General features: G+C 36.9%; 104 protein-coding genes, 2 tRNA genes and 1 riboswitch (2 of these 107 running past the window's edge). Of the genes, 57 read left to right on the top strand and 49 right to left on the bottom strand.

Annotated features, from left to right (window positions below; genetic code table 11):
• Positions 1 to 427, top strand: partial view of a TonB-dependent receptor plug domain-containing protein gene (locus tag OD90_RS09600; RefSeq protein WP_144668957.1) — the 3' end only. The gene continues 1,985 nt to the left of window position 1, outside the view; only the last 427 of its 2,412 coding nucleotides appear in the window; its start codon lies beyond the left edge, outside the window; it ends in the stop codon at positions 425 to 427.
• Positions 428 to 465: 38 nt separating this feature from the next.
• Here OD90_RS09600 and rsmI read toward each other — a convergent pair whose 3' ends face one another.
• Complete coding sequence (gene rsmI / locus OD90_RS09605; RefSeq protein ID WP_144668958.1) at positions 466 to 1,140, bottom strand: 16S rRNA (cytidine(1402)-2'-O)-methyltransferase; 675 nt, start codon at positions 1,138 to 1,140, stop codon at positions 466 to 468.
• A 90-nt stretch (positions 1,141 to 1,230) separates the two neighbouring features.
• Positions 1,231 to 2,049 (bottom strand): hypothetical protein, encoded by an 819-nt coding sequence (locus tag OD90_RS09610; RefSeq protein ID WP_144668959.1) that lies wholly within the window; start codon positions 2,047 to 2,049, stop codon positions 1,231 to 1,233.
• 101 nt (positions 2,050 to 2,150) lie between these two features.
• On the opposite strand from OD90_RS09610, the gene OD90_RS09615 reads away from it, so the two are divergent.
• The 6 genes from OD90_RS09615 to OD90_RS09640 all read left to right on the top strand — a co-directional run bounded on the left by OD90_RS09615 (position 2,151) and on the right by OD90_RS09640 (position 9,024).
• Complete coding sequence (locus tag OD90_RS09615) at positions 2,151 to 2,810, top strand: thymidine kinase (RefSeq protein WP_144668960.1); 660 nt, start codon at positions 2,151 to 2,153, stop codon at positions 2,808 to 2,810.
• Positions 2,811 to 3,908 carry an alanine racemase gene (gene alr / locus OD90_RS09620; RefSeq protein ID WP_144668961.1) on the top strand — a complete coding sequence of 366 codons (1,098 nt, stop codon included), beginning with the start codon at positions 2,811 to 2,813 and terminating at the stop codon, positions 3,906 to 3,908.
• 79 nt (positions 3,909 to 3,987) lie between these two features.
• Positions 3,988 to 4,398 carry a large conductance mechanosensitive channel protein MscL gene (gene mscL, locus OD90_RS09625; RefSeq protein ID WP_144668962.1) on the top strand — a complete coding sequence of 137 codons (411 nt, stop codon included), beginning with the start codon at positions 3,988 to 3,990 and terminating at the stop codon, positions 4,396 to 4,398.
• Between the two features lie 258 nt (positions 4,399 to 4,656).
• Positions 4,657 to 5,646, top strand: a complete 990-nt coding sequence (locus tag OD90_RS09630; protein ID WP_144668963.1) for an aspartate-semialdehyde dehydrogenase — start codon at positions 4,657 to 4,659, stop codon at positions 5,644 to 5,646.
• Between the two features lie 150 nt (positions 5,647 to 5,796).
• Positions 5,797 to 7,950: a prolyl oligopeptidase family serine peptidase gene (locus OD90_RS09635; RefSeq protein WP_144668964.1), complete on the top strand. Its 2,154-nt coding sequence runs from the start codon at positions 5,797 to 5,799 to the stop codon at positions 7,948 to 7,950.
• A 75-nt stretch (positions 7,951 to 8,025) separates the two neighbouring features.
• Entirely contained in the window at positions 8,026 to 9,024 is a 999-nt protein-coding gene (locus tag OD90_RS09640; RefSeq protein ID WP_144668965.1) for an NAD(P)H-dependent glycerol-3-phosphate dehydrogenase, read from the top strand.
• Between the two features lie 13 nt (positions 9,025 to 9,037).
• On the opposite strand, the gene OD90_RS09645 is transcribed toward OD90_RS09640, so the two are convergent.
• The 3 genes from OD90_RS09645 to OD90_RS09655 form a co-directional block, all read right to left on the bottom strand.
• Positions 9,038 to 9,433 (bottom strand): hypothetical protein, encoded by a 396-nt coding sequence (locus tag OD90_RS09645; protein ID WP_144668966.1) that lies wholly within the window; start codon positions 9,431 to 9,433, stop codon positions 9,038 to 9,040.
• A 35-nt stretch (positions 9,434 to 9,468) separates the two neighbouring features.
• Positions 9,469 to 10,485 (bottom strand): phenylalanine--tRNA ligase subunit alpha, encoded by a 1,017-nt coding sequence (gene pheS / locus OD90_RS09650; RefSeq protein ID WP_144669687.1) that lies wholly within the window; start codon positions 10,483 to 10,485, stop codon positions 9,469 to 9,471.
• Positions 10,486 to 10,615: 130 nt separating this feature from the next.
• Positions 10,616 to 10,978: a hypothetical protein gene (locus tag OD90_RS09655; RefSeq protein ID WP_144668967.1), complete on the bottom strand. Its 363-nt coding sequence runs from the start codon at positions 10,976 to 10,978 to the stop codon at positions 10,616 to 10,618.
• Between the two features lie 201 nt (positions 10,979 to 11,179).
• Here OD90_RS09655 and OD90_RS09660 point away from each other — a divergent pair, with 201 nt between their 5' ends.
• Positions 11,180 to 11,731 (top strand): CvpA family protein, encoded by a 552-nt coding sequence (locus OD90_RS09660; RefSeq protein WP_144668968.1) that lies wholly within the window; start codon positions 11,180 to 11,182, stop codon positions 11,729 to 11,731.
• A gap of 30 nt (positions 11,732 to 11,761) precedes the next feature.
• On the opposite strand, the gene OD90_RS09665 is transcribed toward OD90_RS09660, so the two are convergent.
• The 12 genes from OD90_RS09665 to OD90_RS09720 form a co-directional block, all read right to left on the bottom strand.
• Positions 11,762 to 13,639, bottom strand: a complete 1,878-nt coding sequence (locus OD90_RS09665; protein WP_144668969.1) for a SulP family inorganic anion transporter — start codon at positions 13,637 to 13,639, stop codon at positions 11,762 to 11,764.
• 120 nt (positions 13,640 to 13,759) lie between these two features.
• Entirely contained in the window at positions 13,760 to 14,386 is a 627-nt protein-coding gene (locus tag OD90_RS09670) for a carbonic anhydrase family protein (RefSeq protein ID WP_144668970.1), read from the bottom strand.
• Positions 14,387 to 14,430: 44 nt separating this feature from the next.
• On the bottom strand, positions 14,431 to 16,020 hold the full coding sequence (locus OD90_RS09675) for a SulP family inorganic anion transporter (RefSeq protein ID WP_144668971.1): 1,590 nt from the start codon (positions 16,018 to 16,020) through the stop codon (positions 14,431 to 14,433).
• Between the two features lie 91 nt (positions 16,021 to 16,111).
• Positions 16,112 to 16,411, bottom strand: coding sequence for a hypothetical protein (locus OD90_RS09680; protein ID WP_186434745.1), 300 nt, complete (start codon positions 16,409 to 16,411; stop codon positions 16,112 to 16,114).
• Positions 16,412 to 16,467: 56 nt separating this feature from the next.
• Complete coding sequence (locus OD90_RS09685) at positions 16,468 to 17,247, bottom strand: tetratricopeptide repeat protein (RefSeq protein WP_144668973.1); 780 nt, start codon at positions 17,245 to 17,247, stop codon at positions 16,468 to 16,470.
• A gap of 23 nt (positions 17,248 to 17,270) precedes the next feature.
• Positions 17,271 to 19,037 (bottom strand): BatD family protein, encoded by a 1,767-nt coding sequence (locus tag OD90_RS09690; protein WP_144668974.1) that lies wholly within the window; start codon positions 19,035 to 19,037, stop codon positions 17,271 to 17,273.
• A gap of 34 nt (positions 19,038 to 19,071) precedes the next feature.
• Complete coding sequence (locus tag OD90_RS09695; protein WP_144668975.1) at positions 19,072 to 19,962, bottom strand: tetratricopeptide repeat protein; 891 nt, start codon at positions 19,960 to 19,962, stop codon at positions 19,072 to 19,074.
• A gap of 3 nt (positions 19,963 to 19,965) precedes the next feature.
• Complete coding sequence (locus tag OD90_RS09700) at positions 19,966 to 21,000, bottom strand: vWA domain-containing protein (RefSeq protein WP_144668976.1); 1,035 nt, start codon at positions 20,998 to 21,000, stop codon at positions 19,966 to 19,968.
• A 45-nt stretch (positions 21,001 to 21,045) separates the two neighbouring features.
• Positions 21,046 to 22,050 carry a vWA domain-containing protein gene (locus OD90_RS09705; RefSeq protein ID WP_144668977.1) on the bottom strand — a complete coding sequence of 335 codons (1,005 nt, stop codon included), beginning with the start codon at positions 22,048 to 22,050 and terminating at the stop codon, positions 21,046 to 21,048.
• On the bottom strand, positions 22,050 to 23,720 hold the full coding sequence (locus OD90_RS09710; RefSeq protein ID WP_144668978.1) for a DUF4381 domain-containing protein: 1,671 nt from the start codon (positions 23,718 to 23,720) through the stop codon (positions 22,050 to 22,052). The genes OD90_RS09705 and OD90_RS09710 overlap by 1 nt, the downstream gene beginning before the upstream one ends.
• Before the next feature lie 43 nt (positions 23,721 to 23,763).
• Entirely contained in the window at positions 23,764 to 24,630 is an 867-nt protein-coding gene (locus tag OD90_RS09715) for a DUF58 domain-containing protein (protein ID WP_144668979.1), read from the bottom strand.
• Between the two features lie 74 nt (positions 24,631 to 24,704).
• On the bottom strand, positions 24,705 to 25,709 hold the full coding sequence (locus OD90_RS09720) for an AAA family ATPase (protein WP_144668980.1): 1,005 nt from the start codon (positions 25,707 to 25,709) through the stop codon (positions 24,705 to 24,707).
• Between the two features lie 161 nt (positions 25,710 to 25,870).
• Here OD90_RS09720 and OD90_RS09725 point away from each other — a divergent pair, with 161 nt between their 5' ends.
• Positions 25,871 to 26,743: an aldo/keto reductase family oxidoreductase gene (locus OD90_RS09725; RefSeq protein ID WP_144668981.1), complete on the top strand. Its 873-nt coding sequence runs from the start codon at positions 25,871 to 25,873 to the stop codon at positions 26,741 to 26,743.
• A 64-nt stretch (positions 26,744 to 26,807) separates the two neighbouring features.
• Here the strand turns inward: OD90_RS09725 and OD90_RS09730 are convergent, their stop codons facing one another.
• Positions 26,808 to 27,599 (bottom strand): DUF4382 domain-containing protein, encoded by a 792-nt coding sequence (locus tag OD90_RS09730; protein WP_144668982.1) that lies wholly within the window; start codon positions 27,597 to 27,599, stop codon positions 26,808 to 26,810.
• A 152-nt stretch (positions 27,600 to 27,751) separates the two neighbouring features.
• On the opposite strand from OD90_RS09730, the gene OD90_RS09735 reads away from it, so the two are divergent.
• The 5 genes from OD90_RS09735 (at position 27,752) to OD90_RS09755 (ending at position 32,312) form a co-directional block, all read left to right on the top strand.
• Positions 27,752 to 28,498, top strand: a complete 747-nt coding sequence (locus OD90_RS09735; RefSeq protein WP_144668983.1) for an SDR family NAD(P)-dependent oxidoreductase — start codon at positions 27,752 to 27,754, stop codon at positions 28,496 to 28,498.
• 32 nt (positions 28,499 to 28,530) lie between these two features.
• A complete protein-coding gene (locus OD90_RS09740) occupies positions 28,531 to 29,667 on the top strand; it encodes an ATP-binding protein (RefSeq protein ID WP_144668984.1) in 1,137 nt (378 codons plus the stop codon).
• Between the two features lie 61 nt (positions 29,668 to 29,728).
• On the top strand, positions 29,729 to 30,454 hold the full coding sequence (locus tag OD90_RS09745) for a metallophosphoesterase (RefSeq protein WP_144668985.1): 726 nt from the start codon (positions 29,729 to 29,731) through the stop codon (positions 30,452 to 30,454).
• An 87-nt stretch (positions 30,455 to 30,541) separates the two neighbouring features.
• The gene (locus OD90_RS09750) at positions 30,542 to 31,738 is read left to right on the top strand and encodes a sensor histidine kinase (protein WP_144668986.1); all 1,197 of its coding nucleotides are present in this window, start codon (positions 30,542 to 30,544) and stop codon (positions 31,736 to 31,738) included.
• A 232-nt stretch (positions 31,739 to 31,970) separates the two neighbouring features.
• Entirely contained in the window at positions 31,971 to 32,312 is a 342-nt protein-coding gene (locus tag OD90_RS09755; protein WP_144668987.1) for a hypothetical protein, read from the top strand.
• Here the strand turns inward: OD90_RS09755 and OD90_RS09760 are convergent.
• Positions 32,302 to 32,697 (bottom strand): HIT family protein, encoded by a 396-nt coding sequence (locus OD90_RS09760; protein ID WP_144668988.1) that lies wholly within the window; start codon positions 32,695 to 32,697, stop codon positions 32,302 to 32,304. The genes OD90_RS09755 and OD90_RS09760 overlap by 11 nt on opposite strands.
• 88 nt (positions 32,698 to 32,785) lie before the next feature.
• On the bottom strand, positions 32,786 to 33,262 hold the full coding sequence (greA, locus tag OD90_RS09765) for a transcription elongation factor GreA (RefSeq protein WP_144668989.1): 477 nt from the start codon (positions 33,260 to 33,262) through the stop codon (positions 32,786 to 32,788).
• A 187-nt stretch (positions 33,263 to 33,449) separates the two neighbouring features.
• Here greA and OD90_RS09770 point away from each other — a divergent pair, with 187 nt between their 5' ends.
• Positions 33,450 to 33,869, top strand: coding sequence for a hypothetical protein (locus OD90_RS09770; RefSeq protein ID WP_144668990.1), 420 nt, complete (start codon positions 33,450 to 33,452; stop codon positions 33,867 to 33,869).
• A 66-nt stretch (positions 33,870 to 33,935) separates the two neighbouring features.
• Here OD90_RS09770 and OD90_RS09775 read toward each other — a convergent pair whose 3' ends face one another.
• Positions 33,936 to 36,377: a TonB-dependent receptor gene (locus OD90_RS09775; protein WP_144668991.1), complete on the bottom strand. Its 2,442-nt coding sequence runs from the start codon at positions 36,375 to 36,377 to the stop codon at positions 33,936 to 33,938.
• 169 nt (positions 36,378 to 36,546) lie between these two features.
• Positions 36,547 to 36,648, bottom strand: a riboswitch (TPP riboswitch).
• 128 nt (positions 36,649 to 36,776) lie between these two features.
• On the opposite strand from OD90_RS09775, the gene OD90_RS09780 reads away from it, so the two are divergent.
• On the top strand, positions 36,777 to 37,688 hold the full coding sequence (locus tag OD90_RS09780; protein WP_144668992.1) for a DMT family transporter: 912 nt from the start codon (positions 36,777 to 36,779) through the stop codon (positions 37,686 to 37,688).
• Positions 37,689 to 37,760: 72 nt separating this feature from the next.
• On the opposite strand, the gene pckA is transcribed toward OD90_RS09780, so the two are convergent.
• Positions 37,761 to 39,374 (bottom strand): phosphoenolpyruvate carboxykinase (ATP), encoded by a 1,614-nt coding sequence (gene pckA, locus OD90_RS09785; RefSeq protein WP_144668993.1) that lies wholly within the window; start codon positions 39,372 to 39,374, stop codon positions 37,761 to 37,763.
• A gap of 75 nt (positions 39,375 to 39,449) precedes the next feature.
• Positions 39,450 to 39,830, bottom strand: a complete 381-nt coding sequence (locus OD90_RS09790; protein WP_144668994.1) for a DUF423 domain-containing protein — start codon at positions 39,828 to 39,830, stop codon at positions 39,450 to 39,452.
• A gap of 69 nt (positions 39,831 to 39,899) precedes the next feature.
• Here OD90_RS09790 and OD90_RS09795 point away from each other — a divergent pair, with 69 nt between their 5' ends.
• Both OD90_RS09795 and OD90_RS09800 read left to right on the top strand, forming a co-directional pair.
• Positions 39,900 to 41,270 (top strand): saccharopine dehydrogenase family protein, encoded by a 1,371-nt coding sequence (locus tag OD90_RS09795; protein ID WP_144668995.1) that lies wholly within the window; start codon positions 39,900 to 39,902, stop codon positions 41,268 to 41,270.
• A gap of 120 nt (positions 41,271 to 41,390) precedes the next feature.
• Positions 41,391 to 41,861: an Lrp/AsnC ligand binding domain-containing protein gene (locus OD90_RS09800; protein ID WP_144668996.1), complete on the top strand. Its 471-nt coding sequence runs from the start codon at positions 41,391 to 41,393 to the stop codon at positions 41,859 to 41,861.
• A 70-nt stretch (positions 41,862 to 41,931) separates the two neighbouring features.
• Here the strand turns inward: OD90_RS09800 and OD90_RS09805 are convergent, their stop codons facing one another.
• The gene (locus OD90_RS09805; protein ID WP_144668997.1) at positions 41,932 to 42,276 is read right to left on the bottom strand and encodes a TM2 domain-containing protein; all 345 of its coding nucleotides are present in this window, start codon (positions 42,274 to 42,276) and stop codon (positions 41,932 to 41,934) included.
• A 49-nt stretch (positions 42,277 to 42,325) separates the two neighbouring features.
• Between OD90_RS09805 and OD90_RS09810 the strand changes: the two genes are divergently transcribed.
• The gene (locus tag OD90_RS09810) at positions 42,326 to 43,204 is read left to right on the top strand and encodes a hypothetical protein (RefSeq protein ID WP_144668998.1); all 879 of its coding nucleotides are present in this window, start codon (positions 42,326 to 42,328) and stop codon (positions 43,202 to 43,204) included.
• Between the two features lie 149 nt (positions 43,205 to 43,353).
• Here OD90_RS09810 and ahcY read toward each other — a convergent pair whose 3' ends face one another.
• Entirely contained in the window at positions 43,354 to 44,670 is a 1,317-nt protein-coding gene (gene ahcY, locus OD90_RS09815; RefSeq protein WP_144668999.1) for an adenosylhomocysteinase, read from the bottom strand.
• A 72-nt stretch (positions 44,671 to 44,742) separates the two neighbouring features.
• On the opposite strand from ahcY, the gene OD90_RS09820 reads away from it, so the two are divergent.
• From OD90_RS09820 to msrA, 12 genes are all read left to right on the top strand, one after another.
• The gene (locus OD90_RS09820; RefSeq protein WP_144669000.1) at positions 44,743 to 45,396 is read left to right on the top strand and encodes a 4'-phosphopantetheinyl transferase family protein; all 654 of its coding nucleotides are present in this window, start codon (positions 44,743 to 44,745) and stop codon (positions 45,394 to 45,396) included.
• A 59-nt stretch (positions 45,397 to 45,455) separates the two neighbouring features.
• Positions 45,456 to 46,184, top strand: coding sequence for a geranylgeranylglyceryl/heptaprenylglyceryl phosphate synthase (locus OD90_RS09825; protein ID WP_144669001.1), 729 nt, complete (start codon positions 45,456 to 45,458; stop codon positions 46,182 to 46,184).
• A gap of 18 nt (positions 46,185 to 46,202) precedes the next feature.
• Complete coding sequence (locus tag OD90_RS09830) at positions 46,203 to 47,162, top strand: carboxypeptidase-like regulatory domain-containing protein (protein ID WP_144669002.1); 960 nt, start codon at positions 46,203 to 46,205, stop codon at positions 47,160 to 47,162.
• Positions 47,163 to 47,179: 17 nt separating this feature from the next.
• The gene (locus OD90_RS09835) at positions 47,180 to 47,440 is read left to right on the top strand and encodes a hypothetical protein (RefSeq protein ID WP_144669003.1); all 261 of its coding nucleotides are present in this window, start codon (positions 47,180 to 47,182) and stop codon (positions 47,438 to 47,440) included.
• Entirely contained in the window at positions 47,424 to 48,056 is a 633-nt protein-coding gene (pnuC, locus tag OD90_RS09840) for a nicotinamide riboside transporter PnuC (RefSeq protein WP_144669004.1), read from the top strand. The genes OD90_RS09835 and pnuC overlap by 17 nt, the downstream gene beginning before the upstream one ends.
• A complete protein-coding gene (locus tag OD90_RS09845) occupies positions 48,017 to 48,577 on the top strand; it encodes an AAA family ATPase (RefSeq protein WP_144669005.1) in 561 nt (186 codons plus the stop codon). Before pnuC ends, OD90_RS09845 begins: the two co-directional genes overlap by 40 nt.
• Positions 48,577 to 50,130, top strand: a complete 1,554-nt coding sequence (locus OD90_RS09850) for a DUF4301 family protein (protein ID WP_144669006.1) — start codon at positions 48,577 to 48,579, stop codon at positions 50,128 to 50,130. Before OD90_RS09845 ends, OD90_RS09850 begins: the two co-directional genes overlap by 1 nt.
• An 88-nt stretch (positions 50,131 to 50,218) precedes the next feature.
• The gene (locus OD90_RS09855; RefSeq protein WP_144669007.1) at positions 50,219 to 51,517 is read left to right on the top strand and encodes a DASH family cryptochrome; all 1,299 of its coding nucleotides are present in this window, start codon (positions 50,219 to 50,221) and stop codon (positions 51,515 to 51,517) included.
• Positions 51,517 to 53,052: a cryptochrome/photolyase family protein gene (locus OD90_RS09860; protein ID WP_144669008.1), complete on the top strand. Its 1,536-nt coding sequence runs from the start codon at positions 51,517 to 51,519 to the stop codon at positions 53,050 to 53,052. The genes OD90_RS09855 and OD90_RS09860 overlap by 1 nt, the downstream gene beginning before the upstream one ends.
• A gap of 22 nt (positions 53,053 to 53,074) precedes the next feature.
• Positions 53,075 to 53,374 carry a TIGR03643 family protein gene (locus OD90_RS09865; protein WP_144669009.1) on the top strand — a complete coding sequence of 100 codons (300 nt, stop codon included), beginning with the start codon at positions 53,075 to 53,077 and terminating at the stop codon, positions 53,372 to 53,374.
• A gap of 45 nt (positions 53,375 to 53,419) precedes the next feature.
• Entirely contained in the window at positions 53,420 to 53,845 is a 426-nt protein-coding gene (locus OD90_RS09870; RefSeq protein ID WP_144669010.1) for a DUF2452 domain-containing protein, read from the top strand.
• Positions 53,838 to 54,380 (top strand): peptide-methionine (S)-S-oxide reductase MsrA, encoded by a 543-nt coding sequence (gene msrA, locus OD90_RS09875; RefSeq protein WP_144669011.1) that lies wholly within the window; start codon positions 53,838 to 53,840, stop codon positions 54,378 to 54,380. Before OD90_RS09870 ends, msrA begins: the two co-directional genes overlap by 8 nt.
• Positions 54,381 to 54,407: 27 nt before the next feature.
• Here msrA and OD90_RS09880 read toward each other — a convergent pair whose 3' ends face one another.
• The gene (locus OD90_RS09880) at positions 54,408 to 54,992 is read right to left on the bottom strand and encodes a hypothetical protein (protein ID WP_144669012.1); all 585 of its coding nucleotides are present in this window, start codon (positions 54,990 to 54,992) and stop codon (positions 54,408 to 54,410) included.
• Positions 54,993 to 55,410: 418 nt separating this feature from the next.
• On the opposite strand from OD90_RS09880, the gene OD90_RS09885 reads away from it, so the two are divergent.
• Positions 55,411 to 55,484: transfer RNA gene (locus tag OD90_RS09885), tRNA-Asn, on the top strand.
• Between the two features lie 73 nt (positions 55,485 to 55,557).
• Here the strand turns inward: OD90_RS09885 and OD90_RS09890 are convergent.
• Entirely contained in the window at positions 55,558 to 56,433 is an 876-nt protein-coding gene (locus tag OD90_RS09890; protein ID WP_144669013.1) for a diacylglycerol/lipid kinase family protein, read from the bottom strand.
• A gap of 51 nt (positions 56,434 to 56,484) precedes the next feature.
• On the opposite strand from OD90_RS09890, the gene OD90_RS09895 reads away from it, so the two are divergent.
• The gene (locus OD90_RS09895) at positions 56,485 to 57,450 is read left to right on the top strand and encodes an App1 family protein (protein ID WP_144669014.1); all 966 of its coding nucleotides are present in this window, start codon (positions 56,485 to 56,487) and stop codon (positions 57,448 to 57,450) included.
• A gap of 160 nt (positions 57,451 to 57,610) precedes the next feature.
• Here the strand turns inward: OD90_RS09895 and OD90_RS09900 are convergent, their stop codons facing one another.
• The 12 genes from OD90_RS09900 to mutY all read right to left on the bottom strand — a co-directional run bounded on the left by OD90_RS09900 (position 57,611) and on the right by mutY (position 68,835).
• On the bottom strand, positions 57,611 to 57,925 hold the full coding sequence (locus tag OD90_RS09900; RefSeq protein ID WP_144669015.1) for a hypothetical protein: 315 nt from the start codon (positions 57,923 to 57,925) through the stop codon (positions 57,611 to 57,613).
• Between the two features lie 300 nt (positions 57,926 to 58,225).
• A tRNA-Asp gene (locus tag OD90_RS09905) sits at positions 58,226 to 58,299 on the bottom strand.
• Between the two features lie 143 nt (positions 58,300 to 58,442).
• Complete coding sequence (locus tag OD90_RS09910) at positions 58,443 to 59,378, bottom strand: DUF58 domain-containing protein (protein WP_144669016.1); 936 nt, start codon at positions 59,376 to 59,378, stop codon at positions 58,443 to 58,445.
• Between the two features lie 146 nt (positions 59,379 to 59,524).
• Positions 59,525 to 60,073, bottom strand: a complete 549-nt coding sequence (locus OD90_RS09915) for a ClpP family protease (protein ID WP_144669017.1) — start codon at positions 60,071 to 60,073, stop codon at positions 59,525 to 59,527.
• Positions 60,074 to 60,275: 202 nt separating this feature from the next.
• A complete protein-coding gene (trxA, locus tag OD90_RS09920; RefSeq protein WP_144669018.1) occupies positions 60,276 to 60,593 on the bottom strand; it encodes a thioredoxin in 318 nt (105 codons plus the stop codon).
• A gap of 284 nt (positions 60,594 to 60,877) precedes the next feature.
• The gene (locus OD90_RS09925) at positions 60,878 to 61,579 is read right to left on the bottom strand and encodes a zinc metallopeptidase (protein WP_144669019.1); all 702 of its coding nucleotides are present in this window, start codon (positions 61,577 to 61,579) and stop codon (positions 60,878 to 60,880) included.
• A 110-nt stretch (positions 61,580 to 61,689) separates the two neighbouring features.
• A complete protein-coding gene (locus tag OD90_RS09930) occupies positions 61,690 to 61,965 on the bottom strand; it encodes a SemiSWEET family sugar transporter (RefSeq protein ID WP_144669020.1) in 276 nt (91 codons plus the stop codon).
• 89 nt (positions 61,966 to 62,054) lie between these two features.
• Positions 62,055 to 65,126: a leucine--tRNA ligase gene (locus OD90_RS09935; RefSeq protein ID WP_144669021.1), complete on the bottom strand. Its 3,072-nt coding sequence runs from the start codon at positions 65,124 to 65,126 to the stop codon at positions 62,055 to 62,057.
• A gap of 169 nt (positions 65,127 to 65,295) precedes the next feature.
• The gene (gene gldD / locus OD90_RS09940; protein WP_315897473.1) at positions 65,296 to 65,856 is read right to left on the bottom strand and encodes a gliding motility lipoprotein GldD; all 561 of its coding nucleotides are present in this window, start codon (positions 65,854 to 65,856) and stop codon (positions 65,296 to 65,298) included.
• On the bottom strand, positions 65,853 to 67,175 hold the full coding sequence (locus tag OD90_RS09945) for a gliding motility-associated protein GldE (RefSeq protein WP_144669023.1): 1,323 nt from the start codon (positions 67,173 to 67,175) through the stop codon (positions 65,853 to 65,855). Before OD90_RS09945 ends, gldD begins: the two co-directional genes overlap by 4 nt.
• A 17-nt stretch (positions 67,176 to 67,192) precedes the next feature.
• On the bottom strand, positions 67,193 to 67,675 hold the full coding sequence (locus OD90_RS09950) for a single-stranded DNA-binding protein (protein ID WP_144669024.1): 483 nt from the start codon (positions 67,673 to 67,675) through the stop codon (positions 67,193 to 67,195).
• A 101-nt stretch (positions 67,676 to 67,776) separates the two neighbouring features.
• Positions 67,777 to 68,835 (bottom strand): A/G-specific adenine glycosylase, encoded by a 1,059-nt coding sequence (gene mutY, locus OD90_RS09955; protein WP_144669025.1) that lies wholly within the window; start codon positions 68,833 to 68,835, stop codon positions 67,777 to 67,779.
• 129 nt (positions 68,836 to 68,964) lie between these two features.
• Between mutY and OD90_RS09960 the strand changes: the two genes are divergently transcribed.
• From OD90_RS09960 to OD90_RS09970, 3 genes are all read left to right on the top strand, one after another.
• Positions 68,965 to 69,255: an HU family DNA-binding protein gene (locus OD90_RS09960; protein ID WP_013750876.1), complete on the top strand. Its 291-nt coding sequence runs from the start codon at positions 68,965 to 68,967 to the stop codon at positions 69,253 to 69,255.
• Positions 69,256 to 69,589: 334 nt separating this feature from the next.
• Complete coding sequence (locus OD90_RS09965) at positions 69,590 to 71,140, top strand: ribonuclease E/G (protein WP_144669026.1); 1,551 nt, start codon at positions 69,590 to 69,592, stop codon at positions 71,138 to 71,140.
• Between the two features lie 84 nt (positions 71,141 to 71,224).
• Positions 71,225 to 71,704, top strand: a complete 480-nt coding sequence (locus tag OD90_RS09970; RefSeq protein WP_144669027.1) for a regulatory protein RecX — start codon at positions 71,225 to 71,227, stop codon at positions 71,702 to 71,704.
• Positions 71,705 to 71,961: 257 nt separating this feature from the next.
• Here OD90_RS09970 and OD90_RS09975 read toward each other — a convergent pair whose 3' ends face one another.
• Positions 71,962 to 72,537, bottom strand: a complete 576-nt coding sequence (locus tag OD90_RS09975) for a hypothetical protein (RefSeq protein WP_144669028.1) — start codon at positions 72,535 to 72,537, stop codon at positions 71,962 to 71,964.
• A gap of 268 nt (positions 72,538 to 72,805) precedes the next feature.
• Between OD90_RS09975 and OD90_RS09980 the strand changes: the two genes are divergently transcribed.
• The 7 genes from OD90_RS09980 (at position 72,806) to OD90_RS10010 (ending at position 78,711) form a co-directional block, all read left to right on the top strand.
• Complete coding sequence (locus OD90_RS09980; RefSeq protein WP_144669029.1) at positions 72,806 to 73,459, top strand: metal-dependent transcriptional regulator; 654 nt, start codon at positions 72,806 to 72,808, stop codon at positions 73,457 to 73,459.
• A gap of 25 nt (positions 73,460 to 73,484) precedes the next feature.
• Positions 73,485 to 74,279, top strand: coding sequence for a transporter (locus OD90_RS09985; RefSeq protein ID WP_144669030.1), 795 nt, complete (start codon positions 73,485 to 73,487; stop codon positions 74,277 to 74,279).
• Positions 74,276 to 75,193, top strand: a complete 918-nt coding sequence (locus OD90_RS09990; protein ID WP_144669031.1) for a metal ABC transporter solute-binding protein, Zn/Mn family — start codon at positions 74,276 to 74,278, stop codon at positions 75,191 to 75,193. The genes OD90_RS09985 and OD90_RS09990 overlap by 4 nt, the downstream gene beginning before the upstream one ends.
• A 5-nt stretch (positions 75,194 to 75,198) precedes the next feature.
• Positions 75,199 to 75,939, top strand: a complete 741-nt coding sequence (locus tag OD90_RS09995; RefSeq protein ID WP_144669032.1) for a metal ABC transporter ATP-binding protein — start codon at positions 75,199 to 75,201, stop codon at positions 75,937 to 75,939.
• Entirely contained in the window at positions 75,939 to 77,054 is a 1,116-nt protein-coding gene (locus OD90_RS10000) for a metal ABC transporter permease (protein ID WP_144669033.1), read from the top strand. The genes OD90_RS09995 and OD90_RS10000 overlap by 1 nt, the downstream gene beginning before the upstream one ends.
• The gene (locus OD90_RS10005) at positions 77,051 to 78,208 is read left to right on the top strand and encodes a metal ABC transporter permease (RefSeq protein WP_144669034.1); all 1,158 of its coding nucleotides are present in this window, start codon (positions 77,051 to 77,053) and stop codon (positions 78,206 to 78,208) included. The genes OD90_RS10000 and OD90_RS10005 overlap by 4 nt, the downstream gene beginning before the upstream one ends.
• Before the next feature lie 80 nt (positions 78,209 to 78,288).
• The gene (locus OD90_RS10010) at positions 78,289 to 78,711 is read left to right on the top strand and encodes a hypothetical protein (RefSeq protein ID WP_144669035.1); all 423 of its coding nucleotides are present in this window, start codon (positions 78,289 to 78,291) and stop codon (positions 78,709 to 78,711) included.
• 86 nt (positions 78,712 to 78,797) lie between these two features.
• On the opposite strand, the gene OD90_RS13210 is transcribed toward OD90_RS10010, so the two are convergent.
• The 4 genes from OD90_RS13210 to OD90_RS10025 all read right to left on the bottom strand — a co-directional run bounded on the left by OD90_RS13210 (position 78,798) and on the right by OD90_RS10025 (position 82,200).
• On the bottom strand, positions 78,798 to 78,941 hold the full coding sequence (locus OD90_RS13210) for a FeoB-associated Cys-rich membrane protein (protein WP_186434747.1): 144 nt from the start codon (positions 78,939 to 78,941) through the stop codon (positions 78,798 to 78,800).
• Positions 78,942 to 78,951: 10 nt separating this feature from the next.
• Positions 78,952 to 81,078: a ferrous iron transport protein B gene (feoB, locus tag OD90_RS10015; RefSeq protein ID WP_144669036.1), complete on the bottom strand. Its 2,127-nt coding sequence runs from the start codon at positions 81,076 to 81,078 to the stop codon at positions 78,952 to 78,954.
• 4 nt (positions 81,079 to 81,082) lie between these two features.
• On the bottom strand, positions 81,083 to 81,313 hold the full coding sequence (locus tag OD90_RS10020) for a ferrous iron transport protein A (RefSeq protein WP_144669037.1): 231 nt from the start codon (positions 81,311 to 81,313) through the stop codon (positions 81,083 to 81,085).
• 188 nt (positions 81,314 to 81,501) lie between these two features.
• A complete protein-coding gene (locus OD90_RS10025; RefSeq protein WP_144669038.1) occupies positions 81,502 to 82,200 on the bottom strand; it encodes an SCO family protein in 699 nt (232 codons plus the stop codon).
• A gap of 146 nt (positions 82,201 to 82,346) precedes the next feature.
• Here OD90_RS10025 and rseP point away from each other — a divergent pair, with 146 nt between their 5' ends.
• The 9 genes from rseP (at position 82,347) to OD90_RS10070 (ending at position 107,135) form a co-directional block, all read left to right on the top strand.
• The gene (gene rseP, locus OD90_RS10030) at positions 82,347 to 83,654 is read left to right on the top strand and encodes an RIP metalloprotease RseP (protein ID WP_144669039.1); all 1,308 of its coding nucleotides are present in this window, start codon (positions 82,347 to 82,349) and stop codon (positions 83,652 to 83,654) included.
• 863 nt (positions 83,655 to 84,517) lie between these two features.
• A complete protein-coding gene (locus tag OD90_RS10035; protein WP_144669040.1) occupies positions 84,518 to 92,620 on the top strand; it encodes a PA14 domain-containing protein in 8,103 nt (2,700 codons plus the stop codon).
• 4,444 nt (positions 92,621 to 97,064) lie between these two features.
• A complete protein-coding gene (locus OD90_RS10040) occupies positions 97,065 to 100,253 on the top strand; it encodes a gliding motility-associated C-terminal domain-containing protein (RefSeq protein ID WP_144669041.1) in 3,189 nt (1,062 codons plus the stop codon).
• A 151-nt stretch (positions 100,254 to 100,404) separates the two neighbouring features.
• Positions 100,405 to 101,352 (top strand): type IX secretion system membrane protein PorP/SprF, encoded by a 948-nt coding sequence (locus OD90_RS10045; RefSeq protein WP_144669042.1) that lies wholly within the window; start codon positions 100,405 to 100,407, stop codon positions 101,350 to 101,352.
• 34 nt (positions 101,353 to 101,386) lie between these two features.
• The gene (locus OD90_RS10050; RefSeq protein ID WP_315897474.1) at positions 101,387 to 103,330 is read left to right on the top strand and encodes an OmpA family protein; all 1,944 of its coding nucleotides are present in this window, start codon (positions 101,387 to 101,389) and stop codon (positions 103,328 to 103,330) included.
• Between the two features lie 231 nt (positions 103,331 to 103,561).
• Positions 103,562 to 103,918 carry a BlaI/MecI/CopY family transcriptional regulator gene (locus OD90_RS10055; RefSeq protein ID WP_144669043.1) on the top strand — a complete coding sequence of 119 codons (357 nt, stop codon included), beginning with the start codon at positions 103,562 to 103,564 and terminating at the stop codon, positions 103,916 to 103,918.
• Positions 103,919 to 104,064: 146 nt separating this feature from the next.
• Positions 104,065 to 105,360 carry a M56 family metallopeptidase gene (locus OD90_RS10060; protein WP_186434748.1) on the top strand — a complete coding sequence of 432 codons (1,296 nt, stop codon included), beginning with the start codon at positions 104,065 to 104,067 and terminating at the stop codon, positions 105,358 to 105,360.
• Positions 105,361 to 105,364: 4 nt separating this feature from the next.
• Positions 105,365 to 106,561: a tetratricopeptide repeat protein gene (locus OD90_RS10065; protein WP_144669045.1), complete on the top strand. Its 1,197-nt coding sequence runs from the start codon at positions 105,365 to 105,367 to the stop codon at positions 106,559 to 106,561.
• Between the two features lie 79 nt (positions 106,562 to 106,640).
• The gene (locus OD90_RS10070) at positions 106,641 to 107,135 is read left to right on the top strand and encodes an energy transducer TonB (protein ID WP_144669046.1); all 495 of its coding nucleotides are present in this window, start codon (positions 106,641 to 106,643) and stop codon (positions 107,133 to 107,135) included.
• A gap of 29 nt (positions 107,136 to 107,164) precedes the next feature.
• Here OD90_RS10070 and OD90_RS10075 read toward each other — a convergent pair whose 3' ends face one another.
• From OD90_RS10075 to OD90_RS10085, 3 genes are read right to left on the bottom strand one after another with little or no spacing between them, the layout of a single operon-like run.
• The gene (locus tag OD90_RS10075; protein WP_144669047.1) at positions 107,165 to 108,046 is read right to left on the bottom strand and encodes a hypothetical protein; all 882 of its coding nucleotides are present in this window, start codon (positions 108,044 to 108,046) and stop codon (positions 107,165 to 107,167) included.
• 32 nt (positions 108,047 to 108,078) lie between these two features.
• Positions 108,079 to 109,248: a glycosyltransferase gene (locus OD90_RS10080; protein ID WP_144669048.1), complete on the bottom strand. Its 1,170-nt coding sequence runs from the start codon at positions 109,246 to 109,248 to the stop codon at positions 108,079 to 108,081.
• Complete coding sequence (locus OD90_RS10085) at positions 109,245 to 110,207, bottom strand: hypothetical protein (protein ID WP_144669049.1); 963 nt, start codon at positions 110,205 to 110,207, stop codon at positions 109,245 to 109,247. Before OD90_RS10085 ends, OD90_RS10080 begins: the two co-directional genes overlap by 4 nt.
• A gap of 39 nt (positions 110,208 to 110,246) precedes the next feature.
• On the opposite strand from OD90_RS10085, the gene ruvC reads away from it, so the two are divergent.
• The 4 genes from ruvC (at position 110,247) to OD90_RS10105 (ending at position 113,831) form a co-directional block, all read left to right on the top strand.
• Positions 110,247 to 110,801 (top strand): crossover junction endodeoxyribonuclease RuvC, encoded by a 555-nt coding sequence (gene ruvC / locus OD90_RS10090; protein ID WP_144669050.1) that lies wholly within the window; start codon positions 110,247 to 110,249, stop codon positions 110,799 to 110,801.
• A gap of 54 nt (positions 110,802 to 110,855) precedes the next feature.
• A complete protein-coding gene (hemW, locus tag OD90_RS10095; RefSeq protein ID WP_144669051.1) occupies positions 110,856 to 111,989 on the top strand; it encodes a radical SAM family heme chaperone HemW in 1,134 nt (377 codons plus the stop codon).
• 77 nt (positions 111,990 to 112,066) lie between these two features.
• The gene (locus OD90_RS10100; protein WP_144669052.1) at positions 112,067 to 112,819 is read left to right on the top strand and encodes a cyclase family protein; all 753 of its coding nucleotides are present in this window, start codon (positions 112,067 to 112,069) and stop codon (positions 112,817 to 112,819) included.
• Positions 112,820 to 112,904: 85 nt separating this feature from the next.
• Positions 112,905 to 113,831 carry a DUF6268 family outer membrane beta-barrel protein gene (locus OD90_RS10105; RefSeq protein WP_144669053.1) on the top strand — a complete coding sequence of 309 codons (927 nt, stop codon included), beginning with the start codon at positions 112,905 to 112,907 and terminating at the stop codon, positions 113,829 to 113,831.
• A gap of 9 nt (positions 113,832 to 113,840) precedes the next feature.
• Here the strand turns inward: OD90_RS10105 and OD90_RS10110 are convergent, their stop codons facing one another.
• Together OD90_RS10110 and OD90_RS10115 are read right to left on the bottom strand one after the other, a co-directional pair.
• Entirely contained in the window at positions 113,841 to 114,308 is a 468-nt protein-coding gene (locus tag OD90_RS10110) for a CYTH domain-containing protein (RefSeq protein ID WP_144669054.1), read from the bottom strand.
• A 23-nt stretch (positions 114,309 to 114,331) separates the two neighbouring features.
• Complete coding sequence (locus OD90_RS10115; protein WP_144669055.1) at positions 114,332 to 115,009, bottom strand: NAD(P)H-binding protein; 678 nt, start codon at positions 115,007 to 115,009, stop codon at positions 114,332 to 114,334.
• A 58-nt stretch (positions 115,010 to 115,067) separates the two neighbouring features.
• On the opposite strand from OD90_RS10115, the gene dinB reads away from it, so the two are divergent.
• On the top strand, positions 115,068 to 115,343 hold the start of the coding sequence (gene dinB / locus OD90_RS10120) for a DNA polymerase IV (protein ID WP_144669689.1). Its footprint extends 837 nt past the window's final position; the window shows 276 of its 1,113 coding nt (coding positions 1-276); its start codon is at positions 115,068 to 115,070; its stop codon lies off the right edge, out of view.

Raw genomic sequence — 115,343 nt, forward strand, 5'->3', positions numbered from 1 at the left:
TGTGAGACTCAATAAAGATCTTAAATTTACTTCACGCTTTAATTATACAAATGGAGTAGAACAGGATGAAGGTGGGGATTATGTGCCTGTACGTCATGTAGCACCTATTTTTGGAGATTCACATTTCATATGGTCAAAAAAGAAATGGACGGTAGACACTTACCTATCGTACAGTGGGAAATTTGATTTTGAGGACTTAGCCCCTAGTCAACAAAATAATACTCACTTGTATGCATTAGACAATGATGGGAATCCATTTTCTCCTAGTTGGTATACGTTTAATATAGCCAGTCAATACATGCTGTCAGATCATTGGTCTTTTACAGCAAATCTCGAAAATATAACAGATCAGCGTTACCGTACCTATTCTTCTGGGATTTCGGCTGCAGGACGTAATTTGATTCTCTCTGCTAAGTATAGTTTTTAGGTACTCGCTTTCGCGAAAGCGAAATAAAATAATTGAGATTACTTGCTTTTTCCTGCTACGATAATGACAATCTCTCCCTTTGGAGGTTTGTTGGTGTAGTGTGAAAGAACTTCAGAAGCCGTACCCCTAACAGTTTCTTCGTGTAATTTTGTGATTTCTCTAGATACAGAAACGGGTCTATCTGCCCCGAAAAATTCTACAAAGTGTCCCAGAGTTTTGATCAATTTGTGGGGTGACTCATAAAAGATCATAGTGCGTGATTCTTCTTGAAGAAAAAGAAATCTTGATTGTCTCCCTTTTTTGACAGGAAGAAAACCTTCAAAAGTAAACTTGTCATTTGGGAAACCACTATTCACAAGAGCGGGAACAAATGCAGTTGCTCCAGGTAAACAGTCTACTTCAACTCCTGCTTCTATACAGGCACGAGTGAGTAAAAATCCGGGATCAGAGATGGCTGGAGTCCCAGCATCACTTATACAGGCTATTGTTTCTCCCGCTAGTAAGCGCTGCACGATGGCTGCTACTGTTTTGTGTTCATTGTGCATATGATGACTCATCATTTGCGTGCTTATATCAAAGTGTTTAAGTAGTTTGCCACTTGTACGAGTATCCTCAGCAAGTATCAGGTCTACTTCTTTGAGCACACGAATGGCTCTAAAGGTCATATCTTCAAGATTGCCAATAGGCGTTGGGACAAGGTAGAGTTTTGACATGAGGCAAATTTACTAATAAACAGTATTGCATGCGTTGGTGATCTTTTTAATGAAACGATATGCTACCGCATCATTTTGATTCTCTCTATTTTAAGAATAGCGACTCTCTACAATTTGTAAAAAGCGTTCTTCTTGCACTTCCTTTCCCGCCCAATTGTCATAATCAGGCTTAATCATTTGTGAAATAAACTGTTGGGCTTCCTTTGCAGATTGAAATGTTTCTAACTGACTGAGAACCCTGTTATAATCAGCAGGGTTGCCATTAAACAAATGTTTTATAAAAGATAGTTTATCGTTGAGTCCTATTTTAAATGTACCCTTTCTTAGAGAATCATTGAGGCTTTTAGATTTTTCGTCTACATTGGATTCTAAACTTGTCTCTTTAGGTTCAAAAATAGGTGTTTGTTTATATTCATTACCTATCTCAAAGCTATCATTTTTACCCACAGTAGGTTCAGGTGGGATTATAGTATTTAGAACTTCATCTATATCTGCAGCTTCTGGAGACATTTCTGGCCACATATCCTTTATTTTTTCAATTACTGGTTCATGAACAGCTTCCCCATCATTAAATAGTGTGCCATCTGGTCTATAGTGATCATCGCTTTTGAGTTGAGTGTCTGTATTTTGCGAGGTCTCTATGGCAGACGTATTTACATCCATAACATCAGAGTTTTGTGCTTTAAGATTGTTATTCGATTGTTTGGTTTGTATAAGATTATCTTCTAGTTCCTTTAGGCTTATACTAGGTTCTTTTGACTTTTCAAGTCTTTCTATATAAGCTAGTACGGCAAGTTTTTCATGCAGTTCTCTTGCTATTTTTGCAAGATCTGTATAATCTGAAGTATTGTCAAGATGTAAAGTTTTGTGCGCGAGGTTCGCAAGCTCTGCTTGGATATATTTCTTCATAATTTTGAGATCTGTACAGTAGTTGTTTTTGTTTTTACATACTTTTACTGCAGGTCATAATCAAACGAGAAAACTCTCGTTTTGGTCTAGAAAAGTACAAAATGTTTCTCGAAAATACGGTAAATCACAAAGAGCAATTTGGCTGGATTGAAGTCATTTGCGGTTCAATGTTCTCTGGTAAAACAGAAGAGCTCATACGTCGTTTAAAACGTGCTCAATTTGCAAAACAACGTGTGGAGATTTTTAAGCCTTCTGTAGATGTTCGTTACGATGAAGAAATGGTGGTCTCACACGATAGCAATGAAATAAGATCTACGCCCGTTCCAGCTGCGGCAAATATTCCTATTCTGGCAGACGGTTGTGATGTTGTGGGTATTGATGAAGCGCAGTTTTTTGATGATGAAATTATAAAGGTATGTAATGACTTAGCAAACAGTGGTGTACGCGTCATTATTGCTGGGCTTGATATGGATTTTAAAGGAAATCCTTTTGGACCTATGCCTGGATTGATGGCAACAGCAGAGTATGTTACAAAAGTCCACGCTGTTTGTACTCGTACAGGTAATCTTGCACAGTATAGTTACCGTAAAGCAAAAAGTCAAGATATTGTCATGCTAGGTGAGACAGAAGAATATGAGCCACTCTCTAGAGCCGCTTATTATAAGGCTATGTTGAGAGATAGGTTGCGTAAAGTTGATGTAGAAGATGTAGAGTTTATAACACCTCAAAACAAAAAAACTTCACAAGAAGATCCCAATTAAATGGCAGTTACTCGATTAGAAATAGATCTAGGTGCATTGCGCCACAACTACTTATATATACGTAGTAAGATTGCAGATAATGTAAAAGTTATAGCAGTCGTAAAAGCTTTTGCTTATGGAAGTGATGCAGCTGCGATTTCTTTAGAATTAGAGAAACAAGGTGTCGATTATTTTGCAGTTGCTTATGTTCCAGAAGGGATAGCATTAAGAGATGCAGGCATTCGTACTCCTATAATGGTCCTTCACCCACAGCCAGACTATTTTGAAGAAATGGTAGATCGTTGCTTAGAACCTAATCTCTATAGTAAGAGAATTCTTGAACTTTTCTATGCTTTCGCGAAAGCAAAAAACCAAAAAAATTATCCCGTACATTTAAAATTCAACACAGGTCTCAATCGATTAGGTTTTTCTGCTAAAGATTGTACATGGATATTAGGTCGCTTACATAAAAACACTAGTTTAAGAGTAAAATCATTGTTCTCACATCTTGTAGCGAGCGAAGATCCCACAGCAGAAGAATTTAGTTTAAATCAGATTCTGGAATTTACTCAGATTTCTAAACAGATGATAGAAGGTCTTGATAATGTTCCGTTCTTACATATGACAAATACTTCTGGTATTATTAATTATGAACGAGCTCATTTTGACTATGTTCGTACGGGAATAGGACTCTACGGTTACGGAAACACTCCAGAGGAGAGTGCTCATCTTATGCCTGTTGCTAGACTAAAATCAGTTATTTCTCAGCTTCACACAATACAAGAAGGAGATAATGTAGGTTACAATCGTGTTTTCACTGCACCCCAAGAGATGATTATTGCAACTTTACCCATTGGTCATGCAGATGGTATATCAAGAGCTTTTGGCAATGGTGCCGGTTATGTGAGAATAGGAGGGGTAAAAGCTCCTATTGTAGGAAATGTGTGTATGGATATGATAATGGTAGATGTGACAAATATTAGCTGTGAGGAGGGTGATGATGTAGAAATTTTTGGAGAGTTAACAGGTGCCGAGGAACTTTCAAGTCAGATGAAGTCAATATCGTACGAAGTACTCACGGCAATTAGTCAGCGTGTAAAACGAGTTATTGTCGATTAAGCAGGCCTCTTAATAATTTGTTAAAAAGTATTAAAAAAATGACTATCTTAGAAATCTATTAACCTTTAAGAATTAACCAATGTTAAAAGAGTTTAAAGATTTTATAATGACAGGAAATGTCATAGACTTAGCTATAGCCGTACTACTAGCAGGTGCTGTAGGACTAGTAGTAAAAGGATTTGTGGGTGATATTATGATGCCACTTGTAGGTCATTTTGCCGGAGGAGCAAATTTTGAGGATTTATTTTATGCAATGGATGGTAAAAATTATCTTACACTTGAGGAGGCAAATGCTGGAGGAGGTGCTGTAATCGCTTGGGGTAGATGGGTTAATTCCATTATAAATCTAATTATAGTTGGCTTTGTTTTATTTATGATGGTAAAATCGTATGCAAAATTACGCAAGAAAAAAGATGAGGCACCCGCTCCAGATCCAGGGCCAACGGAGATTGACTTGCTAAAAGACATTAAAGAGTTACTAAGGAAATAAATACACCGATATTTTTATCGGACGCCGCTACACTATTGTAGTATAACCTTAACCACTTTGTTATCTAGCAGAGTGGTTTTTTTATGGAAACATATATTGTTTTATAAGTAACAAAATTTACAATTACTACAACTATTTTATCCGTCCAGAGACATTAACTTTGATATTGATTCACTACCTTTTTTATATCAAGCACTTTGTGTTTTGAATTAAGGGTTTTGATTATAAGAATTGTGATAATTATATAAGAAGAACAATATGAAAATAGCAGTTGTGGGCGCTACAGGAATGGTAGGTCAAGTAATGTTAAAAGTATTATCAGAACGTCAGTTTCCGATTACAGAATTAATTCCTGTAGCCTCAGAGAAGTCTGTTGGGAAAAAGGTAAACTACAATGATAAAGAATATACCATTGCGTCTATGAGTGACGCTATTGCTGCAAGACCAGATATTGCAATATTTTCTGCTGGAGGAGCGACATCACTCGAACACGCTCCAAAATTTGCCGAAGTAGGAACCGTCGTAATAGACAATTCCTCAGCTTGGCGTATGGATCCAACAAAAAAGCTGATTGTTCCAGAAATTAACGCTTCCTCACTTACAAAAGAAGATAAAATTATTGCAAACCCTAACTGTTCTACGATTCAAATGGTACTCACCATGTCTCCGCTTCATAAAGAGTACGGCATTAAAAGATTAGTTATTTCTACGTATCAATCTATAACTGGTACTGGCGTTAAGGCAGTACAGCAGCTAGAAAATGAGTATACGGGAACAAAAGGAGAGATGGCTTACCCATATCCTATACACCGTAACGCGATACCAGCTTGTGATGTCTTTGAGGACAATGGATATACTAAAGAGGAACTAAAACTGGTGAATGAAACGCAGAAGATTCTTGGTGACCGATCGATTGCTGTAACTGCCACAGCAGTGCGTATTCCAGTTGTAGGAGGACATAGTGAGTCTGTAAATGTAGAACTACACAAAGAATTTGAAGAGAAAGATATCCGTAAACTATTGAATGAAACACCAGGTGTAACGGTTCAAGATAATCCAGATACAAATACTTACCCAATGCCAATTTATGCAGAAGGAAAAAATGATGTATTTGTAGGTCGTATACGTCGCGATTACTCTCAAGAAAATACTCTTAATATGTGGATTGTTTCTGACAACCTACGTAAAGGAGCGGCGACTAACGCTGTCCAAATAGGTGAGTACTTGATTGAGAACGGTTTGGTATAGATCTTTTACAACCTTTAATATTTTCTTAACGTTTACACGTAATCAACTCCTACACCTTATTTTTGAGAAGGATTTATTATGGTAAAATTTTGTAACGCTTTCGCGAAAGCGGTTACCTATCTATAAATAACTCCTTAAAACCAACCAACCATGAAAAAACTACTTTTGCTAGCTATGGCAACAACCGCATTAATTTCTTGTGAGAATGAAGAGAAAAACTCTAGAAAAGATATTGCTGTAACCTACACAGAGACTAAAAAGGTTGATACAGTTGATACTTATTTTGGTACAGAGGTTAAAGATCCCTATCGCTGGTTAGAAGATGATCGTAGTGAAGAAACGATGGATTGGGTAAAGCGTCAGAATGTAACCACCCAAGATTACTTAAAAAATATACCTTTTCGTGAGGAGTTAAAAGATAGACTTTCAAAATTATGGAACTACGAAAAAGTAGGGTCACCTTTTAAAGAAGGAAACTATACTTACTTTGCAAAAAATGACGGATTACAAAACCAATATGTAATCTATCGCTATAAAACTGGTGATAGCCCAGATACGGCTGAGGTTTTTCTGGATCCAAATACCTTTGCAGAAGATGGAACAACTTCTTTGGGTGGTATAAACTATTCAAAGGACGGTAGTATACTCGCGTATTCAATTTCTGAAGGAGGAAGTGACTGGAGAAAAATTCTGGTGATGGACACAGAGAAAAAAGAAATCATAGAAGACACACTTACAGATGTAAAGTTTTCTGGGATGTCTTGGTACAAAAATGAAGGGTTTTATTACTCTAGTTATGATAAGCCAAAAGGTAGTGAGCTCTCTGCAAAAACAGATCAACATAAACTCTACTATCATAAATTAGGCACACCACAATCTTCAGATAAACTCATTTTTGGTGGGACTGATGCGCAAAAGCATCGCTACATTGGAGGTAGTGTGACAGAAGATAATAAGTATCTTTTTGTAAGTGCAAGAAATTCTACTTCTGGAGGGAAGTTATTTATGAAAGATCTTACAAAACCAACTAGTGATTTTGTCACAATTCTTGATCACGAAGATTCCGATACTTACGTGATAGACAACGTGGGCAGCAAGCTCTATATGGTCACTAATTTAAATGCACCAAACCAGAAAATTGTAACTGTAGATGCTAGCAACCCTTCCTCAGAAAACTGGGTAGATTTCATCCCAGAAACAGAAAATGTATTAAGTCCAAATACAGGTGGAGGTTACTTTTTTACAGAGTATATGATAGATGCCGTGTCTCAAGTGAGACAGTACGACTACGATGGGAAATTAATAAGAGAAATTGAATTGCCGGGTGTAGGAAGTGTAGGTAGTTTCGGCGGAAAGCGAGAAGATAAGGAGGCCTACTATAGTTTTTCGAACTATAAAACGCCATTAAGTATTTATAAATTCGATTATGAAAGTGGAGAGTCTACAATGTTTATTAAGCCAGAAATAGACTTTAATCCAGATAATTTTGAAAGTAAACAGGTGTTTTACAATTCAAAAGATGGTACAAAAATCCCTATGATTATCACCTATAAAAAAGGAACCGTAATGGATGGCAAGAATCCAACAATTCTTTATGCCTACGGTGGTTTTAATGTAAGTCTTACACCAGGATTTAGCATTGCAAATGCAGTGTGGATGGAGCAAGGTGGTATTTATGCCGTACCTAATTTACGTGGAGGTGGCGAGTACGGAAAAAAATGGCATGATGCAGGTACAAAAATGCAAAAGCAAAATGTGTTTGATGATTTTATTGCAGCTGCAGAATATCTTGTAGACAGCAAATACACTTCAAAAGAATTTCTAGCCATACGAGGAGGATCAAATGGAGGTCTTCTTGTGGGAGCAACCATGACGCAACGACCTGATTTAATGCAAGTAGCATTACCTGCTGTTGGAGTGATGGATATGTTGCGCTACCACACTTTTACTGCTGGTGCAGGATGGTCTTATGATTATGGAACAGCAGAGGATAGCAAAGAAATGTTTGACTATCTTAAAGGGTACTCACCAGTGCATAATGTAAAAGCAGATACTTCTTACCCAGCAACACTAGTAACTACTGGAGATCATGATGACAGGGTTGTACCAGCTCACTCATTTAAATTTGCTGCAGAGTTACAAGAAAAACAAGCAGGAAATGCGCCAGTTTTGATTCGGATTGAAACGGATGCTGGTCACGGTGCTGGAACTCCAGTTTCAAAAACAATTGAGCAATATGCAGATATCTTTGGCTTTACAATATGGGATTTGATGTTCTTCCAGAAAATGAAGGAGAAACAGTAAAAGGATAATTTAAAAGTAAGAGAGATGAGTACGCTTTCGCGAAAGCGTACTTCTACATAATTAAGTAATGGTTCTATGGATAATCCTACATTTGGAGTTATAGGAGGTGGTAGTTGGGCAACAGCAATAGTTAAAATGCTTTGTGAAAATTTAGATAAGGTGGGCTGGTATATGCGTAGTAATTATGCGACAGAACACATCAAACGAGAATTACACAACCCTAGCTATTTAAGCTCTGTAGAATTTAAGCCTGAGCAGCTTCTTTTAAGTAATGATATTAATGAAATTGTGAACTATGCAGATATTTTGATATTTGCTGTGCCCTCTGCATTTATAGGTAGTGAGCTAGAAAATCTAACCGAATCTCTAGATAATAAGATTATAATTTCTGCGATTAAAGGAATTATGCCTGAGAGTGGAAAACTTGTGGGGAACCATTTTCACGATGTTTATAATATACCTTTTGAAAATATAGGAGTAATAGCTGGTCCTTGTCACGCAGAAGAAGTGGCCTTAGAGCGTTTATCCTATTTGACCATCGCTTGTGCAAAAGAGAAGAATGCAAAAATAGTTGCAAAACACCTTTCAAGCGATCATATAAAGTGCACAACGAGTGATGACATTGTAGGTATTGAATATGCAGCTACACTTAAGAATATTTATTCCATCGCCGCGGGTATTGCTCACGGTTTAGGCTATGGCGATAATTTTCAAGCCGTTTTAATGAGTAACGCTATAAGAGAAATAGATCGTTATGTGAAGCGTGCACATAAGATGAAACGTAATATAAATAATTCGGCTTATTTGGGAGATCTCTTAGTAACCGGCTATTCGGTTTTTAGTAGAAACCGAATGTTTGGTAATATGATAGGGAAGGGCTATACAGTTAAAAGTGCTCAAATGGAAATGTCTATGATTGCAGAGGGTTATTATGCTGCAAAAAGCTGTTTGGTGCTCAATAAAAAGCGCGAAAAGAAAGCTAAAATCCCCATCATTGAAGCGATACACAGTATTTTGTACGAGGGGAAAGAACCTAAGAAAGTTTTTAAAAAGCTAACCGAGAAGTTGAACTAAACTTTTTATTGAATTAACGGGCTAGAACACCTCTTTTATCCATCACTGGAAGTTCTACTGCATTATCATCTAAGATGCTATTTGCTGGAAACTCAAAGCGTTTTTCATACATCTTACCCTTTAAGAAATAAGTTACAGAATAGAAGTTATCCAGCTTAAAAATACTTTCTTCCATAAATTCTAATTTGGCATAACCTTTAGCAGGAAGTAAATCAATTTTATGACGTGTATGCGTTGTCATCTGCTTCTCATTATAACCTTGAATAGTCATTAATACTACCTCTAGAGGCTCGTTCCCATCATTTATTATATAAGCGTTCCAGTCTTCAGTTTTATAGTCTTTATGGAACTCTTTAACAGCAGCGATATAGACGTCTTTAACTTCTGGTATTTCTATGTCTTTTCTCAACCTACAGTGATGTTAATTTAAATTTTTATAAATAATTAAAAAGCACTTTTAAATTGTTCTAAAAACCTAAGGTCATTCTCACTCAACATTCTGATATCAGAAATCTGATGTAACAATAAAGCGATACGATCTATACCCATCCCAAAAGCAAATCCACTGTATTCTTTAGAGTCAATACCACAGTTATCAAGAACATTAGGATCTACCATACCACAACCCATAATCTCGAGCCATCCGGTGCCCTTAGTCATCTTATAGTCTGTCTCCGTTTCAAGACCCCAATACACATCAACTTCTGCGCTAGGTTCTGTAAAAGGAAAATATGATGGACGTAGGCGTATTTTGCTTTTTCCGAACATTTCTGTAGTAAAATGTTGTAATGTTTGCTTTAAATCTGCAAACGATACATCTTTATCTATATAAAGACCCTCCACTTGATGAAAAAAGCAATGCGAGCGACCACTTATCGCTTCATTACGGTACACTCTACCTGGTGAAATCGTACGTATAGGTGGTTTGTTATTTTCCATATAACGCACTTGTACCGATGAGGTATGGGTGCGTAGCAGCACATCTGGGTTGGTTTGAATAAAAAAAGTGTCCTGCATATCCCTAGCCGGGTGATATTCCGGAAGATTTAATGCTGTAAAATTATGCCAGTCATCTTCAATCTCTGGTCCTTCTGATACGTTGAAACCTATGCGAGAAAATATATCTATTATTTGATTCTTTACAATGGAAATAGGGTGACGAGCTCCTAGTTCTATAGGCTCTCCTGGTCTCGTAAAATCTTGTTCAGAAGAAGTCTCGTTAGAAGCCTCTAGAGCGTCTTTAAGTGCATTAACTTTTTCTAATGCTTCTGTTTTAAGCTTATTAATAACCTGCCCGTATTCCTTTTTCATCTCGTTAGGCACATTACGAAAATCTGCCATAAAATCATTTACAAGACCTTTCTTACCAGAATATTTAATTCTGAATGCTTCTACTTCCTCTAATGTATCGGCACTAAAGGCTTTTACATTCTCAATATGCTCTTTGATTTTATCTAACATCATGCTTCATTTTATTTCCAAAAAGGAAAGTGCAAATTTATAGAAAAGTAATCACTACATCCCCGTAATAGCTCATAAATGTAATGCTATTTGAACTGTATAATATTTGGGATAGAACTAATTCTCAGGCTTATTGAATAAGCCCCTTTTCTAGAAAATACTGGACAATTGCATCTTTCATTAAAATTTGTTGCTCACCAGCTTTAAGTGTAGGCAGTTGTTCAATTACCTTATAATGTGGCCATCCATCTGGATCATCATAATCATATTGGTAATATCCAAAAGGTTCTAGCAAACGACAGATGGCAATGTGCATCAAGTTCATTTTTTCGTCCTTTTTAAATGTTTTATCAAGTTGTCCGAGTTCCTGAATTCCAACTAAATAGATAATACTATCCAGATCCATAGCTCCCGTATCACCATCTGTAAATCGTTCTGAAAGTTTCACAACTACTTGATTGTACCTTTCTTTCAATTGCTCATCTCTCGCCACAGTTATATCTCCTTTAAATTATATATTTCTCACAGAACCTATACGTTCACTCTTATAGGTGTTATGTCGTTTTAAAAATGTTGTAAGCAAAGATACATCCTACTCTTAGAACACATTAAATTAAGGGTTAGCAAATATCCATTTGCGTATTAACCAATATTAATACAATCGTTTTATCTATCAAAATCATATATTTATACGATGAATACTATAGATATTATTTTTGGAATCATATTGATTCTTGGGGCTGTTCAAGGTCTTCGTAAAGGGCTGTTTGTTGAACTAGCCTCTCTTATTGGTTTGATTGCCGGAATTTATGGAGCCATACATTTCTCTTATTATGTCGGCGATTGGTTAGTAGAAAAAACCTCTTGGAGTGAGCAGGTCATTAAATTAACTGCATTTGCTATCACATTCATCATAATCGTACTTGCTGTTTCACTAGCCGGAAAACTACTTACGAAGGTAGCAAGCTTCGCTATGTTAGGTATTGTGAATAAAGTTGCAGGAGCAATTTTTTCTGTAATTAAATTTGCGTTCTTGCTTAGTGTTGTACTCATGTTTGTTGATGCGGCAGATAGACAAATAAGCATTATTGGAGAAGATAACAAAGAAGGGTCTATACTTTACCCAATTGTTCAGCCTATTGCACCAGCGATGTTACCATCTATTCTTAAAAAGGCAAAAGATGAGAATATTTACAACCCAGATAAAGAAAAAGAGTCACCAGATAATGATGACTCTAAAATATAAATTTTGGTATTCGCTTTCGCGAAAGCGAACTTAAGCTACATCCTCTACTTTGTTTCTAAGGGAAGCAATGCATTCTTCAAAAGTTGCATACACTTCAGATTCCGGAATGAGATTAGGGATAATACCAATACGGTCTAGCATATATTTTGGTTGTTCCTTTAATCCGACGATATGAAGGTCAACCCCAGCTTGCTTAAGTTGAAGCACGGTATCTTCAATCGCATAAACACCAGATTGATCTATATAGGGCACCCTACCCATACGTAATATTACGTCTGTAGCTGTGGCTGGAATTTGTTTTGATAGTGCAGAGAACTCGCTTGTATACCCAAAGAATAATGGCCCGCTAAGGTGCTTAATAAATATCTCTTCTTTTAACCTTTCTGGAAAATTGCCTTCATCTTTCCATTTCTTATTTAAAGAATTGATGCTTCTCAAGTCTACCACTCGGGATTGTCGCGCAGTAAAATCACCCATCTTTTTCATAAACATGAGACAAGCTAATATAAGCCCTATTCCTACAGCAGCAACAAGGTCCCAAACCACAGCAAGAATCATTACGGTAAACATAATAATAACTTCAGAGCTAAGTTTTATAGGTCCTTTACGAATATCTTTTGGAAGGTTAGGGATTGCCTTAAGTCCTTTGTAATCCATCACTCCAAAACCTACAGTTATGAGTATACCCGCTAGTACAGCAGCAGGAATTTGTGAAGCAATGGGGCCTAAGGCTAGAAGCACAACTAATAATAAAACTGCGGCAATCATTCCAGAGAGTTTTGTTTTCCCTCCTGAGTTTATATTTACAACCGTACGAATTGTTGCACCGGCTCCTGGTAAACCTCCAAAAATAGAAGCTATTGAGTTGCCTATACCTTGGCCTATCAATTCTTTATTTGGTTTATGATTAGTCTTTGTCATGTTATCTGCAATCACAGAGGTGAGTAGAGAATCAATGGCTCCTAAGAAGGAGAGCGATAGAGCTGTGAGAATATAAGGAGATATTAAATCAAAATTAAAATCTGTTATAATGCCCAGATTTAATTCTGGAAACCCACTTGGGATTTCTTGAATAGCACGATATTCAAATGGAGCAAAATAGGCTATTAGTGAAACTACTAAGAGTGCAACAAGTGTACTTGGGACTGCCGTAGTAATGTGTTTAAAACCATAAATGATAAGTATAGTTGCTAGTGCCAGCGCAAGCTCAATCCAATCTATATTATTTAATGCTCTGCCTATCACTTTAAATGTTCCCACTACACCAGATGAGGCCGCCTTTGCAAGTACAACAGCTTCTGTGTTAACATCTTCAACCTTCGTTAATTTTGCTTGCTTAATGGTTTCTTCAAAATCCTCAAGCACTAGCAATCCTTCTCCAGCTTCTTCTTCTAAAATTTTTTCTAAAAGTATTTCTTGTGCTTCGGGTACGAAGCTTTGAACATATTCTGTATCATCGTTTGGATAATAGCCAACTGCTGGAAGAATTTGTGTGACTAATATCATGATTCCTATGGCAGTCATAAAACCGGAAATAACGGGGTAAGGGATATATTTTATATACTTTCCTATTCCTGCTACTCCTAGGATTATTTGAAAAATACCTGCCAGCAAGAACACAGTTAGTATAGCGGGTAAGGCTTTTTCTACATCACCGTCATTTGCAGCTATAATACCAGCAATTACCACCATACTTACAGCAGTCATAGGTGCAGTAGGACCAGAAATTTGAGTGTCAGTACCGCCAAAAAGTGCTGCAAAAAAGCCTATAAAAATAGCTCCGTATAGACCAGCGCTAGGCCCAAGACCAGATGACACCCCAAAGGCTAATGCTAGAGGAAGGGCTACAATTCCAGCAGTAATTCCGCCAAATACATCACCTTTTAAGTGCTTAAAGAAATTTTTCATAAGAAGAATGATTGGTAAATGTTCAATTTACTTTTTTTAAGAAAATAAGGGCGACCTCTTAACGAAATCACCCTTTTTTTTAACAAAATCTCTTACTTAAGAGAATTATACGCTTATCAATTATAGGAAGTCAACCGCACCATTTGAAATGTCATATACGGCACCTACAATTTTGATATCACCATTTTGTTCCATCTCTTTTAGAAGCGGACTATCATCACGCATTTTATCAATTGTTAAATGCACATTCTTTGTCACCACATCATTAACAAATGTTTTATTTGCGCTTGTTCTGTTTTCAGATTCTTTAGGCTCACTCACCGCATGAACAGCAGGTCTTATTTTTGATAGTAGAGCAGTGATGTTACCAAGTTTTACATCATCGCAAGCACCTTTTACGGCTCCACACATGGTATGGCCTAATACTACTACGAGTTTTGAGCCTGCAACTTTACAACCATATTCAATACTTCCTAATACATCTTCATTAACGATATTTCCAGCAACTCTTGCGCTAAAAATATCTCCAATACCTTGATCAAAAACAATTTCTGCAGGCACACGAGAGTCGATACAGCTTAAAACAACAGTATGCGGCCATTGACCACCTGTTGTGTCTTTAATTTGGTTAAGTAGATCTCTATCTGCAGCTTTTGCTGATACAAATCTTTTATTACCTTCTTTCAATAAATTTAATGCATCCATGGGTGTGGTTGCATCTTGTGATTCTTTATTAAATGTTTTCATAATTATATTTTTAAGTAGCTCAATCAATTTACGATTGAGTCAGTTTAATTTTTTATTTTTTTAGACTTTTTAGGTCTTAGCTTAAAAAACTCTATATAACTTTCAGGGTTTTCTATGACACCTCTCTCAGATATAAGCTTGATATCAATGTTTCGCTGTTTTGCTTTGAAAGCAAAATCATCTAATATCTCAATGATATCATTATCTAGATATCTCGTTTTTCTAACATCCAGTTCAAGGTATGAATTTTCTGGAAGCGCATCGAGTTCTTTTAAAATGGCCCCTTTGTTGAAGAAAGTAACCTCTTCTGCAAGTGTCATTTTCATTTTACCGTCTGTAGGATCTTCATTTTCTTTGTGTAGGAAATGAGAGTTTTTATAACTACGGAATAGCACAATGACAATTCCTACTCCCAGTCCCAAAGCAAGTCCAATAAGTAAGTCTGTAAACACAATTCCTACTACCGTAACAATAAACGGCAAAAACTGTTGCCACCCTGCATCCCACATCGCCTTAAAAGTAGAAGGTTTTGCAAGTTTATAACCAACAATAAATAGTACTGCAGCAAGAACTGATAATGGAATCTTTTGTAGCAAAAACGGAATTGCAGCCACAGAAAGTATAAGTAAAAAGCCATGAAGTACTGCTGCTGCTTTTGTTTTACCGCCAGACTGAATATTTGCAGATGACCTTACGATAACCTGTGTTATAGGTAAACCTCCAATAAATCCAGAAACTATATTTCCAGTTCCTTGAGCAAGTAGCTCACGATTAGTTGGAGTTACTCTTTTTTCTGGATCGAGCTTGTCTGTAGCCTCTACACACAAAAGTGTTTCTAAACTTGCTACTAGTGCAATTGTAAAAGCTGTAATAAGTACAGGAGGTGTAAATGCCTGACTAAAATCTGGAGTTACAAATTGGGTTAATAGACCTGTTGTATCTCTATCCTCGCTAAGAGACACTAGGTGCTCTGTTGATATTCCAAATTCTGTTCCCTTTGTAACAATGTAGTATACAATTCCTACAACGACAGCAACTAATGGACCTTGTACAAGCTCAAAGAATCTTCCTTTTTTTGATAAAACACTACTCCAAAGTATTAATATAGCAAGTGATATCAACCCAATTATTGTGGGTCCAATACTCGGATCCCCGATGGCATTCAAGATTTCTGAAAATGTATTCTCACCATCTACTTGAAAAAAGGCAAAATCCCCTTCTGGATCATCATCATCCCCTAAAAAGTGAGGAATTTGTTTTAGAATAATTATTATTCCTATTCCTGTAAGCATACCACGGATTACAGAACTCGGGAAGTAATACCCAATAATCCCTAATCGTGCCACACCAAATAAAACCTGAATAATCCCACCTATAACTACAGCAGATAAGAAAATTTTGAAGCCTAATTGATCGATGGCAACTAGAACTATTGCAGCAAGTCCAGCAGCTGGACCACTTACTCCTACCGAAGAACCACTAAGTAAGCCCACGATTATACCTCCTACTATACCCGCAATGAGGCCAGAAAAAAGAGGTGCGCCACTGGCTAATGCAATTCCTAAACATAAGGGTAAAGCGACGAAAAATACGACAACCGATGCCGGAAGGTCGTTTTTTAAATATTTAAACATAATTTATTGAATTAAAACTCACATCATTTTGTGAGTAGTTGTGATACCTATAAAAGTGTTGCCTTTAGGTTAAGGCAATGAAACTAGTTAATTAAGTAAAATGCTTTGGAGGTGGTGATTTTACAACCAGTGAATAAGAATAAACTTTTTCTTGATAAAAGAAATTTGAAGAATTCTCTTTAACTATTTTATTAAAAGAAGAATTCGTGTTTTTTTCAAAAAATTTCTCAACCTCTTCAATTTCTTTCTTTGAATCCTTCTTAGATTCCTCATCAAAATCTTGAACATGCTCAATGTCAGTGCCATTATCACAAAGGGAAAGGTATGACGGGCCCAAGATGGATGCTGTCATAAATAAAAGGAAAGAAATAAGAGATAAAGTCTTTATCATTAATTTATGGTACTACAGTAAAGGTAAACAATACTTAAAGAGAGTCATAAATTTACTTATAGTTTTTTGACATCGGCCGCTTGTATCCAGCCAGTTTTACCATCTGCGATCCGTATCTGATTCCAATTTTTTACGGTGTCAAGAATCATAACTTTTGTACCCTCATGCAGCGTAAAAGCATCTGTACTCCTAAGGTTGGGCTCACTCTTAACTTGAGATTCTATGGCAAAAACAATTGCTGGGTTATCTTTTTCTGCTTTCGCGAAAGCGTTATACGCAAACATTAAACTTATACCAGCGATTATTAAAGATACAGTGAAGCTCAGAAATAAAATCCGTTTTGTAGCGCTTTGTGAGACAAAATAATAACTTACAAATAGAACTACAAAAAGAAATACAAAGAACACAGTGGTATACGCCCAACCATCGATAGTTAAGAAATTTAGAATTGAACTATGCCATTTTTTAAAGATACTCTCTGGAAGTGGCGTAATGCCATCTATTTTCATCTTTTGAGCAAATTGTGCATTGTTGTTTATCTCATTATCTGTTGGATCCAGTAGTTTTGCTTTTTCATAATAATAAATGCTAGGAGCCACATTATTCAGTTTGTAATGAGCATTTGCTAAGTTGTAATATAAACCTGCACTCTCTAGATCGCTATCTAAAATTTTACGATAGGTATCTATAGCTTCCTGATATCTTCCCTCTGCATAATGTGCATTTCCCATTTCAAAAATTTGAGAGGGAGCTTGAGCATATAGAGATGCTGTAGATACAAGAATGAGTATCGTGATGATCTGTTGTATACTGCTTTTTTCCTTAAATGCTTTCATTTGTACTATGGCTATACAGTAGTTTAAAGTTGTTTGTCTAATTGAGAGATTACTCTAACCGCCTTGTCATAATCTTGTTGCATGGCTGTATTGCTTGATGGGGTATATCTTGCAAACTCACAGCTCTCTAACAAACTTATAAATTCAATGCTAGTAGCATCATCTACATCTTTTTCCTTTAACAAGCGTGAGATACGATCTTTTGACATCTCGCTAGTAGTAATAGTAAGTTTTGCTTTTAGATAGTTGTGAAGTGCTCGCTCCATAGCGATATAAAACTCTTTTTGATTCCCTAAGTTTTTCCTTGCAGTACTTAAGTATTTACGGGCAAGCTTATCTGCCTTACGAATACGATTACCAGAGACATCATTTACATAAGCTTCTCGTTTTTTACGCACCAGCATAGCTAGTGGTATCATTAAAAAAGGAGTAATAGCAAGCGACCAAAACAGTGTTGATTTAAAAAATCTTTCTTTTGTGATGGCCTTTAAGTTAGTATCGTTTTTAATATATTGAAATTGAGTATTAGAAGATACGACCGCTTGTTTCTGTACGTCTCCATTTTGAGAAACAGTTCCCACCGCTGCAGTAGGGCCATTTTTAACTTCAATTACTAAACCTTTAGACGTCTGCCTCTCATACTTTTCTGTAGCAGGATTAAAATATGAAAAGGAGAGCGGTGGTATTGGGTAGGAACCTTTAAATTGAGGAACAATCGTAAAGACCTGTTTTTTAACGCCACTCATACCTGCTAGGTTTGTACGTATTTTATCATCATTTTGTGGTTCGTATACCTCAAGAGAGCTAGGTAAATTAGGCGCTGGAAGTTCAAATAATTTCAAATTACCACGCCCTTGTACTTCTACAGTCAATTCTAAAGCCTCACCAGCGTCCAACTCATTTTTATCAATTCTCACCGCAAAATCAAAATCACCTACCGCACCCGTAAAATCATCTGGTTTTCCTGGTTGAGGAAGTGGTCTAACATTGATGATTCTTTTCTGTGCTTTTACAGCAATATTTGTGCTTTTTGTAAGAGTACGTCCAAAGATATCTCGCCTATTTGTAGGAACGCTTACTGCAACGTTAAGACCTAAGGGTTCAATCTCAAGTTTACCTGTTTTTTGAGGATACAACACTGTACGACGTAAAATAACATAGCGGTAGGGTTCACCTTGATATTCTCCCTCGTATACCTTAAATTGTTTCTCATCAATATTCTGACTCCAGAAATCTGCAAATTTTGGAGATTCTGTCTCTCGCCAGGTACTTACACTTGTTCTCTCTGCAACATATAATTTATAAACGACTGTAAAGGCTTCATTTACGAAGGGACTAGCTTTAGAAATCTCTGCAACTAAGTGTATATTTTCTTTTGCAATAAATGAGACATCATTAGGGTCTGTAGGCTTTTCTACAGCACCAGTAACAGTGATATCTATAGGTTGTGATTTGTAGATTTCACCATTTACCGTAATTTGAGCAGGACCAATTCTAATTGTTCCTTGAGCATTAGGACTGAGAAAGTAAGAAAATGATTTTGAAAAGCTACTTTTTCCATTTACCCATTGTCTACTTGTAGTCTGACTAGGGCCACCTACCACTGTAAAGCCTTGAAAACTAGGTGGGGTAAAGTTGTCACCGTCTTGATTCATTGAAAATTCAACTCTAAGACGTTCATTTAATCCTAATTTTTTCAAATTAGTTTTTGCTGTAAATTCAACATCTTGAGAAAAGAGTGTAGATACAGTTAGTAATAATATAGACAGTATTAAAAATACTTTTTTCATCTCTTAAAATTAGTGGTCTTAATAGACAAGTGAGCTACCAGTCTTTTTCAGTTTTGACTCTTGCTCCCTTAACTTTTTGTGCATTAATTTTTTCTTGTGTTTTTTGTTCTTGCTCTTGCATCGCCTTTAAAAGACTTTGCACTCTTTGAGGAGAAAGTTGACCTTGTTGAGGTTGTGGTGGTGGCTGTTTTTTGTCACCTTCTCCACCATCTTTCTTTTGATCTTGCTCTTTGGGTTTTCCTTTATCATCTTCTTTCTGCTCGCCATCTTTCTTTTTATCCTTTCCTTCATCATCTGTCTCTTCTTCATCGCCATCGTCACCCTCTTTTTTATCGCCGTCTCCTTTATTGTCCTTTTCGTTTTTATCTTGGCTATCTCCTTTATCTTTTTTTTCTTCACTCTTATCATCATTGCCACCATCACCACCACCACCGTTTTTGTCTTTTTCTTTTTTTGCCATCTGTAGGTTATAGCGTGTTTCTTCATCTGTAGGATCTGCGCGTAGTGCGTTTTTATAGGCCTCTACAGCACCATCCCAATTTTCTTGCTGATAAAAAGCATTCCCTAGATTGTGGAAAGCTTTGTGCTTTTCTTTTTTGGTTTGAGCAGCTTCTGTAGCTTTTACTAGCACCGCTATACTTTCTTTCCATTTTTTATTTACGTAATAATTGTTACCAGCATTATATGTGGCAGGTACACTCTCAGGTGTTAGTGCTATAGCAGTACGAAGTTTAGATTCCGCTTTCGCGAAAGCATCAAAATCAAGTACCCCTCCCTCTTGATTCACTAAAGCCTCTGTACCTTCGATAACAAGTTCTCTAGATTTTTCTTGATTAGGGTTTTCTGGTACTGTAGGTCCCTTTCTAGTTTGACCTATAGCCGAAATTGAAAGCGTGGCAATTGCCATTAGAAATAACTTTTTCATCGGTTATTGTTCATTAAATAAGTTCAACTTTTTCAACCAATTTGTTTTTTTGTCAAGTAAGAATATGTCTAAAAATAATAACAGTAAACCAGCGGCTAGAAACCATTGAAAGCGGTCTTTAAAATCTGCAAACTGCTTTGCTTCAAACTCTTTCTTGTCCATACCATTGAGCAAATTCTGTACCGTTTCTACAACAGCAGCTGTGCTACTGCCATCGATATATTCTCCATTTGCCTCAGCAGCAATGTCTCTTAATGTTTGTGCATCAAGGCGAGTAATAACAGTCTCGCCATTTTGGTTTTTTTTATAACCCACAATTCTTCCATTACGCTTGAGCGGTATGGGTCCTCCCTCTAATTTACCTACACCTATTGTATAAATTTGAATACCTTCTTCTCTTGCTTGCTCAGCAATATCAGTAGATTCTCCAACGTGATCCTCACCATCAGATACAATAAATAATACTCTATTAGTTTGTTCTTCATCATTATAATACGTTTTTGCAAGCTCTATAGCCTCAGAGATAGCGGTACCTTGACTGGATAGCATATCTGTACTCATTTGGCTTAAAAAAAGTTTTGCACCACTATAATCTGTAGTAATAGGCAACTGAGGGTATGCACTTCCTGCATATGCAATTATACCCACACGATCACTGCCTAGATTATTTATAATTTGTGTGACGAGTTGTTTAGATTTTTCTATGCGGTTAGGTGCGATATCTTCTGCCAGCATAGATTTTGAGACGTCTATAGCAAACACCACATCTACCCCTTCACGCTTAACAGTTTCTAATTTTGTGCCCACTTTGGGATTCACTAAAGCAAATACTAAAAAGAAAATAGCAAGACAGGTGATAGTTATCTTCAAAATAGGCTTAAAATAGGATTTGTCAGGACTTAATTTTTTAAGTAAAACACTATCTGCAAATTTCTTTTGGGCCTGGCGTTGCCAGATGACTACGCCTGTGTATAGCAGAATTATTGCTGGAATAACCAACAATAGCCAAAACCATATTTTTTCTTCTAGTATATACATCTAGATATTTCTTTTTTAACGGTGATATGCTTTCGCGAAAGCGTATTATACAAAACTCCTAAACACAGTATATTTTAAAAGCAACTCGATGAGGAGTAATAAACCTGCAAGTAATACAAGAGGTCTAAATTTTTCTTCATAATTTGTATACTTAAACTCTTCTACATCTGTACGCTCTAGTTTGTCAATCTCATTATAGATTTCTTTAAGCTTTTCATTATCTGTTGCTCTAAAATACTTGCCTCCAGTAGTTGCGGCAATTTCTTTTAAAAGCTCTTCATCAATAGTAACTTTAATATTTTCGTAGACAAAGCTTCCATTTGCATTTAAAGCATAAGGAGAAAGTGCAGTACCGTTTGTACCCATTCCAATAGTATACACCTTTATGCCAAATTCTTGTGAAAGTTCTGCTGCGATACGTGGATCAATTTGACCTGCATTATTCTCACCGTCCGTCATTAAAATAATAACCTTACTAAGTGCTTTACTGTCTTTTAACCGGTTTACACCTGTTGCAAGCCCCATTCCTATAGCTGTACCGCCCTCAATAATATTGTTATATTCAATAGATTTTAGTGCGCTTAACACAATACTTTTATCACTAGTAATAGGCGTTTTTGTAAAACTCTCGCCAGCATACTCTACAATTCCTATACGATCGTTGGGTCTTCCATTAATAAATTGTGCTGCAACAGTTTTTAATGCTTCTAACCTATTAGGCTTTAAGTCTTTTGCAAGCATACTTGCAGAAACGTCTATTGCGATGACGATATCAATACCTTTTGTGGTTTTTGTCTTTGTAGACACCTCAACATTACGGGGTTTTGCCAATGCCGTAATAATTAATGCAAGGCACGCCAGTCTTAGTATAAAAAGTATAGGGCGGAGCTTAGGTAAGATACTAGCATTCTTTTTAAACCCTTTTGTACTAGAAATTTTAACAGCTGGCGTCTGTTTATTGTATCTCCATAAATACCAAGCTACGGCTACTGGTAACGAAAGTAGTAACCAGAAAAACTCAGGATTTGTAAATTCAAAATTACTCAGCATTATTCTTTTTCTTGATCTTGTTGTGCCGCTTGTACCTCTACACTTTGTAAAATACGGTTTGCAATTTTCGTGCTGTACTCATCATTTTCATGCCATCTCAAGAATAGTTCTTGAGTAGTATTTTCTGCTACAAATACTAATAGCGCGTATTCAATATCTGTTTCTTTTTCTGTGTTTGCAAACGTCTTTCCTGTACCAAATACTTTTACTCCTTCGCCACCATTAGTAGTTTCAAATTTTTCATTCTTTACAATTGAAAACTGAGTACCATCTTCTTCAAAATATTTTAGCCTTACATCTATTATCGGCTCTGGTGCAGCTTTTGTATCCTTGGGATAACTTGTTTGGAAAAGTGCAACGGTAAATGACCTATTTGGGTCACTTATCCATACAAATGAGTTAGCTTCTACATTTTGACTAGCATCCTCAGGAATATTTACTTTTTTTCTTTCAAGCACTTTGGGCGTACTTATAACCATAGAAGGAGACCCATATTCACTGGTGATCCAAGTCCCTTCTGAGAGTTCTCTTGTCATATTCCCAAACACAAAATCTTGCACTTCACTAAGTCCTTTTATGCCAATAGCGACGCCCGTTGCAAGTAACAATATAGCAAGTACACCTCCTATTCCAGACAACCAGAGTTTACGAGTACGCTTTCGCGAAAGCGATTCTCTATAGTCTTCTTGTTTCATTAACTCCTCTACTGTAGGAGCAGGTAGTGCATCTTTAGTCTCCTTTACTATTTCTTCTACTACATGCCTGTCTGCTTGAGCTTTTCCCTCTGGAGGATTAACACGGGCAAATTTTATTAAATCTGCACGCTTAAAAATGTCTTTTATTCTAGTAATTGTTTGAGGGTTAAAATCAATATTTCCAGAATCGCGCTCTAATTGTAATCTTTCTAAAAGCTCATCTGTAGTACTCTCAAGTGAACGATCATATACTTTTTCGTTATAATAACGTCGTACTGTATCTGTAAGTTCAGAATAATATTCTTTGTATTTTCCTGTTACTATGTAATCCTTTTGATCCAGCGCTTGCAAGCTTGCAATGGCTTGCTCGTAAGGAGGGATATATTTTTCTGCTTCTTTTCTTTTCTTATTGCGGTGAAGCAACCACCATAAGAATATGACAATAGCTAGAGTAACAGGAATTATATAAAGTAGATATTTCCACCAATTGCTATAGTCTTTGGGTAAATTAATAATAGGTTTTATATCATATAGGCCTTGATTTACGGTATCTAAGACAACATTATTAACTGCTACTAAAAAACTATCTGTCTCAACTGTGCGTGTACCTATAATTATCTTTTGCCTAGGTATTATGTACCTACCACTGTCAAACTGTGTAAGCCCGTATTTTTTAACGAGTTTCATCTTTGTAGATGCAGCATTTGCTGTATCTACGGTATAGCTTTCAATCACCTCTAGTGGAGTGAAAGTTTGGCCTTCTGGAAACACAACGGACTCTCCTTGATTTGCGAGTACTTCTACCTTATAGTTGATTTGCTGCCCAATTAATATGGAAGTAGAATCAATAGTTGCTCTAACCTCATTTTCTTGCGCGCTAGTTTGGAAAAAAATAGCTGATAAAAAAAATAGAAAGCACAGGAGTGCTTGCGTTTTGTAATAGACCTTGTTGATATAAAAAAATTCTTTAATCATTTATTGTATATACAGTGCTCTTAATTTCTAAAATAGTACTCTATTAACCTCTTCTTTTAAAATATCCCAATAATTTTTTTACATAGCTTTCATCCGTTCTCACATCTATCACACCAGCTCCACTACGACGAAAGGTATCTTTAAAATAAGATACTCTATCATTATAGTAAGAAGCATAATCTGAACGTACTTTTCTTGAACTTGTATTTACAAGCATTAATTCGCCACTTTCTTCATCCTCCATTTGTACCATTCCCAAGCTAGGGATGTTCTCTTCTCTCTGGTCATAGATACGTATTCCCGTAATATCGTGTTTGTTCGCAGCAATTTTTATAGTTTGCTCATAACCATCTGTAATAAAATCTGAAAGCACAAAAACAATCGCTTTCTTTTTCATGACGCTACTCAAGAATTTAATAGCTTGAGAAAGGTCTGTTTTTTTTGATCTTGGCTGAAACTCTAGGAGTTCACGTATGATTCTCAAAACGTGGTATTTTCCTTTTTTTGGAGGGATAAAGAGTTCAATTTCATCTGTAAATAAAATGAGACCAATTTTATCATTGTTTTGCATAGCACTAAAGGCCAGTGTTGCAGCAATTTCTGTTACAATCTCATTTTTAAATTGCTTATCTGTTCCAAAAAATTCAGAACCAGAAACATCTGCCACGAGCATCATGGTGAGTTCTCGTTCTTCTTCAAAGACTTTAATATAAGGTTCGCTGTATCTCGCAGTAACATTCCAATCTATATTACGTACATCGTCGCCAAATTGATATTGTCTCACTTCAGAAAAAGTCATACCACGACCCTTAAATGTAGAGTGGTATTCACCGCCAAAAATGTGATCAGACAACCTACGCGTCTTAATCTCTATTTTTCGTACTTTTTTAAGTAGTTCCTTAGTATTCATCTTTTAAGTTTGCAGTCTCAGGCGACAATTTACAAGCAAGTCTCGCTGTCAATATCACATATTTTTAATCCTATTTACGGTACTTCAATCTGATTTACAATCTTATCAATAATATCTACAGAAGTAACATTTTCTGCCTCTGCTTCATAAGTTATTCCAATTCGGTGACGTAAAATATCGTGTACTACAGCACGCACGTCTTCTGGGATTACATAACCACGACGCTTAATAAACGCATAACACTTTGCTGCAGTAGCAAGATTAATACTACCACGAGGAGAGGCTCCAAAATTTATGAGCGGTTTCAAGTCTGCTAGACCATAGTTTTCTGGATATCGTGTTGCAAAGATGATATCAAGAATGTACTTCTCGATTTTCTCATCCATGTACACTTCTTTTACGGCTTCTTGTGCGCGTAAAATTTGTGCTACAGTTACAACAGGGTTAATCTTTTCAAAAGCACCTTTTAAGTTTGCTCTAATGATTAACTGCTCATCCTCTAGCGTAGGATAATCAATAACCGTTTTTAACATAAAACGATCTACTTGTGCCTCAGGCAGCGGATATGTACCTTCTTGTTCTACAGGGTTTTGAGTAGCCATTACTAGAAATGGCTTGTCCAATACGAACGTTTCATCACCTATAGTAACTTGTTTTTCTTGCATGGCTTCCAGCAGCGCAGATTGCACTTTTGCAGGGGCACGGTTAATCTCATCTGCAAGCACAAAATTTGCAAAAATAGGACCCTTCTTGATGCTGAAGTCATTGACCTTCATGTTGTAAATTAATGTCCCCACCACATCTGCAGGTAATAAATCTGGAGTAAATTGTATACGAGAGAATGAACCTTGTACTGCTTGAGAAAGTGTATTAATAGCTAGCGTCTTTGCAAGCCCTGGCACTCCTTCTAGTAGGATATGACCTCGACCTAAAAGACCAATAAGTAGCCTTTCTACCATATACTTTTGACCTACGATTACTTTCCCCATTTCTTGGGTAAGTAGATCTACAAAAGCACTTTCACGTTCTATCTTTTCATTGATTGCACCTATGTCAATCGTGCTCGTATTTTCTTCCATAATTATAAATTCTGAGTATAGGACTTTCTAAACGTTGCAAAGTCTAATTTTATTCCTATAATTCTTGTTAACATTTGGTTAAAAATTGAGGAAGTAAAAGGGCTTTCCGTGTATTTCTGTAGCTTTAGTTAGATTGAATTTAGGAAAAACGAAAATAAAAAATGTCACAAAAATATTCAAAAATTATTCAAGGTTGTATGACTTGGGGGGTGTGGGGTAAAAAATTAAATACGTCACAGATGGTAGAATCTATACATCATTGTGTTGAGCAGGGTCTTACTACATTTGACCACGCTGATATTTACGGAGATTATACTACAGAAGGAGAGTGGGGTTATGCTTTCGCGAAAGCGAACATCGCAAGAGAACAGATACAAATTATAAGTAAATGTGGTATTCAAATGAAGGGTGCTCACAGGCCAGAAAATGTAGTAAAACATTATCAGTACACTAAAGAATATATTATTTCTAGTGCTGAGCGATCTTTAAAAGAACTTAGGGCAGATTATCTAGATCTTTTCTTATTACACAGACCTAGCCCATTGATGAATCCTGCAGAAATTGCAGAAGCCGTAGAGGCTTTAAAAAGTAGTGGGAAAATAAAAGACTTCGGGGTGTCAAATTTTACGAACGATCAAGTTGATATGTTGAGATGTAAAACGGAGGTTGCTTCAAATCAAATTGAAATATCACTCACCTCTACAGAGTCACTTACTGATGGAACATTAGATTATTGCATCTCAAATAATGTGATCCCTATGAGCTGGAGTCCTTTAGGAAGTTTTTTTAAGGAAGATACTCCGCAAAACGAACGAATCTCTGAGGTGCTTAGTACTTTGTCAAATAAATACAGTGCGACGACAGATCAACTTTTAATAGCTTGGTTACTTAAGCATCCAGCAGGGATACACCCTGTTATTGGAACTACTAATTTTGATAGGATTGAAAAGGCAATCGAGGCACAAAGTATCCAATTAGAATTACAAGATTGGTTTGCAATGCTTGAAGCTAGTACGGGGCACGAAGTGGCTTAGTTACTATGAAAAAAAGCGGGTTATGACTTCTCATAACCCGCTTTTATATTTTTAAAAAATTCTTTTATTGGAAAGTAAAAGCATCTACAGTTGTTACAACACCAGTTTCAACATTTACATCTGATACTGTCCCTACTTCAAATCCAGCAGCTGCATCCATTTCATAAGTTAGTGTATAAGTTCCTTCTGGAACACCAGCAAGTACAAATTCACCTGCATCATTAGTAAATGCAGTAATTTCTGTAGTTCCATTAGATGCAGTTACCTCAGTTAAGAAACCTAATGGTAAAACAGTACCTGAGATTGCTCCAGATCTAGCTTCTACACTAGCACGGATAACTGGCTTTAAAGAATAACCACCATTTACTTCTTGTACTACAGATTCATCTACATCAAAATCTAATAAGAACTCATAAAAAACACCATCCTCTAAAGTTTCATTTACTTGAACTTTAAGGCCACTCTGTTGTGCACTTGGTGTAGCTAGTGGAAAAGTTTCCCCATCTACAACTATTGTGTTGTTTTCTGCTAAGATTAATCTAATCTGGCTAAGTCGTCCAGCATCTACCTGATCATCTACAAGCAATACATTTGCTCCTCCTGTAAGTTCAAGTAGGTCATATATTCCAGCATTTACGTCAGAACCTATCATTACATCATCTTCATCTTCCACGTCACCATTATACTTTATTACTACATTTTCTACATCGATGTTTACTGCATCATAATCTCCAGGAGCATCTGTAAGCCTTACAGCCATTCTTGCTGTTCCGTTGTCTGAACTGTCATCATCTCCACATGAAATAAATCCTAATGTTAATACACTTAAAAGTGCTAGTCTTAAATAAGTTTTCATAATTTGAGTTTATTAATTTATTTGGGGTTTAAAATTAATATACGCTAGAGATTGAGTTTTGGACTTAACAAATTTTAACCCGGGCCCTAAGTTTATCTTAACTTTCTAGTGTAGAGATAAAAAGCTACTTTTAAAAAAAGATATTTTTTAAAATGAGAGCATTAATAACAGGAGCCACAAGCGGCATAGGCAAAGCCACAGCTAAGCGTTTTGCGGCAGAGGGTATAGACTTAGTTTTATGTGGTAGACGAGTAGCAGCATTAGAGGAACTTAAAATGGAACTATCCACAAGGGTCAACGTATATACACTTGATTTTGATGTGCGGTCTAATGAGGATGTCCAGCGTGCAATTTCAATCATACCTATTGAATTGAACCAAATAGATATCCTGATAAATAACGCAGGTAATGCTCACGGACTAGATCCTATAGAAGATGGAAATGTTGAAGATTGGGATGCCATGTTAGACATAAATGTAAAAGGATTACTTTACGTAAGCAAAGCAATTATTCCACAAATGATCACTCGTAAGAAAGGTCACATTATTAATATAGGGTCTACCGCAGGTAAAGAAGTGTATCCCAACGGAAATGTATATTGTGGAAGTAAGTATGCGGTTGATGCTATTACTCAAGGAATGCGCCTCGATCTGAATATGCATAATATAAAAGTAGGAGCTGTAAATCCAGGAATGGTAGAAACCAATTTTAGTAATATACGCTTTAAGGGAGATGAAAAAAGAGCAGATACTGTTTATAAAGGATTTGACTGTTTACAACCAGAAGATATCGCAGATATTATACACTTTGTTGTCTCTCGTCCGTACCACGTAAATATAGCAGACTTAATGGTATTAAGTACAGCACAAGCTTCTTCTACAGTCGTGAATAAAAATTAAAAGTATAAGTAAGTAAAGCTTTATAGTACTAGATGATTAACAAACGACTTCTTGTAAAAAATCTCCTTGCTCATAATGATGAGAACAGTTTTTATGACAAGAAACGTAAAGTTGATATTAGCACAAAAGAAGGTAAAGCTAAATTCTTAAAACATATTTGTGCACTCTCTAATAGTAATCCAAAAAACAACTCATATATCGTAATTGGTGTAGATGATGGTGAAAATGCAATCGTAGGTGTTCCATTTTTTGATGATAGTAAACTGCAAAATCTAATTAACGCTTACCTTACAAACCCGCCTATTATCTCTTATGAGAATATTCCTTTCCCTAACCTCCCTTTAGATAAGGTGGTGGGACTTGTAACCATAAGAGCACAAAACAAATTAACCTCTCTTAGACGTAATATTTGGAAATATTGGGGAGGAACTGTTTTTTACCGCGATGGGAGCATGTCTATGCCTAAAACATTTAAAAGTGACATTGTAGATGTAAATAGTACAATCGTTACTAGCATAGAGAATCACGCGCAAAATAATATAAAGCTCACCCTAGATGGGGTAATGGATTTTATAAATCTTAGGCATCGTGACATGGAAAGTACTTACCATGTATTTAAAGAGCTATTTGTGGTATGCTGGGCAGGTAATAAGAAAGTTGTAAAAGGAGAGACGTACTATTCACGAGTAGACATAGAGCTTATAAATGAGCAAGTAACCCTATTCTACTCAGCACTTGATGAAATCTCTATAACGTATACTGATGATGTTTTTAAAATTGTAGAGTATGTTCATTTAGGTATTCAAGAACAATTCAAATATTATCCATTAGAAGAGGTGGTAATTCGCTTTCGCGAAAGCGGAACCTACTCCATCGATACACAACTTCTTTTTAAACCACCTAAAGTTCATAAAAAAACGCTCTATCATATTTTTAATAATAATAATGTGATTTTTTATAAGCTGAAACGTAATATAGAACTTAACCAAGGCGAGTGGAAAGATTTGTACAATGTTTCTAATACATACCTTATTTGTTACTTAAATGGATTTGATAGTGCTCTTCAAAAACTTGAAGAAATAAAGCCATACTTAAAAAAATTTAGTGGAGGTATTTATAATAGATACCGAGAAACAATGCGAATTTTAAGAAAGGTAAGGTATGAGTAGTTGTCACTTTACAAGAATTATAAAGGCTTAATTTGAAAATTTTAAAACGAAACAAATTTTAATGCGCACATTAGTTATAGGAGATATACACGGAGGACTAAGAGCCTTAGAACAAGTCTTAGAGAGAGCTAGTGTCTCTGTAGAGGATCATCTTATATTCTTAGGAGATTATGTAGATGGATGGAGCGAGAGTGCAGCGGTCATTGATTTTTTGATAGCGCTTTCTCTCAAACAAAAAACGACGCTTATACGAGGTAACCACGATGACCTTGTACAACAATGGTTAGAAGGCAGAGCGATGTCACCTAAATGGATGCAGCATGGGGGACAAAGCACAATAGACTCCTATAAATCGCGATCAGAAAGGGAAATAGATGCACATATAGCTTTTTACAAAACCTTTAAAGATTACTACATAGATTCCAAAAACAGAATGTTTTGTCACGCAGGGTTTCAAAATCTTAATGGTCCTGAGCATGAGTGGCACTGTACTGTTTTTTATTGGGACAGGACGCTATGGGAAATGGTATGTGCGATGCGTGAAGATTTTAATCCTAAAGATCTGTTATATCCTAAAAGGCTACTGCTCTTCTCTGAAATATTTATAGGGCATACACCCACAACGAGAATTCATAAAACGACACCTGTACAAATGGCAAACGTCTGGAATGTTGATACTGGTGCAGCTTTTAAAGGGAGGGTTTCCATAATGGATGTAGACAGCAAAGAATTTTGGCAAAGTGATCCACTACCGTCATTGTATCCTAATGAGGATGGTAGAAATTAAAAGCAATTGATCTACGTTTACTATACATTTTTATGAAGTAGCTAGTGTTTAATTTCTCCCTTATCTTTAGCATAAATAAATGAATTAATGAATTTCAGCGCAAGGCCACAAATTGCAAGATGGTTTATTATTATCGCCTCCTTGATTATTACCACACTTATCTTGTGGAATGTATCCTTATTCTTTGATCAACTCAAGGAAGCAGAGCGCTCTAAAATGGAAATTTATGCAGCTTCTATAAGAGCTTTTGCAAATACAAGTGAGGTAAACCCAAACCCTATAGATAAAGATGCACGCATTCTTTTTAATGAATTAACAGGGCTGCAGTTATTTATTATTTCAGAAAATAAATCTATACCTATCCTCCTATACAATTTAGAGGATGATACATATACGGCTACAAATATCCCGTCTTCTGAAACGTTAGACCACGCAGACTTTTTAGTCATGGCAGAAGAGTTTGCCTTAGTAAATAAACCTATAACTATAGGCTATGATGGGGTGGATAGCCAGATTTTGTATTATGGAAACTCTGCCACACTTAATCAAATAAAATACTTCCCTATTGCTCTTATTGTTATTGTAATACTCTTTATAGCGCTTATCTATTTCTATTATCAAACTTCAAAGCAAGGCTCTCAAAGTTTACTTTGGGCTGGTATGGCCAAAGAAACAGCACATCAAATAGGAACGCCACTGAGTTCACTTGTAGGATGGACAGAAATACTAAAAACAGAAGATGTTGATCCAGATTATATTAAGGAGATGACTAAGGACATCAATAGATTAGAGACGATAACAAATCGCTTTAGTAAAATTGGCTCTATCCCAGATTTAGAAAAGGTCGATATTATCTCTGAAACCAAAGAAGCTTATGATTACTTGAGTAAACGTAGTGCAAAATTAATACATTTTCATCTTGATGTACCTCAAGGACAATTACCTGTAATGCTCAACAAAGAGTTGTATGGCTGGACATTTGAAAACCTTGTAAAGAACGCAATAGATGCGATGAAGGGTAAGGGGTCCTTAACGATCACAATCACTCGTGATACACGTTATGCAAAAATCAATATAGCAGATACTGGTAAAGGAATTCCAAAGTCAAAATATAACCGCATTTTTGAACCAGGCTATACCACAAAAAAACGTGGTTGGGGCTTAGGTCTTTCACTTGCACGGCGTATTATGGAAGAGTATCATGATGGTCGCATAAAAGTCTTACAATCTGATATAGATAAAGGCACAACCATGCAAATCTCCCTAAGACTTGCAGAAGAGTAGAGGCGATATTTCATACTGGACGCTATACCATTTTATGGCGGTGGTGATTGTTAGATTCTAGTGATTTATGAGAGTTCTAAAAGTCTACAACAAAACATTTTTTTTATAAGCCCGGTACGCTTTCGCGAAAGCTTAAAGAGTACGTAACAGAGCCCGATTAGTTGTGTATATCATCCAGTATTAAGAATTATAAGCTAGGGCAATAGGTTAATAATTTTGTCGTTAGACTGCTATGCCTACATCCCTAATCACATTTTATACAGCGCCATTACAGTGCAATTGCCCTCAGTGTTTCAGTACTTCAGGTCTGGAGCTTAGTTTTAAGCAAGAATGGAAAGATACCTTATGGCGTAAGCAAGCGACGCCTGTTGTAAGAGAAGAATTGTATTGTAAATTATGTACAGACACCATCTATCCTGTAAAATGGACAGATGATATAGAACGGGTGTATGAGTACCATCTCAAGCGAGCTGAGAAAGTGGTTTACAATAAGTGGAAGCCACTTGCTTTTATCCTTATTTTATTTGGAATAGCAATTCTTTCAATTTTGATATATTTGGTTGTTAATCGTTAATGTAAACTTTTATCTCATCTACAAGCATCTCAAACTCTTCACCACTCATCTTTACTTTATTCATAAATCGTATATCCTCCATATCTTGTAAAGGAATTAAATGCACATGTACATGAGGCACTTCTAGACCTATAACGCTAACGCCAATCCGTTTACAAGTAATTGTTTTTTTAAGTGCCTTAGCTACTTTACGAGAGAAAATCATAAGGTCTAAATATTCATTCTCTTCTAGATCAAATAATTTATTTACCTCCCTTTTTGGGATGCAAAGCGTGTGACCTTTTGCATTTGGATTCACATCTAAAATAGCGATGTGCTTCTCATCCTCAGCTACAATATGGCCTGGAATTTCTCTGTTGATGATTTTTGTAAATATGGAGCTCATAAAGTTTGTGATTTTAATTAAGAGTTGATAGAGTGTTTTATCCCATACGTAAAGGTAAATGATAAATAGTACCGAAAACTCAGATGTCCTAGTCTCTTGTTATAGAGACAATATCAAACTTCATAATACCACTGGGTACTTGAATTTCTGCAACATCACCTACTTCTTTCCCTAGTAAACCTTTCCCTATAGGAGAATCTACAGAAATAAGCCCCTTTTTAATATCAGCCTCGTTCTGTGCTACTAATTTATAGGTCATCTCCATACCGTTAAGTTGATTTTTAATCTTAACAGTTGAGTGTACAAGAACTTTAGAGGTGTCTAATTGAGACTCATCTATAATACGAGCATTTGAGGCTAAGGCTTCAAGCTTTGCAATACGCATTTCTAGCATGCCTTGTGCTTCTTTTGCAGCGTCATATTCTGCATTTTCAGAAAGATCCCCTTTATCACGGGCATCTGCAATATCTTGTGAAGCTTTTGGACGCTCCACATCTCTCAAGTGATTCAATTCGTCTTTAAGTTTTTGTAATCCTTCTGGAGTATAGTAGTTTACCTGGCTCATAATAGCTTTGGTTTTATGTAAGTAATAGTTTTGTGGGTGCCTAATATTTTTTTAAACACAAAAAAATCCCTTATCGGGACAGTAATAACGAAGATACGAAATATTTTAAAAGCTGTTCCGTTTTATAGTACCTTGCAGCAATATTAATGACCCCAAATGTTCTTGTTAAAGTTTTAAATATTAACTAATGCGTACTTTCTGTCTTCTCACTATTGTTATATTACTTACTTCAAGCTGTTCTACTACAGATGATGATAATCAACGAAACCCTTTCTTACTCGACATTAATTTTTCAACACAATTAGGACCAATTCAAGTTCTAGATCTAGAAATCCCTAGCAGCCCTATTTATGTTGCAAATGGGGGGATAAGAGGTTTTTTTGTAATAAACACAGGGAGTGGTATTATTGCTTGGGAAGCCTCAGACCCTAACCATGCTCCTAATGATTGTTCTCAAATGACAATTGATGGTATAAATGTAGTTTGTGCTTGTGAAGAACACAACTACAACCTCTTTACTGGTCAATCTAACGGAGAGGTTTTACAATATACACTATTGCCTTATAGAGTGAGTATCTCTGGAAGCACCATAACTGTCTTTAATTAAAAAAGCCGTCCCAAAGGACGGCTCTTAAAAACCTATAGCTAGCCCCCTAATTTCTAACTATAGTATTTAAAACTTAAGGGTTGCACCCATAAGGAAATTAATTCCCGCTTGAGGATAGTAACCCACACCTTCTATAGTAGTAACCTCTCCGGGTACAGAAAAATCATCATTATACGTAAAGAAATATCCATTAGAGATATACTCTTTATCAAAGATATTGTTTACTAGCGCATTAAAAACGATAGAATTAAACACCGGTATATTGTTGAGTTCATATTGTATGCTTAGATCATTCAAAAAGTATGCATCTAGCTTAGATAACTCGCTATCAATATTACCCATGTACTGTTCTCCAACATATTTTGACAACAACCCTAAACTCAGATTATTTATTGGAGTATACGTAAGCATATTACTAGCTACTACTTTAGGTGAATAAGAGATATTTGTGTTTCCTAAGTTTGTAATTGCTCCATCTAGATCAAATAGAAAGTCTCTATTTTTATTACTACTTAAAGCTAGATTTGGTTGTAACATTAATTTTTGAGAGATTTCAATAGCAGCATCTACTTCAATCCCAGCTCTATAGCTATTACTATTTACTCGTATAGGAGCACCAGAGTTATCTAGCGCACCTGTAGGGACTAGTTGTCCGTCATAATCCATAAAATAGCCATTCACATTTACTACGACTTGAGCACTTTTAAATCTCCATCCTAGCTCAAAATCATTTAGCTTTTCTGCACGCGGTGATCCGTCCTCAAAATCTCCACGATTCGGTTCCCGATTTGCACGTGCATACGACGCATAGAATTGACTTTTTGGACTTACTTTATAACTTACCCCAAACTTTGGATTAAAAAACGCATAGCTTTCATCTACTAAAAATTCTTCTACGTCAGAGTTAAGACCCTGTGTTTCGTAAGAAATAAAACGACCTTGTAAATCCACATAAAACTGCCATGTATCGTCTAATCTGAAGTTCGCTTTCGCGAAAGCGGAAACCTCATCTTTATCACCCGTTCCAAAATAATAGCGATCTCCCAGCTCTGAGTCTCCCGCAAAACGAGCCCATATTACTTCACCAAAATGGTCTCCGCGATAGATACTACCTAGTAAACCACCCGTAATGTCAAACTGATTATCCCTATAGTTTACCGAAGCATTTGCTACAAAAAAATCGTTGTCTAACCAGCGACGGCGTATAATATCTGAAGTCTCTATAGTTTCGCCACCGATTGATTGTGGTGAAATCCCATAGAAGGCGAGTGTACTCTCATTGCCAAAATTATAATTCTGCTCGTAATAGTCATCAATGTACTCTTCAAAAAATCCACGACCGTACGTATAATTAAAACTAGCGGTAGAGCTCCAGTTGGCATCATATTTTTGGTTCCAGTGAAGCTGGTAATGATCCTGTTTATAATCATCTACCTGATTGTTATGAAACCCAGTGATGTTACCACTATTATCGAGTTGTACACCAGCGATATTAAAGGTTCTGTTTGCGTCAATATTTGTGTTTGCCCCTATAAAATTGAGACTTGTTTCTTCAAATCCATACCAAGACTGATACGTCACCTCAGAACCAGCAAAATTGATCGCTTTTATTAAAGTGTTATCATCTTTATAGGCTGCTTGTAAAAAGTAAGATTTAAGATCTGAGCTTGCTCTATCTATGTACCCGTCAGATTTAATTTGTGAGATGCGACCAGAAACTTCAATATGGTCATTAAGTAAACCTGTACTAAATTTCACATTATGACGTCTAGTATTGAAAGAGCCAAATGAATGCGAAGTCTCACCATAAGCATCTTGAGAAATTGCATCTGTGAGGATATTTAAACTCGCACCAAAAGCCCCAGAACCGTTTGTAGAAGATCCAACACCACGTTGTAATTGTAAATTCTCTACAGAAGAAGTGAAGTCCTGAAGGTTTACAAAAAAAGTAGTCAGACTTTCTGAATCGTTATATGGTATGCCATTAATAGTTACATTAATGCCTTGATTTCCAGTGCCACGTACTCTAAAGCCCGTATACCCTATACCAGCACCAGCGTCTGAGGTAGTTACTACGCCAGGTAAAAAATTGAGTTGTGTAGCAAGATCTTGCCCTAAATTACGCTTTTCCAAATCTTCTGCGTTAAGGTTAGAGTGCGTAATAGGTGAATCTGCAGCTACTCTTACGGCACTTACAAGAACCTCGTCAAGTGCTAGTGGACTCTCTGAAAGATTGATATTAAGTGTGGTATTTTTATCAAGAAGAATTGATTTCTCAATAGCTTGTGATGCATAACTAAAAACTAATATATAGCTGCCCTGTTCAAGAGCAATACTATAGTGCCCATTAAAATCTGAAATCACACCAGTAGTGGTTTCTTTAACTAACACATTTGCACCTACAATAGGTGAAGTTCCTTCTGTTATTTTTCCAGAAACAGTAAATGTCTGCCCAAAAGAAAATGCAGTATAAATCACTGCCATTGTTGTAAATAGGATCTTTTTCATCCGTAAATTTAGTTACGAATACAAAGGGCAAATATTCTATGATTAATAAAAGTACCTACTCGTATAGAACGAGTGTATTGAAGAGGATTTAGCTTTCGCGAAAGCATATAGCTCACAAAAGCAGTTCTCAAAATAAAAATTCTATAAAAGTATTCCTAGGCACACGTATTTTATAGAATCTCTAAATTCCTAAACAGCATTATCTGTTCTAGGTTCAATGGGTATAATCTCAGCTTTTATAATTACTACAAAAGCACCCCTTTGAGACGGCGCAAAGATAGCTTCCTTTTTTTAATACGATCATATTTAAATAATTCTTTTTTAATTTTTTTTAAATAACAGGGTCGCTCAAAACTTCTTGAAACTTAATTGTCGAAATTTGCCACTTAAATTTTTAAGATGCCAAACAAGTCACTAAAGTGGATTTACCTTGTCGTGTTATCCATAATTTGGGGTAGCTCATTCATACTTATTAAAAAAGGACTCATAGGGCTTTCCGCTTTACAACTAGGAGCTTTACGTATACTATTTTCAGCTTTACTATTATTAGTTTTTGGTTGGAGAAGTCTTAAAGGCATTCAGAAAATAGCGTGGAAGTGGATAGGCATATCTGCAGTTTTAGGGACAGGTGTTCCCGTGTTCCTATTTGCGTTTGCCGAAACTGAAATAGATAGTGCCGTAGTGGGAATTCTCAACTCAAGTGTGCCATTACTAGCTTTTATTTTTGGAATAATGTTATTCGGCGCAAAATTTATGAAGCAACAATTTCTTGGAGTAATTATTGGCTTAATAGGATCTGCCGCTTTAATTTACATAGGAGCACAAGTAAATGAGGATCAAAATTACTGGTATGCATCTTTAGTGATTTTTGCAGCTTCGTTGTATGCACTCAATGTAAATATTATTAAACGTTACTTACAAGAGGTGAGCGCTATTGCGATAGCGGCAGGAAACTTTGTTTTCTTAATTATCCCAGCGATCTTAATATTAATACTGTCAGACTTTTTTGAGTTGCCTATTGTAGAAAACGAAGGTGTACAAAAATCGATTGGATTTGTGGTGCTTCTTTCCATCTTTGGGACGGCAATTGCAAAAGTGATGTTCAATAAATTAGTACAGATAAGTAATCCTGTATTCGCATCTTCTGTAACTTATCTCATGCCCATTATCTCCGTAATGTGGGGCTTAGTAGATGGTGAGAATTTTACTATTTTACAATTTATAGCAACGCTCCTTATTTTAACTGGCGTTTACATTGGAAATACATCAAAAGCTAAAGCAATAAAGAAGAACAAATCTTTTGAAAATTAACGCTTTCGCGAAAGCAAAAAAAAAGCGACTTACAATTGTGTAAGTCGCTTGTGAATTTAAATTATGTAAAGATTACCCTTTTATAGGTGCACCAGCAAGAATTTCATCACTTGCGTAGCTTTCAAACTTTTTAAAGTTATCCTTAAAAGCCTTTGCTAGTTTATTTGCAGTAGCATAATATCCTTCGTCGTTATTCCAAGTCTTTCTTGAGCTTAATACTTCGCTAGGAACGCCGGGTACTTCTCTAGGTTCGTATAATCCAAAGACAGAATGCATATGGTAGTCTTCTTTAGACATTCCCTCAGGAAGTTTGCCTTCTAATGCCGCAGAAATCATGGCTCTTGTATATTTTAGTGGCATACGGTGTCCTGTTCCGTAAGCTCCTCCAGTCCATCCTGTGTTGATTAACCAAACATTCACACCAGTTTCTTTCATCTTTGCACTTAACATCTCTGCATATTTTGTAGGATGCAAAGGCATAAACGGTGCTCCAAAACAAGCTGAAAAACTTGGTTGAGGTTCTGTAACTCCAGCTTCTGTACCCGCTACCTTTGCAGTATATCCACTTATAAAGTGGTATGCAGCTTGACCTGGTGTAAGCTTAGATATAGGAGGCAATACCCCAAAAGCATCTGCCGTTAGGAAGAATACATTTTTAGGATTTTTAGCCAATGAAGGCTCTTTAATATTATCAATATGGTGAATAGGGTAACTTACTCTTGTGTTCTGAGTAATTGAAGTATCTGAAAAGTCAACTTCACCCTTTTCATTTAAAATTACGTTTTCTAATATCGCTCCTGGTTTGATAGCGTTGTAGATATCTGGCTCGTTTTCTTGAGATAGATTAATCACCTTTGCGTAACAACCACCTTCAAAGTTGAAGATGGTATTCTCTTTTGTCCAGCCGTGCTCATCATCACCTATCAATTTACGCTCTGGGTCTGCAGAGAGTGTGGTCTTTCCTGTACCAGAAAGTCCGAAGAAAATGGCTGTTTCACCATCGTCACCCACGTTTGCACTACAGTGCATAGGTAGGGTCTCTTTTTCAACTGGTAAAATAAAATTAAGTGCTGAGAAAATACCTTTCTTAATCTCTCCAGTATATCCAGTACCACCTATAATAATAGTTTTCTCAGTAAAAGAAAGTATAGCAAAATTACTCTGGCGTGTACCGTCTACTTCAGGGTCTGCAAGAAATCCTGGTGCATTTAAAATAGTCCACTCAGGTGTGAAGTTTTCAAGCTCTACATTTGTAGGCCTTAAAAACATATTATAAGCAAACATGTTAGACCATGGATACTCATTAATTACTCTTATGTTAAGTTTATACTCTTTATCTGCACATGCATAGCTATCACGTACATAAAGTTCTTTACCAGAAAGGTAGTCTGTAACTTTATCTCTTAATTTGGCAAAGTTTTCACTACTAAAAGGTATGTTGATATCACCCCACCATACTTTATCTTCAGTCTTATCATCTTTTACAATAAACCTATCTAATGGTGAGCGTCCCGTGAACTTTCCAGTATTAACTGCAAGTGCTCCAGAAGAAGCTGTTTTACCCATATCATTTTCTACAGAAAGCTCGTGTAGCTTTTCTGGGGATAATTGATAGTGTACTTTGGCATTTGTAATGTTTGTATAATCAAGCGAAATTTTCTTAAAATTCAGTGTTTCTGAAGTCATAAAGGGTGATTTGAGTTTGATGTATCAGGCAAATGTAGAAAGAATTAAAATCCTACTATAACGATTGCGATAAGTTTATTTAAGTTTAACAAATTGATAGACAAGTATTGCCCAGGAAATTATTAGAAAAGTGCCTCCCAAAGGAGTTAAAAGTGCAATTTTTGTAAAATCTATACTTGAAAGATTATTTGTTGCAAGCCCATAAATTGAACCCGAGAATAATAGGATCCCCGCAAGTAATAAAATAAAAAGTGCTTTTTTTATCTTTTGACTTATATCAAAAGTTGGGATGAGCAATAATAATAAGGAATGATACATTTGATATTTCACCCCAGTTTCAAAAGTTGTGATTGATGCGGTATCGATAAGTTTCTCTAGTGCATGAGCACCAAATGCTCCTATTATAACAGCTAATAGTCCAAATATTGCTCCTGCAATTCTTAACTTTTTATCCATAAAATTGCGATTAAATCGCCTGCAAATATCGTAATTTCACCTCGCAAAATTACAAAAACACATAATTAGATGCGTAAGATTCTCATCATTGGTGCAGGAAAATCTGCTAGCCAACTCATAAAATATTTATTAGATAAGGCTTCGACTGAGTCTCTAGAAATTACTATAGGTGACCTTTCTTTAAATAATGCAAAAAAACTTTTAAAAAATCACCCAGCTGGTAAAGCAATAGCGCTTGATGTCTTTGACAAAGAACAGCGAGAAGCTGCCGTAGCAGACTCAGACATTGTAGTATCCATGCTTCCAGCTCGGTTCCATATTGAAGTTGCGAGAGATTGCCTAACGTATGGTAAATCCATGGTGACGGCTTCCTATATTTCTGATGAAATGCAAGAACTTGATCCTTATGTAAAAGAAAAAGGACTTGTGTTTATGAATGAAATAGGGCTGGATCCTGGTATAGACCATATGAGTGCGATGCAAGTAATAGATCGTATCCGTGCAAAAGGAGGGAAGATGATTCTCTTTGAATCTTTTACAGGGGGGCTTGTTGCTCCAGAAAGTGATACCAATCTTTGGAACTATAAGTTTACATGGAATCCACGTAACGTAGTGCTTGCAGGACAAGGAGGTGCAGCAGAATTTATACAAGAAGGAACCTATAAATATATTCCTTACCAAAGACTTTTTAGACGTACAGAGTTTTTAGAAATAGAAGGCCACGGTCGTTTCGAAGGATATGCAAACAGAAACTCACTTAAATATAGATCTGTTTATGGATTAGAAGATATCCCAACTCTTTATAGAGGTACAATAAGACGCGTTGGTTTTTCTAGAGCTTGGCAAATGTTTGTATTGTTAGGTATGACAGACGATAGTTACACGCTTCAAAAAACTGAGGAAATGAGCTACCGAGACTTTACGAATCTATTTTTACCTTATTCCCCAACAGATTCTGTTGAATTAAAACTACGTCACTATCTCAAAATAGATCAAGATGATTTGCTTTGGGATAAGATTTTAGAATTAGATCTTTTTAATGAGCATAAAAAAATAGGTCTTAAAGCAGCTACCCCCGCACAATGCCTTCAAAAAATTCTAGAAGATAAGTGGACACTTGATCCAGAAGATAAAGATATGATTGTGATGTATCACAAATTTGGTTATGAATTAGATGGTAAGAAGAAACAAATTGACGCTACTATGGTAAACATTGGGGCAGATCAAGTAGAGACTGCGATGGCTCGTACGGTAGGTTTACCTGTTGCTATGGCAACGCTTCGCATACTTAATAAGCAAATAACTACACCAGGAGTTCAACTACCTATTTCTAAAGAAGTTTATGAGCCTATTTTAAAAGAACTTGAAAATTACGGAATAACTTTTAAGGAATATGAGGTAGAGTATCTAGGTTATAATCCTAATAATGTAGGGGGGTAAATGAGAAGTAGATATTCGCTTTCGCGAAAGCGGAATAGGATAAAAAGTTTATTTTAAGCCAAATGATTACAGTTTCATATCATTTATTAACTTGTAGTTATAAAATAATAAGCGCCTTTTATGAAAATAGTTAAAGATGAACTTGTAATTGACGGTATAGATAAAATTATTCTACGCTCATTGATGGAAGATGCGCGTAAACCTGTATTAGAAATTGCGCGTAAAGTAGGAATTTCTGGTGCAGCAATACACCAGCGATTACGTAAGCTTGAAAAATCTGGTTTAATTGCAGGCTCTAAATTTATAATTAACCCTAGAGTTCTTGGATACAGAACACAGGCATTTATAGGAGTGTATTTAGATAGAGCGGCAAATAATGCCAGAGCAGTGCGACAACTTAAAGACATTCCTGAGGTTTTAGAATGCCATTATACCACTGGAAACTGGTCCGTCCTCATTAAGATTCTTTGCAAGAATAATGAAGATCTCATGCACTTACTGAATAAAAAAATTCAAGCAATAGATGGAGTTTCACGTACCGAAACATTTATTTCTTTAGATCAACAAATTGATCGGCAAATAAAGATTTAAAGTAAGACAAAACTTAATCCAAAAAAGCCTCCTAATGGAGGCTTTTTTAATAAATAAAAGTTGACTTTTATTAGAGCCCAGGATAGTTTCCAGTAAGTATATCAATACCATCGATAATCCACCAGATACCTAGACCTCCTAATGTTAGAATGAATAAGATGTTCCATCCAATAGGGCTTCCTAAATACCATCTGTGAGCAGCAAAACCTCCAAGGAATAACCATAGTAGGATAGCTACAAGCTGGCGATCTGCTTCAACTGCAGCTGGAGAAGTAAGCGTCTCAGCATTAGTATCTTCAGTAAGAGTTTCACCTTCCATAGCGATCACAGCTGTACGTTGTACTGGGAAGCCAGCATAAGTATTTGTAACAGCAAGCATTACGAACGCAAATAATAATGTAATTTTGAGTCTCATAGTTTGTATTAAATTGATTAGACCTAACTAAAATACCTAAAAAACTGATATGACATTTAAATATATTCTTTTTTCTATTGCTTTTTTATTTTGTTGTTCTAGTTTTTCTCAGACAGAAACCTACGAATACCTAGGTGTGATTAAACTTAACGATAGTGCCTTTATTCCCTACAAACTTGCTTTTGAAGAATTAGATGGTAAAATAGAAGGGTTTTCTGTTGCAGATTTAGGAGGAAAGCACGAGACAAAATCTAATATCATTGGTAATTTTAATCAAGAGGATAAGACATTTACTTTTAAAGAATACGATATCGTTTACACAAAGTCACCTATTACAGAGCTAGATATGTGCCTAGTAAATTTTAAGGGGAAGATGCGCAATTTAAATAAAAGTAAAGCCTTTAGTGGTGATTTTAAAGGATTTTACCCAGATGAAAGTGCCTGCCTTAATGGTATGATCATAATGTCTGCTTCTGATCAAGTCAAAGAGCGAATTGAAAAGATGGATCGTAAAATCCAGAAGTCAAAAAAAGTCAGTCAGGAAATTAAAGATAAAATTTCAGCAAAGAGAGCGGTTGATACGCTTACCATGAGTATTGTAAAAAAGGATGAGAACCTAAACATATTCACTAAAACAAAGAAGGTGATGGTTTCTATCTATGACTCTGGAAAAGTAGATAATGATCGTATAAATTTATACGTAGATGATGTTTTAGTGCTGGGAGACTATTCGATTGAAAAAACTAAAAAGCAAATTCCTATAGATATAACTAAACCATTAACAGTAGTTCGTGTAGAAGCTTTAGATGAAGGTACATCTGCTCCTAACACTGTTAAAGTTGAAATTCAAGATGGACCAAGCTTGATTACAACCAGAACAAGTTTAAAAACTGGTGAGAAGGCAGAACTTACCTTGGTGAAACAGTAAAAAGAAAGTGCTGTTTATTTAATTGCAAAAGATAAAACCCACTCTACAAACGTGGGTTTTTATCTTTTTAACTTTCGCGAAAGCGGTGTTTTAATTCATTCTCTCTAAGCTACACTTCAAGAAAGATCAAACCGCCTCAACTTAGAATTTTAGTATCGGTAATATTCTGGCTTAAAAGGTCCTTCTACGGTTACACCTATATATTCTGCTTGTTCTTGAGAAAGTGTTTCAAGTTCAGCGCCTAGGCGTGATAAGTGTAATTGTGCAACTTTCTCATCTAGATGCTTAGGAAGCATGTAAACTTCATTCTTGTAGTTCTCACCATTTTTCCAAAGCTCAATCTGTGCAAGTGTTTGGTTTGTAAATGAGTTACTCATCACAAAACTTGGGTGACCTGTAGCGCATCCTAAGTTTACGAGACGACCTTCTGCTAGTAAGATAATGTCTTTACCATCAATAGTATATTTATCTACCTGTGGTTTGATCTCATCTTTAGTATCACCGTAGTTCTCGTTAAGCCAAGCGACTTGTATTTCATTATCAAAGTGACCAATATTACAAACAATTACTTTATCGCGCATAGCTTTAAAGTGCTCACCACGAATAATGTCTTTATTTCCAGTTGTTGTGATTACGATATCTGCATTCCCTACAACAGATTCTAATTTTTTAACTTCAAAACCATCCATAGCTGCTTGCAGTGCACAAATAGGATCAATCTCAGTAACTGTCACGATAGATCCTGCACCTTTAAAAGAAGCGGAAGTACCTTTTCCTACATCTCCATATCCACAAACAACAACACGTTTTCCTGCAAGCATGGTGTCTGTAGCACGACGTATTGCATCTACTGCACTCTCACGACACCCGTATTTATTGTCAAATTTTGACTTAGTTACAGAGTCATTTACATTAATAGCTGGCATAGGTAACGTTCCGTTCTTAACACGCTCGTATAATCTATGTACACCAGTTGTAGTCTCCTCTGATAGACCTTTGATGTCTCCAGCAAGTTCTGGGTAACGGTCAAGAACCATATTGGTAAGATCACCTCCATCGTCAAGTATCATATTAAGTGGCTTGCGATCTTCTCCAAAGAAAAGTGTTTGCTCGATACACCAGTCAAATTCCTCCTCATTCATACCCTTCCAAGCATACACAGGGATTCCTGCATCTGCAATAGCTGCTGCTGCTTGATCTTGTGTAGAAAATATGTTACAAGAAGACCAAGTTACATCTGCTCCTAACGCTTTTAAAGTTTCAATAAGGACAGCAGTTTGGATAGTCATGTGAAGACATCCGGCAATGCGTGCTCCTTTAAGTGGTTGCTCATCACCATATTCTTCACGTAAAGACATCAAACCTGGCATCTCTGCCTCTGCGAGTTCAATTTCTTTGCGTCCCCATGCTGCTAGGGAAATATCTTTTACTTTGTACGGTACGTACGCTACTGTCTTTGTGCTCATTTTCTTATCTTTAATGTTCGTTTATAACGAGTTGCAAAATTAAGCAATACCTTACAGAAAACCTTCTAAAGTATGCCACTTTACAAAACCATCCCAGTTTCTAAGACAACCACCGTCTATATTTGGAAAATTGAGGAGGATTTAGCTACGCTTTCGCGAAAATTTTATACCAATCAAGATCCATCAAAACCCTTACAGCTCTCTCCAAATTCTCTGTATAGATTGGCTCATATGAAATCAGAGCTGCATCAGCGAGGTTTTATGAGCATCCGTCATTTGTTGAATGAGGCGGGATACACCGATTTTGATCTCTATTATGATAAAAGTGGAAAGCCACACCTTACTGATGAAAAATATATAAGTATTACCCATAGCTACCACTTTTCGGCTGTTATTATAAGCGATAAGCCGGTAGGTATAGACATTGAAAAGCAGCGAGACAAAATTTTGCGTATCGCTCAAAAGTTTACACCTATTGAAGAATATTATACGCTTACAAGTGCAGAAGCTCGTGTAAGAAAGCTAACTATCGTCTGGGGCGCCAAAGAATCATTATACAAATTATATGCGCAAGAAGGACTAAGCTTTTTGAATCATATTGATGTAGAAGATTTTAACTTTGATGATGGCACGACAACAGCACAGATTAATTATAATGGAACGATTTCTGATTACCGATTGACATTCCTAGAAATGGAAGGCTTTACGTGTGTGTATGGATGGTGATAGTAATAACAGTATTGATGTTTATAACTCTTTAATTCTAGCTTTCTTACTTTAGTTTCGTGTCCATATATTCTGATATTCTCAACGCACACAATGCGCAAAAAAAATTACTAGCAATCCTCATTGATCCAGATAAGTTTGAGCTGAATTACGCTTTCGCGAAAGCGTACCTCAAAAAATTACCCTATAACACAACGCATTTATTTATAGGGGGAAGTACAGATTCAAACCAAAAAACCGATCATGTTGTAAAAATGCTTAAAGATCAAACAGACTTGCCTGTTGTGCTATTTCCAGGAAGTTACAGTCAAGTCACACCAGCTGCAGACGCATTGTTGTTTTTATCATTACTCTCTGGTGATAATCCAGAGTTTTTAATAGGGCAGCAAATAAAGGCGGCTAGGATAGTACAAAAAAGTAATCTTGAAGTTATACCTACAGCATATATACTTATTGATGGTGGCACAATATCTGCCGTGCAGCGGGTGAGTAAAACGTTACCCATGCCGCAGTATCATGAAGAACAAATTGTAGCCACATCTCTGGCAGGGGAGTATCTAGGGAAAAAATTACTCTATCTAGAAGCAGGTAGTGGAGCTAAGACGGCGGTTAAAGAATCAATAATTACGGCTGTAAGCGATGCAGTGTCGATACCAATAATTGTGGGGGGTGGTATAAAATCCCAATCACAGATATGTAAAGCATATGAGGCTGGGGCAACCTTAGTGGTTGTCGGCACAGCTTTTGAAGATAATAGCTGGGAGAGCTCGGAAAATGAGTCTTCTTAAATTATTACATTTGTTATTATGAGATTTTTTATAGCAGTTCTAATGTTCTTTATAAGTGCGCAACTTTTTGGGCAGAACATTTTTATTCTCGATCAAACAAATCAAACGCCAGTTTCATTTGCAACAATCTCCTTTGGTGATGGTCGTGGTACTTTTGCTGGAGATCAAGGAGAATTTACTTTTGAGCTTGATAAATATGTTGATATTGACACCCTTTTCATATCTTCTATAGGGTATGGAGAGAAAGCTTTTGCAACAAAAACATTACCTCAAAAACTTTTCTTGTTGCCTGAAACAAGTGAATTAGAAGAGGTAATATTGATTGGTGAAAAAAGGGGGAAATTCAAAAAACGTAAACTTAAAGAAACCACGCACACTGAATACTTTACAAGTTGGCTACCTACTGTAGAGAGTGAGGTCGCTGTATTTTTTAAAAGGGAGGAAGGAAAATCAACAAAAATTGCCCAACTTAAAATTCCAATTAACTCAGAAAAGGAATTTAGAAAAAAAGGAAATCTAAAATTCTCGACATTGTTTAGAATTCAATTTTACAAAAATGATAATGGCATTCCTGGTAAAGCGATGGTGCATAAGGATATTATCTTTCGCGTAAGCGAGAAAAACGATGAAGTTTTTGAACTTGATATTGATAAACATCAAATTTTCATTCCCGAAAATGGTTTATTTGCTTCCCTCCAAGTTTTAGGGTATGCAGATCCTCAAGGTAAACTAATACAGACCAAAAAGTATAATGAAATTGAAACCCCTAGAGGTGTTCAAAAGGTATCTGTTACCTTTAGGCCGTTGTTACCATTCACAAACAAACTCCCTAATCAAAAGACTTTCGTACGTCGAATATTCTTTAACGATAAACAGTGGCAAGTTTTTGATAGAACCTATAATGTAAATTCAAATCTTGTGAAAATGGGATTTGTAAACTATGGAATGGGAGCGGTTTTACATGTTTATAAAGATTAATTAATCCACATACTTTAATGGAAATTTCTGTAGAGCTCACGTTTTCACCCCTTCAAAATCAATTTGAAAAACCTATTCAAGAATTTATAAAAACATTGCGAAGTAGTGGTTTTGAAATATTAGAGAACCCACTATCAACGCAAGTATACGGGGATTACACTCAGGTGATGACCTTCCTTACCGCTGCTATCGAAAAAAGCTTAGGCGACGTAGATAACGGATTGTTTTATATGAAAATTGTTAAATCAGACCGTTCTGACTATGTCCCAAATTTTTGATTTTCTCTTCGGGCAATATGCAGGGTATGACACCACAGACATTGTTTTAGAAATTGTAGCGGCAGTTTTTACGATAGCATCAGTTTGGTATTCTAAAAAGAACAATGTTTTAGTATTCCCAACTGGTATGGTGTGTACGGCAATATTTGTCTACTTGCTTTTAAAGTGGGGGTTGCTAGGCGATATGATGATTAATGGGTATTACTTCATTATGAGTGTTTATGGCTGGTATGTATGGACACGTCGTGTTGAAGGAGATGAGGTTACACCAATCACCACTACATCAAAGAAAGAGCATGTTATATCTTTATTTATATTTATAGCAACGGTATTCTTTGTGTATGCAGTATATCTGTTTTTTGACAAGATAGAGTCATGGATTTCCTACATAGATATGCTTACTACTGGGATTTTCTTCGTGGGGATGTGGCTTATGGCAAAGCGTAAAATCGAAAATTGGATTTACTGGATTATAGGAGACATTATTACTGTGCCATTGTATTTTTATAAAGGATTAACCTTTAGCAGTATTTTATATTTAGCACTTACAATCATTGCTGTTTACGGATATTTAGAATGGAAGAAGAACTTAGACAAATCAAAAGCGATTGCATAAGAGTATGTCTTTTTGGACCAGAGAGCAGTGGGAAAAGTACGCTTTCGCGAAAGCTTTCAGAGCACTATAACGCACCCCTAGTACCAGAGTTTGCTCGGGAATATTTACAAGAATTATGGGAAAATAAAGGTAAAATTTGCAGACCTAAAGACCTAATCCCTATTGCTGTTGGTCAAATGAAGCTTGAAAACGAAGCGGCAAAGAGCACAGATAGGCTTATTATATGCGATACAGATTTACTTTCAACAAAGGTTTACAGCGAAGCCTATTATGATGGATGGGCTCCAGAACTTCTCAAAAAAATGGCTCTAGAAAACACCTATGATTTATATATCTTAACGTATGTTGATACACCTTGGGAAGCAGATGATTTAAGGGATAGGCCAGAAAGAAGAGAAGAGATGTTTGGTTATTTTAAGAATGAATTAGACACCAATGATAGAAAATATATACAAGTTGAAGGGAATGTAGATCAAAGATTAGAAATTGCTACGAAGAATATTAATGAGATTTTGAATTAATGCTTACAAAGAAAGATATAGAATTTATTAACGACAGAGAAAATGCTGTAGCAGAAGTGAATAAGCAATATGAAATACTCAGAAGAGGTATTGCATATACAGATTTAATTGCTCCTGCAACTGCAGGCGATGGCATCACTGTGCTAGGTACTGACCAACAAGAGAAGTTTTGTGAGGTATTTGATAAGAAGAAAACATCTCTTGATCTATTAAAATTTGTGCCTGCATCTGGAGCCGCGACACGAATGTTTAAGTTTTTATTTAAATTCTTGCATGATTATGACGTAAATAACGATACAATTAATGGGTATATAAATAAAACAAATGCGTATGATCTGAGACTTTTTTTTGTAGGGATAGAGAGCTTTCCGTTCTTTAAAAAAGTGCTTAAGCGCTTAAAAAAAGAAAGTACTTTTAAAAAATTTTCTCATGAAAATTATAATAAACTAGATTTTATTGGGATGATGTTGGATGAAGATGGGTTCGACTTTGGAAGTAAACCAAAAGGGCTTTTCCCATTTCATCTCTACAAAAATCACACGGCGACCGCGTTTGAAGAGCATTTGTTTGAAGCAGCGTCTTATAGTGCTAATAATGGCTTGGCAAATATTCACTTGACAATAAGTAAAGATCATCATGATGCTTTTAAAAAGCAATTTGATAAAAGACAATCTTATATTGAGAAAAAAACAAGAGTTAAATTCAATATATCATATTCTTATCAATTAATGGGTAGCGATACGGTTGCCCTATCAGAAACTAATGAGTTATTAAGAGATTCAAAAAATCATATTGTATTCAGACCAGGTGGGCATGGAGCACTCATTAATAACCTCAATAATCTAGTAGCAGATATAATTTTTATTAAAAATATTGACAACGTTGTTGTAGCTAAATACAGTAATGAAGTAACATTCTATAAAAAAGTATTAGCTGGAATATTGATTGAGGTTCAAGAAAAATCTTTTGCTTTTCTACAGAAACTAGATCAGGAAGCATCGCTAACGGATGAAGATTTAATAAGCATTGCTGAGTTCATCACTTCAACATTAAATACTAGGCTTAGTGCAAACTTCGAAATATTGTCAAAAGCTGAGAAAATTGAATTTCATAAAAACCAGCTAAACAAACCACTTCGGGTTTGCGGAATGGTTAAAAATGAAGGTGAACCTGGCGGTGGACCATTTTGGGTGCGTGATAAGAATGGTACTGAGAGTCTGCAAATTATTGAGAGCATTCAAATTAATCCAAATGATAAGGAGCAACAACAAATTCTAAAAAATTCAACGCATTTTAATCCTGTTGATATTGTTTGTGGCGTTAAAGATTATCAAGGTAATAAATTTAACCTGCTTGATTATGTTGATTATGATGCAGGATTTATCGCCTCAAAAAGTTTTCAAGGACAAAAAATTAAAGCACTAGAACATCCCGGTCTATGGAATGGTGCTATGGCAAACTGGAATACCATTTTTGTACAAGTTCCTCTCACTACATTTAACCCTGTAAAGACAGTAAATGACCTTCTCAAGCCAGCGCATCAAGTTAAATAAATAACTTTTGATTAATGATAAGGTTAATTTTTGTTTAATTAATTCTGATAAAACATAAACAGCATATATCTTTATAGAAATTTGATATATGGACACCGCTTTAGTATGGTTTCGCAATAATTTGAGAGTACAAGATAATACTGCACTTACAAAAGCCGTTGCCTCGGGTAATAGAGTGATGGCGGTTTATTTTTTTGATCCTAGACATTTTGAGAAGGGCGAATTCGGCTTTAAGAAGACAGAAAAATTTCGTGCTCAATTTCTTATTGAAACTGTGAGGGATCTTCAAAAAAATCTTAGAGCCTTAAATATCTCTTTACTCGTTCTACATGATAAACCAGAGCACAATTTTGAGACACTTTGTGAGAATTATGGTGTTACAGAAATACATTCTCAAAAAGAATGGACTTCAGAAGAAAATGACGTTACAAATGCTGTAGATTCTTCATTAAAAAATATAAAGCATAGTACCTACTATGACCAGTTTTTATACCATCCAGAGGATATCCCTTACGCCGATTTTAATGATATACCTAAAGTCTTTACAGTATTTAGAAAGAAGTGTGAAAAGCAGAGCAGCGTTAGAAAAATTCAGGAGGAATTGACACCACTCTCACGAGAAAATATGGTGTCTATAACAACCCGCATACCTTCATTAAGTGATTTAGGTTTTGAAGAATTTCAAAAAGATAATCGGTCTGCTTTTCCATGGGAAGGAGGGGAGCAAGCTGCTTGGTCGCGGGTAGAGGAATACTTCTGGCAGTCTAAAAATTTAAAGACTTATAAGAAAACACGTAATGGGTTAGTGGGGCAAGATTATAGCTCAAAACTCTCGGCATGGCTAGCAAATGGAGCTATCTCTGCACGGCAACTATTTTGGGAAGTACAGCGCTTTGAAGAAGAAGTGGAAAAAAATGAATCTACCTACTGGCTTATATTTGAGCTCATATGGCGTGATTTTTTCAAATACGTAAGTCTCAAACATGGCAATGCGATTTTTAAAAGAAATGGAATTCTAGATAAGGACTATCATTGGAAGTCCGAAGGAAATACTATAAACAGTTGGATTAATGGCGCTACAGAATATGACTTTGTAAATGCCAATATGATTGAACTGCGAGAGAGTGGCTGGATGTCTAACCGCGGCAGGCAAAATGTTGCCAGTTACTTTGCAAAAGAAAAAGAACAAGACTGGCGTATAGGGGCTGCATATTTTGAAAGCGTGCTTATAGATTATGATGTGCACAGTAATTATTGTAATTGGATGTATAATGCCGGTGTAGGTAATGATCCTAGAGATCGCAAGTTTAATATCAAAAGTCAGCAAGATCGCTATGATGAGAACGGTAAGTTTGTGCAGCGCTGGCTTCAAAACGAACTTTTTTAATGGGAACGCTGCGACTTATTTTGGGAGACCAGCTTAATCACAAGCACTCTTGGTATGAAGAGCAAAGTGATGAGGTTGTCTATTTTATGGCAGAGATGCGTCAAGAGACAGATTATGTGACCCATCACATTCAAAAAGTGGTGGCGTTTTTCTTGACAATGCGCAGTTTTGCAGGGTGGCTGGAGGATCGTGGTCATCGTGTGATTTATTATAATCTAGATGCTGCAGAGAATACACAATCGCTTTCAAAAAATCTTCAGCAACTTATTACTAAGGAAGCTATTTCCTGTTTTGAATACCAACTACCAGATGAGTACCGACTTGATGAGGAATTATCTCGCTTTCGCGAAAGCATAAAGATCCCAACAAATGCTTACGATACAGAGCATTTTATGACTTCAAGAACGGAGCTGGGCAAGTTTTTTGAAGGTAAGAAACAATACACAATGGAATATTTCTATCGCATGATGCGTAAGAAGTACGATATTTTAATGGTAAACGATAAAGACCCAGAAGGTGGTAAATGGAATTTTGACCACAGTAACCGAAATAAGTGGAAAGGCGACACCCTTATCCCACACGAGCGCGGTTTTAGAAAGGATGTAAGCAACATCGTACAACTGCTTAAAGACCAAAAAGTGGAAACTATGGGCCGCATTAATGAACAACACTTTAACTGGCCCACAACAAGAGCCGACGGTCTTTCGGTATTGCGTTATTTCTGTGAAAACTTGCTTGTTCATTTTGGAGATTATCAAGATGCTATGGACCCCAATCAGCCGTATTTATACCACAGCAGGCTAAGCTTTGCACTTAATAGTAAATTGATTGATCCACAAGAAGTGATTAGCTATGTAATTGACCACTGGCGAGAAAATATGGAGGAAATAGCCACTAGTCAAGTGGAAGGTTTTGTGCGGCAAATTTTAGGATGGCGAGAGTATATGCGGGGGATGTATTGGTTGCAAATGCCCGCTTTCGCGAAAGCGAACCATCTAGAAAACACTAATAAATTACCCGATTTCTACTGGACAGGAAATACTAAAATGAATTGCTTAAAATGTAGTATTACCAATAGTCTTGATGATGCCTATGCCCACCATATACAACGTTTAATGGTTACTGGTAACTATGCCTTGCTTACTATGTGCGACCCGGCTGAGGTAGATAAATGGTATTTAGGCATCTACATAGACGCCATTGAGTGGGTAGAAATTACAAACACCAGAGGAATGTCCCAATGGGCAGATGGCGGTAAAATTGCCACAAAGCCCTATGTCTCTAGCGGTAGTTATATTAATAAAATGTCTAACTACTGTAAAGGTTGCCACTATAAAGTGACCAAGAAAACGGGTGAAGATGCTTGTCCGTTTAACAGCCTTTATTGGAATTTTTTAAGTGAAAAAAGAAAGCATTTTGAACATAATAATAGAATGACGATGATGCTTAGTTTACTGGATAAAATGGACAGAAATACACTAGAAGCGCATCAAAAAAGAGCTGCAAGAATTATTGAAAATCCAGAGAACTATTAAATTATACAAACACCATCTACCCATGAAAGAAAGAGAAGAGAAAACGTTTACAGCGAGAGAATTAGATCGTATTATAGAAATGGCCTGGGAAGATCGTACAACATTTGATGCGATTAACTATCAATTTGGCATTTCAGAAAGAGAAGTCATTGACATTATGCGTAGGGAAATGAAGCCTAGTAGTTTTAGAATGTGGCGTGCACGGGTACAAGGTAGGGCGACAAAGCATGAGGCAAAACGCAGCTACGAGATGGATGATGCTAGATTTAAATGTAGTAGACAAAAACACATCACGCATAACAAAATTTCAAAAAGAAGATAATGTTTAGATTACGCTTTCGCGAAAGCGTAACTTCAGAATACTATTATGAAGAAAAAGAAACCAGATCAGGTGGTTTATAATGAGGAAAAGGAAGCCTACGATGCAGCCTTAACACCTTATGCAACAAATCTTGGCGCGCCAGCAATCGTTACAGATGATGTAACAACTTGGAAAAACACTAATATAAGTAAGGTTAATCATCAATTTAAGACTGAGTATACAGAGCTCAAGCGCAAGTATGATGAAATGATGGAGAGGTTTGAGTATAATAATTTAATCTATGCAGCAAAGTTTTCTTTTGAACCTATAGTGGGTGCAATTTATCATCTATATCGCTCAAAAAATGGAGATCCATTTTTGTCTCTCATCTCACCAGAAGAGTGCAATTGGGATTTTGCCGGAACCTTTGAATTAAAAGCAGATAAAATATGGAGCAGAATAGATGTTCCAGAAACGAAAGTAAATGAGTAAAATACAACAAGCAACACTAGGAGCAGGATGTTTCTGGTGTGTAGAGGCAGTTATACAACGATTAAAAGGAGTTTCTAATGTGGTTTCTGGCTACGCTGGAGGATCAGTTCCTGGGCATCCTACGTATCGAGAAATTTGTTCTGGACTAACGGGACATGCAGAAGTGATTCAGTTTGACTTTGATCCAGAAATCATTAAGTATGAAGAAATTCTAGCGGTTTTTATGACCACACACGATCCTACTACGTTAAATAGACAAGGCGCCGATCGTGGTACACAGTATCGCTCTGTGATATTTTATCATTCCGAAGAGCAAAAGAAAACGGCAGAGGCTGTCATTAAGTGGGTGCAGCAGTATTATGAGGACCCAATTGTTACAGAGGTTTCTGAGCTTCCTCCATTCTATGAGGCGACTCAAGAGCATCAAGATTATTACAATTCAAATAGATTACAAGGCTATTGCCGTGTGGTGATTGACCCTAAGATTGCTAAACTCAAAAGTCTATATACTCATTTATTGGTTGAAGAAAATTAATTCTTACTGATTTTTAAAAATTGAGTTTTAAGACTTTAATGTTTTTAAAATTTTTCTAGAAGCCTGCTTTTTAAAATTACTCTTGGTTAACCTAAGACTGTCTAATTGTTTTATTGCAGCCTTGGAATCATTAGCTTTTAAATATAATAATGCAGTATACCAGTATAATTGTGGCATGTACTTAGACTGCTTTTGCTTCAATTTTTTGAACATTGAAAGGTCTTGAGTTTCATTATTACTGTTAATGTAACTCATAGCCAGATAAAATGCTATGTCTTCATCATACCTATGTTTTAACGAGGCTTCAAATAAACTTGAAGCTTTAGTGTACTTTCCATCTTTATAGGCATTAAATCCATGAAAAATTAAACTGTCTGAGGATGCATTGAGCTCATTGATATCAATATTCACAGGAAAGGCTTGGTAATAGGAAACATATAAATCCTGAGCATCTGGTTTTTCTTCTAAAAATTGGTAGATTAATATTGATGAAATCATAATCGCTGCAGCGATGTAATAGAATCTATACTGTTTAGAATAGGAGAGTTGCTCAACCTCTAGCGATTCCTTAGTGAAAGATGATTTTAGTGGTTTATTTGATTGTGCATTCATAGAGCGTTGGATTCGTATTAACTTTTTGTGTTTTCAATGCCGAATATATTGAATTAGATCTGTTTTGAAGTTATACGCTTTCGCGAAAGCGGATTTAATTATAACGAGAAGTAGTATTTAAAGCACTTATTAAAATAATGATGCAAATAATAATTCTGTAACATAAGAGAATTTTCGTTTTGATAGAGCATAACCTTAATGATTTCGGTCGTAAATAGACTACTTCTTTTGAATTTGATTGATAATCAAACACTAAGAATAATTGAATTAATAGTTTATGACGTGAGGTTTAAAAATGCACACTAATTTCTAAACCGGCACCGAAAAAAAATTTCAAAAAAAACTTCAAAAAATTCTTTTTTCTTTTTGATGATTATAAAAAAGCTTTATATTTGCATCCGCTTACAAAAAGTAACACTCCTCAATAGCTCAGTTGGTTAGAGCATCTGACTGTTAATCAGAGGGTCCTAAGTTCGAGTCTTAGTTGAGGAGCTAGTAAGTAAAACCCACACAGTCCGTGTGGGTTTTTTTGTTCGTACCAGTTACAATATTAAATTGTACTATTTTAACTATTTGGCATTGCTAGAAGTAAACTCGCCGGATTAACAGTGGCTTTTATGGAGCTGTATTTACCTATATATTCCCCATCAATTTGAAGTGCAATTTTGTCATTACATTCTATGGATACAGAAGTGGTGTGATACATTTCAAAATGCTCGTCCCCAATTCTTAATCCTTCAAAAAATGTTTTAAAAATTTGCTTAACTCCTAATGTTTTAAACACAATAACTTCAAATTTTCCGTCATTAATTTTTCCTTTTGGATTAATAATGGAACCAGTTCCATATTTTTTTCCATTTGCAAATGCGACTAATATCCCTTCTGTGTTAATGGTTTGGTTATTTACAGAGATATTAAATTTAAATGGGTAATCAGAATTATACACAGTGGGTAAAACCTGGCTAGCATACCCTAGGAGGCCACTAGATCCAGATTTATCATAATTATAAATAAGCTCTGCATTTATACCAATGTCTGCAATGTGAGTACATAACTTATCATTTACCACTATAGTATCAATGGGTTTGCTCTCTCCATTAAAGGCAATTTCAAATTGCGCATCTAGTTCAGTTGGATATTCTAAGGAGGTGGCGAGACCATTTGCAGAGCCACTAGCTAGTATCCCTAAAATGAGGTCACTATGTAGTAATAGTTTTGCGACCATTCTTATGGTACCATCACCGCCAGCGACTACCACACGATCATAATTAGTTTCTCTTAATAATTTTTTGATATCCTCAGCATCATCATCACCAGAAGTTGTATATATATTTAATTTGAAATCATATAGTTTAGCAAAGGCTTGGGCTGTTGATAAGATTAGATTGTAATCAATAGAGCCTGCTGTAGGATTAATGACTAAAAGAAGATCTTTTTCCATTATATATTTATATTAGTATGATAAAGTTAAATATAATTTGAGATAGTAGCCATGGAAGTTGACATTAGTGTTTATAGAGGATATATGAATGAGAGGGAACTTGTTATTTCTGGACATGTTTTTAATTCTTGGGCTCCTAGTCAATACAGTATTGAGAGAAGATCTGTAAAACATGCATACTCAATCCTGAAGATGTTTACTATTAAACCACAACATAATGTTAGAGTTACTTTAAAGTTTCGTGCGTTGTCAGTTACTACTCAAACCCTGAATGATGGTTATTTTGAATTCAAAGTGCCTTATAGTGATGTAGTAGAAAGTGGTTGGCACACTTGCGAAGTCATTTGTGAACATAAAAAATTCAACATTGTAACAACGGGGGAATTTTTAAAACCCTTTACCAGTTGCTATGGAATTATATCAGATATTGACGATACGTTTCTAGTGTCACATAGCTCAAATATATTCAAGAAACTATATGTGATGCTTTGGCAAAATTTAGATAAACGAGAAGTTTTTGATGATGTGCCTAAACATTATCAAGCCCTTAGCCGTGCTGGGCAGTTAGAGGCAGGTAGTTTTAATTCCTTTTTTTATGTCTCTAGTAGTGAGTGGAATCTCTATTCCTTTATTGTCGCCATTTCCAAAAAATATGAGTTGCCTAAGGCCGTTATTTTACTTAAAAAAATTAAAACTGGATTAGCAGATTTCTTTAATACAGGAGGGGGAAATCATAATCACAAGTTTGACAAAATTAAGAAGATCATCACCTTTTATCCTGATATAGAATATATTCTTCTGGGTGACGATAGTCAAAAAGATCCCTACATTTATGAACGTATTTGCAAAGAGTTTCCTGAGAACATAAATGCTATTTATATACGCCGGACTGGCAGTGAACAAAAACCAGCTGTGGAGACTATATTAAACACTATAAAAAGTTCAGGTGTTCAAACATTATACTTTGTAAACAGTCGTGATGCCATTGCCCACTCTCACGACATAGGTATTATCTAAATGCTAAGATCAGATACTTAAAACAAATTAGACATAAGATAATATGCATTCAAGTTTGAGTGGGGAACTAATAACATACAAGGCCATTATGTAAGTTAGGTTTTATAGCTCGTTTACTACTTATATATCTTTTCTAGAACTAGTTAAGAACTGTAGATCACTACTCTATTTTCTTTACAGAAAGCGCGGTATATTCATTATATCCTTTTTTGCCATCAGAGAAGCATACTTTATGATAGACGTCCAAATATAATTCTCTACCAGGATAGGCCGTCTTCGTAGAAGTATATGTCTTTACACTTCCATCGCAATCATAGACTGTCTTTTTTAATTCAACTTTCGCCTTTGTTTTAGAGGAATTAGTAAGATACCAAGTCTTCTTTCCATTTTCAGGATTCGTTTTAGTTTCTGGCCCAGCCTGAGCAAATAGGTAACCACTAAAGAGTAGTATAGAAATCATCAAAAATCGTTTCATAATGTTATCGTTTTATAAATGAATAAGAGTTATGTAGTAAACTTAGACTTTTGATTATTAAAGTAAAATACCTAATAGAGGGTATATTGCAATAAGTCTATTACAGGTGCGGTTCCTCCCATCTGCATGTTTAATAAAAATGTACAAAACAAAAAAAGCCTTTCCAAACAGGAAAAGCTTCTCATCAGGTTCAACTACAAACCCTTACCACGTGTGACGTGGCCAACACAACTTCTTTAAAAGTAAGCAATTAATTACTACTTTAAACCAAAAAAGCCCACGGACTGTGAGCTTTTATTGCGGTCTGGACGGGACTCGAACCCGCGACCCCCTGCGTGACAGGCAGATATTCTAACCAGCTGAACTACCAGACCGTTCCCCTTATGTTATAGACTTGTAGGTTGTCTTAATGCTTTCAATATTTCAACTCTAAAACTTAGAGAGCAACTCGCTTTGCTTTGTTGCGGGTGCAAATATACACTGTCTTTTTAATTGTGCAAACAAAAAAATAAATTATTTACACAAATTTTTGCCTTGCCACTAAAAAAGACGTCAAGATAGGGGTGAACCCCTTTTCAATCACCGCAGGAACATATTTTATTTTATATCTAGCACACTGCAATTCTAAATTTTTAAAATAAGTTTCCACTGCGCTTTTGTAAACGTCACGTATACTGTCTGCATATAAATTTATAGAGGCACCGCTCTCTACATCAACAAATTTGCGTGGACTATTATTAAACTCAAAATTATACTCTTTTTCTTTACTATAGGTATGAAAAAGAACCACCTCGTGCTTGTTATATTTTAAATGCTGTAAGGCTTCAAATAATTGTTCTTGTTCCAGATCGTCTTGCAACATATCAGAAAACAGGAATACTAAAGAACGTCTTTTCAACTTTTCGGCGATGAGGTGAAGATGCTTGTAGGTTTTTGTTTTTTTAGACGCTTTAGCAAAAGCAGGGTTGAGAACACTACTTAATTGATCTAGCAACATGTGGTGGTGCCGTTCACTCCCTTTCTCTCCCGTATAAAAATCATAATCTTCGCTATAAACACTCATACCTACCGCATCACGCTGTCTCTTCATAAGATTCATTATCGCGGCGCTAGCCAGTGCAGAAAAGCTAATCTTATTTAGAGTGTCTAAACTATACTTTTGCACTTCTGGATAATGCATAGAGCTACTGTTGTCTAAAATAAGATGACAGCGCAAATTTGTCTCCTCTTCGTAGCGCTTCGTGTAAAGTCTATCTGTTTTTGCGTAGAGCTTCCAGTCTATATGTTTAGTGCTTTCTCCAGGGTTGTAGATCTTGTGTTCTGCAAACTCTGCAGAGAAGCCGTGAAATGGACTCTTATGCATTCCAGATATAAAACCTTCTACTACCTGCCGGGCAAGCAGCTCAAGATTTCCAAAACCCGAAGTTTTATTTAATTCTGAAGTGATATCCATTTCGTAGAAGTTTAGAATGTAAGATAGGAGATTTTATAGAAAACTAAAAAGTGCGGAATTAACTTCCGCACTTTTTAATAAATAGTATTACCTAAAGTTAAATAGTTTTAACGAATACTCAAGAGCATGCATTAAAATGGTATCAATTACCCTTTATAAATTCCATCCACTATCCCATAGTCAACAGACTCATCTGCACCCATCCAGTGATCACGCTGGAAGTCTTTCATTACTTTATCGTAATCTTGTCCACAATTATCAGCAAGAATTTTTGCACTTAGCTCTTTTGTTTTTACAATTTCTTGAGCTGTAATCTCAATATCAGAGGCTTGACCACGAGCACCTCCAGAAGGTTGGTGTATCATGACACGAGCGTGTGGTTGGATAAAACGACGCCCTTTTTCTCCTACAGATAAAAGGATAGATCCCATACTTGCTGCAAGACCAGTACAAATTGTAGACACTGGGCTCTTAATTGATTTAATGGTATCATACATAGCAAAACCAGCAGTCACATATCCTCCAGGACTGTTTATAAATAATTGAATCTCATCATGACCTTGTGCATCTAGATATAATAAACGATCCACTACATGCTTTGCCGTCTTATCATCTACCATTCCCCAAAGGAATATTTTTCTATCATTGAGCAATTGGCTATCAATTGCATCTTGTACTTTCATTTTCTTTTCCATACGTTTTCCTTAAAAAAAGGGTGTATTAAATGTTTTCATAGCGGTTGTAATAGCATTGGTACTTTACCGCATTCAAAATTATAGAGTTGTGTGAAGGAGTCAATTTTTCGCGAAAGCAAAATCTCCATTCATACCTGCTAAAAATACAAAAAGGCTTAGCACTGTGCCAAACCTTTTTTATAATCTTATAAAGCGGTATCGCTTATAAAAGTCCGTCTATTGCCTCTGTGTAAGTAGCTTTAGGTGCAACGCCTACTTGACGTCCTACAACCTCACCACCTTTAAACATAAGTACTGTTGGTATGTTACGCACGCCATATTTTGCTGCAAATTCTTGGTTTGCATCTACGTCTACTTTTCCTACTACTGCTTTTCCTTCGTACTCTCCAGCAATCTCTTCGATTACAGGGCCTACCATACGACAAGGTCCACACCAAGCAGCCCAAAAGTCTACTAATACGGGCTTGTCGCTTTTTAATACTTGCTCTTCAAATGTTGCATCTGTGATTTCTAATGCCATAACTATATATTTTTAATGAGTTATCCTCTGTTTATATTACAAATTTAGTCAAATATCACTCCAAACCCCTTATGCTGCATATCACCTTTACTTATTGCGCCATTGTGGCAGGTTATACAAGTGTCTTGGGCGTGACCACAAGGGTCGGGCTTTCGCTACTACTCCTCGCAGCTACGGAGGTTTCGATCTCTCTCGACTTCTAGTCAAGATACGCAACCACCTCCGCTACTGTGGGGTAACCGCTCTATCCCTCACGCAAATATTCCTGCGGTTTTTTAATTCTGTTACCTCCTACTACCCAAAACTTGCAATGCAAAATAAAGTAAGGTAGCTAGTGAACCTATCGCTGCAACAAGATACGTACGTGCTGCCCATTTAAGGGAATCTTCTGCACCATCATATTCTTGCGGAGTCAACATGTTTTCAGTTTTTAACCATTTAAGCGCTCTATTACTTGCATCATATTCTACGGGTAACGTAATAAAAGTAAAGATGGTGGTAAGTGCGTACAAACCTAATCCTACGATGGCCAAAATTCCGCCAAATTGTGTCGTAGCCATTAAAGCTATACCTCCAATGATAACCCACATGCTAAATTTTGAAGCAATTCCTACCACAGGAACCAACTTTGAGCGCATGGTTAACCAGCTGTACGCCGTGGCGTGTTGTACAGCGTGACCAACCTCATGTGCTGCAACCGCGGCTGCTGCTGCGTTACGCTGATTGTAAACTGCTTCACTTAGGTTCACTGTTTTATCTCTTGGATTGTAGTGATCTGTCAATCTTCCTGGAGTTGAAATAACACGTACATCTGTTATATTATTATCTGAAAGCATCTTTTGAGCAATCTCTGCACCAGACATGCCGTTTTGTAAATGTACATTTGAGTAGTGCTTAAATTTACTTTTAAGCTTGTTACTGACTAACCAGCTTACTAATGCGATGGCTCCCACAACGATGTAGTAGCCCATATATCCTCCTAACATAATTTTCTATTTTAAGTCCTCTAAAGTTACAAAGTATACTGTAAATGTTATGCTAAAGTTTGCAATAGGATTGTAGAAGATTCTAGTAGCAAGAATAGAGTTAATTAGAATTAGGAAGATTTTTTACCATATTTAAGTTTAAAGAACACGAGTAGAAAAACAGATACAATGGTTATTCCGTTTGCCAATAATAATGCAAGACTTTCCTTAAAAATCCCGTAAACAAACCAAAGGCTCACACCGGCAAAAAATAATGCTAGCATGTATAGGTTAAGTCCTGAGACATCCTTGGTTTTCCAAGTCTGGTAAACCTGAGGAAGAAAAGCGGCGGTAGTTAATGCCGCCGCTATTAATCCTATAATCTCTATGCCATCTATGTTTACCATATTCTCACATTTTAAAACTAAAGTCACTGTTCGTTAAAGCAATAAATAGCTTTTGAGGGTAAAGCGATATCTATGTGAAATGATACTTCTTACCCCACAATATTTACAATCTTCCCTGGAACGATAATTACTTTTTTAGGCTCCCGACCATTTAAATACATCTGTGTTTTTTCGTGAGCCATCACGGTTTTTTCAATCTCGTCCTTTGACATGTCTAAAGGTAGTTCTAAAGTAAACTTCATTTTCCCGTTAAAAGAAATAGGGTAGTTTTTAGAACTTTCTACTAAGTGACTAGCATCAAAAACAGGAAATGCAGCTTCAGAAATACTTTCGGTGTGTCCAAGTTTATTCCATAGCTCTTCTGCGATGTGTGGTGCATAAGGAGCAATTAAGATTGCAAGCGGTTCTAGAACCTCACGAGAAGTACACTTTTGAGCATTTAATTCATTTACCGCAATCATAAATGTAGAGACAGAGGTATTGAAAGAGAAATTTTCAATGTCTTCTTCTACTTTTTTAATTGTTTTATGAAGTGTCTTTAAACTGTCTTTGCTGGCACCAGCCTCAGAGATATAAAACTCAGCTTCTTCTTGCGGTACTTGTTTTGTTTCTTCTTTTTTGTCTTGTGGCACATAGTTGTGATATAACTTCCAGAATTTCTTTAAGAAACTATGTACACCCGTAATACCTGCCGTGTTCCAAGGTTTTGCTTGCTCTAGCGGACCTAAAAACATCTCATACATACGTAAGGTATCTGCCCCGTACTGCTCACAGATTTCATCTGGATTGACCACGTTGTATTTGGACTTAGACATTTTTTCGACTTCGCGGGAAGCAGTAAATTTATCACTATCTACTTTTGCTACATTTCCTTCATCGTCAATAAAAATAGCATTTTCAAGTTCTGGTAGCCATCTAGAAAATTTATCTAAATCAACTTGATTTGAAGAGTCTATAAAACTAACATCTAAATGGGTTGGTATAAAATCCTTAATATTCGCTTTTGCCTTTACTAATTTCGGCCCGAATATTTCCCGCATTTGAAGCAGCAAGTTATTTTCGAAATTTACGACATCAATTTCTTTTGATGATAATTTTTCATACATCCCTCCAGAAAAAATGATTGGAATTTTTTTCATCTTTTCTTTTATGTCTGAACCTTCCGAATCTAATCCAAACCCAATCCATCTATAAACAAAAGCACTCGTCCCCAAGATCATCCCTTGGTTGATCATTTTTTGGAAAGGTTCTTCTACACCTACATAACCTCTGTCCTTTAAGAATTTTACCCAGAAGCGAGAGTACAACAAGTGTCCTGTTCCATGCTCAGAGCCTCCTATGTATAAATCTACATTGCCCCAGTAGTCTAATGCTTCTTTACTAGCAAACACTTGATCGCGCTGGGCTTTCTCCATATACCTAAAGAAATACCAGCTACTTCCTGCCCAACCCGGCATGGTGTTTAATTCTAATGGGAAAACTGTTTGGTCATCAATCAAATCATTAGATACGACTTCATTTTTTGAAGTATCCCACGCCCAAACATCGGCGCGGCCTAGTGGTGGTTCTCCTTCTTCTGTTGGAAGATATTTTTCTACTTCTGGGAGGCGTATAGGTAAATGCGCTACATCAATCATTTTAGGAATGCCGTTGTCGTAATATACTGGAAACGGCTCTCCCCAATATCGTTGACGACTAAAAACAGCATCGCGCAATCGATAATTTGTTTTACCAGATCCTGCACCCATTTTCTCAAGCTCGTAGATCGCAAGTTTTACGGCCTTCTTATATTTCAAACCGTTGAGGAAGTCGGAGTTTGTAATTACCGTACCTTCTTTATCTGCATAGGCCTCCTCTGAAATATCAACACCTTCAAAAACATTTGGAATAGGAATGCCAAAGTGCGTTGCAAAATCATGATCACGTTGATCACCACATGGTACAGCCATTACGGCTCCAGTACCATACCCCGCCAATACATAATCACCTATCCAAATAGGAATAGGCTCCTTCGTAAATGGATGCTCTGCATAAGCTCCTGTAAAAGCACCAGAGATGGTTTTTACATCTGCCATACGATCACGCTCAGAACGTTTTGCTGTAGCCTCAATGTATGCATCAACTTCTGCTTTTTGTGCTGGAGTGGTAATCTCCTGTACAAGATCTAACTCTGGTGCTAGTGTCATGAAGGAAACTCCAAAAATAGTATCAGGTCTAGTTGTAAAGACTTCAATTTTTTTATCGTGATCCTTTAAATCAAAAGAAACGGTAGCACCCACAGATTTTCCAATCCAGTTGCGTTGTGTTTCTTTAATCGACTCACTCCAGTCTATGGTCTCTAACCCTTGCCTCAAGCGTTCTGCATAGGCCGAGATACGCATAGACCATTGAGTCATTTTTTTACGTACAACGGTGTGACCACCACGCTCAGAAACGCCATTTACAATCTCATCATTAGCTAAAACTGTTCCTAATGCTGGGCACCAGTTCACTTCAGTCTCAGCTAAGTAGGTGAGTCTATATTGTAATAAAATATCTTGTTGTTCTTTCTCTGTAAAGTTTGTCCACTCTGCAGCTGTAAATGGTGCAATACCTTCATCGCAAGCAGCGTTTATCTGGCTGTTTCCTTCTTTCGCAAAAGCGGAAACCAGCGTATCTATCTGCTCTGCCTTATTTGTATCGTAATTATACCAAGAGTTAAACAGCTCTGTAAAAATCCACTGTGTCCATTTATAATAGGCAGGATCTGAAGTGCGTACTTCACGACTCCAGTCAAAAGAAAAACCTATTTTGTCTAACTGCTGGCGATAGCCTGCAATCTCATTACCTTGATTATCTACACCACCTTCAATATTGACCCTTGTGGTTACCGCGGGATGCTGCCCTGTCTGGATAGCATATTGCTCTGCAGGAAGTCCAAAAGAATCATAACCCTGTGGATGAAGCACATTAAAACCCTTTAATCGCTTATAACGAGCATACACATCACTAGCGATATACCCAAGTGGGTGACCTACGTGAAGTCCCGCTCCAGAAGGGTAAGGAAACATATCGAGCACATAATATTTAGGCTTATCGCTGTTATTTGATGCGTGAAAAGTGCCTTTGTCTGCCCAGTATTTTTGCCATTTGGCTTCAATCTCGTTAAAGTGATATTTCATTAGGTATGTGTTGTAGTTACGCTTTCGCGAAAGCGGAATAGGTCTCAGTTTTAAGACGGCAAATTTACAATTATTTATACGGATAGAATTTTGCAGCGAGGATCACTGGAAAATGAAGATTTTCTTAGCGTAAGATTTGAAGATTAGCTTTGGATAAGAGAAGCCGTTTTTATTTTTTCCACTCAATTGTTTCCATTAAATGACGGATGTCATTTTTGAGGTATACTGCGGCTGGGTAAATGCTATCGTAATTGGGCTTTGTATTGAAGTAAATAGAACCCGTAAGAAAATGATTAGTACTATCTGTAATGTAAAATTGCGATTGAGAGGCGGCATTCCCTTTTACATCATAAAACATCCCGTAGGCATTTTGCTTTTCATTAATGTATTTTTCCTCAATAATATCGTCTGCTTTGCGTACGTGCTCATACGTAAGTTTTTGAGCATCACTGAGGAGTGCATTGATGTTATCCTCTACCTTTCTATAAGTTAAAAAAATACTTCCGTCGAGGCTAGGGTATTCAATTGTAGCTGCGCAGTTATTTTTTAGGTATAAATTGCTTAAATCATTTTTATCAAAAGAATATGTGCACTCAGTGATAACTCTTTTATACGTTGGAGCAGGGTAGGAGAGACTTAGTTGACTTTTTGGTTTAGGTAGGGTGTCTCCACCACAGGCGGCAAAGAGATAAAAACTGATTAAGATTAAAATGCCTTTAAAAGTTCTCAAGATAGGATCGTAAATTTAAGTTGTTTGATACGTTTTTTGTCAATTGCTTCTATGGTAAACGCATAATTTTCGTAATTTATTACTTCATTTTTACGTGGAAAACCACCTGAGATTTCTAAGACAAAACCTGCAACAGTTTCTGCTTCTCCTTTTTTCATTTCAAAGATGGAATCATCTTCAATTTTTATAATTCTGTAAAAATCTTTGAGAGAAGTTTTTCCGTCAAATACCCAATTGTTGTCGTCAAGCTTAGAGTAGATGATATTTTCATCGTCAAACTCGTCTGAAATGTCACCTACAATTTCTTCAATAATATCTTCAAGAGAGATAAGTCCACTGGTGCCTCCATACTCATCTACTACAATAGCGAGATGATTTTTTTTCTCTTTAAATTCTGCGAGAAGATCATCTAACTTTTTATTTTCTGGTACAAAATAGGGTTCGCGTATCAGTTGTGCCCAGTCAAACTCTTTCTTACTGAGGTGTGGAAGTAAATCTTTAATGTAGAGAATTCCAATAATAGTGTCTATACTATCTTCAAAAACAGGAATTCTAGAAAATCCGTTTTCTGTTATTTGAGGGAGTATGGTGGCGTAGCTGTCTTCTTTATTAAGCGCAAATAAATCCATGCGAGGACGCATTACTTGTTTTGTATCTGTATTACCAAAAGAGACAATTCCTTGTAAGATTTTTTGTTCTTCTGAGGTGGTATCCTCTTCACTGGTAAGTTCTAATGCCTGAGAGAGTTGGTCTACATTGAAACTTGTTTTTTGCTCGCCTAATTTATTCTGGATCCATAGCGTAGCATGTCTCATAGGTCCACTAAGTGGGGTGAAAATTACATCCATCACCCTAAGAGGATATGCCATAAGTGTGGCAAATTTTTTATTATTTCTTATAGCATAAACCTTGGGTAAAATTTCTCCAAAGAGCAAAATTAAAAACGTAATTAAAACGACCTCAAGTAAAAAACGTATTTCAATACCAATAAATTTTTGAGTGATATTGGCAAAAATAACCTCACCCAAACTTGCAAAAAGTAATACGATGGCAATGTTAATGGCATTATTTGCGACTAAAATGGTGGCGAGTAGTTTTTTTGGTTTACTTAGTAGCTTTTTAACCACCAGCATTTTACGATCTGCAATTTGTCCTTCTGTCTCAATTAGGTCATTAGGAGATAAAGAGAAAAAGGCAACCTCTGCACCACTTATAAGCGCAGAGCATATAAGTAAAATGATAAGCGTGACTATAGAAAATAAACTTGCTGAGTCAAGAGCAAGGAAAATTATAAATAAGGGTTCGGGGTCTGGGTCCAAAGGCGTATTATTTTAATTTAAAACGGCAAATCATCTACATCCTCATTCGTACTGCTTGGTGTAGCGGGTTGGGAGGGTTGATTAGGATTGTAAGGCTGAGCTTGGGCTTTAGGCTGCGCAGCTTGATAGGCACTTTGATTACCAGACTGCGAAGTGTTATCTCCTTTAGGTGACAAAAAGGTAAATTCCTGACATTGGATTTCTGTGCTGTAGCGATCTAAACCTTTGTCATCTGTCCATTTTCTAGTTTTAAGACGACCTTCAATATATACCTTATCTCCTTTTTTTAAGTACTTTTCGCAAATTTCGGCAGCTTTATTGCGCACAACTATATTGTGCCATTCAGTATTACTTACGCGCTCTCCTGTCGTGCGATTTACATATTCCTCATTAGTCGCTACTGGAAATCTGCCTATAGACCCACCTCCTTCAAAATAGTTCATCTTCACATCATCTCCCGTGTGACCTATAAGAATCACTTTATTTATTGTTCCTGCCATAATATCAAATGTAATAAATTCTCAGATGTGTGTAGGTTAATGCTATTGTATAAATGTAAAAGATTCTTGAGATCTTTAAAAATTTGATATAGAAATGCGTGTTATGTTTTATCAAAAAAAGCGTCTATAAAATTCTCTATGAGAACAGGGACCGGAAAATTTCTAATGTTTTTTACCGCTATTACCTCATTCTCTAAAGAGTTTACCTCTATAATCCAGAAAGTCGTGTAAAGATGCTGATGGGATAATTTATGAAGTACAGGTTTGTCATTATACCTTATAATATTTGTGGTTTCAATGTTTTTTAATGCTGTGGAGGCGTTTACGCTTTCGCGAAAGCGTACTTCCTCCTTCTCATCCACAAAATGATCTGTTTCTATAAGTGGAAATTCATAGAGCCCCTGCCAGATACCTTTTCCTTTACGCTGTTTAAGAATTGTGGTCTGATCCTTAGAGTTAAATACAAGATAATTAAGATGTCGATATTTAACCTTGGTTTTTTTTAATTTAACCGGTAATCTATGTATACTATTGTTCTGAAAGGCAGTACAGCGATCATTATATATACAATGGAGGCAATAAGGATTTTGAGGTTTACAATGGATAGCGCCAAATTCCATAATTGCTTGATTGAAATCTGCTGGTCGTTTTTTATCAATCAATTCTTGTGCTAAGGCTTTAAATTCTTTTATTCCCTCAGTACTATTTATTGGAGTTTCAATGCCAAACACCCTAGAGAGCACTCTATATACATTGCCATCTACCACAGCGGTAGGTTCATTAAAACATATGCTAGCTATGGCGCTTGCAGTATAATCTCCTACCCCTTTTAATTTTTTAATTTCTGAATAAGTTGATGGAAATTTCCCGTCCATTTCATTTACGATCATTTTGGCAGAAAAGTGTAGGTTCCGACCTCGTGAATAATAACCTAGTCCTTGCCATAATTTAAGGACCTCTTCCTCACTAGCTGCAGCAAGATCTTGAACGGTTGGAAAAGCTTCTGTAAAAGAAATGTAGTAGGGTAAACCTTGCGCTACTCGCGTTTGTTGAAGTATGATTTCTGAGAGCCAAATTTTATAAGGATCTGTGGTGTTGCGCCACGGCATATCTCGTTTATGCTCTATGTACCATGTAATGAGTTTGTTAGAAAACGACACCTTTCTATTTTGTTTTGAGCAAAACTAGATGTTATCTACCTATTTTTTAAAAGATTATGTTTGATTCTTTGAAATTTTATTGCCTATATTTGCAATCTTGAATTTTTAACCCCCTAAATATTTGACATTATGACGAAAGCTGATATCGTAGCGAAGGTTTCTGAGAAACTAGGTATCGAAAAAAATGACGTGCAGGCAACTATCGAATCTTTTATGGAAGAAGTGAAAACTTCTTTAGAAGGCGGAGATAACGTGTACTTAAGAGGATTCGGTAGCTTTATTATCAAAACTAGAGCTGAGAAAACTGGTAGAAATATTTCAAAAAATACGACTATCAAAATACCAGCACATAATATTCCAGCGTTCAAGCCTGCTAAAGTTTTTGTAGAAGGCGTAAAAACGAACGTTAGCGTAGACTAATAAATAATTTAAAACACTCATTTTTATGCCAAGTGGTAAAAAAAGAAAAAGACACAAGGTAGCGACGCACAAGCGTAAGAAAAGACGTAGAGCAAATCGCCACAAAAAGAAAAAGTAGTCGGTAGACTACTTTTTCTTTTTAACACCTCTCTATGTGAGAGGTGTTATTATTGTTCTTTGACATCGTAGTACTTGTAATCTCAAAAACCTTGGAGCGTTACAACCTACACCGCATTTATTACACACCGTATGCATACCGCATACACAAATCACCTGTGATAAATTAAAATTATCAACCATTCCTAATGAGATTAGGAATAAAAATTACTACACCGTGAATAAAGAATTGATCATACGATCTAGTTCCTCCGTAGTTGATTTTGCCTTACTAAAAGATGGAAAACTTATTGAACTTCATAAAGAAGAAGATGGAAATAAGTTTAACGTAGGCGATATTTATATCGCAAACGTGCGTAAAGCTGTATCTGGACTCAATGCTGCATTTGTAAATGTAGGATATGAGAAAGATGCCTTTTTACATTACCACGATCTTGGGCCTAAACTGCCCACGCTTCAGAAATACATTAAACATGTAAGCACAGGTAAATTAAAAGACTATTCCTTACAAAACTTTACTTTTGAAAAAGACATAGACAAAAACGGTAAAATTGCCGATGTTCTAAAGTCTAAACAACCAGTACTTGTACAAATCGCAAAAGAACCTATCTCGACCAAAGGACCTCGCATTAGCAGTGAGCTTTCTATAGCTGGACGATATATTGTTCTCGTGCCTTTTTCTGACCGTATCTCTATCTCTCAAAAGATAGAAAGTAAAGAAGAAAAAGCGCGTCTTAAGCGATTAGTCACTAGCATTAGACCTAAAGGTTTTGGTGTTATTGTACGTACAGTAGCTCAAGGAGTTAAAGTAGCAGAACTAGATAAGGACCTGCAAAATTTAGTGGACAAATGGACCACTATGAGCAAAAAAATTCCAGGAGCACATCACCCTAGCAAAATATTGGGAGAAATGAATAGAGCATCGTCTATCCTTAGAGATATATTTAACGATAGCTTTACCAGTATTACCGTAGATGATGAAACGCTCTTTTATCAAATTAAAGATTACCTCAGCGAGATTGCACCTCATAAAGAGGGCATCGTAAAGTTATACGATAGTCAAGTACCTATTTTTGAAAAATTTGGTATTGAGAGACAGATTAAAACCTCTTTTGGTAAAACTGTTTCTATGAGTCGTGGCGCATACCTAGTTATTGAACATACAGAAGCCCTACACGTGGTAGATGTAAATAGTGGTAACAGATCTAATAAAGCAAAAAGTCAAGAAGAGACTGCGCTTGAAGTGAACATGATTGCTGCTACAGAAATGGCTCGCCAGCTAAGCCTCCGTGATATGGGAGGAATAATAGTGGTAGACTTTATCGATATGAATAAAGCAGAGAACCGTCGCAAGCTCTTTAATCACCTCAAAGAGGAGATGAAAGATGATCGCGCAAAGCACAAAATATTACCGCCTAGTAAATTTGGACTTATCCAAATTACTAGACAACGAGTTCGCCCAGAAATGAATATAAAGACCCGTGAGGAAAATCCTAACGGAGGTGATGAGGAGATAGAAGCTCCTATTGTCATTGTCGAAAAACTTCAGGCACAACTCATACGCATTCTTAAGAGTGGTCATAAAAAAGTGACCCTGCACGCACACCCCTTCGTTGCAGCTTTTATTACAAAAGGCTTTCCGTCCATTCGTTCTAAATGGTATTTAAAACACAAAAAATGGGTCAAAGTAATGCCTAGAGATGCATATACGTATCTTGAGTATAACTTTACTGACCAAAACGGAAAAGACATTAAGATTGAAAACTAGAAATACCCTGTCCTCACTCGAGGATAGGGTTTTTTTATGCGCTTTCGCGAAAATGAACCGCCTCTAATCCACTACATTTGTAGTGTGCGACAACCCGTTAAAACATACACCGTAGAAGAAGCCAAACGTAAGTTAGAAGCTTATTGTGCCTATCAAGAGCGTTGTCATAAAGATGTAGCTTGTAAACTGCGTGAGATGCGCATGATTCCAGAGGCTATAGATATTATTATAAGTCATCTCATCGAGCACAATTTCTTAAATGAAACCCGATTTGCTCAGGCATTTGCACGAGGAAAATTTAGACAAAAAAGTTGGGGTAGAAACCGTATCACACGCGAACTCAAATCACGTCATATTTCAGCTTACAATCTTAAGATGGCAATAAAAGAGATAGATTCAGAGGAGTATTTAGAAGTGTTTGACACCCTTTCGCGAAAGCGGTATGAACAACTATCCTCAGAGTCAAACGTACAGCGCAAGCGTAAAAAACTAGCAGATTATTTATTGTATCGTGGTTGGGAGAGTGGGATGGTGTATGAGAAGGTGAGGGAATTAGTTTGTTAGAACCTAAAGATCGCTTTGAGTAACAAGTAACGCGGTAATAGCCTATACTCAGTTGTGGAGCTTCATAAATCGCTTATAGTAAATTCTCTAACTATGATTAGTCCGGCTCAAGGAAGGAGGAAAGCTATAAAAAAGATAGCAATTAAGTGCTAAGCGTATCTTTTAGCACTTAATTGTTTTTTTTTAAACCGTGTTATACCACGTTGCTTTGATACAAACTTTATTTTTATTTAAAGTACAAAAGCTTTATTTTAGGACTAGCAGGCTGCACAATGTCCAGCTATAACTGCTGCAATCAAGACAGGATTAGTTGCTTGAGCAACACAACCGACCATACCATCACAAAATTCATCCCACTCTCTTTTAAAACACTTATCAAAATCTTCACTAGAAGGATGCTCATCACACGGAGCCACAAGTCTTGCTGCTAATTTACTATCTAAGTTAGTTCGAGAATTAACAGCTTTGATGTATTCTTGTTTAGGGATACTATTCATAAACATTTCTGATTGAGAATTCATATTTCTATTAAATTCTTCAGAACTAACTTGATTTAATGTAAAGGACTCATTATTAATTCTAGAACCTGAGATAGTATAACCTTGATTATTTGTTTCAATAAACAATTTTCTACCATCTGGGTAATTAAATTCATAGCCTCCTTTGTCTAAAATTGTTGTGCTAATACCATATTTTGATTCTAGAATTTTTGACATCTCAATATCAGCATTAACGTCACTAGTTTCTATATCATCGGTATTATTAGAACAACTAAACATTACTATTGATAGTAATATCATTGATAATAAAGATAAGTTTAAATATTTTTTCATTGGTATAAGTTTTAAATGGATTCTTAAGAAATTTTTATAGTCGCTCATAAGTTAATCGACTTAAAGCAGTGTGTAGAATTAAAGTATGCGCATTACTTAATTCAACTACTACTAACTAGTTAACTAGATGATTAATCGAGATAAACTTACAATTAAACTACATACCTATTTGGCGGATTACCGCCAAATAGAATATTATACAAATAATTTAGTCTAACCTAAATATTTTTTTTACTACTCCATAATTAAAGTTTACTTTTGCCGTATTATGTATACAAGGTCAGAAGAAAACTATCTAAAAATTATCTTTCACTTAGAGCGTGAGTTTGATAAGGAGGTGAGTACCAATGCTATTGCAGAAACAATGGAGACAAAAGCCTCTAGCGCTACAGATATGGTGCAAAAGCTAGCAGATAAGGGATTGCTTACCTATCGTAAATATAGAGGAGCGCGTCTCTCAGACGAGGGTAAAAAAGCAGCCATACAAATTGTGCGTAAGCATCGTTTATGGGAAGTTTTCCTAGTGGACAAGCTTAATTTTCACTGGGATGAGGTACACCATATCGCAGAGCAACTAGAACATGTGCAATCTAATGAACTCACCAATAGGTTAGACAAGTTTTTAGACTTTCCTGATTATGATCCACATGGTGATCCTATCCCCGATAAAAACGGAAATATTAAAAGTGCAGACAAACGCCTGCTTTCTGAACTTGATAAAGGACATCAAGGTATCTTAGTGGGAGTAAGAGAAACTTCTACAGAATTTTTACAATTTCTAGATAAAAGAAATATTGCTATCGGATCAAAAATAAAAGTTTTAGGGCGGGAATTTTTTGACGGATCTATGGTGATACAAGTAAAGAGAGAGCAATTTTTTATCTCAAAAAAGATTGCAGAAAATTTATATATACAGATTTAATTCAGCCAAATAATTAAGAGTTTAGATGAAAAAAATAATTACCGTAGTAGTATTGCTTACAACAAGTATGTTTTCGCTTCAAGCGCAAGAAGGAGACCAGCCAGTAGGTCTCATTACAGATAGACCAGACGCCACGGAGGCACCAACCACCGTGCCTAAATCAAGTTTACAAGTAGAAACAGGTACCTTTTTTACAAACTATGAAGATGGTGTTTTAGAAGAAAATGTAATTGGATATAACACTACACTTTTGCGATACGGGCTTTCTTCAAGATTAGAATTACGCGTAGGTTGGAATTTTGAAGAAACAACTATAAATCTCAACAATCAAGAAATTGCAAAGTTAAATGGCTTTTCTCCACTTCTTTTTGGTGCCAAAGTGGCCATTTTTAAAGAGCAAGGATGGATGCCTGAGGTAGGGCTTATCGGCCATTTATTTTTACCATTTACCGCAAGCAGTGACTATAAGCCAGAGTATACCAGCGCAGACTTTAGATTTGCGTTTAATCATACGTTGTCTGAAAAATCTGGGCTGGCGTATAATATTGGTGGCCAATATGGAGGAGATTCACCAGAGCTTGCTTATATCTATACGATTGCTTACGGATATGCTTTGACAGATCAATTAGGAATGTACGTAGAGCTCTATGGTGATTTGCCAGAAGATAGTCGTGCAAATCACTTTTGGGATGCAGGGCTCACTTATGCGGTAGCCCCGCTCGTGCAATTAGATGCAACAATAGGTAGAAGTATTACAGAAGGTCAAGATTTACTGTTGAGCGCAGGAGTGAGCTTTAGAATTGATAAAAATAAACAATGAAATTAATAAGAATAGTTACAGTTGCCATTTTCGCTTTAAGCGTGATAAGTTGTAAAGATGGCAAAGAGGATAATGGTAAACTAAATGTAGTAGCTACTACATCAATGATTACAGACCTTGTCAAAAACATAGGCGGAGACTATATTAATCTACAAGGGTTGATGGGCGCAGGTGTAGATCCGCATCTATACAAAGCAAGTGCAGGCGATGTTACAAAACTTTCTAATGCAGATGTTATTTTCTACAACGGACTTCATCTTGAGGGTAAACTAGTGGAGGTGTTTGAGAAAATGAATGCCAGTCAAGTTGCTCAAGTGCCTCTAGGTGAGGCGTTAGATAAAAGTACACTCATTGGTTCAGATTATTTTGCATCTAATTATGATCCCCATGTGTGGTTCAACATTCAGTACTTCAAACAATTTGTAGTTGAGGTGACTAATACGCTATCGCGAAAAGACCCAAAGCATGCAACCTTTTATAAAGAAAATTCTGAGGCCTATCTCGCAAAATTAAACGTCTTGGAGACTGAAATAAAAAGAATTATAAATACCCTGCCAGAGGATAAAAGAATATTGGTTACGGCACACGACGCCTTTAATTACTTTGGTAAAAGTTATGGTTTTGAAGTAGTAGGTCTTCAAGGTTTATCTACTGCAACAGAGGCTGGTGTTAAAGACGTACAACGCCTCTCACAATTTATTATAGAAAATAAAGTCAAGGCCATTTTTGTAGAGAGTTCTGTACCTAGAAGAACAATAGAAGCTTTACAAGCCGCTGTACAATCTAAAAATCATGAAGTAGAAATAGGAGGTTCTTTGTATAGTGATGCTTTGGGTAATAAAGGAACTGTTGAGGGAACGTATATAGGCATGTTTAAGTATAACGTAAACACCATAGTAGACGCATTAAAATAAGGGATATGTCAAATAAAGCAATAGCCATACGTGTAGATGATCTTACGGTAGCCTACAATTACAAGCCCGTACTTTGGGATATTGATTTGGAAGTTCCAGAAGGTGTTTTAATGGCAATTGTAGGTCCTAATGGAGCGGGTAAGTCTACACTAATTAAATCTATTTTAGGCATTATTGATCCCATTGCTGGGTCTGTATCAATTTATGGCAAGCCTTATAAAAAACAACGTAAGCTAGTAGCTTATGTTCCCCAGAAGGGAAGTGTTGATTGGGATTTTCCTACAACAGCACTTGACGTAGTAATGATGGGTACGTATGGTATATTGGGGTGGATTAAAAGACCAGGTCAAGCTCAAAAAAAAGCAGCCTTAGAAGCGCTGGAGAAAGTAGGTATGCTTCCCTTTAAAGGAAGACAAATAAGCCAACTTTCAGGAGGGCAGCAACAACGGGTTTTTCTTGCCAGAGCTCTAGTGCAAAATGCAGCTATATACTTTATGGATGAACCTTTTCAAGGGGTAGATGCCACTACAGAAGTAGCAATAATTAATATTTTAAAAGAATTACGTAAAGCAGGTAAAACCGTTGTTGTGGTACATCACGATTTACAAACGGTACCAGAATATTTTGATTGGGTAACTTTTCTCAATGTAAAGAAAATTGCTACCGGACCAGTAATGGACATTTTCAACGATGACAATCTTACTAAGACCTATGGAATTAATTATAAAGTAGCGGTAAATAAATAATGGAATTAAGCGAATACTTTTTACAACTTTTTTCTGACTATACTCTCAGAACCATTACTCTGGGAACAGCTATCCTTGGTGCCATTTGTGGGATGTTAGGAAGCTTTGCTGTCTTAAGAAAACAAAGCTTATTAGGTGACGCGATCTCACATGCAGCTCTGCCAGGTATTGCTATCGCATTTTTAATAACAGGCACTAAGGATACAAATTTACTTCTCCTTGGGGCATTGGTAAGTGGTCTTATTGGTACGTTCTGGATACGGGGGATGATTACAAAAACACATCTTAAAAGTGATACTGCGCTAGGGCTGGTACTATCCTTGTTTTTTGGATTTGGGATGTTACTTCTCACATTTATACAAAAACAACCTAATGCAAATCAAGCTGGTCTTGATAAATATTTGTTTGGTCAAGCAGCAACGCTTGTAGAAAGTGACGTGATATTAATGGCAATTGTCACTGGTATATGCTTGATTATCTTATTGCTGTTTTGGAAAGAATTTAAGATTCTTCTATTTGATGCAGACTACACGAAAACACTTGGTTTTAATACAAAGTTTATTGATATACTTATTACCTTTTTTATAGTTCTAGCAATAGTTTTGGGACTTCAGACAGTAGGCGTTGTTTTAATGAGTGCGATGCTACTAGCTCCTGCTGCAGCAGCTAGGCAGTGGACAAACAAGCTCAGTACGATGATTGTTTTGGCAGCTATATTTGGCGCTTTTTCTGGTGTTTTTGGGACAGCAATTAGTGCTAGCCAGAACAACTTGTCAACTGGACCAGTGATTGTTCTTGTGGCAGGAGTGTTCGTATTAATCTCCTTTCTTTTTTCGCCTGGTCGGGGTATAATTTTTAAACAAATACGGGTGTTCCAAAATAGACGGGATTTAGAATTACAAAAAACCTTACAGTTTATGTTTGATATTGCAAAAACTCATGAAGATATTTCGCACCCCCATGCGATTAAAATTTTAAATAATTTTCAAGGATACACGAAAGCTACTTTAAAAGAGCTTGAAGAGAAGAATTGGGTGGCTGTAAATGGTCAAAAGTGGTCACTAACAGAAGCTGGCTATCAGGCAGCGGTAAATTTATACACTAATAATCAATGAATGCACAAGTAGAAATACAACTAATTGCTGCTGTAGTAGCTATTGCCTGTGCAATACCAGGAGTTTTCTTAGTACTACGTAAAATGGCACTTTTAAGTGATGCAATTAGTCATTCTATCCTACCAGGAATCGTAATAGGTTTTTTTATAACAGAAGATTTAAATTCTCCACTATTAATAATACTAGCAGCAGTAACTGGAGTAATTACGGTTATGCTTGTAGAGGCTATTCAAAAAACTGGTCTAGTAAAAGAGGATACTGCTATAGGATTGGTTTTCCCTGCACTCTTTAGTATAGGAGTGATCTTAATTGCAAAAAATGCAAATGATGTGCATCTTGATGTAGACGCAGTATTACTTGGGGAATTGGCTTTTGCACCTTTTGATAGATTGATTATAGATGGTGTTGATATGGGTCCAAAATCTCTTTGGTTAATGGGCGGGATTCTCTCGATTACGCTTGGATTATTATTAGCTTTTTTCAAAGAACTTAAAGTAAGCACATTTGATGCTGGACTCTCTGCAGCTCTTGGATTTTCTCCAGTAGTCTTGCATTATGGACTCATGACGGTGTCATCTGTAACTGTTGTAGGAGCATTTGAAGCTGTGGGTGCGGTACTTGTGGTTGCGCTTATGATCGCACCAGCCGCAACAGCTTATTTACTAACCTCAAATTTGAAAAAAATGCTTGTATTATCAATAGTTTTTGGTGTGTTTTCTGCTATTGGAGGGTATTGGATGGCCCATTTACTAGATGCTTCCATTGCGGGATCAATGACAACAGTTTTAGGATTTGTGTTTTTAATGGTTTATCTCTTTGCGCCAAATAAAGGGCTTATTGCGGTTGTCTATAGACAGAAGCAACAGCGCACAGAGGTTTCTTTACTTACATTCTTAATTCATCTTAACAATCATAAAGAGGAAAATGAGCGCCATGTAAAACATTTGAATGAGCATATAAATTGGCAAAAAGTCCGTTCAAAAACAGTTTTAGAGCTTGCAGAAAAAAATAATCTCATTCAAATTGATAACCAGATTGTAAAACTTACTACAAAAGGTAAAGAGTTTACAGATCTAGCTTTAGAATATATTATCTCTAATAGAGATGAAAAAATAGAGCACATGAAGGATGATTTTTTTCTTTTTAGAGGATAGGGTGCAACGCGGCATTACTTTTGGAGTCTTTAACGGGAGAAGCTTATTTTTGGGCTTCGATTATTTTAAAACACTATTTTATGAAGATCACCTCTACATGTATTGCTTTGGGTTTATTGTTTTTCTCTGCTTTCGCGAAAGCGCAAAGAGATACCACAACGATAACCGTAGATGTGCCTAAAATTGTCATGAAGGCAAGCCTAGGTGTTCCAGTACCCATGGGAGATGTAACTGTTGAATTAATAGAAGTATTTGAGGATAGTAGATGTCCAAGTGATGTGCAGTGCATCTGGGCAGGACATGTAAAACTTGCTATCGCAATCACGGAAAATCAAAAAACTACAATTGAAAAGATCACCTTTGGCCAAAATAACTCTACCATGCTTTACGATAGAGATGGTTTTAAGATATATTTGAAGGGTGTATTGCCTTACCCAAAAACTTCAAAAAAAATTGATAAGGGTGAGTATGCAATCTTAGTAGAGAGGCTAGCTTTCAATTAAAAGACCCTTACCATTAATTCATTAATGATACGAAGAACTTTACGAAAAAATAATTTATTTTTTAGGCGTTATTTATTCATTAAAACTTAAGAACAACCACAACCACTGCTACCACAACCAGTTTCATTTTTCTTTTTTAAAAAAGAAGGTGTCCAGATGAATTTTGTGACGATGTATCCTAGAGCCATAATAAAAATGAGGATAACTAGTATGTTTTGTAAAAGCTCCATAGTTCATTTGTTATTTTAAAAGTTGATAAGCAATAAGCGCCGCCATATACGCAATTATTGTCATTGAACCCAACTGCCACATGGGCCATTTCCAGCTGTTTGTTTCTCGCTTTACAATAGCAAGTGTACTCATGCATTGCATGGCAAATGCATAGAAGAGAAGGAGTGAAATACCGCTTGCAAAATTAAAACGGGGTGTGCCTAGTACAGGATTTACCTCTCCTGCCATTCTGTTTTTAATTGTTTCTTCTTCGGCATCACCTACGCTATAGATAGTTGCGAGTGTTCCCACAAAGACTTCACGTGCAGCAAAAGATGTAATTAAAGCAATTCCTATCTTCCAGTCATAACCAAGAGGTTCTACAATAGGCTCTATAGCTTTTCCCATGTAGCCCATATAACTATGTTCTAGTTTTTGGCTAGCCAATCTTTTTTCAAATTCAGATTGATACGCATCACTTTTCGCGTAAGTGTTATCATTTATGTCTTGAGATAATTGAGCTGTGACAATCTCTTCTGCATTGTTAAATTCTTCTCCAGGGCCAAAGGAGCCAAGCACCCATATTATGATACTTATGGCAAGTATAATCTTACCTGCATCAAAAACAAATGATCTCGTTTTTTCTATTACATTAATAGCAACATTCTTAAACAATGGAAGCTTGTAATTGGGCATTTCAACTACAAAAAAACTTTTACTTTTAATTTTTAAAATTTTATTAAGTACCCAAGCAGAACCAATTGCCGAGCCAAAGCCAATGAGATATAACAACATCAAAGTGAGCCCTTGAAGATTAAAGAACAGAAACTTTTTATCTGGAATGACAAGAGCGATAATAATGAGATAAACAGGTAGACGAGCAGAGCAGGTTGTGAAGGGTGTAACTAATATCGTGATTAATCGCTCTTTCCAGCTCTCAATATTTCGGGTCGCCATTACAGCAGGAATTGCACACGCAGTTCCAGAGACTAGCGGTACTACAGATTTACCACTTAGTCCAAAACGGCGCATCACTCTATCCATTAAAAAAACCACGCGGCTCATATAGCCACTTTCTTCTAAAACAGATATAAATAGAAATAAAAACGCTATTTGTGGAATAAAAATAACTATACCTCCTAAACCAGCAATGATACCTTCTGCCAGTAAATCTGTAAGCTTTCCTGGAGGCAAAGTAGCTTGTATCCACTCACTCATATTTGCAAATGCGAGATCAATGGCATCCATGGGATAATTAGACCAGTCATAAATGACTTGAAAGATAAGCATCAAAATCGTAAAGAAAATAACATAGCCCCATACTTTATGAGTAAGGATACGATCTAGTTTTGCTCGTAAATCTTTTGCATTTGCAACGTCTATAGTTTGGGTTTGTTTAAGGACTTCGTTTATAAATTTATACCTTATAATCGTCTCTTTTTGTTGCAATCTTTTAAGATTGCTGGAGGATTCTGTTTTAAAAGAAGCGATGGTGTTCATCTCACCACGTTCTAATTTTCCAAAATTAACGTCTTGTGTAATGACGAGCCATAACTTATATAAGTCTTGATTAGGGAATGTCTTGCGCAGTCTGTCAAAATATTCTGGAGCAATGGCAGAGGCATTTACACAGGGTTCCTTAGAGATATTTTTGTGTTCAGAAATTAGTTTTTTAAGAATATCTATCCCCGTGTTTTTACGACTACTAACGAGTGCAATACGGGTATGAAGTAATTCCTCCATTTTCTCTATATCAAGAGAAATTGCTTTGCGTTCCATTCTATCTGCCATATTAATGGCTAGTATGGTAGGGATGCCTAAATCTTTAATTTGTGTAAAGAGGAGCAGGTTGCGTTTTAGATTTTCTACGTCAGAAATAACAACGGCTACATCAGGATAATCTTTATCGTTTTTATTAAGTAATAACTCAATAACTACGTTTTCATCAAGAGAGGAAGCATTAAGACTATAGGTGCCAGGTAGATCTAAAATGTGTGCTTTTACGCCACGTTCTAGTTTACAAACACCATTTTTCTTTTCTACAGTTATACCAGGATAATTCCCTACTTGTTGGTTAAGACCAGTGAGATGATTAAAGACAGATGTCTTTCCTGTGTTTGGGTTCCCTATAAGGGCAACATTAATTTGTTTTGCCATAAGATTAGGATGGCGTTTCTATGAGAATGTGAAGTGCTGTTTCCTTACGTATGGCAAGATGACATCCATTTACATCTATATACATTGGGTCTGAGAAAGGGGCTAGTTGTAATAATCGCACCTCATTACCTGGAAGACATCCCATTTCTAAAAGCTTTAAAGGAACTTCATCTGTCATTATATCAACGATGACGGCACGTTCTCCTTTTTGTAAGTGAGCAACTGTTTTCTTCAATGTGTTTAATTAGTCAACCTGTTCTTATTTAGATTGAATTTAGATAACAAAAGTAAGCGTTTTGCAGCAAACGAAAAAGTATATCTATAAATGAGTAGCGAACTTAGGTTTTGGATTTTTTTACGCTTTCGCGAAAGCGTATATTATAAAGAGAGTAATCTATAAGATATGGAGGTTTTCTATTAGTTTTAAAATAGCTTTTCCCACCATTTTTTTGCAGGCTCGTAAGATTCTTTCAATATCTCAATATCTTCAAGCAATTGTTCAATGGATTCACTACTGGTTCCGTCATAATACCCTCGTATTTGTTTCTTTTTATCTATGAGCATAAAATTTTCTGTATGCACCATTTCATTTTCTTCGCCAGGAATATCCTTGACCGCAAGATAGCTCTTTCGCGCAAGCGTATAAATTTGCTCGCGAGGGCCTGTTACAAGATTCCATTTTGTGTCATCGACCCCTTTTTCAACAGCATAAGCTTTTAAAATTTCTGGAGTATCATATTCTGGAATTACCGTATGTGAGAGTAGGAGTACGGAAGGATCATCTTTGAGTTTGTTTTGAATCTCAACCATGTGTTCTGTCATAATCGGGCAAATATCCTGACAGGTAGTAAAGAAAAAGTCTGCCACATAAATCTTATCCTTATAAAAATCCTGTGTGATGATTTTGTTGTTTTGATTAGTCAATTCAAAATCTGCAATGCGATGGTATTTTTTAACATCTTGAAGTGTGGTGTCTACTAGTGATTTTTCAACCATTTCTGGTTGATATATAGGAAGTTGCGGCGTAGTTTTAAGTTGACTATATATTAAAGTAAGAATAATACTAGAAAGCACAATCATTGTGATGATAAGCACTTTATACCTTTTTACGATGCTAGACATTTCTGATATTTTTTACAAATTTACACCGCAAATGGCAGTCCTGCTCAGTATGGCTTAAAAAATGTGAGGGAGTCTCTATATAACTTTAGTATGCGCATGCAAAAGCCTATTTTTGTGCGTTTAAATTTTGAATGATATTCCTTTTTATGGAGACGCTTATACAGATTGCCCAGTTTATACTTGCTATTTCAATACTTGTAATTTTACATGAGTTTGGACATTTTTTACCAGCTAGATGGTTTGGTATTAAAGTAGAGAAGTTCTTTCTATTTTTTGATGTTAAGTTTGCATTATTTAAGAAGAAAATAGGAGACACCGTGTATGGTGTGGGCTGGTTGCCTCTAGGTGGTTATGTAAAAATTGCCGGAATGGTAGATGAAAGTATGGATAAAGAGCAAATGGCTCAACCGGCAAAACCTTGGGAGTTTAGATCAAAACCAGCCTGGCAGCGTCTTATCGTAATGGTGGGCGGTGTAGTAGTAAATGTATTACTTGCTTGGTTTATTTATGCGGCAATGCTGGTGTACTATGGAGATGAGTATGTGCCTGCAGATAGATTAAAATACGGTATCGCAGTAGGAGAAGTAGGGGAAGAAATAGGATTGCGCAATGGAGATCAAGTAATAAAAATAGATGATAAAACGGTTACTCGTTTTGACGATGTGCAGATCGATATTTTATTGGGAGACACAGTCACTGTATTAAGAGAAGGAAGTGAGATGACATTTTCTATCCCAGATGAAGCAAAAAAATCTGTACTAGATGCAGAAGAGCCATTTGTGATGCCTCGCTTTAGCAATACGGTAGGAAATATAGCACCTAGTTCTTTAGGTTCTAAAAACGGAGTACGTATTGGCGATAAAATTGTTGCTATAAATAATTCAAAAATCACAGAATGGAAAGAATTTCAGTCTGAGCTAGAAAAAGCGAAAGGATCTGAGGTGACAATGATTTTAAATCGTGATGGAGAACAACTAACAAAATCTTTTGTAATAAATAAAGATGAGCAATTAGGAGTATTACCTAGCACAGAAGAATTACTTATAAAAGATGAGTATACGATAGCGTCTGCAATCCCAGCGGGGTTTACAAAAACCTTTGATGTTCTTACAAAACAAGTAAGGCAATTTAAATTAATCTTCAACAGAAAAGTAGAGGGGTATAAAAAAGTAAAAGGACCTATTGGAATTGTGGAGATGATGTCTCCTACTTGGGACTGGAAATCTTTCTGGGCGTTTACAGCAATGTTTTCTGTGTGGCTCGGTTTTGTAAACATCCTCCCTATACCAGCACTAGATGGTGGTCACGTGATGTTTTTACTCTATGAGATGATCACAGGCAAAGCGCCTTCAGAAAAAACATTAGAGCGGGGCCAGATCATTGGATTTGTGATTGTCATGGGGCTTATGGTAGTCATTTTTGGCAACGATATTTGGAATCTTATTAAGAGATAATTTTTTAGTTGCGCTTTCGCGAAAGCTAACTTTTAATCAAAACCTCATTGAATTATTAAATTCAATGAGGTTTTTACATTTTAAACATATTCATAAAAAATTTTTTCAACAGTTATTTTGTTATGCAAATAATAATTTTTCATTTTTTGATTACAGAGAAGATTGTGAAGTGTTTCAAGCTAAAATAGCCCGGAGAAAAAAGGCTAACTTTTTAAAAACCAGGTTTGAAGTATTTACGTACATATATCAAAGCAAATAGCAGAATTATAAAAATGTTGATGTTGGGAGTGTATTTAATCGATAAAATGTTGTATATTAACCAATAAATTGTTATTTATTGTTTATAACTTTTATTATTTATTTTCTTGCACTACTTTTGTGCCTAAGTTACTGATTTTGATAGCCCCCTGCCTCTTCAATCTTTCAGTTAATTGCTAATTAATTAAAATTATCTTTTAGAAGAGCAAATTATGAATAGACGCCCAAATCCCCAATTAGCTAGATTCTTATTTTCCATATTTAAGGAAAATCATTTCCAAAACTTCGTCTCCTTAGTCCCTATAAGTAGATATCAATATCCAATGTAAAATACAACTTGCAAAAGAGTTATCATAGGAAGTCACTTCCTATCAGTTATTCATTTGTCAATTTTGAGACTTTGGACTACCCTAATTATTTCAATTCCATTCAACGATAGCTATTGTTCATTCGTAGTACTATAATTACGTATTAACGTATAAAAATTTATAATAGCCTTACAAAAAATAACTTGCATCTTGTTGTCCAATATGTGCAAGACACTAAAATATCAAACCTAAAAAATATGTATGCCCACCCATAGTTTTTAGAATGTTATACTGCTTATGAGAAAAATTACTCTTAATACGTTTTTAATAAAACCACTCTTGGTTGTTTTATTTTTTCTTGCTCAAGTCTCAGGTACTGCTCAGACCACGCGTGCTACTTATGAGGATCAGTTTAATACCGTATCTTACCTTAATGATGACGGCGTAATACCCTTTAGTTCACAATGGTTTGAAGATAATGAAAATACTAATCCACAAACAGATCCAACCACCGGAAGAATTCAAGTAGTAGGAGGGCAATTGAGATTTAGGAATTTAGATGATAGAAGTATTTACAGATTTTTAGATTTAAGTTGGGTTCCTCCAACAGCCACTGTTACTTTAACCTTTGATTATGATGCTTTAAATAGAGGAAATGAGGGCATAGATGTATGGTTATTTAATAACTCAACGGGCAATTATGATTTAGTAAGTGCAATTAATACCAATACAACTGGTTCAAGGTCGATTACACTCACACCAGGTCAGATATCTAGTAATTCTGAAATATGGTTTTTTCCAGATGACACAAATTGGCAGAACAATGACGAAATATTTATTGACAATGTAAAATTTACCATTACAGACACAGAGCAAGATGCTTGTGCATCTGTTCCAGCTTCGATAAGCAATCCAGATGGAGATGCGGTTTCTGAGGTTTGTACAAACACGTATGACCTAGATGAAGATAATGATGGAATTTTAGATAGTGACGAATTTGGTATTTGTAATAACAGTTCGTCAGTATTAGATTGGAGTGCAAACTATACTTCAGGAGGGGCAGCAAGACAATTAGGTGATGACCCTGTTGTAGTAAATCCTACTGCTACTGCAGATGGAGTAAATGTATATTTATCCCGTACTGTGAGTTCCAATATTGATGGTTTTGTCTATAAAATTAACGATGAATACTCATCAGGAGCCTATACGCTCTTCCAAGAGGCGAAGAACGGAGGTAGCTCTTCACATACTTTTGAATTTAGTCAACCAGTGTATAACCTAGGGTTTACAGTGTTCGATGTTGATAGGGATGCTGGAAATACAACTTTTATTGACGAGATTCGAATTATTTTAACAGAGCACGATGGTTCTACACACACGCTCTCTGCTGCTGAGTATACGACAAATGGGCAGACGTACACCTCTCCTAATACTTTTGAAGGTACTACCGCAAGTTTAAATCAATCTTTTTCCCTTAACGGTGTTCAAGCTTGGATCTCTAAAATGGAGATTATATACAGCAACCTATCCACTGCTCCTGCATCTAGACAAAATCAAGCAGCTGCAATAAGTGATTTTACTTTTTGTAAAGCGGTTGATACCGATGGGGATGGAACTCCAGATTATTTGGATACAGATAGTGATAACGATGGGTGTGCAGATGCTGTAGAAGCAAATGGAAATTTTACAACCTCAGACCTAACTTCCTCAAATAATCTAGCAGATACTAATGAAGGAACTGTTAATTCTAATGGTGTTCCGACAAATACAGGTAGTCCCCAAACGACCAATAGTGATGTAATTACAAATGGTCCTGATGCTGATAATGATGGAATAGCAGATGCCTGTGATCCTTTTGTAGATATGGATTCAGATCAAGATGGTGTATTTGATATTGCCGATCTTGATGACGATAATGATGGGATTTTAGATACCGAAGAACTAAGTTGTAACGAATCACTTACTTATGAGTATTATGATGGTACTCCTTCTGGGAACACGGTTAACAATATACCTTCTTCCGGAGCAGATGAGACAGGTACTTTCCCTTCCTTAGATGTAGATGCTTTGATAGCTTCAATAGGAGCAACTAATGATACGTATGGACTCAGGTTTAAGGGGTATTTTAATATCACTACCGCAGGAACATATACGTTTTACTTGTCTTCTGATGATGGATCTAAGCTGTCTATCGACAGTGCTCAAATTGTTATTAATGATGGTCTTCATGCAGTAACCACAGTTGCTGGAAATAAATACTTAGAAGCGGGTCTTCATGCCATTGAAATTTTATTTTTTGAAAACACTGGAGGTGAATCTTTGCAGGTTGAATACGAACTGCCATCAACTATTGCTAGACAAAATGTTCCTTTTTCTAACTTGTACTGTTTCTTAGATTCTGATAATGATGGTACGCCAGATCATTTAGATACAGATAGTGACAATGATGGGTGTCCAGATGCGGTAGAAGGGGATGAAAATGTACAACTAAGTCAATTGTCTGCCGAAAGAATTCCTGGTGCTGTCGATGCAGATGGAGTGCCTAATGCTGTGAATTCTGGTGGCGCTTCAGATGTTGGTGGAGATCAAGGTCAAGGTAGTACATCAGATGTTATTACGCCACTCAATGCTGGTGTTTTGAGTGGAGGGTCTGAGGTTTGTGTTGAAGACACCTTGCAGCTGAGCTCTAATGGTGATGCTGGAGGAAGTTGGAGTAGTTCAGATGATGCTATTGCTACTATAAACTCTTCAGGATTAGTGTCGGGTATAGATGCTGGTTCAGTTACTATTACCTATACTGTGGGATCAGGAGGGTGTGAAGATTCTTCTACTATTGATATTCTGGTAAATGCATTACCAACAGCTGCTACAGTATCTAGCAACAGTCCTGTATGTTCAGGCGATGCTGCTGTCTTTACGATAGGTGGTGACGCAGGAGATGTGGTAAGTTATACCATTGATGGAGGAGCAGTCACAACAGCGACTATTGAAGCTGATGGTGATGTTGATGTAACGATTACTGGAGTCACTATCGATACTAGGATAGACTTAACCAATGTAAATGATGGTACTTGTGACCGTGACTTAACAGTAAGCACTACGGTAACGGTCAATACGTTACCAGCGGTTCCAACTGTAGTAGTCACTTCAGAGGATTGTACTCAGGATGCGAGTAATGTAGTAAGTAACTACGATACTAACTTAACGTATAGTTCAACTCCAGCAGGATTAGTTGTAGGTGCTGGCGGAGTAATTACAGGAGGTACTACAGGTACATCTTATACGATTACAGCTGAAAACGCAGCTACATGTGAGAGTGTTTCTTCAAGTTTCACCTACGATGGTGATACGCAGCTTGCCGCTCCAGTGGTTCCAACTGTAGTAGTCACTTCAGAGGATTGTACTCAGGATGCGAGTAATGTAGTAAGTAACTACGATACTAACTTAACTTATAGTTCAACTCCAGCAGGATTAGTTGTAGGTGCTGGCGGAGTAATTACAGGAGGTACTACAGGTACATCTTATACGATTACAGCTGAAAACGCAGCTACATGTGAGAGTGTTTCTTCAAGTTTCACCTACGATGGTGATACGCAGCTTGCCGCTCCAGCGGTTCCAACTGTAGTAGTCACTTCAGAGGATTGTACTCAGGATGCGAGTAATGTAGTAAGTAACTACGATACTAACTTAACTTATAGTTCAACTCCAGCAGGATTAGTTGTAGGTGCTGGCGGAGTAATTACAGGAGGTACTACAGATACATCTTATACGATTACAGCTGAAAACGCAGCTACATGTGAGAGTGTTTCTTCAAGCTTCACCTACGATGGTGATACGCAGCTTGCCGCTCCAGCGGTTCCAACTGTAGTAGTCACTTCAGAGGATTGTACTCAGGATGCGAGTAATGTAGTAAGTAACTACGATACTAACTTAACTTATAGTTCAACTCCAACAGGATTAGTTGTAGGTGCTGGCGGAGTAATTACAGGAGGTACTACAGGTACATCTTATACGATTACAGCTGAAAACGCAGCTACATGTGAGAGTGTTTCTTCAAGCTTCACCTACGATGGTGATACGCAGCTTGCCGCTCCAGCGGTTCCAACTGTAGTAGTCACTTCAGAGGATTGTACTCAGGATGCGAGTAATGTAGTAAGTAACTACGATGCTAACTTAACTTATAGTTCAACTCCAACAGGATTAGTTGTAGGTGCTGGCGGAGTAATTACAGGAGGTACTACAGGTACATCTTATACGATTACAGCTGAAAACGCAGCTACATGTGAGAGTGTTTCTTCAAGTTTCACCTACGATGGTGATACGCAGCTTGCCGCTCCAGCGGTTCCAACTGTAGTAGTCACTTCAGAGGATTGTACTCAGGATGCGAGTAATGTAGTAAGTAACTACGATGCTAACTTAACGTATAGTTCAACTCCAACAGGATTAGTTGTAGGTGCTGGCGGAGTAATTACAGGAGGTACTACAGGTACATCTTATACGATTACAGCTGAAAACGCAGCTACATGTGAGAGTGTTTCTTCAAGTTTCACCTACGATGGTGATACGCAGCTTGCCGCTCCAGCGGTTCCAACTGTAGTAGTCACTTCAGAGGATTGTACTCAGGATGCGAGTAATGTAGTAAGTAACTACGATACTAACTTAACGTATAGTTCAACTCCAGCAGGATTAGTTGTAGGTGCTGGCGGAGTAATTACAGGAGGTACTACAGGTACATCTTATACGATTACAGCTGAAAACGCAGCTACATGTGAGAGTGTTTCTTCAAGTTTCACCTACGATGGTGATACGCAGCTTGCCGCTCCAGCGGTTCCAACTGTAGTAGTCACTTCAGAGGATTGTACTCAGGATGCGAGTAATGTAGTAAGTAACTACGATGCTAACTTAACGTATAGTTCAACTCCAACAGGATTAGTTGTAGGTGCTGGCGGAGTAATTACAGGAGGTACTACAGGTACATCTTATACGATTACAGCTGAAAACGCAGCTACATGTGAGAGTGTTTCTTCAAGTTTCACCTACGATGGTGATACGCAGCTTGCCGCTCCAGCGGTTCCAACTGTAGTAGTCACTTCAGAGGATTGTACTCAGGATGCGAGTAATGTAGTAAGTAACTACGATACTAACTTAACGTATAGTTCAACTCCAACAGGATTAGTTGTAGGTGCTGGCGGAGTAATTACAGGAGGTACTACAGGTACATCTTATACGATTACAGCTGAAAACGCAGCTACATGTGAGAGTGTTTCTTCAAGTTTCACCTACGATGGTGATACGCAGCTTGCCGCTCCAGCGGTTCCAACTGTAGTAGTCACTTCAGAGGATTGTACTCAGGATGCGAGTAATGTAGTAAGTAACTACGATGCTAACTTAACGTATAGTTCAACTCCAACAGGATTAGTTGTAGGTGCTGGCGGAGTAATTACAGGAGGTACTACAGGTACATCTTATACGATTACAGCTGAAAACGCAGCTACATGTGAGAGTGTTTCTTCAAGTTTCACCTACGATGGTGATACGCAGCTTGCCGCTCCAGCGGTTCCAACTGTAGTAGTCACTTCAGAGGATTGTACTCAGGATGCGAGTAATGTAGTAAGTAACTACGATGCTAACTTAACGTATAGTTCAACTCCAACAGGATTAGTTGTAGGTGCTGGCGGAGTAATTACAGGAGGTACTACAGGTACATCTTATACGATTACAGCTGAAAACGCAGCTACATGTGAGAGTGTTTCTTCAAGTTTCACCTACGATGGTGATACGCAGCTTGCCGCTCCAGCGGTTCCAACTGTAGTAGTCACTTCAGAGGATTGTACTCAGGATGCGAGTAATGTAGTAAGTAACTACGATACTAACTTAACTTATAGTTCAACTCCAACAGGATTAGTTGTAGGTGCTGGCGGAGTAATTACAGGAGGTACTACAGGTACATCTTATACGATTACAGCTGAAAACGCAGCTACATGTGAGAGTGTTTCTTCAAGTTTCACCTACGATGGTGATACGCAGCTTGCCGCTCCAGCGGTTCCAACTGTAGTAGTCACTTCAGAGGATTGTACTCAGGATGCGAGTAATGTAGTAAGTAACTACGATACTAACTTAACTTATAGTTCAACTCCAACAGGATTAGTTGTAGGTGCTGGCGGAGTAATTACAGGAGGTACTACAGGTACATCTTATACGATTACAGCTGAAAACGCAGCTACATGTGAGAGTGTTTCTTCAAGTTTCACCTACGATGGTGATACGCAGCTTGCCGCTCCAGCGGTTCCAACTGTAGTAGTCACTTCAGAGGATTGTACTCAGGATGCGAGTAATGTAGTAAGTAACTACGATGCTAACTTAACGTATAGTTCAACTCCAACAGGATTAGTTGTAGGTGCTGGCGGAGTAATTACAGGAGGTACTACAGGTACATCTTATACGATTACAGCTGAAAACGCAGCTACATGTGAGAGTGTTTCTTCAAGTTTCACCTACGATGGTGATACGCAGCTTGCCGCTCCAGCGGTTCCAACTGTAGTAGTCACTTCAGAGGATTGTACTCAGGATGCGAGTAATGTAGTAAGTAACTACGATACTAACTTAACTTATAGTTCAACTCCAACAGGATTAGTTGTAGGTGCTGGCGGAGTAATTACAGGAGGTACTACAGGTACATCTTATACGATTACAGCTGAAAACGCAGCTACATGTGAGAGTGTTTCTTCAAGCTTCACCTACGATGGTGATACGCAGCTTGCCGCTCCAGCGGTTCCAACTGTAGTAGTCACTTCAGAGGATTGTACTCAGGATGCGAGTAATGTAGTAAGTAACTACGATGCTAACTTAACGTATAGTTCAACTCCAACAGGATTAGTTGTAGGTGCTGGCGGAGTAATTACAGGAGGTACTACAGGTACATCTTATACGATTACAGCTGAAAACGCAGCTACATGTGAGAGTGTTTCTTCAAGCTTCACCTACGATGGTGATACGCAGCTTGCCGCTCCAGCGGTTCCAACTGTAGTAGTCACTTCAGAGGATTGTACTCAGGATGCGAGTAATGTAGTAAGTAACTACGATGCTAACTTAACTTATAGTTCAACTCCAACAGGATTAGTTGTAGGTGCTGGCGGAGTAATTACAGGAGGTACTACAGGTACATCTTATACGATTACAGCTGAAAACGCAGCTACATGTGAGAGTGTTTCTTCAAGTTTCACCTACGATGGTGATACGCAGCTTGCCGCTCCAGCGGTTCCAACTGTAGTAGTCACTTCAGAGGATTGTACTCAGGATGCGAGTAATGTAGTAAGTAACTACGATGCTAACTTAACGTATAGTTCAACTCCAACAGGATTAGTTGTAGGTGCTGGCGGAGTAATTACAGGAGGTACTACAGGTACATCTTATACGATTACAGCTGAAAACGCAGCTACATGTGAGAGTGTTTCTTCAAGTTTCACCTACGATGGTGATACGCAGCTTGCCGCTCCAGCGGTTCCAACTGTAGTAGTCACTTCAGAGGATTGTACTCAGGATGCGAGTAATGTAGTAAGTAACTACGATGCTAACTTAACGTATAGTTCAACTCCAACAGGATTAGTTGTAGGTGCTGGCGGAGTAATTACAGGAGGTACTACAGGTACATCTTATACGATTACAGCTGAAAACGCAGCTACATGTGAGAGTGTTTCTTCAAGTTTCACCTACGATGGTGATACGCAGCTTGCCGCTCCAGCGGTTCCAACTGTAGTAGTCACTTCAGAGGATTGTACTCAGGATGCGAGTAATGTAGTAAGTAACTACGATACTAACTTAACTTATAGTTCAACTCCAACAGGATTAGTTGTAGGTGCTGGCGGAGTAATTACAGGAGGTACTACAGGTACATCTTATACGATTACAGCTGAAAACGCAGCTACATGTGAGAGTGTTTCTTCAAGTTTCACCTACGATGGTGATACGCAGCTTGCCGCTCCAGCGGTTCCAACTGTAGTAGTCACTTCAGAGGATTGTACTCAGGATGCGAGTAATGTAGTAAGTAACTACGATGCTAACTTAACGTATAGTTCAACTCCAACAGGATTAGTTGTAGGTGCTGGCGGAGTAATTACAGGAGGTACTACAGGTACATCTTATACGATTACAGCTGAAAACGCAGCTACATGTGAGAGTGTTTCTTCAAGTTTCACCTACGATGGTGATACGCAGCTTGCCGCTCCAGCGGTTCCAACTGTAGTAGTCACTTCAGAGGATTGTACTCAGGATGCGAGTAATGTAGTAAGTAACTACGATACTAACTTAACTTATAGTTCAACTCCAAGCAGGATTAGTTGTAGGTGCTGGCGGAGTAATTACAGGAGGTACTACAGATACATCTTATACGATTACAGCTGAAAACGCAGCTACATGTGAGAGTGTTTCTTCAAGCTTCACCTACGATGGTGATACGCAGCTTGCCGCTCCAGCGGTTCCAACTGTAGTAGTCACTTCAGAGGATTGTACTCAGGATGCGAGTAATGTAGTAAGTAACTACGATACTAACTTAACGTATAGTTCAACTCCAACAGGATTAGTTGTAGGTGCTGGCGGAGTAATTACAGGAGGTACTACAGGTACATCTTATACGATTACAGCTGAAAACGCAGCTACATGTGAGAGTGTTTCTTCAAGTTTCACCTACGATGGTGATACGCAGCTTGCCGCTCCAGCGGTTCCAACTGTAGTAGTCACTTCAGAGGATTGTACTCAGGATGCGAGTAATGTAGTAAGTAACTACGATGCTAACTTAACGTATAGTTCAACTCCAACAGGATTAGTTGTAGGTGCTGGCGGAGTAATTACAGGAGGTACTACAGGTACATCTTATACGATTACAGCTGAAAACGCAGCTACATGTGAGAGTGTTTCTTCAAGTTTCACCTACGATGGTGATACGCAGCTTGCCGCTCCAGCGGTTCCAACTGTAGTAGTCACTTCAGAGGATTGTACTCAGGATGCGAGTAATGTAGTAAGTAACTACGATACTAACTTAACGTATAGTTCAACTCCAACAGGATTAGTTGTAGGTGCTGGCGGAGTAATTACAGGAGGTACTACAGGTACATCTTATACGATTACAGCTGAAAACGCAGCTACATGTGAGAGTGTTTCTTCAAGTTTCACCTACGATGGTGATACGCAGCTTGCCGCTCCAGCGGTTCCAACTGTAGTAGTCACTTCAGAGGATTGTACTCAGGATGCGAGTAATGTAGTAAGTAACTACGATGCTAACTTAACGTATAGTTCAACTCCAACAGGATTAGTTGTAGGTGCTGGCGGAGTAATTACAGGAGGTACTACAGGTACATCTTATACGATTACAGCTGAAAACGCAGCTACATGTGAGAGTGTTTCTTCAAGTTTCACCTACGATGGTGATACGCAGCTTGCCGCTCCAGCGGTTCCAACTGTAGTAGTCACTTCAGAGGATTGTACTCAGGATGCGAGTAATGTAGTAAGTAACTACGATACTAACTTAACGTATAGTTCAACTCCAACAGGATTAGTTGTAGGTGCTGGCGGAGTAATTACAGGAGGTACTACAGGTACATCTTATACGATTACAGCTGAAAACGCAGCTACATGTGAGAGTGTTTCTTCAAGTTTCACCTACGATGGTGATACGCAGCTTGCCGCTCCAGCGGTTCCAACTGTAGTAGTCACTTCAGAGGATTGTACTCAGGATGCGAGTAATGTAGTAAGTAACTACGATACTAACTTAACGTATAGTTCAACTCCAACAGGATTAGTTGTAGGTGCTGGCGGAGTAATTACAGGAGGTACTACAGGTACATCTTATACGATTACAGCTGAAAACGCAGCTACATGTGAGAGTGTTTCTTCAAGTTTCACCTACGATGGTGATACGCAGCTTGCCGCTCCAGCGGTTCCAACTGTAGTAGTCACTTCAGAGGATTGTACTCAGGATGCGAGTAATGTAGTAAGTAACTACGATACTAACTTAACGTATAGTTCAACTCCAACAGGATTAGTTGTAGGTGCTGGCGGAGTAATTACAGGAGGTACTACAGGTACATCTTATACGATTACAGCTGAAAACGCAGCTACATGTGAGAGTGTTTCTTCAAGTTTCACCTACGATGGTGATACGCAGCTTGCCGCTCCAGCGGTTCCAACTGTAGTAGTCACTTCAGAGGATTGTACTCAGGATGCGAGTAATGTAGTAAGTAACTACGATGCTAACTTAACGTATAGTTCAACTCCAACAGGATTAGTTGTAGGTGCTGGCGGAGTAATTACAGGAGGTACTACAGGTACATCTTATACGATTACAGCTGAAAACGCAGCTACATGTGAGAGTGTTTCTTCAAGTTTCACCTACGATGGTGATACGCAGCTTGCCGCTCCAGCGGTTCCAACTGTAGTAGTCACTTCAGAGGATTGTACTCAGGATGCGAGTAATGTAGTAAGTAACTACGATACTAACTTAACTTATAGTTCAACTCCAACAGGATTAGTTGTAGGTGCTGGCGGAGTAATTACAGGAGGTACTACAGGTACATCTTATACGATTACAGCTGAAAACGCAGCTACATGTGAGAGTGTTTCTTCAAGTTTCACCTACGATGGTGATACGCAGCTTGCCGCTCCAGCGGTTCCAACTGTAGTAGTCACTTCAGAGGATTGTACTCAGGATGCGAGTAATGTAGTAAGTAACTACGATGCTAACTTAACGTATAGTTCAACTCCAACAGGATTAGTTGTAGGTGCTGGCGGAGTAATTACAGGAGGTACTACAGGTACATCTTATACGATTACAGCTGAAAACGCAGCTACATGTGAGAGTGTTTCTTCAAGTTTCACCTACGATGGTGATACGCAGCTTGCCGCTCCAGCGGTTCCAACTGTAGTAGTCACTTCAGAGGATTGTACTCAGGATGCGAGTAATGTAGTAAGTAACTACGATACTAACTTAACTTATAGTTCAACTCCAACAGGATTAGTTGTAGGTGCTGGCGGAGTAATTACAGGAGGTACTACAGGTACATCTTATACGATTACAGCTGAAAACGCAGCTACATGTGAGAGTGTTTCTTCAAGTTTCACCTACGATGGTGATACGCAGCTTGCCGCTCCAGCGGTTCCAACTGTAGTAGTCACTTCAGAGGATTGTACTCAGGATGCGAGTAATGTAGTAAGTAACTACGATACTAACTTAACTTATAGTTCAACTCCAACAGGATTAGTTGTAGGTGCTGGCGGAGTAATTACAGGAGGTACTACAGGTACATCTTATACGATTACAGCTGAAAACGCAGCTACATGTGAGAGTGTTTCTTCAAGTTTCACCTACGATGGTGATACGCAGCTTGCCGCTCCAGCGGTTCCAACTGTAGTAGTCACTTCAGAGGATTGTACTCAGGATGCGAGTAATGTAGTAAGTAACTACGATGCTAACTTAACGTATAGTTCAACTCCAACAGGATTAGTTGTAGGTGCTGGCGGAGTAATTACAGGAGGTACTACAGGTACATCTTATACGATTACAGCTGAAAACGCAGCTACATGTGAGAGTGTTTCTTCAAGTTTCACCTACGATGGTGATACGCAGCTTGCCGCTCCAGCGGTTCCAACTGTAGTAGTCACTTCAGAGGATTGTACTCAGGATGCGAGTAATGTAGTAAGTAACTACGATGCTAACTTAACGTATAGTTCAACTCCAGCAGGATTAGTTGTAGGTGCTGGCGGAGTAATTACAGGAGGTACTACAGGTACATCTTATACGATTACAGCTGAAAACGCAGCTACATGTGAGAGTGTTTCTTCAAGTTTCACCTACGATGGTGATACGCAGCTTGCCGCTCCAGCGGTTCCAACTGTAGTAGTCACTTCAGAGGATTGTACTCAGGATGCGAGTAATGTAGTAAGTAACTACGATACTAACTTAACGTATAGTTCAACTCCAACAGGATTAGTTGTAGGTGCTGGCGGAGTAATTACAGGAGGTACTACAGGTACATCTTATACGATTACAGCTGAAAACGCAGCTACATGTGAGAGTGTTTCTTCAAGTTTCACCTACGATGGTGATACGCAGCTTGCCGCTCCAGCGGTTCCAACTGTAGTAGTCACTTCAGAGGATTGTACTCAGGATGCGAGTAATGTAGTAAGTAACTACGATACTAACTTAACTTATAGTTCAACTCCAACAGGATTAGTTGTAGGTGCTGGCGGAGTAATTACAGGAGGTACTACAGGTACATCTTATACGATTACAGCTGAAAACGCAGCTACATGTGAGAGTGTTTCTTCAAGTTTCACCTACGATGGTAATACGCAGCTTGCCGCTCCAGCGGTTCCAACTGTAGTAGTCACTTCAGAGGATTGTACTCAGGATGCGAGTAATGTAGTAAGTAACTACGATGCTAACTTAACGTATAGTTCAACTCCAACAGGATTAGTTGTAGGTGCTGGCGGAGTAATTACAGGAGGTACTACAGGTACATCTTATACGATTACAGCTGAAAACGCAGCTACATGTGAGAGTGTTTCTTCAAGTTTCACCTACGATGGTGATACGCAGCTTGCCGCTCCAGCGGTTCCAACTGTAGTAGTCACTTCAGAGGATTGTACTCAGGATGCGAGTAATGTAGTAAGTAACTACGATGCTAACTTAACGTATAGTTCAACTCCAACAGGATTAGTTGTAGGTGCTGGCGGAGTAATTACAGGAGGTACTACAGGTACATCTTATACGATTACAGCTGAAAACGCAGCTACATGTGAGAGTGTTTCTTCAAGTTTCACCTACGATGGTGATACGCAGCTTGCCGCTCCAGTGGTTCCAACTGTAGTAGTCACTTCAGAGGATTGTACTCAGGATGCGAGTAATGTAGTAAGTAACTACGATACTAACTTAACGTATAGTTCAACTCCAACAGGATTAGTTGTAGGTGCTGGCGGAGTAATTACAGGAGGTACTACAGGTACATCTTATACGATTACAGCTGAAAACGCAGCTACATGTGAGAGTGTTTCTTCAAGTTTCACCTACGATGGTGATACGCAGCTTGCCGCTCCAGCGGTTCCAACTGTAGTAGTCACTTCAGAGGATTGTACTCAGGATGCGAGTAATGTAGTAAGTAACTACGATGCTAACTTAACGTATAGTTCAACTCCAGCAGGATTAGTTGTAGGTGCTGGCGGAGTAATTACAGGAGGTACTACAGGTACATCTTATACGATTACAGCTGAAAACGCAGCTACATGTGAGAGTGTTTCTTCAAGTTTCACCTACGATGGTGATACGCAGCTTGCCGCTCCAGCGGTTCCAACTGTAGTAGTCACTTCAGAGGATTGTACTCAGGATGCGAGTAATGTAGTAAGTAACTACGATACTAACTTAACTTATAGTTCAACTCCAACAGGATTAGTTGTAGGTGCTGGCGGAGTAATTACAGGAGGTACTACAGGTACATCTTATACGATTACAGCTGAAAACGCAGCTACATGTGAGAGTGTTTCTTCAAGTTTCACCTACGATGGTGATACGCAGCTTGCCGCTCCAGCGGTTCCAACTGTAGTAGTCACTTCAGAGGATTGTACTCAGGATGCGAGTAATGTAGTAAGTAACTACGATGCTAACTTAACGTATAGTTCAACTCCAACAGGATTAGTTGTAGGTGCTGGCGGAGTAATTACAGGAGGTACTACAGGTACATCTTATACGATTACAGCTGAAAACGCAGCTACATGTGAGAGTGTTTCTTCAAGTTTCACCTACGATGGTGATACGCAGCTTGCCGCTCCAGCGGTTCCAACTGTAGTAGTCACTTCAGAGGATTGTACTCAGGATGCGAGTAATGTAGTAAGTAACTACGATACTAACTTAACGTATAGTTCAACTCCAACAGGATTAGTTGTAGGTGCTGGCGGAGTAATTACAGGAGGTACTACAGGTACATCTTATACGATTACAGCTGAAAACGCAGCTACATGTGAGAGTGTTTCTTCAAGCTTCACCTACGATGGTGATACGCAGCTTGCCGCTCCAACAATATCAGTAACTACGATTATACAACCATCATGTACAGATCTAACGGGATCTGTTACTTTTGAAAACTTACCGAGTGGTGTTTGGGTATTAAATCAAATAGGGACTGTAACTACAAGCTATTCAGGAAATACGCCAACGTTTACAATTGATGACCTCATAGCAGGAAACTATTCGTTCACACTAGAAAATAACAATGGTTGTATATCTTCAAATGAGATTTCAATCACTTTTGATAGTTCAATTTGTGCTAATACTGATGATTACACAAGTACACCGATAGATAGTTCTACAGGAGGAACTGCAGGAGATGTCACCTCTAATGATACCCTAGGTGGTAATGCGGTAGATGATACACTTATCACCATTACGTTGAATGACGATGATGGATCCGGAATTACAATAGATTCAGAAGGTAATGTTGTAGTACCACCAGGCACAACACCTGGAAGTTATGAATTATCCTATACTATTTGCGAAGTAGCTGTGCCTACAAATTGTGATACAGCAATAATAGAAATAGTAGTAAATGAGTATACTAATCCCCCAGTAGCAGTTGATGACACTATTAATACAGCAGTGGTTGGAAATAGCGTTATAATAGATATTTTAGAAAATGATCGTCTTGAAGATGGAAATACACCATTGCCTTCAGAAGTTATTGTTGACTTAGATCCAACAACATCAGGTATACAGACTGAACTTATAGTAGCTGGAGAGGGAACATGGACTTATGATGCAATTACAGGATTGTTAACGTTTGACCCGGAAAATGGATTTACAGGTGATCCAACGCCAATTGTCTATGAACTTACAGAGCTAAATACAGGTCTTACAGACACTGCTCTTGTTACAGTAGCATATTTATCACCTAATCTCGACCTCGTTAAAACGGGCGAATATGTTGATGTAAATACTAATGGCGTTGTTGATGCGGGGGATACGATCGAGTATACATTGACAGTAACAAACAATGGAGATGCTATACTTACAGATGTTGTCATCTCAGATCCATTAATAACTCTTACTGGGGCAACAATTGCAACATTGAATATAGGAGAAAGTGCAACTGAGACAGGAACCTATACACTTACTCAAGAGGATATAGATGCTGGAGGTGTGGTAAATATCGCTACAGTTACAGGTACAGATCCTAATAACAATGAGGTTACAGATCTTTCAGATGATCCAAATGATGACACAAATGTAGACAGTGACAGTGACGGTGATTTTGAAGATCCTACAGTAACATTACTTGAACAAAATCCTATTTTAAATCTTACTAAAACTGGAGATTATGTAGATGTTAATGCAGACGGAGTTGTAAATGCTGGGGATCAAATTAATTATGAGTTTATAGCCATTAATTCTGGTAACGTTACTTTATACGATGTTCAAATTATAGATGATATGGTTGAAGTAATAGGAGGAACAGTTACACTGCTACCAAATGAGTCAGCAAGTTTTACAGCAGTCTACACAATTACAGAAGAAGATATTGAGGAGGGACTCGTATTTAATCAAGCTACAGTTATAGGGATGGATGGGAATGATCAAGAAATTTCAGATATTTCTGATGACCCTTCGGATCCTACAGACAATGACCTTGATAATGACGGAGATCCAGATGACCCAACAATTGTGATTTTTGAAGGGGTACTCAGTATAGCAGATGTAGAGGTGTTTAACGGTATTTCTCCAGATGGTGATGGTCGCAATGATTACTTAATCATCCAAGGGATAGAAAACTTTCCTAATAATAATCTTCAGATCTTTAATAGGTGGGGTATAGAAATCTTCACGGTTGATGGCTATAACAATGACGATAGTTCAAAAAGGTGGAATGGTAACTCAAATGCTCGTGTAACTGTAAATTCAAATAATCAAGTGCCTACGGGAACTTACTATTATATCCTGAAGTATGAAACACCAAGTGGAACTCGTAGCAAAGCAGGTTATATTTATGTGAACTAAATATTGGGATAATGCTTTCGCGAAAGCGAAGTCTCAATAAAAACTCCTCTTAGTTATGAGGAACGTAGCGAAAAAACAATGGTTTAAGCTGATCTAAAAACATATAGTATATTGTTTGCAGCGTATATATCATTAAAATGATAAGCATATAATGAAAAAACTACAATTGATTCTAGTGACTATTCTAATCACAATGGTGATGATGGATACGTATGCGCAACAAGACCCTCAGTACACACAATATATGTACAACACGGTGGTGATTAATCCTGCATACGCAGGTAACCGTGGAGTGACAAGTATTGTTGGACTTCATAGAAGCCAGTGGGTGGGGCTTGATGGAGCACCGCGTACGCAAAGCTTTAGTATTCACTCTCCAGTAGGAGAAAAAAATGTTGGATTAGGTTTATCAATTGTAAATGATGCACTGGGTCCTGCACAGGAAACCTATTTTGGCGTAGATTTTAGTTACACAATTAACACCTCAGATAATGGTAGGTTAAGCTTTGGATTAAAAGGTGGAGGACATCTACTAGATGTTGATTTAAGTAAACTTAATATTGCAGACCGATCTGATCCTCGTTTTTCCCAAAATGTAGATAATAAATTTTCACCAGTGATAGGGGCAGGAGTTTACTATCATGGAGAAAAATTTTATGCAGGTATAAGTGTCCCTAACTTAGTAGAGACAGAGCATTTTGACAGAAGTACTAATGATAATAGTTCTTCTAGTTTTGTAGAACAAGAGCGTTTACACTACTATGGAATCATAGGTTACGCATTTGATCTTACAGATCAATTAAAGTTTAAGCCAAGTGCAATGGTTAAAGCAGTGACTGGAGCTCCGTTGCAAGTAGATGCTACAGCAAATTTTCTTTTGATGGAGAAATTGCATATGGGAATTGCATATCGATGGGATGCAGCATGGAGTGGTCTTGTAGGTTTTCAAGTATCAGATAGTATGCTCATAGGTCTTACCTATGATCGTGAGAGTACAGATCTAGGAAACACAGTGTATAACGATGGTAGTTTTGAAGTCTTTTTAAGATTTGAATTATTTAATGAATATGATCGAATGCTTACACCTAGATTTTTCTAAAGTCTTAAGGGTATTCATTTAAATAAACAGTATTATGATGAAAAATACATCTTTAATTCTATTACTTTTTGTAGTTATTAGTGGCTACGCTCAAGAAAATAAAGTAGAGAGAGCAGATAAAAAATTTAACCAGTATGCCTTTGTAGACGCCCGTAAAATTTATTTGGAGGTAGCAGAAAAAGGATATGAATCTGCAGATTTATTTCAAAAAATAGCAGATAGCTATTATTTTAATGGGGAATACGGTCAGGCAGAAGGATGGTATGATAAGTTGGTTAACAACTACCCTAATGAAATAAGGCCAGAGTATTACTTCCGTTTTGCACAGACCTTAAGATCTCTTAAAAACTATGATCGTGCAGATGATATGATGCGTAGGTTTAATGAGCTCAGTGGAGATGACCTAAGAGCAACGCTTTTTGAAGAAGAGCCTAACTATCTAAAAAATATCGAGTACATAAAAAGTAATTATATAATTGAAAATATACGTAGTCTAAATTCAAGGTATTCTGATTTTGCTCCAACAGAATATGAAGGCAGTCTTATTTTTGCCTCTTCTCGGGATACAGGAGGTGTAGTCAAGAAAATACATAAGTGGAATAATGAGCCTTTTTTAGATTTATACGAAACAAGTAAGAAATCAGATTCTGAAGATTACAATCAACCTACCACATTTAGTAAAAATTTAAATACAAAGTTTCACGAAAGTACTACCACATTTACTAAAGATGGTAATACTGTATACTTCACACGAAATAATTTTACAAAAGGAACGTATCGTAAATCTAAAAAGGGGACCAATAAACTTAAGATCTATAAATCTCAAAAAGTGGATGGTAAATGGTCTGTTGCAGAAGAAATGCCATTTAATAGTGATGAATACTCAACAGCTCACCCTACATTAAATGCAGATGATACAAAATTATACTTTGCTTCAGATATGGAGGGCACCGTAGGACTCTCAGATATATGGGTAGTAGCTATCGATAGTAATGGAGATGTTGGAGAACCTTCTAATCTAGGGAGACCTATTAATACAGAAGGTAGAGAGACTTTTCCATTCATGAGTACTTCAGGTGTTCTCTACTTTGCATCAGATGGACATCCTGGGTTAGGGGGGCTTGATATTTTTGCAACGACTCCACGTACAAGTAACGAAAGGATAGAAAAAGTAGATAATGTAGGTGAACCTATTAACAGCTCGTATGATGATTTTACCTTTGTTCTTAATGATGATACTAGAGTAGGTTATTTTGCTTCTAATAGAAAGGAAGGAGTAGGGAGTGATGATATTTATAGGTTTATAAAAGAAGAAGATCCTTGTGTAATTACCATTAATGGTAAAGTAATCGATGAGGATAGCAAAGAAATGATACCAGATGCAACAGTTTCTCTAATTAACCAAAATGGAGATGTGATAGATACAGCAGTTACAACTACAGAGGGAACCTACGTTTTCAATAATGTAACCTGTGAGATGACTTATGTTGTACGGGCCGGAAAAGAAACATACAAGGCATCTGAAGAGATTATTAAGGTAGCAGATGTACCGGGTACAATAACCACAGATTTAGAAATAGGTTTACTACAGAAAAAAGTTGAAGTAGGTGATGATTTGTCTTTAACATTAGACCTAAACCCTATTTATTTTGATTTTGATAAAGCATATATAAGAAAAGATGCTGCATTGGAGTTAGAGAAAGTGATTTCAGTAATGAAACAGTATCCTAATATGATAATAGATGCACGATCACACACAGATAGCCGTGGTGATGACGCCTATAATCTTATGCTATCAGAGAGACGTGCAAAATCAACAATAGAATTTATTATAAGTCAAGGTATTGATAAGAGCAGAATTTCTGGACAAGGATATGGGGAAACAAATTTAGTAAATGACTGCGCAAACGGAGTGCCCTGCTCTGAGGAACAGCATCAACTCAATCGTAGATCTGAATTTATAGTAGTGAAATATTAAATAAAATTTCCTTTCAGCATATTAAACCTCTTTCGTGAAATTGAAAGAGGTTTTTGTTTTACGTACGCTTTCGCGAAAGCAAACTCCATCTCAATAATCCCAGTATAATTACTTTCTCCCTGTAAACAAAACAATTGTCATCTACTAAATACGATAAATATAGAATTTTATAACTAAAAAGTTAGTTTAAACTAACTTTTTAGTTATATTTGAAAAGTCAATACATCACATATGAAGCAATTAACAAAAGCAGAAGAAGAGGTAATGCAACTTTTATGGGTTGCAAAAAAGGCTAATGTTGCAACACTTATAGCAACTATATCAGAGCCTAAACCAGCCTATAATACGATATCTACCATCATTCGCATCTTAGAAAGTAAAGGATTCGTAGGCCACGAGAAAGAGGGCAGAGGCTATCTGTATTATCCACTTGTTACAAAAGAGGCTTACAGTAATGACTCTATGCATAAGATGATGGATAATTACTTTAACGGTAGTTTTAAAAGTATGGTGAGTTTTTTTGTGAAGAAAAATGATCTTGATGTCAATGAACTGGAGTCTATTCTAGAAGAAATTAATAAAAAATAAAAGTTATGCTGTCGTATATCACACAAGTCATTTGCTTTCAAGCTCTATTCATGGCGGTTTACTATTTTCTGTTGCGTAAAGAAACTTTTTTTCAGTATAACAGGTTCTATTTATTAGCAACGGTCTTCGCATCATTTATCATCCCAATGATTAAGATTAGTTTTCTGGAGACAGCTGTTCCTGTCGAAGCTTTTCAGACAGTACTTCCAGAAGTGATTATAGGTAATACTCAACTAGCAAAAGGGGAAATAGTAACGAATCAAGGATACTATAGTTTTCCGTGGCTCATAGTATATGTCATTGGTGTTGTTACAAGTATTTTTGTTTTGTTTTCAAAAATTATTAAGCTGTTACCTTATTTTAAGTATAAACAACTCGGAAAAAATATCATAGAAATTCCAGAGTCTAAAGAAGCATTCACGCTCTTCAATTACATATTTATAGGAAAGGATATAGACAAGCTTTCGCGAAAGCAAATACTTATTCACGAACGCATACACGTGAAGCAAAAGCATACTTGGGATCTCCTATTTTTTGAATTGTTACGCATTGTGATGTGGTTTAATCCTTTTATTTATGTTTTCCAAAAGCAAACAAGCATTATTCATGAATACTTAGCCGATCAAAAGGCGGTAAACGCGCAATCAAAGAAAGAATATTTTGAGCAACTACTTAATGCAGCATTTGGCACAGAGCAATTATCATTTACAAATACATTTTTCAATCATTCATTAATCAAAAAACGAATCACTATGTTACAAAAATCAAAATCAAAAAGAATTACTTTAATTAAGTACACACTTATAGTACCATTAGTTCTAGCGATGTTGGTATACACATCTTGCTCTAAAGAAAATGAATTAGAAACAGAGCAGTCACTAGAACAACAAATTGCTTCATTAAAATTTGCTATTGAGGAAAAAGGCGAGATCTCAGAGAGTGAAACACAACTGCTCAATGAGCTCAATAAATCATTAGTGGGAAAATCTAACATGACTCTGGTTTATTCATATAGCCCGGACAATAATGGAAAGGATATAGAAGAAGTAGTAGAGCAAAGAAGACTTGAAGAGAATGGTGAAAATATCCCATTTGCAGTTATTGATGAAGTTCCCGTTTTTCCTGGATGTGAAGGACTTTCCTCTAACGCAGAGCGCAAGCAATGTATGTCTAGTAAAATCTCAGAAAGTATAGGAAGTAACTTTGACACCTCAATAGGAAAAAAGTTAGGATTATCAGGTGTTACTAGAATTTTTGCCACTTTCAAAATTGACAAAAATGGATATATTTCAGGGCTACGTACACGCTCGCCTCATCCCTCATTGGATCTCGAAGCAGAACGTGTGATATCAATGATTCCTAAAATGGAACCTGGTAAGCAAAATGGAGAGCCTGTAAGTGTTTTATATAGCCTCCCAATTACTTTCGCAATCAGTGAATAACAGAATGAAAAACTTAATTGGAATCTTATTAATCTTAGGTAGTATAAAAGCCGGAGCACAGTCTTCGGCTTTAACTATTGGTGATAGTTTATATGCGTCAGGGAACTATTCAAAAGCAATTGCTAGTTATGTATCTGTAGTAAACCCAAATTCTAAAACATTTTTACAAATCGCCAGAGCTTATAATGCAAAGGGGGTAAAAGGTTCAGCACTAGAATACTATAAAAAGTCAATTCAAAAAGAGAATCGGCAGCCTATCGCACAATTAGAATATGGAAAGCTATTGCTCTCGCAATTAAAATTTTACACCGCAGATACCGTATTTTCCTCGCTCACAAACCAGTATCCAGATAATCCAGAATATTATTACCAATTAGGAAGATCTTTACAGCTAATTGAGAGAAAAAATAAAACGGACTCAACCTCAATTGCATCCGTTAGTACTATTGAATTACCTGAGACCGCTTTCGCGAAAGCGGTACAACTAGATTCCACCCATCAGAAGGCGATGTATGACTTATCTAAAATATATCTTGCAAAAAGGGACTATACAAATGTTGAAAAAATCACAAGCAAGGCGTTAGAAAGCGACCCAGAAAATATTAAAATGATAAGCCTTCAGGCGCAGAATTATTATTACAAAGGCTGGTGGACAGAAGCGATTGTGCGTTTTGAAAAATTGATCTCATTAGGGCAATCTACTAGTTTTATTCATGACAAATTGGGTAGATCTTATTACCAAAAAAGACAATATAAAAAAGCGATAGCCCAGTACGAGATACTGTTAGAATCTGCAGATGATGATTGGGGCTTACATCTTACACTTTCTAGACTTTATGCTTTTGAAAATGAACTAGAAAAATCAATAACCTCTGGAAAGCAAGCACTTTATTTAAAGGATTTGCCGCTCGATGATGTGTTCTTTACATTAGGTAGATCTTACGAATTAAAAAGGGATTACAAACAAGCTTTAAATTATTACAGCAATGCCCTGAAGGAGAATTCTAATAATGATGACGCGCGCTATGGTCTAGCAGTAGCAGCAGATAATTATTATGAAGATAAAAGTGAGGTACTCAAAATGTATGAAACGTATGTGAATAGCCTAGATAAAAGTAAGATTACACCTTACAAAGCTAGACTTGCAGAGTTGCGTATACAGGAGCTAAAGCGGCAAATTTTTGTGGAAAGTAACCAATAGCTGTTCTTTTTAAAGGATCGTAAGAGAATGAAAAAATAGGTTTTAAAAGCACGATAAAAGCCGTATTTTTCCACTACGTATGAAGAGGAGTCTATATCGTGTAGTTTTTATCTGTACAGCGGTACTGTTTTTACTAAGCTGTGATCAATTACAGACTAAAAAAATCGAGTCTTCTCAATACCTTGCAGAAGACTGGAAAGCCATTAACCTTAATGAAGTAGACGTATATCCTACTTTTGAAATATGTAATAACACTCCAGAAAATGAAGAAATGCGTCTTTGCTTTGAAAAGACCGTTACAAGCATTTTTTACGAAGCACTTAATAAACATCAGGTTGTAGTTTCTCAAGACTTAGAGGAAACCGTGGTGGTAGATTTTGTGATTAATAAAAAAGGCAATTACTGTATTGATACGTTACGTGTTACAGAGGCTGTACGTTTTGAAATTCCAGAGCTAGAACAGTGGATTCATGAAGCTGCCAGAGAGCTCCCAAAAGCGTTTCCAGCCAGAAAAGAAGGGGTGCCAGTCAAAACTAGATTTAAAATCCCAGTAATCTTTAAAGTAGAAGAATAAGTACTCATCATTATTATTTGATAATGGGTTTATAAAATAAATGTATACCCTATACTAAGATCTATTGGAAATTGTTCATTATCCTCAATAAAAATAGCGAATGCATCACGGTAGTGTACGTTAAGAAAACCTTTTCCTATTCTTATATCTGCTCCTAGTCCAAAGATTGTTGGTGCTTGAAAGCTTGATCCAGAATTTTCAAAAATTATAGTTTCACTCACAGGGTCATTAGAATCAAAATAAGCTCCTCTGTCAAAAGAGGTGAAGGTTACTAGCTTCGTATTTATAAAGACATCAATTGCTTTTAGTTTTAAAAATTTAAAACGATAGTTTAGTGAGAACTGTGACCTTTTATAATCAAAGTCATTAGTAGCAAAGGTTTGCTCAACTTGAAAAACGATAGCATGCCTAGGCAAAGAAAGCGGATCTAAAATCTCAAAAGCCACTCCACCTTGAGGATTCTTTGAGTTTTTAGGATTTGTTGTAAAAATGTTATTCGTGATTCCACCAAAAATACCTAGTCGATATTCAGGATCTGTCATAAAACTATTTGCAACATAAGAGGCATCCTTAAGAAGATTGTATGTGTTGAAGAAAGTACGCAAACTACCTAAAGTTAGGTTGATTTTAGCTGTATCAATCGAAGCATCTGTAGTTAATTCAGCAAGGGTTTTTTTATATTCCTCTTGGTACTTATCATCAATTCTAGTATTGACTAGTTCCATTACAATCCCATCTTTCAGTGCGAAGTAGCGGTAATCGCGATCAATAGTATTCCATAGGAGTGTGAGAGTTCCTTCTACTTCTTTCCCTAAATCATAAGAAACACCATCTACCTTATATGTTTCCGTTTGTGCGTTTGCAAGAACAGTACAAGACAACACTATTATTGTTAGGAAAAAATTTTTCATAAAAGAAATTTGGGCAGTTTAAATATAGCAAATTATCTACGGTAGTTACGTCCTTTCCATTCAAAACCAACCATTAAGGCATTTAAAGCGATGTAAGTGCTTATAAATGGATAGAATATGGATACTAATGGAAGATAGGCTATATATCGCCATCTTTTATAAAATGCAGCCTCTTTTAGGATTAACTGGGCGTCTATTATAAGCTTAACAATTAGCAGTGGTAAAATGATTAATAATGCATAATGGTATACACCAGTCTTCAATAGAAAATTATCAAATAAGGTAAATATTAAGTAACTAAATAGAAAAACCCAAAGTGCATTAACTACCAAAACTAAGAGCCCAATATATTTTGAAAACCAAAAACTATAATGAGTAGCTTTTTTTGCCCATCGTATTCTTTGATTTATAAAACCAGTCCAACTTTTTTGTGGCTGTGTAGTTGTAATTACTAAAGAAGATTTTAGGTATTGAATGTTTGCATCCTTTCGACTCGCCATTTGTTCCAGTAAAAAATGATCATCTCCACTAGCGATGTGGTTATGAGCATCGTATCCATTTAATTTCAAGAAATGTTCTTTATCAAAAGCAAGATTTGCACCGTTGCATAGAAAAGGTAGCTTTAGTCCAAATCCACCTACAGTAGCTCCCATCAAACTTAAAAAATCTAGCTGCTCGTAAGCTTTAAAGAATGATCGTTTCTCTGATATGGCAATCGCAACAGGCATAACAACCAATTGGCAGTTTTTAGCCCTTATAAAATGATCAAGAACATCAAGCCAAGAAGGTTGTACAATACAATCTGCATCTGTAGTTACAATCCAGTCACCAGAGGCAAGATGTATTGCCGTTTGTAACGCATCTTTTTTTGGTGACGAGGATTTTATTTGATTATCGATTAAACGTATATGATTTGTAGCATGCTTTTTAATGAAATCTAAAACAATACGTTCAGAATTATCGGTTGAGGCATCATTTACGAGTATAATTTCAAATAATGCCGTGGGATACGTTAAGCTATTTAAGGAAGAGAGTAGATTTAAAAGGTTATCAGCTTCATTTCTAAATGGAATAATAACAGAAAATCGAGTGATGGGAGTGGATAATTTAGGAACAAACTCTTTCTCTAAGATACTGCCTATATATAAAGCCCCAATGGTGATTACATACAAAGCAAAAGGTATGATAATAAGCCATATCATTGAGTTGCAATTTTGAAAGGTCTTTGACGTATCAACAAGTAATAAGCACCTAAAATTAGCGGAAGCAATACATTAAAAAACCACATTAGTAATACGGTCATAAGTACAATTTCTTCAGCCACATCAAACCAGGCAAAAACAATAACAGCTACACTCACACGAACAACCACATCAAATAATTGCATGATTGGAAAAAGAGAACTTAATACATACATGGTAAAAATACACGCCATTGAAAATGGATAGTTAAGATCAGATCCCAAAAGATATAGAATTAGATAAAATTGGTGTGCAAAAATGACATACCTTAAGATGGATAACAAGCGAACCTTCGTTTTCAATGGTGCTGGAATTTTCTTCCAAAATCCCTTAATTTTATACCAAACATTACCTTTTAAGGTCCAGTTTATACTCCTTAAAAGTTTAGGTGTAATTTGATACAGAATTAAGGTCATAAAAATACTTAGTCCCCAAAAGAAAATAGCTGTACCACTTGTGAAAAAAGCAATGACACCTAAACCGATAAAACCAAAAATTAACGTAGCCAGTAATTGATACATATTGCCAATAAAATTTAGAAATAATATCTTTTTTCGCTCTTTTGGATTATAAAAAAATGCTTTAGAACCGTAATCACCAGCTTTTGCAGGAGTAATAAAACCAATAAGATGAGCGGTAAATGTTTGGTTTACGCTTTCGCGAAAGCGTATATCTTCTAAATAACTAACTAATTCCTTCCATTTTAAAACCTCAAAAAACCAATTTGCTGTCGAAAAGAGAAGTAAGGTAGTAACGAGAAAAATAACATTTAAAGTTGAATGAAGATCTAGTTGATTGCGGAGTTCTTGCAAAGATTGAGCATCTATTTTTAAATAGATGAAATAGGCAGCAGCTACGAGAATGAGAATCTTAACGATTGCCCATAGTAATTGTTTAGTTTTGCTTGATAATCTTGGCATTAAATTTCTTTAAGAAGTCACAAAGTAACAATAAAACCATTGGTAGAAGAAAAAATCATATTAGGTATCGATCCAGGAACTACAATTATGGGGTTTGGACTTATAAAGGTGGTAAATAAAAAGATGGAATTCATTCAGTTTAATGAGTTGCTTTTACAGAAATATAACGACCCATATGTCAAGCTAAAACTGATTTTTGAACGAACTATTCACCTCATAGATACCTACCATCCTGATGAAATTGCTATTGAAGCGCCATTTTTTGGAAAAAACGTACAGAGTATGCTTAAATTAGGTAGGGCACAAGGTGTAGCCATGGCTGCTGGGCTTTCAAGGCAAATACCTATTACAGAGTATTTACCTAAAAAAATAAAAATGGCAATTACCGGCAATGGTAATGCCAGTAAAGAACAAGTAGCAAAAATGCTGCAATCTGTTCTTAAACTCAAAACCCTCCCTAAAAACTTAGACGCAACAGATGGACTCGCTGCTGCTGTGTGTCATTTTTACAATTCTGGACGTGTAGAAATAGGGAAGAGTTACTCTGGATGGGAAAGTTTTGTAAAGCAAAATGAGAAACGAATAAAAAAGTAGTTCGCAATATTTTAATGAGTACGTGCAACTAATTGAAGGAATCACATAACACTTATGTCTAGTCTTTACATCCATATACCGTTTTGCAAGCAGGCGTGTCACTATTGTGACTTCCACTTTTCTACTACCATGGGGAAAAAGGAGGAGATGATAGCAGCGATAATTCGGGAATTAGAGCTTCGCAAAGACGAGTTTGAGGGTGAAGAAGTTTCAAATATCTATTTTGGCGGGGGGACTCCTTCTGTGCTCGATACAGAAGAAATTAACCAAATTATTGACGCGTGTTATAAAAATTATAACATTCAAGAGGATCCAGAAATCACTTTAGAAGCAAATCCAGATGATCTCACAGAGATAAAAATCAACCAGTTAGCTGCCTCGAGAATCAATAGACTGAGCATTGGAGTACAATCTTTTTTTGAGCAAGATTTAAAATTAATGAACCGTGCTCATAATGCACAAGAGGCGATTGACTGTATCACGCTTTCGCGAAAGCGTTTTCCCAATAGTTCACTCGACCTCATTTACGGTATCCCAGAGATGAGTATGGAGCGTTGGGAACAGAACATTGACACCGCTCTTTCTTTAGGTGTTCCTCACATTTCTGCCTATGCTTTAACGGTTGAGCCTAAAACTGCTCTTGAAAACTTCATAAAAAAGGGTATTGTCCCTCCGGTACAAGATGAAGTAGCTCAAGAACATCATGCCTTATTAATTAAGAAAATGGAGGCGGAAGGATATGAAAATTACGAGTTTTCAAATTTTGCATTACCTGGCTACCATTCAAAGAATAATACGGCTTACTGGCAGGGTAAAAAATATATAGGGATAGGACCCTCTGCGCATAGTTACGATGGGAAGAGACGCGCGTGGAATATCAATAACAACCCAAAATTTATTAAGGCAATCACAGCGGGAGAGCTCCCTCAAGAAGTAGAGAAACTTACACTTACAGATAGTTATAATGAGTATGTGATGACACGATTGCGTACTAAATATGGTGTGTCTTTAAATGAGATCAATTCCTTGTTTGGTGCGAAGTTTAAAAATTACTTTCTAGAACATTCTAAAAAGCATCTGGACGAGCATTTACTTTTTAGAGAAGAAGATCGTGTCTACGTTTCAAGAAAAGGAAAATTCCTAAGTGACGGTATCGCTAGCGACTTATTCTTGCTTAATTTGGGGTAATTACCTCTAGTGATTGACATATATTGTCTAAAAATTACAGATTCCGTATATTTAAACAAACCTCATATCTAGCTACTGTGCACGCAAAAATTACCCATAACAATAAAATCTACGCTGTAGATTTATCCAAACCTATCGATATTTCTATACCGCTTAGGCAAGATAAAAATCCAACTGCGTGGTATCTCGAAGGGCCAAAATTTGAACCCGTAACTGACGGGGAATGGGTAGGAAAAGTAAGTGAAGGAGGAGATGTAAACTTCACAACCATTACTTTTAACCCGCATTCTCACGGTACGCATACAGAATCTGCCGGTCACATTACAGAAAAAGTATATAGCATCAATAAACAGCTTACACAATTTTTCTTCATTGCAGAAGTAATCACAGTCATACCAGAACCTCTAGATAATGAAGATGATGATTTTATCCTAAAAGATAGACAGTTTGCAAGGTTGCTTAGAGATAAATCCCCCGAAGCATTAGTAGTAAGAACACTCCCTAATGCGAGAGAGAAAAAAACGATGGATTGGTCACACACCAATTGGCCTTACGTAGAGGATAAAGCAATGGCGAGATTTTGTCGTAATGGTATCAAGCACCTGCTTATTGATTTGCCTAGTGTAGACAAAGAAAAAGATGGTGGCGAACTCAAATCTCATCACGCTTTTTGGAATATTCCCAAAAATATACGCTTAGACGCGACCATAACAGAGATGATTTACGTGCCACATGATGTTCCAGACGGTACCTATCTTCTCAATTTACAGATTGCATCTTTCGAAAATGACGCAACACCTAGTAAGCCAGTTTTGTATGCTATAGAATAAAAGAAGTGTAACCTTTCAATATAAATTAGCTAGTATTTCAGGTTCTTCAAATTGCGTTAGTTCTTTTAGTATCTTAAAGTCTATTATGAATAGATATACTAAAAGTCTTCCGTTGGCAATTTTCCTTTTCGCTTTCGCGAAAGCGATTACCGCACAATCATATGTTGATCTAGTAAAGTTTAATTATGGGTCTATCATAAATGCTGGCTATGAAAATAGTGATGAGCATACAGATATATCTTTAATTAATGGAACAATCACACTTCCCATTCCCGTAACCGAAGATGTAGCCATTATTACTGGAGCAGAATTTATAAGTCAAAATCTTTCACTAAGTCCTAATGCTTTTGAAACCAACATATCCTCCATAGCTTTAAGAGCAGGTTTATCTTGGAAACATAGTGACAAGTGGTCTGGTACGTATGTACTCATACCAAAAATGGCTGGTGAGGAACTTAATTTTGAGGGAGATAATTTCTTTTTGGGTGCAATTGCTCTTTTAAAATATCAAAAGACCTCTAGCACGCAATATCGTTTTGGCATTTATGCCTCAGATGAAGCTTTTGGTACGCTGGTAACTCCCATACTAGGTATGTACTATAATAGCCCATCGAACAATTGGGAGGTTACGGCAAACCTGCCACTCACAGCAGATGTGAATTATAGCTTTAATCCAGGTCTTGCGCTTGGTTTTGCCTTACAATCTCAAGTACGCTCCTATGGACTTAAACCTATCGAGGGAATTGAAAATCGATACGTTCAAGGTCAGAATATAGAATTTGGACCTTACATACAGCAATCTTTTTTAGATAAAAAATTGTTGTTAAACTTTCAAACGGGTTATGCCAGCATTGATTATGCGAGTTATGCCGTTAGTGATAAAGTGTCTTGGCGATTATTAGCTTTTGATTTTGGAGATAATCGTACACAACTTAATCCAGTCACAACGGGTTCAATCTTTTTGCGAATAGGAGCTATTTATAGATTTCATCTCAAAACGGATGAGGATTAATATTAAGTATCACCATCTAGTATAAGGATGTTTAGAAAGTTGAGCATTGTAATATCTTATGTCACCTGTAACTTCTTTTCCTAGCCAAGAAGGTTTTTCAAAATGTTCATCTTCTGCAGTAAGTTCAATTTCTGCAAGTATAAGTCCGTTATTTTCACCATAGAAGATATCTACTTCCCATAAATGTTTCCCTGCCGGTATCTCATAGCGTGTTTTATCTATTACTCCGGGTAAGGAAAGTTTTAAAAGTTGCTCTGCTTTTGGAATTATAATTTCTTCCTCTACTTCAATACGAGACATCCCGCTACTACTGGACTTTCCTTTTATAGTGAGATAACCTTTATCACCTTTAATTCGCACTCTAACGGTACGTTCTGGGTCAACGGAAAGATACCCTTGGGTAATGCGAGTAGTAACCTGAGCTTCTTCTTTAAAAGCATCTGAAATCACTAAGAATTTACGTTCTATTTCCAGCATTAGTTAATTATTAATTATTGAGTTTACTTCGAGTCGATTGTATACAATTTACTAAGCTCTTTAATTTCAATGTTTTCAATCTCTGAGTGATCTACTGGTTTTAAGGCAAGTTGCAGTATTGCTTTTGCAATTTCAGTAGCCTGAGTAGACCTCCATTTTTTTAGCGGACCGATCAAAATCACGTCAAGAACTGACATCATCGATTTTATAATTTTTTCCCCTTTGCGCTCCTCATTCGGTCGGCCGTTTATAAATGCAGGCTTAAGTATGTAAGTGTTTTCTATACCTACTTTTAAAACATCACGTTCCATTTCTCCTTTAGTCCTTACATAAAAAAATGGACTATTAGTTGAGGTACCCATTGACGAAATGACAAGGTAATTTGTAATACCTTTTTCCTTCGCAAGTTTTGCTGTGTTTACAGGAATTCCAAAATCAATCGCGTGGTATTTCTCTTTGTCTGGGGTCTGCGCTTTAGTGGTCCCTATGCAACAGAATACAACATCTCCAATAAAGTCATCTTTAAAAGTGTTCATATCGAGTAAGTCACAAATAATTTCTTCAACTTTTTCATGCGAGAATTCTGTGGGTCTTCTGGTAAAGAGTTTGACTTTTGAAAACGAAGCATCTTTGATAAGAAGTTCCGTAAGTAGGCCTCCTGTGAGTCCAGTAGCTCCTAATACGATTGCAGTTTTTGACATCTCTCAAAGTTACGATTTACATTGTAAAACTGTAGGTGCACTTCGTAACTTGCAAGTAATGCAAGAACTTCCCATCAGAAAAATTATTCATGTAGATATGGATGCGTTTTATGCCTCTGTAGAGCAGCTTGACAATCCTGATTTAAGGGGCAAAGCAATTGCTGTGGGTGGTGGTGGAGAACGAGGAGTGGTAAGCGCAGCAAGCTATGAAGCACGTAAATTTGGAGTGCGCAGTGCGATGGCGGGTGCGCTTGCGCGAAAGTTATGTCCTGAACTTATTTTTGTAAAAACAAATTTTGAGCGCTATCGGGAAATTTCTAACCAGATTAGAAAG

The organism is Dokdonia sp. Hel_I_53 (assembly GCF_007827465.1).
Taxonomy (GTDB): Bacteria; Bacteroidota; Bacteroidia; order Flavobacteriales; family Flavobacteriaceae; genus Dokdonia.

Bases quoted from the DNA above. Each gene is read 5' to 3' on its own strand.
- OD90_RS09990 (WP_144669031.1), top strand. From the start codon at position 74,276: ATGAAATTAATAAGAATAGTTACAGTTGCCATTTTCGCTTTAAGCGTG.
- OD90_RS10105 (WP_144669053.1), top strand. From the start codon at position 112,905: ATGAATAGATATACTAAAAGTCTTCCGTTGGCAATTTTCCTTTTCGCT.
- OD90_RS09935 (WP_144669021.1), bottom strand. From the start codon at position 65,126: ATGAAATATCACTTTAACGAGATTGAAGCCAAATGGCAAAAATACTGG.
- OD90_RS10080 (WP_144669048.1), bottom strand. From the start codon at position 109,248: ATGATATGGCTTATTATCATACCTTTTGCTTTGTATGTAATCACCATT.
- OD90_RS09640 (WP_144668965.1), top strand. From the start codon at position 8,026: ATGGATAATCCTACATTTGGAGTTATAGGAGGTGGTAGTTGGGCAACA.
- OD90_RS09750 (WP_144668986.1), top strand. From the start codon at position 30,542: ATGAATTTCAGCGCAAGGCCACAAATTGCAAGATGGTTTATTATTATC.
- OD90_RS09675 (WP_144668971.1), bottom strand. From the start codon at position 16,020: ATGTTTAAATATTTAAAAAACGACCTTCCGGCATCGGTTGTCGTATTT.
- OD90_RS09780 (WP_144668992.1), top strand. From the start codon at position 36,777: ATGCCAAACAAGTCACTAAAGTGGATTTACCTTGTCGTGTTATCCATA.
- OD90_RS10045 (WP_144669042.1), top strand. From the start codon at position 100,405: ATGAAAAAACTACAATTGATTCTAGTGACTATTCTAATCACAATGGTG.
- OD90_RS09715 (WP_144668979.1), bottom strand. From the start codon at position 24,630: ATGAATACTAAGGAACTACTTAAAAAAGTACGAAAAATAGAGATTAAG.
- feoB (WP_144669036.1), bottom strand. From the start codon at position 81,078: ATGGCAAAACAAATTAATGTTGCCCTTATAGGGAACCCAAACACAGGA.
- OD90_RS09635 (WP_144668964.1), top strand. From the start codon at position 5,797: ATGAAAAAACTACTTTTGCTAGCTATGGCAACAACCGCATTAATTTCT.
- OD90_RS09630 (WP_144668963.1), top strand. From the start codon at position 4,657: ATGAAAATAGCAGTTGTGGGCGCTACAGGAATGGTAGGTCAAGTAATG.
- OD90_RS09980 (WP_144669029.1), top strand. From the start codon at position 72,806: ATGTATACAAGGTCAGAAGAAAACTATCTAAAAATTATCTTTCACTTA.
- OD90_RS09610 (WP_144668959.1), bottom strand. From the start codon at position 2,049: ATGAAGAAATATATCCAAGCAGAGCTTGCGAACCTCGCGCACAAAACT.
- OD90_RS09995 (WP_144669032.1), top strand. From the start codon at position 75,199: ATGTCAAATAAAGCAATAGCCATACGTGTAGATGATCTTACGGTAGCC.
- OD90_RS09890 (WP_144669013.1), bottom strand. From the start codon at position 56,433: ATGGAAAAAGATCTTCTTTTAGTCATTAATCCTACAGCAGGCTCTATT.
- OD90_RS09760 (WP_144668988.1), bottom strand. From the start codon at position 32,697: ATGAGCTCCATATTTACAAAAATCATCAACAGAGAAATTCCAGGCCAT.
- pnuC (WP_144669004.1), top strand. From the start codon at position 47,424: ATGTCCCAAATTTTTGATTTTCTCTTCGGGCAATATGCAGGGTATGAC.
- OD90_RS10060 (WP_186434748.1), top strand. From the start codon at position 104,065: ATGATTAAGATTAGTTTTCTGGAGACAGCTGTTCCTGTCGAAGCTTTT.
- OD90_RS09915 (WP_144669017.1), bottom strand. From the start codon at position 60,073: ATGGAAAAGAAAATGAAAGTACAAGATGCAATTGATAGCCAATTGCTC.
- OD90_RS09860 (WP_144669008.1), top strand. From the start codon at position 51,517: ATGGGAACGCTGCGACTTATTTTGGGAGACCAGCTTAATCACAAGCAC.
- OD90_RS09745 (WP_144668985.1), top strand. From the start codon at position 29,729: ATGCGCACATTAGTTATAGGAGATATACACGGAGGACTAAGAGCCTTA.
- OD90_RS09845 (WP_144669005.1), top strand. From the start codon at position 48,017: ATGGAAGAAGAACTTAGACAAATCAAAAGCGATTGCATAAGAGTATGT.
- OD90_RS09710 (WP_144668978.1), bottom strand. From the start codon at position 23,720: ATGATTAAAGAATTTTTTTATATCAACAAGGTCTATTACAAAACGCAA.
- OD90_RS10000 (WP_144669033.1), top strand. From the start codon at position 75,939: ATGGAATTAAGCGAATACTTTTTACAACTTTTTTCTGACTATACTCTC.
- OD90_RS09775 (WP_144668991.1), bottom strand. From the start codon at position 36,377: ATGAAAAAGATCCTATTTACAACAATGGCAGTGATTTATACTGCATTT.
- OD90_RS09690 (WP_144668974.1), bottom strand. From the start codon at position 19,037: ATGAAAAAAGTATTTTTAATACTGTCTATATTATTACTAACTGTATCT.
- OD90_RS09820 (WP_144669000.1), top strand. From the start codon at position 44,743: ATGCCACTTTACAAAACCATCCCAGTTTCTAAGACAACCACCGTCTAT.
- OD90_RS10070 (WP_144669046.1), top strand. From the start codon at position 106,641: ATGAAGAGGAGTCTATATCGTGTAGTTTTTATCTGTACAGCGGTACTG.
- OD90_RS10010 (WP_144669035.1), top strand. From the start codon at position 78,289: ATGAAGATCACCTCTACATGTATTGCTTTGGGTTTATTGTTTTTCTCT.
- hemW (WP_144669051.1), top strand. From the start codon at position 110,856: ATGTCTAGTCTTTACATCCATATACCGTTTTGCAAGCAGGCGTGTCAC.
- pheS (WP_144669687.1), bottom strand. From the start codon at position 10,485: ATGTTAGATAAAATCAAAGAGCATATTGAGAATGTAAAAGCCTTTAGT.
- rseP (WP_144669039.1), top strand. From the start codon at position 82,347: ATGGAGACGCTTATACAGATTGCCCAGTTTATACTTGCTATTTCAATA.
- OD90_RS09615 (WP_144668960.1), top strand. From the start codon at position 2,151: ATGTTTCTCGAAAATACGGTAAATCACAAAGAGCAATTTGGCTGGATT.
- OD90_RS09855 (WP_144669007.1), top strand. From the start codon at position 50,219: ATGGACACCGCTTTAGTATGGTTTCGCAATAATTTGAGAGTACAAGAT.
- OD90_RS09930 (WP_144669020.1), bottom strand. From the start codon at position 61,965: ATGGTAAACATAGATGGCATAGAGATTATAGGATTAATAGCGGCGGCA.
- OD90_RS09900 (WP_144669015.1), bottom strand. From the start codon at position 57,925: ATGAAACGATTTTTGATGATTTCTATACTACTCTTTAGTGGTTACCTA.
- ahcY (WP_144668999.1), bottom strand. From the start codon at position 44,670: ATGAGCACAAAGACAGTAGCGTACGTACCGTACAAAGTAAAAGATATT.
- OD90_RS09985 (WP_144669030.1), top strand. From the start codon at position 73,485: ATGAAAAAAATAATTACCGTAGTAGTATTGCTTACAACAAGTATGTTT.
- OD90_RS09835 (WP_144669003.1), top strand. From the start codon at position 47,180: ATGGAAATTTCTGTAGAGCTCACGTTTTCACCCCTTCAAAATCAATTT.
- OD90_RS09870 (WP_144669010.1), top strand. From the start codon at position 53,420: ATGAAGAAAAAGAAACCAGATCAGGTGGTTTATAATGAGGAAAAGGAA.
- OD90_RS10075 (WP_144669047.1), bottom strand. From the start codon at position 108,046: ATGAAAAATTTTTTCCTAACAATAATAGTGTTGTCTTGTACTGTTCTT.
- alr (WP_144668961.1), top strand. From the start codon at position 2,811: ATGGCAGTTACTCGATTAGAAATAGATCTAGGTGCATTGCGCCACAAC.
- trxA (WP_144669018.1), bottom strand. From the start codon at position 60,593: ATGGCATTAGAAATCACAGATGCAACATTTGAAGAGCAAGTATTAAAA.
- OD90_RS13210 (WP_186434747.1), bottom strand. From the start codon at position 78,941: ATGGAGCTTTTACAAAACATACTAGTTATCCTCATTTTTATTATGGCT.
- OD90_RS09950 (WP_144669024.1), bottom strand. From the start codon at position 67,675: ATGGCAGGAACAATAAATAAAGTGATTCTTATAGGTCACACGGGAGAT.
- OD90_RS10005 (WP_144669034.1), top strand. From the start codon at position 77,051: ATGAATGCACAAGTAGAAATACAACTAATTGCTGCTGTAGTAGCTATT.
- OD90_RS09725 (WP_144668981.1), top strand. From the start codon at position 25,871: ATGTCACAAAAATATTCAAAAATTATTCAAGGTTGTATGACTTGGGGG.
- OD90_RS10050 (WP_315897474.1), top strand. From the start codon at position 101,387: ATGATGAAAAATACATCTTTAATTCTATTACTTTTTGTAGTTATTAGT.
- OD90_RS10115 (WP_144669055.1), bottom strand. From the start codon at position 115,009: ATGTCAAAAACTGCAATCGTATTAGGAGCTACTGGACTCACAGGAGGC.
- OD90_RS10085 (WP_144669049.1), bottom strand. From the start codon at position 110,207: ATGCCAAGATTATCAAGCAAAACTAAACAATTACTATGGGCAATCGTT.
- OD90_RS09680 (WP_186434745.1), bottom strand. From the start codon at position 16,411: ATGATAAAGACTTTATCTCTTATTTCTTTCCTTTTATTTATGACAGCA.
- OD90_RS09685 (WP_144668973.1), bottom strand. From the start codon at position 17,247: ATGAAAGCATTTAAGGAAAAAAGCAGTATACAACAGATCATCACGATA.
- OD90_RS09925 (WP_144669019.1), bottom strand. From the start codon at position 61,579: ATGTTAGGAGGATATATGGGCTACTACATCGTTGTGGGAGCCATCGCA.
- OD90_RS09975 (WP_144669028.1), bottom strand. From the start codon at position 72,537: ATGAAAAAATATTTAAACTTATCTTTATTATCAATGATATTACTATCA.
- OD90_RS09730 (WP_144668982.1), bottom strand. From the start codon at position 27,599: ATGAAAACTTATTTAAGACTAGCACTTTTAAGTGTATTAACATTAGGA.
- pckA (WP_144668993.1), bottom strand. From the start codon at position 39,374: ATGACTTCAGAAACACTGAATTTTAAGAAAATTTCGCTTGATTATACA.
- OD90_RS09705 (WP_144668977.1), bottom strand. From the start codon at position 22,050: ATGCTGAGTAATTTTGAATTTACAAATCCTGAGTTTTTCTGGTTACTA.
- OD90_RS09960 (WP_013750876.1), top strand. From the start codon at position 68,965: ATGACGAAAGCTGATATCGTAGCGAAGGTTTCTGAGAAACTAGGTATC.
- OD90_RS09895 (WP_144669014.1), top strand. From the start codon at position 56,485: ATGGAAGTTGACATTAGTGTTTATAGAGGATATATGAATGAGAGGGAA.
- rsmI (WP_144668958.1), bottom strand. From the start codon at position 1,140: ATGTCAAAACTCTACCTTGTCCCAACGCCTATTGGCAATCTTGAAGAT.
- mscL (WP_144668962.1), top strand. From the start codon at position 3,988: ATGTTAAAAGAGTTTAAAGATTTTATAATGACAGGAAATGTCATAGAC.
- OD90_RS09695 (WP_144668975.1), bottom strand. From the start codon at position 19,962: ATGAAAAAGTTATTTCTAATGGCAATTGCCACGCTTTCAATTTCGGCT.
- OD90_RS10035 (WP_144669040.1), top strand. From the start codon at position 84,518: ATGAGAAAAATTACTCTTAATACGTTTTTAATAAAACCACTCTTGGTT.
- OD90_RS10025 (WP_144669038.1), bottom strand. From the start codon at position 82,200: ATGTCTAGCATCGTAAAAAGGTATAAAGTGCTTATCATCACAATGATT.
- OD90_RS09790 (WP_144668994.1), bottom strand. From the start codon at position 39,830: ATGGATAAAAAGTTAAGAATTGCAGGAGCAATATTTGGACTATTAGCT.
- OD90_RS09850 (WP_144669006.1), top strand. From the start codon at position 48,577: ATGCTTACAAAGAAAGATATAGAATTTATTAACGACAGAGAAAATGCT.
- OD90_RS09880 (WP_144669012.1), bottom strand. From the start codon at position 54,992: ATGAATGCACAATCAAATAAACCACTAAAATCATCTTTCACTAAGGAA.
- OD90_RS09865 (WP_144669009.1), top strand. From the start codon at position 53,075: ATGAAAGAAAGAGAAGAGAAAACGTTTACAGCGAGAGAATTAGATCGT.
- OD90_RS09735 (WP_144668983.1), top strand. From the start codon at position 27,752: ATGAGAGCATTAATAACAGGAGCCACAAGCGGCATAGGCAAAGCCACA.
- OD90_RS09660 (WP_144668968.1), top strand. From the start codon at position 11,180: ATGAATACTATAGATATTATTTTTGGAATCATATTGATTCTTGGGGCT.
- OD90_RS09670 (WP_144668970.1), bottom strand. From the start codon at position 14,386: ATGAAAACATTTAATAAAGAATCACAAGATGCAACCACACCCATGGAT.
- OD90_RS10110 (WP_144669054.1), bottom strand. From the start codon at position 114,308: ATGCTGGAAATAGAACGTAAATTCTTAGTGATTTCAGATGCTTTTAAA.
- OD90_RS09755 (WP_144668987.1), top strand. From the start codon at position 31,971: ATGCCTACATCCCTAATCACATTTTATACAGCGCCATTACAGTGCAAT.
- OD90_RS09665 (WP_144668969.1), bottom strand. From the start codon at position 13,639: ATGAAAAATTTCTTTAAGCACTTAAAAGGTGATGTATTTGGCGGAATT.
- OD90_RS09795 (WP_144668995.1), top strand. From the start codon at position 39,900: ATGCGTAAGATTCTCATCATTGGTGCAGGAAAATCTGCTAGCCAACTC.
- OD90_RS09720 (WP_144668980.1), bottom strand. From the start codon at position 25,709: ATGGAAGAAAATACGAGCACGATTGACATAGGTGCAATCAATGAAAAG.
- OD90_RS09740 (WP_144668984.1), top strand. From the start codon at position 28,531: ATGATTAACAAACGACTTCTTGTAAAAAATCTCCTTGCTCATAATGAT.
- OD90_RS10065 (WP_144669045.1), top strand. From the start codon at position 105,365: ATGAAAAACTTAATTGGAATCTTATTAATCTTAGGTAGTATAAAAGCC.
- OD90_RS09810 (WP_144668998.1), top strand. From the start codon at position 42,326: ATGACATTTAAATATATTCTTTTTTCTATTGCTTTTTTATTTTGTTGT.
- OD90_RS10055 (WP_144669043.1), top strand. From the start codon at position 103,562: ATGAAGCAATTAACAAAAGCAGAAGAAGAGGTAATGCAACTTTTATGG.
- OD90_RS09770 (WP_144668990.1), top strand. From the start codon at position 33,450: ATGCGTACTTTCTGTCTTCTCACTATTGTTATATTACTTACTTCAAGC.
- OD90_RS09805 (WP_144668997.1), bottom strand. From the start codon at position 42,276: ATGAGACTCAAAATTACATTATTATTTGCGTTCGTAATGCTTGCTGTT.
- msrA (WP_144669011.1), top strand. From the start codon at position 53,838: ATGAGTAAAATACAACAAGCAACACTAGGAGCAGGATGTTTCTGGTGT.
- OD90_RS09910 (WP_144669016.1), bottom strand. From the start codon at position 59,378: ATGGATATCACTTCAGAATTAAATAAAACTTCGGGTTTTGGAAATCTT.
- greA (WP_144668989.1), bottom strand. From the start codon at position 33,262: ATGAGCCAGGTAAACTACTATACTCCAGAAGGATTACAAAAACTTAAA.
- OD90_RS09830 (WP_144669002.1), top strand. From the start codon at position 46,203: ATGAGATTTTTTATAGCAGTTCTAATGTTCTTTATAAGTGCGCAACTT.
- OD90_RS09800 (WP_144668996.1), top strand. From the start codon at position 41,391: ATGAAAATAGTTAAAGATGAACTTGTAATTGACGGTATAGATAAAATT.
- OD90_RS09700 (WP_144668976.1), bottom strand. From the start codon at position 21,000: ATGTATATACTAGAAGAAAAAATATGGTTTTGGCTATTGTTGGTTATT.